The sequence below is a fragment of the Acinetobacter sp. WZC-1 genome, assembly GCF_052544965.1.
In genome coordinates this window covers 1903159-2018501 of record NZ_CP199370.1, presented here as the reverse complement: position 1 = coordinate 2018501, position 115343 = coordinate 1903159, and the positions used below count along the sequence as shown (strand labels likewise).

At 46.4% G+C, this 115343-nt stretch carries 101 protein-coding genes, 2 pseudogenes and 1 riboswitch (2 of these 104 only partly in view); of the genes and pseudogenes, 46 read left to right on the top strand and 57 right to left on the bottom strand.

The features are described 5' to 3' along the window. Positions 1–141, bottom strand: a pseudogene (locus ACT6PV_RS09345) (alkyl hydroperoxide reductase subunit F) (its annotated part extends 81 nt beyond the left edge of the window); the annotation flags it as partial. Positions 142–368: 227 nt separating this feature from the next. Between ACT6PV_RS09345 and ACT6PV_RS09340 the strand changes: the two are divergent. The 4 genes from ACT6PV_RS09340 to ACT6PV_RS09325 all read left to right on the top strand — a co-directional run bounded on the left by ACT6PV_RS09340 (position 369) and on the right by ACT6PV_RS09325 (position 2511). Further along, entirely contained in the window at positions 369–779 is a 411-nt protein-coding gene (locus ACT6PV_RS09340; RefSeq protein ID WP_445116111.1) for a roadblock/LC7 domain-containing protein, read from the top strand. Between the two features lie 355 nt (positions 780–1134). After that, positions 1135–1491 (top strand): roadblock/LC7 domain-containing protein, encoded by a 357-nt coding sequence (locus ACT6PV_RS09335; RefSeq protein WP_445116110.1) that lies wholly within the window; start codon positions 1135–1137, stop codon positions 1489–1491. A gap of 125 nt (positions 1492–1616) precedes the next feature. Then, positions 1617–1835 carry a DUF1653 domain-containing protein gene (locus ACT6PV_RS09330; RefSeq protein WP_445116109.1) on the top strand — a complete coding sequence of 73 codons (219 nt, stop codon included), beginning with the start codon at positions 1617–1619 and terminating at the stop codon, positions 1833–1835. 73 nt (positions 1836–1908) lie between these two features. Further along, complete coding sequence (locus tag ACT6PV_RS09325) at positions 1909–2511, top strand: O-methyltransferase (protein ID WP_445116108.1); 603 nt, start codon at positions 1909–1911, stop codon at positions 2509–2511. 169 nt (positions 2512–2680) lie between these two features. On the opposite strand, the gene ACT6PV_RS09320 is transcribed toward ACT6PV_RS09325, so the two are convergent. After that, positions 2681–3271, bottom strand: coding sequence for a TetR family transcriptional regulator (locus tag ACT6PV_RS09320; protein ID WP_445116107.1), 591 nt, complete (start codon positions 3269–3271; stop codon positions 2681–2683). A gap of 112 nt (positions 3272–3383) precedes the next feature. Between ACT6PV_RS09320 and ACT6PV_RS09315 the strand changes: the two genes are divergently transcribed. After that, a complete protein-coding gene (locus ACT6PV_RS09315; protein ID WP_445116106.1) occupies positions 3384–4871 on the top strand; it encodes an MFS transporter in 1488 nt (495 codons plus the stop codon). Between the two features lie 52 nt (positions 4872–4923). On the opposite strand, the gene ahpC is transcribed toward ACT6PV_RS09315, so the two are convergent. Further along, the gene (gene ahpC, locus ACT6PV_RS09310) at positions 4924–5487 is read right to left on the bottom strand and encodes an alkyl hydroperoxide reductase subunit C (protein ID WP_445116105.1); all 564 of its coding nucleotides are present in this window, start codon (positions 5485–5487) and stop codon (positions 4924–4926) included. Between the two features lie 449 nt (positions 5488–5936). On the opposite strand from ahpC, the gene hrpA reads away from it, so the two are divergent. From hrpA to ACT6PV_RS09285, 5 genes are all read left to right on the top strand, one after another. Then, positions 5937–9791: an ATP-dependent RNA helicase HrpA gene (hrpA, locus tag ACT6PV_RS09305; RefSeq protein WP_445116104.1), complete on the top strand. Its 3855-nt coding sequence runs from the start codon at positions 5937–5939 to the stop codon at positions 9789–9791. Between the two features lie 46 nt (positions 9792–9837). Continuing rightward, positions 9838–10953: a beta-ketoacyl-ACP synthase III gene (locus ACT6PV_RS09300; RefSeq protein ID WP_445116103.1), complete on the top strand. Its 1116-nt coding sequence runs from the start codon at positions 9838–9840 to the stop codon at positions 10951–10953. 183 nt (positions 10954–11136) lie between these two features. Beyond that, positions 11137–12039 (top strand): LysR substrate-binding domain-containing protein, encoded by a 903-nt coding sequence (locus ACT6PV_RS09295; RefSeq protein WP_445116102.1) that lies wholly within the window; start codon positions 11137–11139, stop codon positions 12037–12039. A 269-nt stretch (positions 12040–12308) separates the two neighbouring features. Then, a complete protein-coding gene (locus ACT6PV_RS09290) occupies positions 12309–13484 on the top strand; it encodes a thiolase family protein (protein WP_445116101.1) in 1176 nt (391 codons plus the stop codon). Between the two features lie 780 nt (positions 13485–14264). Then, the gene (locus ACT6PV_RS09285) at positions 14265–14474 is read left to right on the top strand and encodes a hypothetical protein (RefSeq protein ID WP_445116100.1); all 210 of its coding nucleotides are present in this window, start codon (positions 14265–14267) and stop codon (positions 14472–14474) included. A 65-nt stretch (positions 14475–14539) separates the two neighbouring features. On the opposite strand, the gene bioB is transcribed toward ACT6PV_RS09285, so the two are convergent. Together bioB and queG are read right to left on the bottom strand one after the other, a co-directional pair. Beyond that, the gene (gene bioB, locus ACT6PV_RS09280; protein ID WP_445116099.1) at positions 14540–15529 is read right to left on the bottom strand and encodes a biotin synthase BioB; all 990 of its coding nucleotides are present in this window, start codon (positions 15527–15529) and stop codon (positions 14540–14542) included. A 304-nt stretch (positions 15530–15833) separates the two neighbouring features. After that, on the bottom strand, positions 15834–16928 hold the full coding sequence (gene queG / locus ACT6PV_RS09275) for a tRNA epoxyqueuosine(34) reductase QueG (RefSeq protein ID WP_445117080.1): 1095 nt from the start codon (positions 16926–16928) through the stop codon (positions 15834–15836). 22 nt (positions 16929–16950) lie between these two features. Between queG and ACT6PV_RS09270 the strand changes: the two genes are divergently transcribed. The 3 genes from ACT6PV_RS09270 to ACT6PV_RS09260 are packed head-to-tail and all read left to right on the top strand — an operon-like array spanning position 16951 to position 19092. Further along, the gene (locus tag ACT6PV_RS09270; protein WP_445116098.1) at positions 16951–18447 is read left to right on the top strand and encodes an NAD(P)H-hydrate dehydratase; all 1497 of its coding nucleotides are present in this window, start codon (positions 16951–16953) and stop codon (positions 18445–18447) included. Continuing rightward, complete coding sequence (locus ACT6PV_RS09265) at positions 18444–18716, top strand: acylphosphatase (protein WP_445116097.1); 273 nt, start codon at positions 18444–18446, stop codon at positions 18714–18716. The genes ACT6PV_RS09270 and ACT6PV_RS09265 overlap by 4 nt, the downstream gene beginning before the upstream one ends. 31 nt (positions 18717–18747) lie before the next feature. Continuing rightward, a complete protein-coding gene (locus ACT6PV_RS09260; RefSeq protein ID WP_445116096.1) occupies positions 18748–19092 on the top strand; it encodes a hypothetical protein in 345 nt (114 codons plus the stop codon). An 8-nt stretch (positions 19093–19100) separates the two neighbouring features. Here the strand turns inward: ACT6PV_RS09260 and ruvC are convergent, their stop codons facing one another. Then, positions 19101–19646, bottom strand: coding sequence for a crossover junction endodeoxyribonuclease RuvC (ruvC, locus tag ACT6PV_RS09255; RefSeq protein ID WP_445116095.1), 546 nt, complete (start codon positions 19644–19646; stop codon positions 19101–19103). 269 nt (positions 19647–19915) lie between these two features. Between ruvC and ACT6PV_RS09250 the strand changes: the two genes are divergently transcribed. Then, on the top strand, positions 19916–20143 hold the full coding sequence (locus ACT6PV_RS09250; protein ID WP_445116094.1) for a hypothetical protein: 228 nt from the start codon (positions 19916–19918) through the stop codon (positions 20141–20143). Between the two features lie 143 nt (positions 20144–20286). Here ACT6PV_RS09250 and ACT6PV_RS09245 read toward each other — a convergent pair whose 3' ends face one another. From ACT6PV_RS09245 to sbnA, 11 genes and pseudogenes are all read right to left on the bottom strand, one after another. Next, positions 20287–20952 (bottom strand): O-methyltransferase, encoded by a 666-nt coding sequence (locus ACT6PV_RS09245; protein WP_445116093.1) that lies wholly within the window; start codon positions 20950–20952, stop codon positions 20287–20289. A 172-nt stretch (positions 20953–21124) separates the two neighbouring features. After that, positions 21125–21844, bottom strand: a complete 720-nt coding sequence (locus ACT6PV_RS09240) for a peptidase M15 (RefSeq protein WP_445116092.1) — start codon at positions 21842–21844, stop codon at positions 21125–21127. Positions 21845–21978: 134 nt separating this feature from the next. Then, positions 21979–22302 (bottom strand): ferredoxin FdxA, encoded by a 324-nt coding sequence (gene fdxA / locus ACT6PV_RS09235; protein WP_445116091.1) that lies wholly within the window; start codon positions 22300–22302, stop codon positions 21979–21981. A 232-nt stretch (positions 22303–22534) separates the two neighbouring features. Beyond that, entirely contained in the window at positions 22535–25162 is a 2628-nt protein-coding gene (mutS, locus tag ACT6PV_RS09230) for a DNA mismatch repair protein MutS (RefSeq protein WP_445116090.1), read from the bottom strand. 335 nt (positions 25163–25497) lie between these two features. Further along, positions 25498–27579, bottom strand: a pseudogene (locus ACT6PV_RS09225) (TonB-dependent receptor); the annotation flags it as partial. A 370-nt stretch (positions 27580–27949) separates the two neighbouring features. Then, the gene (locus ACT6PV_RS09220) at positions 27950–28714 is read right to left on the bottom strand and encodes an HpcH/HpaI aldolase family protein (RefSeq protein WP_445116089.1); all 765 of its coding nucleotides are present in this window, start codon (positions 28712–28714) and stop codon (positions 27950–27952) included. Next, complete coding sequence (locus ACT6PV_RS09215) at positions 28707–32267, bottom strand: IucA/IucC family protein (protein ID WP_445116088.1); 3561 nt, start codon at positions 32265–32267, stop codon at positions 28707–28709. Before ACT6PV_RS09215 ends, ACT6PV_RS09220 begins: the two co-directional genes overlap by 8 nt. Further along, on the bottom strand, positions 32267–33469 hold the full coding sequence (locus tag ACT6PV_RS09210; protein ID WP_445116087.1) for an MFS transporter: 1203 nt from the start codon (positions 33467–33469) through the stop codon (positions 32267–32269). The genes ACT6PV_RS09215 and ACT6PV_RS09210 overlap by 1 nt, the downstream gene beginning before the upstream one ends. 3 nt (positions 33470–33472) lie before the next feature. Further along, on the bottom strand, positions 33473–35164 hold the full coding sequence (locus ACT6PV_RS09205; protein ID WP_445116086.1) for an IucA/IucC family protein: 1692 nt from the start codon (positions 35162–35164) through the stop codon (positions 33473–33475). A gap of 4 nt (positions 35165–35168) precedes the next feature. Further along, the gene (gene sbnB / locus ACT6PV_RS09200; RefSeq protein WP_445116085.1) at positions 35169–36191 is read right to left on the bottom strand and encodes a 2,3-diaminopropionate biosynthesis protein SbnB; all 1023 of its coding nucleotides are present in this window, start codon (positions 36189–36191) and stop codon (positions 35169–35171) included. A 22-nt stretch (positions 36192–36213) separates the two neighbouring features. Then, positions 36214–37218 (bottom strand): 2,3-diaminopropionate biosynthesis protein SbnA, encoded by a 1005-nt coding sequence (gene sbnA / locus ACT6PV_RS09195; RefSeq protein ID WP_445116084.1) that lies wholly within the window; start codon positions 37216–37218, stop codon positions 36214–36216. 332 nt (positions 37219–37550) lie between these two features. Between sbnA and ACT6PV_RS09190 the strand changes: the two genes are divergently transcribed. Beyond that, complete coding sequence (locus tag ACT6PV_RS09190; RefSeq protein WP_445117136.1) at positions 37551–37691, top strand: hypothetical protein; 141 nt, start codon at positions 37551–37553, stop codon at positions 37689–37691. A gap of 78 nt (positions 37692–37769) precedes the next feature. Here the strand turns inward: ACT6PV_RS09190 and ACT6PV_RS09185 are convergent, their stop codons facing one another. The 3 genes from ACT6PV_RS09185 to ACT6PV_RS09175 form a co-directional block, all read right to left on the bottom strand. Then, positions 37770–39221, bottom strand: coding sequence for an amidohydrolase family protein (locus ACT6PV_RS09185; RefSeq protein WP_445116083.1), 1452 nt, complete (start codon positions 39219–39221; stop codon positions 37770–37772). A 195-nt stretch (positions 39222–39416) separates the two neighbouring features. Then, on the bottom strand, positions 39417–40580 hold the full coding sequence (locus ACT6PV_RS09180; protein WP_445116082.1) for an esterase-like activity of phytase family protein: 1164 nt from the start codon (positions 40578–40580) through the stop codon (positions 39417–39419). A 244-nt stretch (positions 40581–40824) separates the two neighbouring features. After that, the gene (locus ACT6PV_RS09175) at positions 40825–42060 is read right to left on the bottom strand and encodes a pyridoxal phosphate-dependent aminotransferase (protein WP_445116081.1); all 1236 of its coding nucleotides are present in this window, start codon (positions 42058–42060) and stop codon (positions 40825–40827) included. Between the two features lie 225 nt (positions 42061–42285). Here ACT6PV_RS09175 and ACT6PV_RS09170 point away from each other — a divergent pair, with 225 nt between their 5' ends. Both ACT6PV_RS09170 and ACT6PV_RS09165 read left to right on the top strand, forming a co-directional pair. Continuing rightward, entirely contained in the window at positions 42286–42465 is a 180-nt protein-coding gene (locus ACT6PV_RS09170) for a hypothetical protein (RefSeq protein WP_445116080.1), read from the top strand. 356 nt (positions 42466–42821) lie between these two features. After that, positions 42822–43409 carry a YceI family protein gene (locus tag ACT6PV_RS09165; protein ID WP_445116079.1) on the top strand — a complete coding sequence of 196 codons (588 nt, stop codon included), beginning with the start codon at positions 42822–42824 and terminating at the stop codon, positions 43407–43409. 101 nt (positions 43410–43510) lie between these two features. Here the strand turns inward: ACT6PV_RS09165 and ACT6PV_RS09160 are convergent, their stop codons facing one another. Continuing rightward, the gene (locus ACT6PV_RS09160; protein WP_445116078.1) at positions 43511–44221 is read right to left on the bottom strand and encodes a glutamine amidotransferase; all 711 of its coding nucleotides are present in this window, start codon (positions 44219–44221) and stop codon (positions 43511–43513) included. Between the two features lie 298 nt (positions 44222–44519). On the opposite strand from ACT6PV_RS09160, the gene ACT6PV_RS09155 reads away from it, so the two are divergent. Further along, positions 44520–46484: a gamma-glutamyltransferase family protein gene (locus tag ACT6PV_RS09155; RefSeq protein WP_445116077.1), complete on the top strand. Its 1965-nt coding sequence runs from the start codon at positions 44520–44522 to the stop codon at positions 46482–46484. Positions 46485–46655: 171 nt separating this feature from the next. On the opposite strand, the gene exaC is transcribed toward ACT6PV_RS09155, so the two are convergent. From exaC to ACT6PV_RS09140, 3 genes are all read right to left on the bottom strand, one after another. Further along, positions 46656–48167 carry an acetaldehyde dehydrogenase ExaC gene (exaC, locus tag ACT6PV_RS09150; protein WP_445116076.1) on the bottom strand — a complete coding sequence of 504 codons (1512 nt, stop codon included), beginning with the start codon at positions 48165–48167 and terminating at the stop codon, positions 46656–46658. Between the two features lie 397 nt (positions 48168–48564). Then, complete coding sequence (locus ACT6PV_RS09145) at positions 48565–49320, bottom strand: alpha/beta hydrolase (protein WP_445116075.1); 756 nt, start codon at positions 49318–49320, stop codon at positions 48565–48567. 66 nt (positions 49321–49386) lie between these two features. Continuing rightward, positions 49387–50217 (bottom strand): SDR family NAD(P)-dependent oxidoreductase, encoded by an 831-nt coding sequence (locus tag ACT6PV_RS09140; protein WP_445116074.1) that lies wholly within the window; start codon positions 50215–50217, stop codon positions 49387–49389. Between the two features lie 386 nt (positions 50218–50603). On the opposite strand from ACT6PV_RS09140, the gene ACT6PV_RS09135 reads away from it, so the two are divergent. From ACT6PV_RS09135 to ACT6PV_RS09125, 3 genes are read left to right on the top strand one after another with little or no spacing between them, the layout of a single operon-like run. Beyond that, positions 50604–52652, top strand: a complete 2049-nt coding sequence (locus tag ACT6PV_RS09135; protein WP_445116073.1) for a hypothetical protein — start codon at positions 50604–50606, stop codon at positions 52650–52652. Positions 52653–52705: 53 nt separating this feature from the next. Then, a complete protein-coding gene (locus tag ACT6PV_RS09130; RefSeq protein WP_445116072.1) occupies positions 52706–54421 on the top strand; it encodes an AAA family ATPase in 1716 nt (571 codons plus the stop codon). Positions 54422–54460: 39 nt separating this feature from the next. Continuing rightward, on the top strand, positions 54461–54826 hold the full coding sequence (locus ACT6PV_RS09125) for a 5-carboxymethyl-2-hydroxymuconate Delta-isomerase (RefSeq protein ID WP_445116071.1): 366 nt from the start codon (positions 54461–54463) through the stop codon (positions 54824–54826). Positions 54827–54863: 37 nt separating this feature from the next. On the opposite strand, the gene thiM is transcribed toward ACT6PV_RS09125, so the two are convergent. The 5 genes from thiM to putA form a co-directional block, all read right to left on the bottom strand. Beyond that, positions 54864–55727, bottom strand: coding sequence for a hydroxyethylthiazole kinase (gene thiM, locus ACT6PV_RS09120; protein WP_445116070.1), 864 nt, complete (start codon positions 55725–55727; stop codon positions 54864–54866). Positions 55728–55750: 23 nt separating this feature from the next. Continuing rightward, positions 55751–56911: a hypothetical protein gene (locus ACT6PV_RS09115; protein ID WP_445116069.1), complete on the bottom strand. Its 1161-nt coding sequence runs from the start codon at positions 56909–56911 to the stop codon at positions 55751–55753. A 251-nt stretch (positions 56912–57162) separates the two neighbouring features. Continuing rightward, entirely contained in the window at positions 57163–57276 is a 114-nt protein-coding gene (locus tag ACT6PV_RS09110; RefSeq protein WP_445116068.1) for a hypothetical protein, read from the bottom strand. A gap of 130 nt (positions 57277–57406) precedes the next feature. Further along, complete coding sequence (pepN, locus tag ACT6PV_RS09105; protein WP_445116067.1) at positions 57407–60013, bottom strand: aminopeptidase N; 2607 nt, start codon at positions 60011–60013, stop codon at positions 57407–57409. Between the two features lie 254 nt (positions 60014–60267). After that, on the bottom strand, positions 60268–64014 hold the full coding sequence (gene putA, locus ACT6PV_RS09100; RefSeq protein WP_445116066.1) for a trifunctional transcriptional regulator/proline dehydrogenase/L-glutamate gamma-semialdehyde dehydrogenase: 3747 nt from the start codon (positions 64012–64014) through the stop codon (positions 60268–60270). A 128-nt stretch (positions 64015–64142) separates the two neighbouring features. On the opposite strand from putA, the gene ACT6PV_RS09095 reads away from it, so the two are divergent. Then, positions 64143–64637: an Lrp/AsnC ligand binding domain-containing protein gene (locus ACT6PV_RS09095; RefSeq protein WP_445116065.1), complete on the top strand. Its 495-nt coding sequence runs from the start codon at positions 64143–64145 to the stop codon at positions 64635–64637. Between the two features lie 114 nt (positions 64638–64751). Here the strand turns inward: ACT6PV_RS09095 and putP are convergent, their stop codons facing one another. The 6 genes from putP to ACT6PV_RS09065 all read right to left on the bottom strand — a co-directional run bounded on the left by putP (position 64752) and on the right by ACT6PV_RS09065 (position 72198). Further along, positions 64752–66251, bottom strand: coding sequence for a sodium/proline symporter PutP (gene putP / locus ACT6PV_RS09090; protein WP_445116064.1), 1500 nt, complete (start codon positions 66249–66251; stop codon positions 64752–64754). Between the two features lie 239 nt (positions 66252–66490). Beyond that, positions 66491–67198 (bottom strand): SIR2 family NAD-dependent protein deacylase, encoded by a 708-nt coding sequence (locus ACT6PV_RS09085; protein WP_445116063.1) that lies wholly within the window; start codon positions 67196–67198, stop codon positions 66491–66493. Positions 67199–67305: 107 nt separating this feature from the next. Beyond that, positions 67306–68604: an MFS transporter gene (locus ACT6PV_RS09080; protein WP_445116062.1), complete on the bottom strand. Its 1299-nt coding sequence runs from the start codon at positions 68602–68604 to the stop codon at positions 67306–67308. Positions 68605–68952: 348 nt separating this feature from the next. Next, entirely contained in the window at positions 68953–70245 is a 1293-nt protein-coding gene (locus tag ACT6PV_RS09075) for an MFS transporter (protein ID WP_445116061.1), read from the bottom strand. Between the two features lie 449 nt (positions 70246–70694). Next, complete coding sequence (locus tag ACT6PV_RS09070; RefSeq protein WP_445116060.1) at positions 70695–71609, bottom strand: alpha/beta fold hydrolase; 915 nt, start codon at positions 71607–71609, stop codon at positions 70695–70697. 46 nt (positions 71610–71655) lie between these two features. After that, a complete protein-coding gene (locus ACT6PV_RS09065) occupies positions 71656–72198 on the bottom strand; it encodes a PadR family transcriptional regulator (protein ID WP_445116059.1) in 543 nt (180 codons plus the stop codon). 147 nt (positions 72199–72345) lie between these two features. Between ACT6PV_RS09065 and ACT6PV_RS09060 the strand changes: the two genes are divergently transcribed. Next, positions 72346–74370 (top strand): oxidoreductase, encoded by a 2025-nt coding sequence (locus ACT6PV_RS09060; RefSeq protein WP_445116058.1) that lies wholly within the window; start codon positions 72346–72348, stop codon positions 74368–74370. Positions 74371–74476: 106 nt separating this feature from the next. Here the strand turns inward: ACT6PV_RS09060 and ACT6PV_RS09055 are convergent, their stop codons facing one another. Next, positions 74477–75244, bottom strand: a complete 768-nt coding sequence (locus ACT6PV_RS09055; protein WP_445116057.1) for a DUF481 domain-containing protein — start codon at positions 75242–75244, stop codon at positions 74477–74479. 75 nt (positions 75245–75319) lie between these two features. Beyond that, a complete protein-coding gene (locus ACT6PV_RS09050; protein ID WP_445116056.1) occupies positions 75320–75799 on the bottom strand; it encodes an internalin in 480 nt (159 codons plus the stop codon). A gap of 227 nt (positions 75800–76026) precedes the next feature. On the opposite strand from ACT6PV_RS09050, the gene ACT6PV_RS09045 reads away from it, so the two are divergent. The 6 genes from ACT6PV_RS09045 (at position 76027) to ACT6PV_RS09020 (ending at position 82691) form a co-directional block, all read left to right on the top strand. Continuing rightward, the gene (locus ACT6PV_RS09045) at positions 76027–77676 is read left to right on the top strand and encodes a CTP synthase (RefSeq protein ID WP_445116055.1); all 1650 of its coding nucleotides are present in this window, start codon (positions 76027–76029) and stop codon (positions 77674–77676) included. 25 nt (positions 77677–77701) lie between these two features. Continuing rightward, positions 77702–78559, top strand: coding sequence for a 3-deoxy-8-phosphooctulonate synthase (kdsA, locus tag ACT6PV_RS09040; protein WP_445116054.1), 858 nt, complete (start codon positions 77702–77704; stop codon positions 78557–78559). Between the two features lie 45 nt (positions 78560–78604). Beyond that, on the top strand, positions 78605–79894 hold the full coding sequence (gene eno, locus ACT6PV_RS09035; RefSeq protein WP_445116053.1) for a phosphopyruvate hydratase: 1290 nt from the start codon (positions 78605–78607) through the stop codon (positions 79892–79894). 8 nt (positions 79895–79902) lie between these two features. Then, entirely contained in the window at positions 79903–80295 is a 393-nt protein-coding gene (ftsB, locus tag ACT6PV_RS09030; protein ID WP_445116052.1) for a cell division protein FtsB, read from the top strand. Continuing rightward, entirely contained in the window at positions 80264–80983 is a 720-nt protein-coding gene (gene ispD / locus ACT6PV_RS09025; protein ID WP_445116051.1) for a 2-C-methyl-D-erythritol 4-phosphate cytidylyltransferase, read from the top strand. The genes ftsB and ispD overlap by 32 nt, the downstream gene beginning before the upstream one ends. A gap of 220 nt (positions 80984–81203) precedes the next feature. Beyond that, a riboswitch (glycine riboswitch) is annotated at positions 81204–81293 on the top strand. A 153-nt stretch (positions 81294–81446) separates the two neighbouring features. Then, the gene (locus ACT6PV_RS09020) at positions 81447–82691 is read left to right on the top strand and encodes a D-amino acid dehydrogenase (protein ID WP_445116050.1); all 1245 of its coding nucleotides are present in this window, start codon (positions 81447–81449) and stop codon (positions 82689–82691) included. A gap of 39 nt (positions 82692–82730) precedes the next feature. Here the strand turns inward: ACT6PV_RS09020 and ACT6PV_RS09015 are convergent, their stop codons facing one another. The 3 genes from ACT6PV_RS09015 to ACT6PV_RS09005 form a co-directional block, all read right to left on the bottom strand. Continuing rightward, positions 82731–83768: an AlbA family DNA-binding domain-containing protein gene (locus ACT6PV_RS09015; RefSeq protein WP_445116049.1), complete on the bottom strand. Its 1038-nt coding sequence runs from the start codon at positions 83766–83768 to the stop codon at positions 82731–82733. A 179-nt stretch (positions 83769–83947) separates the two neighbouring features. Continuing rightward, positions 83948–84670: a UDP-2,3-diacylglucosamine diphosphatase gene (locus ACT6PV_RS09010; RefSeq protein WP_445116048.1), complete on the bottom strand. Its 723-nt coding sequence runs from the start codon at positions 84668–84670 to the stop codon at positions 83948–83950. A 33-nt stretch (positions 84671–84703) separates the two neighbouring features. Beyond that, the gene (locus tag ACT6PV_RS09005) at positions 84704–85213 is read right to left on the bottom strand and encodes a peptidylprolyl isomerase (RefSeq protein ID WP_445116047.1); all 510 of its coding nucleotides are present in this window, start codon (positions 85211–85213) and stop codon (positions 84704–84706) included. 164 nt (positions 85214–85377) lie between these two features. On the opposite strand from ACT6PV_RS09005, the gene ACT6PV_RS09000 reads away from it, so the two are divergent. Further along, a complete protein-coding gene (locus tag ACT6PV_RS09000; protein ID WP_445116046.1) occupies positions 85378–87099 on the top strand; it encodes a glutamine--tRNA ligase/YqeY domain fusion protein in 1722 nt (573 codons plus the stop codon). On the opposite strand, the gene ACT6PV_RS08995 is transcribed toward ACT6PV_RS09000, so the two are convergent. After that, positions 87080–87829 (bottom strand): hypothetical protein, encoded by a 750-nt coding sequence (locus ACT6PV_RS08995; RefSeq protein WP_445116045.1) that lies wholly within the window; start codon positions 87827–87829, stop codon positions 87080–87082. The genes ACT6PV_RS09000 and ACT6PV_RS08995 overlap by 20 nt on opposite strands. Before the next feature lie 110 nt (positions 87830–87939). Between ACT6PV_RS08995 and ACT6PV_RS08990 the strand changes: the two genes are divergently transcribed. Then, positions 87940–88383 carry an SRPBCC family protein gene (locus ACT6PV_RS08990; protein ID WP_445116044.1) on the top strand — a complete coding sequence of 148 codons (444 nt, stop codon included), beginning with the start codon at positions 87940–87942 and terminating at the stop codon, positions 88381–88383. A 33-nt stretch (positions 88384–88416) separates the two neighbouring features. Here the strand turns inward: ACT6PV_RS08990 and ACT6PV_RS08985 are convergent, their stop codons facing one another. Beyond that, positions 88417–89019 carry a lecithin retinol acyltransferase family protein gene (locus tag ACT6PV_RS08985; protein WP_445116043.1) on the bottom strand — a complete coding sequence of 201 codons (603 nt, stop codon included), beginning with the start codon at positions 89017–89019 and terminating at the stop codon, positions 88417–88419. Between the two features lie 261 nt (positions 89020–89280). Between ACT6PV_RS08985 and ACT6PV_RS08980 the strand changes: the two genes are divergently transcribed. After that, complete coding sequence (locus ACT6PV_RS08980; protein ID WP_445117079.1) at positions 89281–89964, top strand: phosphodiester glycosidase family protein; 684 nt, start codon at positions 89281–89283, stop codon at positions 89962–89964. 161 nt (positions 89965–90125) lie between these two features. On the opposite strand, the gene ACT6PV_RS08975 is transcribed toward ACT6PV_RS08980, so the two are convergent. Together ACT6PV_RS08975 and trmA are read right to left on the bottom strand one after the other, a co-directional pair. Next, positions 90126–90353, bottom strand: coding sequence for a hypothetical protein (locus tag ACT6PV_RS08975; RefSeq protein ID WP_445116042.1), 228 nt, complete (start codon positions 90351–90353; stop codon positions 90126–90128). A 240-nt stretch (positions 90354–90593) separates the two neighbouring features. Then, entirely contained in the window at positions 90594–91679 is a 1086-nt protein-coding gene (gene trmA / locus ACT6PV_RS08970) for a tRNA (uridine(54)-C5)-methyltransferase TrmA (RefSeq protein ID WP_445116041.1), read from the bottom strand. 112 nt (positions 91680–91791) lie between these two features. Here trmA and ACT6PV_RS08965 point away from each other — a divergent pair, with 112 nt between their 5' ends. Then, positions 91792–92445, top strand: coding sequence for an IS1595-like element ISAbe5 family transposase (locus tag ACT6PV_RS08965; RefSeq protein ID WP_445117078.1), 654 nt, complete (start codon positions 91792–91794; stop codon positions 92443–92445). Between the two features lie 129 nt (positions 92446–92574). Here the strand turns inward: ACT6PV_RS08965 and ACT6PV_RS08960 are convergent, their stop codons facing one another. Together ACT6PV_RS08960 and ACT6PV_RS08955 are read right to left on the bottom strand one after the other, a co-directional pair. Further along, positions 92575–93474 (bottom strand): LysR family transcriptional regulator, encoded by a 900-nt coding sequence (locus tag ACT6PV_RS08960; RefSeq protein WP_445116040.1) that lies wholly within the window; start codon positions 93472–93474, stop codon positions 92575–92577. A gap of 86 nt (positions 93475–93560) precedes the next feature. Beyond that, on the bottom strand, positions 93561–93986 hold the full coding sequence (locus ACT6PV_RS08955; protein ID WP_445116039.1) for a guanosine-3',5'-bis(diphosphate) 3'-pyrophosphohydrolase: 426 nt from the start codon (positions 93984–93986) through the stop codon (positions 93561–93563). Between the two features lie 104 nt (positions 93987–94090). Here ACT6PV_RS08955 and ACT6PV_RS08950 point away from each other — a divergent pair, with 104 nt between their 5' ends. Continuing rightward, positions 94091–94426 carry a hypothetical protein gene (locus ACT6PV_RS08950; protein ID WP_445116038.1) on the top strand — a complete coding sequence of 112 codons (336 nt, stop codon included), beginning with the start codon at positions 94091–94093 and terminating at the stop codon, positions 94424–94426. 115 nt (positions 94427–94541) lie between these two features. Here the strand turns inward: ACT6PV_RS08950 and ppk1 are convergent, their stop codons facing one another. From ppk1 to ACT6PV_RS08920, 6 genes are all read right to left on the bottom strand, one after another. After that, on the bottom strand, positions 94542–96620 hold the full coding sequence (gene ppk1 / locus ACT6PV_RS08945) for a polyphosphate kinase 1 (protein WP_445116037.1): 2079 nt from the start codon (positions 96618–96620) through the stop codon (positions 94542–94544). Positions 96621–96860: 240 nt separating this feature from the next. Beyond that, entirely contained in the window at positions 96861–97928 is a 1068-nt protein-coding gene (locus tag ACT6PV_RS08940) for a porin (protein WP_445116036.1), read from the bottom strand. Positions 97929–98197: 269 nt separating this feature from the next. Beyond that, positions 98198–98611: an HIT family protein gene (locus ACT6PV_RS08935; RefSeq protein ID WP_445116035.1), complete on the bottom strand. Its 414-nt coding sequence runs from the start codon at positions 98609–98611 to the stop codon at positions 98198–98200. A gap of 31 nt (positions 98612–98642) precedes the next feature. Next, positions 98643–98915 (bottom strand): YARHG domain-containing protein, encoded by a 273-nt coding sequence (locus ACT6PV_RS08930; protein ID WP_445116034.1) that lies wholly within the window; start codon positions 98913–98915, stop codon positions 98643–98645. Between the two features lie 77 nt (positions 98916–98992). Next, on the bottom strand, positions 98993–99865 hold the full coding sequence (locus tag ACT6PV_RS08925) for an NAD(P)-dependent oxidoreductase (protein WP_445116033.1): 873 nt from the start codon (positions 99863–99865) through the stop codon (positions 98993–98995). 48 nt (positions 99866–99913) lie between these two features. Further along, the gene (locus ACT6PV_RS08920; RefSeq protein ID WP_445116032.1) at positions 99914–101005 is read right to left on the bottom strand and encodes an alpha/beta fold hydrolase; all 1092 of its coding nucleotides are present in this window, start codon (positions 101003–101005) and stop codon (positions 99914–99916) included. A 139-nt stretch (positions 101006–101144) separates the two neighbouring features. Here ACT6PV_RS08920 and ACT6PV_RS08915 point away from each other — a divergent pair, with 139 nt between their 5' ends. The 10 genes from ACT6PV_RS08915 to ACT6PV_RS08870 all read left to right on the top strand — a co-directional run bounded on the left by ACT6PV_RS08915 (position 101145) and on the right by ACT6PV_RS08870 (position 109865). After that, positions 101145–102332: an O-succinylhomoserine sulfhydrylase gene (locus ACT6PV_RS08915; protein WP_445116031.1), complete on the top strand. Its 1188-nt coding sequence runs from the start codon at positions 101145–101147 to the stop codon at positions 102330–102332. A 20-nt stretch (positions 102333–102352) separates the two neighbouring features. After that, positions 102353–102682: a YbaB/EbfC family nucleoid-associated protein gene (locus ACT6PV_RS08910; RefSeq protein ID WP_445116030.1), complete on the top strand. Its 330-nt coding sequence runs from the start codon at positions 102353–102355 to the stop codon at positions 102680–102682. Positions 102683–102695: 13 nt separating this feature from the next. After that, on the top strand, positions 102696–103292 hold the full coding sequence (recR, locus tag ACT6PV_RS08905) for a recombination mediator RecR (RefSeq protein ID WP_445116029.1): 597 nt from the start codon (positions 102696–102698) through the stop codon (positions 103290–103292). A gap of 314 nt (positions 103293–103606) precedes the next feature. Beyond that, on the top strand, positions 103607–104749 hold the full coding sequence (locus ACT6PV_RS08900) for a ribonuclease D (RefSeq protein WP_445116028.1): 1143 nt from the start codon (positions 103607–103609) through the stop codon (positions 104747–104749). 113 nt (positions 104750–104862) lie between these two features. Next, entirely contained in the window at positions 104863–105165 is a 303-nt protein-coding gene (locus ACT6PV_RS08895) for a YcgL domain-containing protein (RefSeq protein ID WP_445116027.1), read from the top strand. Next, positions 105155–105571, top strand: a complete 417-nt coding sequence (locus ACT6PV_RS08890) for a hypothetical protein (protein WP_445116026.1) — start codon at positions 105155–105157, stop codon at positions 105569–105571. The genes ACT6PV_RS08895 and ACT6PV_RS08890 overlap by 11 nt, the downstream gene beginning before the upstream one ends. Positions 105572–105594: 23 nt before the next feature. Continuing rightward, on the top strand, positions 105595–106446 hold the full coding sequence (locus tag ACT6PV_RS08885; RefSeq protein ID WP_445116025.1) for an AAA family ATPase: 852 nt from the start codon (positions 105595–105597) through the stop codon (positions 106444–106446). A 498-nt stretch (positions 106447–106944) separates the two neighbouring features. After that, the gene (locus ACT6PV_RS08880; RefSeq protein ID WP_445116024.1) at positions 106945–107607 is read left to right on the top strand and encodes a hypothetical protein; all 663 of its coding nucleotides are present in this window, start codon (positions 106945–106947) and stop codon (positions 107605–107607) included. Between the two features lie 140 nt (positions 107608–107747). After that, a complete protein-coding gene (locus ACT6PV_RS08875) occupies positions 107748–108461 on the top strand; it encodes an MgtC/SapB family protein (RefSeq protein ID WP_445116023.1) in 714 nt (237 codons plus the stop codon). 216 nt (positions 108462–108677) lie between these two features. Next, on the top strand, positions 108678–109865 hold the full coding sequence (locus ACT6PV_RS08870) for a vWA domain-containing protein (protein ID WP_445116022.1): 1188 nt from the start codon (positions 108678–108680) through the stop codon (positions 109863–109865). 92 nt (positions 109866–109957) lie between these two features. Here ACT6PV_RS08870 and ACT6PV_RS08865 read toward each other — a convergent pair whose 3' ends face one another. From ACT6PV_RS08865 to ACT6PV_RS08855, 3 genes are all read right to left on the bottom strand, one after another. Further along, on the bottom strand, positions 109958–110389 hold the full coding sequence (locus ACT6PV_RS08865; RefSeq protein WP_445116021.1) for a CBS domain-containing protein: 432 nt from the start codon (positions 110387–110389) through the stop codon (positions 109958–109960). 160 nt (positions 110390–110549) lie between these two features. After that, positions 110550–110930: a DUF2750 domain-containing protein gene (locus ACT6PV_RS08860; RefSeq protein ID WP_445116020.1), complete on the bottom strand. Its 381-nt coding sequence runs from the start codon at positions 110928–110930 to the stop codon at positions 110550–110552. 189 nt (positions 110931–111119) lie between these two features. Then, the gene (locus ACT6PV_RS08855; protein ID WP_445116019.1) at positions 111120–111353 is read right to left on the bottom strand and encodes a hypothetical protein; all 234 of its coding nucleotides are present in this window, start codon (positions 111351–111353) and stop codon (positions 111120–111122) included. A 230-nt stretch (positions 111354–111583) separates the two neighbouring features. Between ACT6PV_RS08855 and ACT6PV_RS08850 the strand changes: the two genes are divergently transcribed. Then, a complete protein-coding gene (locus ACT6PV_RS08850; RefSeq protein WP_445116018.1) occupies positions 111584–111943 on the top strand; it encodes a hypothetical protein in 360 nt (119 codons plus the stop codon). 236 nt (positions 111944–112179) lie between these two features. Beyond that, positions 112180–112500, top strand: a complete 321-nt coding sequence (locus ACT6PV_RS08845) for a hypothetical protein (RefSeq protein WP_445116017.1) — start codon at positions 112180–112182, stop codon at positions 112498–112500. Here the strand turns inward: ACT6PV_RS08845 and ACT6PV_RS08840 are convergent. Together ACT6PV_RS08840 and ACT6PV_RS08835 are read right to left on the bottom strand one after the other, a co-directional pair. Then, positions 112424–114049, bottom strand: coding sequence for a M16 family metallopeptidase (locus ACT6PV_RS08840; RefSeq protein ID WP_445116016.1), 1626 nt, complete (start codon positions 114047–114049; stop codon positions 112424–112426). The genes ACT6PV_RS08845 and ACT6PV_RS08840 overlap by 77 nt on opposite strands. Next, positions 114046–115343: the 3' portion of a M16 family metallopeptidase gene (locus ACT6PV_RS08835; protein WP_445117077.1), read on the bottom strand. The gene runs 40 nt beyond the window's last position; 1298 of the gene's 1338 nt are visible here — the last part of the coding sequence; the start codon falls outside the window, past its right edge; it ends in the stop codon at positions 114046–114048. The genes ACT6PV_RS08840 and ACT6PV_RS08835 overlap by 4 nt, the downstream gene beginning before the upstream one ends.

Genomic DNA, 115343 nt, shown 5'->3' with positions numbered 1-115343 from the left:
ACGGCACCGTGATATAGCCGCCCGCAGCAAATACCCCTTCACACTGGTTTCATTGCGGTCATTCACCACAATCTCATTGCACCCGGAAAGCTCAACCGCACCCGACTTTAGAAACCCAGTGTCCGGCAGTAGAGCGATTCGGAATGATGGATTTAAGTGCTGGCATTATTGAGTATGATTAATCAGTCATTTAGGAAATCTATTTAATTGAAATTTAATCAAAAAAAATCAATAAAAGGTGTTAATTTACTTATTTGCCCTGTAAAATGCGACACATATCATATTCTTTGATGATAGGTTTGATAACTGAGTCATATTTTTCATGTTACAGGCCTGAAAAATCAGATGGAGCATAATAGGGGAAAGCAATGTCAGAGATCAATTTATCAAGAAAAATGCCCGATGATTATGTCAGATTTGGTGAACAGCAGATCCGGCAGCTATTAAATACGGTTCCTGGCATTGAATTTATTATGTTGTGTACATCTGATGGTTTTGAAATTGCCCAGGCCAGTAAGAAAACGGTGAACAATGCCGGAAAAATTGCAGCAGTCAGCAGTTCAATCCTGGCGATGGTTTCTGCATTTATTGCCGAAATTAATCTGAACGGTTGTCAGACCATTACCCTGGATGCTGAAAATGGCAAAGCCATTCTGACTGCAATTCCGCGTGCTCAGTATCCATTGGTGATGGTTGCCGTCACGTCAAGGGAAATTCTGCTCGGTCATATGTTATATGAAACGAAAATCACAGCGGACACATTATTGAAATACGCATGATTCATGCAAATAGAATACTAAATAATCGACTAATCTATTGAAATTTTGTGTGAAATATGCCAAATTTTAATAAATCTGTTAACTTTAACACATATTATAGTCAATAAGATTTTGTCCATCGCATTATCTGCATCATGGGTATTGCTAAGGATGAACAGAAACTGAACAATATTATGGCCCGGTCTGCTTCAGAAATTGATCGATCAGCCAGACCATGAATTTTCAGCATTCGGGGCGCGGAAGAAAAGTGATTGATTCTTACTCTTCCCGAATAACAGAGTAATGAATTCTGGCAGGCAAAAGCATTGCCATCCGGAATTAAACAATAATTTTTTAACATTCAATGGGGAATCTCATGGCACGTATTACACTTGATCAATTGGTTGATATTGATGGTTTTATCTGTGCGGCATTGGTGGACAGTGAAAGTGGTTTGTCACTGGCAACGATCGGTAGCGGAATGGACCTTGAACTGGCAGCAGCAGGCAATACGGAAGTTGTCCGTGCGAAACGTAAAGTTGCCAAAGCATTACAACTGAATGATGGAATTGAAGATATTCTGATTACCCTGGGTAAGCAATATCACCTGATCCGTCCACTGGATTCAAATGAAAACCTTTTTCTTTATCTGGTACTGGATCGCTCAAGATCAAATCTTGCGATGTCCCGTCATGAACTGAAAGCATTTGAAAAAGAGCTGGATTTTTCTTAATCCTGCCACTGAATGAGACCCGCCGCAGTGTGATCTGACACCCGGCGGGTTTTTTATGTCTGTTGATTTTCCCGATGGTATTGTTATCTTAAGATCAGACTTTATTATTATTTTTGGTAATACATATGTTGAAACCCGGGATCTATCAACATTATAAGGGGCAGCTATATCAGGTGTTCAGTGTGGCAAGGCACAGTGAAACCAATGATAAACTGGTGGTATATCAATGTTTATATGGTGATTATTCACTCTGGGTCAGGCCGCTGGAAATGTTCCAGGAGTATGTCCGGCTGGAAAATGGTGACATTGTGCCAAGATTTAAATTGATTCAGCAGCTTGTGTAACAATAATTGTCACTGTACTGACTAAATGTATGGGCATAATGAGGGAGCATTCACGATTTAACGGATAATTGAAATGAGTCTGAGTTCTGACTTTTTACACCGTATAAATGATTTGTATCAAAGCTTTATTAAGTATGATGCGACGCAATGTGACCGGATCAATCGTTATCGTAATATTGAGCCGGAATCAGCCTATTACCTGGCCATGCTGATCAGGGTGCAGCGCTCCAGTAGAATTCTTGAAATCGGGACCTCCACTGGGCATGCCACCTTATGGCTGGCTGATGCTGCTCAGGAGACGGGGGGACATATAACCACACTTGAAATTAATCCGAAACGGACTGAGCAGGCGAAACGCTTTGCCAGAGAGCTGAATGTTGATCATGTGATTGATTTCTGGGTTGGAGATGCCGTGGATTTTCTGTCCAGTGCCAATCAGCAATATGACCTGATTCTACTGGATGCTGAACGCAGTGCCTACCTGAAATACTGGGAGTCTTTACAGCATCTGATTAATCCCTGTGGTGGCGTATTAATTGTGGATAATGCCATTTCACATTCGGCGGAAGTGCAGTGTCTGATACAACAAATCAAAAAAGATATACGTTTTATGACCACAACACTGGCACTCGGTTCCGGGTTGTTTATGGTCACTTTTAAGGACCAGCATCCATAACCGGCAATACGGGTAGCGGTTTTCCGGTTTTATCTGTGGAACAGGGCAATGACAGGATGCAGCAAGGCAGATTGGCATGGGAATGCATTTAAAGTGAAATGCAGATTTGCAACAGTGACAAATGAACTGGCTTTGTCATTACATTGTAGTTGTTTGCTGAACATAAGAATTACGGCTGCTGTGAGGTTTCGTTCTGAATCAGAATTCTGAGATGATGATAAAAGAAATCAGTACCCATGCCTGGAATTTCCAGATTATAAATGGTTTCCAGACCACAGGAGATGGCCATCAGCCGCCAGGCAATATCCTGAGTTTTATTGGCATCAAATTGATGAACGCCGGCTTCCAGCCCTGAGTTCAGCACGTCCATGATGGTGGTGTGCCATAGCTGAATGGCTTCCTGGTAGGCTTTTTTAAGTACCGGGTCTGTATCCCTGACATTTTCAGCATCATTCCATAGTTTTAAATAGGGTTGTTCATCGGTACTTTCTTCAAAACCGAGCACATACACCAGTAATTCAAAATATTCCCGGTTTTTCTCCTGCTTGCTCAGATCCAGGTTAAAGCGGACCAGTTCCAGGAAAACTTCTGCTTTCAGGGCGGAAACAGAACCAAAATGATGATGGATCTGACCTGTGGAAATCTCAGCTGTTGCAGCCAGATGCCGGACAGTTAAGGCATTCAGACCTTCATTTAACACAATCTCCTTTGCAAACTGCATGATCTGAGATTTACGTTCTGTTTTGTTTAAATAGCTCATTGACACCACTCAGGACATTATTTTTTCATTAATCGGGCGAAAACCTGGACATGTGTTCAAGTTTTAGTGATATAATTTGAACACACGTCCAAATTTAAAGGCAATCCATCCTATGTTACGTCAGTGGTATATTTTAGCAATCATTGTGCTGATTTATTTACCGGTTTCCATCGATGCCACCGTGTTGCATGTTGCCATTCCAACGCTGAATCAGGAGTTGCAGTTAAGCAACAATCAGATGTTGTGGGTCATGGACATTTATTCCCTGATGATGGTCGGTCTGATTTTACCGATGGGGGCACTGGGTGAACGGATTGGTTATAAACGCCTGATGCTGACAGGCGCCCTGATTTTTGGACTCAGCTCACTGTTTGCTGCTTTTTCGACCTCGGCCAATATGCTGATCCTGGCACGTGCCGTACTGGCGGGTGGAGCCGCCATGATTATTCCGGCCACACTGGCAGGGTTGAGACATGCTTTCCCTGATGAAAAAAAACGCAATTTTGCATTGGGGCTGTGGGTGGTTGCCGGTGGTGGTGGTGCTGCATTCGGCCCGCTGATTGGCGGTATATTGCTGGAACATTATCACTGGGGCAGTATTTTTCTGATCAATATCCCGATTATTGTCTGTGTCATGCTGACGGGGTATTACATACTTCCGTCACAGCAGATCAACAGAAATAAGGTGATCAACATTGCCGATGCCGTGCTGTTGACCTGTGCCATTTTATTGATGGTCTATGCGCTGAAAGCCGGGATGAAACATTTTGATTTCACCGTGTTGCTGATCGGCTTGACCGGTTTGCTGATGGGGGCTTATTTTCTCCGGCAGCAGCGCAGAAAAGCCCAGCCATTGATTGATCTGGAACTGTTCAGTTATAAACCGATAAAAATCGGCTTTCTGATTTCCATTTTTACCATGGTGGCGCTGGTGGGGTTTGAGCTGCTGATTGCTCAGGAATTGCAATATGTGCATGGTTATACGCCATTGCAGGCGGGATTATTCATTTTGCCTTTTATGCTGGCGGTGAGTGTCAGCGGGATATTTTCCAGTGTTTTAATTAACCGTTTTGGGGTGCGCAAAGTCAGTCTGATCGGCCTGATCTGTTGTGCGATTGCCTTTATTGGTCTGGCTGGCACCAATTTCAGTACCCAGCAATACCAGGGCTGGCTGTGGATGATTCTGCTGGGCTTCTGGGTGGAGGCAACATTTCTGGCTTCAACCTCCGCCATTATTTCGGCCAGTCCGGTGGAAAAAGCCACCGCAGCCGGCTCCATTGAAGGAATGTCCTATGAACTGGGGACCGGCTTTGGTGTGGCAATATTTGGCCTGCTCGTGTCATATTTTTATAGTTCAAAACTGAAAATTTCTGCATGGATGAGTACGGAACACTTTGAACTGGCGAAAGGTTCAATCGGGGAAACGATTCAGACGTTATCACTGCTTGATCCTGCATTGAGTCCGGCTATCCGGGAAATGGCCAATGCGGCTTTTCTATCGGCACATCAATATGTTTTATATTTATCTTCGGTGACCCTGATCATATTAACTATTTTTGTTTTTCTGTATTGGTCCGATGAAAAAGCTGAATCTGAATAAAAAAAGCCACGTCAGATGACGTGGCTTTTTAGTTGGCTTGCACTGGCGGGGATCAGATTTTACCCACCAGGTCAATTGAAGGCGCCAGCGTTGCATCACCTTCTTTCCATTTAGCCGGGCAGACTTCACCTGGGTGAGTATGAACATACTGCGCTGCTTTGACTTTACGCAGTAATTCAGATGCATCGCGACCAACACCACCAGCGTTGATTTCAACAATCTGGATTTTACCTTCAGGGTCAATTACAAAAGTACCACGGTCAGCCAGGCCATCCGCTTCGATTAATACTTCAAAGTTTTTAGACAGGGTCCAGGTTGGGTCACCAATCATTGGATATTCGATCTTTTTGATTTCTTCTGAAGAGTCATGCCACGCTTTATGAGTGAAATGAGTGTCAGTGGAAACCGAATAAATTTCAACACCTAATTTTTTGAATTCTGCATAGTTGTCAGCAAGGTCACCCAGTTCAGTTGGGCAAACAAAAGTAAAGTCAGCTGGATAAAAGAAAAAGATAGACCATTTGCCTTTCAGGTCTGCTTCGGTCACGTCAATAAAGTCACCGTTATGGAATGCCTGTGCTTTAAAAGGTTTTACTTCAGTATTAATTAAGCTCATCATTATCTCCATGATTGAGGTTTGTTTCGAATATCAGAGTTAGCATAAAGAAAATATATTTATTGGTGAAATAGTATTTTTTCATGGCTGAAATCGGAAAATTGAATTCAGCCTGCTTCAGGGACTATCTCATCAATACTGACCGTGTCGGTCAATCCGCATATTGAGCAACATTATATTAATGCATGAAAAATATGATGCTTCAATGACAAAGTGATCCATTCATGGATCGGTTCATCTACATACTGTTTAAGATAAATGATTTCAGGTGCAACGCTGTAACAAGATATATTTTTTTGTTCAGCTGATGAACGATGCTGCACTGTTTGATCAGCATTCATGCAGATCCGGGGCTGCTATGGATGTCACTGAAACAGCAATGGACTATCCCTGTGCAGGGTTACAGCGTAAAATAGCCCGTTCAGTTTTTGTTCCAGGATAACTTATCTGTGCTCAGTCATTTAAATATCGATCAATGGGTCATGGTGCGCGACCGTCATCGTTTAAATCGACTACGCAAGGGTAAGGATGCCAGTCCTGTGCAATATCAGCAATTATTTGAAAAATCCAGTCAGATGGTCCGCTCACGTCTGGACAGTTTGCCTGAGATTAAGCTGAATCAGGATTTGCCGGTCGTGCAGTATGCCGATCAGCTGATCGGGGCGATTCAGAAACATCAGGTGATTATTGTTGCCGGTGAAACCGGTTCCGGGAAAACCACCCAATTGCCTCAGATTGCCATGCTGGCAGGGCGTGGTCTGACCGGCATGATTGGCCATACTCAGCCGCGTCGGCTGGCAGCACGCAGTGTGTCACAGCGGATTGCCGAGGAAGTGGGCGAAAAGCTCGGTGAATCCATCAGTTTTAAAGTGCGCTTTAATGAGCAGGGTTCACAGGATTCCATTGTCCGATTAATGACAGATGGTATTTTACTGGCGGAGTTGACACATGATCGATATTTGACAAAATACGACACCATCATTATTGATGAAGCGCATGAACGCTCATTGAATATTGATTTTATTATGGGTTATCTGAAACAGCTCATCAAAAAACGGCCAGACTTAAAAATTATTATTACTTCAGCCACCCTGGACGTGAACCGTTTCAGTCAGTATTTTTACGATGCGCCTGTTTTTGAAGTGGAAGGTCGCAGTTATCCGGTGGAAGTACGTTATCGGCCAATCTCGGAAATGTCGATTGGTGGCAGTGATGATGATGACTTTGACGACTTTGAGGAAAACTTACCCCGGGCTGTGGTTCAGGCTGTGGAAGAGTGTTTTCGGGATGCAGAGGCCAAAGGGCATCCGGAACATGCTGATATCCTGATTTTTTCGAGTACGGAACAGGAAATTCGTGAATTACAGGACACCCTGCAGAAACATGGTCCCCGGCATACTCAGATTTTACCGTTATATGCCCGGCTGGCGCTTTCAGAACAACAGAAAATATTTAATCCGAGTGGTGGTGGCCGACGTATTATTATTGCCACCAACGTGGCCGAAACTGCACTGACGGTACCCAATATCCGTTATGTGATTGACAGTGGTTTTGCACGGATTTCACGTTATAACTATCGCTCACGGGTTCAGCGCCTGCCGATTGAAGCTGTTTCCCAGGCCGCTGCCAACCAGCGGAAGGGGCGTTGTGGCCGTATTGCCCCCGGCGTCTGTATCCGGTTGTACAGTGAAGACGACTTTCTGAGTCGTCCTGAGTTTACCGAGCCGGAAATTAAGCGGACCAATCTGGCTTCGGTTATTTTACAGATGCAAAGCCTGGGGCTGGGGTCGGTTGAATCTTTTGACCTTATTGAACCACCGGATCATCGGTTGGTGAATGATGGCCGTAAATTACTGGTTGAACTGGGGGCCTATAACGAAGCAAAGGATGAACTGACGAAAATTGGTCAGCAAATGGCGAAGATGCCGATTGACCCACGGCTGGCGCGGATGATTCTCGGTGGGGCGCATTTCGGTGTGCTGAATGAAGTGCTGATTGTGGTTGCTGCACTGGCAGTGCAGGACCCCCGTGAACGACCTGCCGATAAACAGACTCAGGCAGATCAGAAACATGCGTTATTTAAACAGGCGGACTCTGACTTTCTGTTTTATCTGAAATTATGGGAGACACTGGCACAGAATCGTGAAACGTTGACCGAAAATAAGCGACGTAACTTTGCCCGGCAGCATTTTCTGAGTTGGCTGCGTTTGCGTGAGTGGAAAAAAACCCACGAACAGCTGCTTGATCTGGCGCAGGGGCTGAAGCTGTCATTCAATGAAAAACCAGCCAGTTATGAAAATCTGCATCGGGCATTATTGACCGGATTGTTATCTTTCATTGCCAGTAAAACCGATGAAAAAAATGTCTACATGGCCGTACGGCAGCAAAAGGCACGTATTTTCCCGGCCTCAGCCCTGCATAAAACCGGTACAGCCTGGGTCATGGCTTTTGAGATGGTGGAAACCTCTCAGGTGTATTTAAGAACCCTGGCGAAAATTGAACCGGAATGGATTCTACTGGCTGCGCCGGCATTGTTGAAGCACCATTATTTTGAACCGCACTGGGCCAAAAAACCGGGAATTGTCAGCGCCTATGACCAGATTTCATTATTCGGTCTGATTATTGAACCGAAACGTTCAATCAATTATGAAAAGGTGGATCAGGCTGCTGCCCATGAAATTTTCCTGCGTGATGCACTGACAACCGGCAACCTGGGCATTACACCGCCATTTTTAAAGCATAATCTGCTCAAGCTTGAAGAAGTTGAACGGGTTGAGGATAAGCTGCGCCGGCGTGATTTGGTGGTGGATGAAGAAACCATTTATCAGTTCTATGCAGGCCGGGTACCTGAAGAGATTGCAAGTCGCCGGAGTTTTGAGGACTGGCGGGCAACAGCAGAAACGAAGGATGCCCGTTATTTATTTGTAGACGATGATGCGCTATGGCTGAATGATCGTCCGACGACGCAGCAGTTCCCCGATTATCTGCACAATGGTGAATTACGTCTGGCGGCCAGTTATCGTTTTGACCCGGCACATGATGAAGATGGCGCCACAGTCAGAATTCCGGTCCAGGCATTGTCACAGGTGGATGGAAACATCTGGTCATGGGGAATCCCCGGCTGGCGTCAGGAATTGATTGAAGCCTTGCTCAAGACGTTGCCCAAGGATAAGCGCCGAAATCTGGTACCGATTCCGGATATGGTACAAAAACTGATGCAGAAGATTGATGCAGTTCATCTGAATGGGCATATTTTCAGTTATCTGGCTGTTCAGTTACGTGGCGAACAGATCACGGCAAAGGATTTTTCCCTTGAACGTGTTGATCGCTATCTGATTCCGTTTATTCAGGTGGTGGATGAAAAAGGCCGTATCCTTGAACAAGGTCGGGAGCTGGATGAGCTGAAAGCCCGTTGTCGTACCGAAACCCATAGTCCGGTCAGGCAGTTGCAGGGGGAGTTTAAACAATTCCCGGAACAATTTGTTTTTGAGGCTGCTCAGAAAGTCACTGGTGTGGTGGTGAAACAGTACCAGGCACTGGTGCCGGTCAGGGCATTTTCAGCACTGGATGCAAAAGATGAATCAGGTTTGGTAATTCAGACTTTCAATGATCAGTCTGAAGCCGTGCGTCAGCATCGGGAAGGTGTGATCCGTCTGATACATATGCAGCTGGGTGATCTGGTGCGTCAGCTGAAAAAACAGATTTCAAAACCGCTGGCACTGGCCTACTCTCCCCTGGGAGACAGAACTCAGCTTGAACAAATGCTGATTTATGCCACACTGCAACTGGCGATTGCAGAGCTGCCGCTGAATGCTGCTGAGTTTGAAAGTCATCTGGTCCGTGTAAAGAAGAATTTTCTCAGTCATGGCCAGGATGCACTTCGGATGATCAGTGACATTTTTATTCAGTGGCAGGAAATCCGTCAGCGTTTACTAATGCTGGATCAGCAGATATTTGCCAGAAATATGGATGATATGGAAGATCAGCTGGATCTGATGAATCTGTCGGATTTTGTTTACAGTACGTCTGCAGATGTCTGGCAGGAATATCCCCGCTATTTAAAAGCCCTGCTGTTACGCCTGGAGCGTTTGCCGAATAATCTGCAGCGGGATCAGGCGGCCATTGCAGACGTTGACCCGTGGATGGATCGATTATTTAAGTTTAAAAATGACCCCCGGTTGAAGGAATTATATTTCATGGTTGAGGAGTTACGTATTTCATTATTTTCTCAACCCATGAAAACCAGGATACCTGTTTCCCCGGTCAGGCTACAAAAAGTATGGGATCATCTTGGAATCAGTTAAGATAGAGTTAATTTGAAATACAGGTCACTCAAAAAAGGAGTTTTACATGGGCATTCGTATTACCGGTACAGGTTTATTTCATCCTGAAGAAACCATTACCAACGAAGAGTTAGTGGAAAGTTTAAATGCTTATGTGGAACTGTTTAACCACGATAATGCGGAAAAAATTGCCGCCGGTGACATGGAAGCGCGTCGTGGTTCAAGTCCGGAATTTATAGAAAAGGCCTCTGGAGTTAAACGCCGTTATGTGGTGGAAAAATCCGGTGTATTGGATCCGAATCGTCTGCGCCCGCATCTGCGGGAGCGCAGTAACGATGAGCTGTCACTGCAGGCAGAGTGGGGCGTGATCGCTGCAAAGCAGGCAATGGAAAATGCCGGTGTGACAGCAGAAGATATTGATGTGGTCATTCTTGCCTGTTCCAATATGCAGCGTGCCTATCCGGCAGTTGCCATTGAGATTCAGACTGCGCTTGGCATTCAGGGCTATGCCTATGATATGAATGTGGCCTGTTCTGCCGCAACCTTTGGTTTGAAACAGGCTTATGATGCGGTGAAAACCGGCGCACGCCGGGTACTGCTGATCAATGTGGAAATTACTTCCGGCCATATCGACTATCGCTCACGTGACTGTCACTTCATTTTTGGTGATGTGGCAACCGCATCGATTATTGAAGAAACCGCAACAAAGAGCGGTTTTGAAATTATGGATACGCATTTATTCACCCAGTTTTCCAATAACATCCGTAATAACTTTGGTTTTTTAAACCGCAGTGAAGATGCCGTGGTGGACGACAAACTGTTCCGTCAGGATGGCCGTAAGGTATTCAAGGAAGTCTGCCCATTGGTGGCAAAAATTATTACCGATCAGCTGGAAAAAAATCATATTCAGCCGGAAAATGTAAAGCGTTTCTGGCTGCATCAGGCCAATGCCAGTATGAATGAACTGATTCTTAAACTGGTGGTGGGTAAACAGGTGGCTGAGGCGGACCCTGATCTGGTGCCAATTATTCTGGATGAGTTTGCCAATACCTCCTCAGCGGGCGTGATCATTGCATTGCACCGTACGGCCCATGAAGTCAGTGACGGGGAGTATGGTGTACTGTGCTCATTTGGTGCCGGTTATTCTGTCGGGGCAATTCTGGTACAGAAACGCACTGTATAATACTGGACTTTGCCCAGATTCAGCACCGAAAAGAGCGTGTTGCAGATTCAGCACAGTCTGAAAGAATCTGGCTGATCTGCAGTCTGCAACATGTGTCATCTGACATACACCGATATTGGCATTGACTGGAATCGGATACACCCTATCTGGCCAATTACTGCAAAAGCGGAGAGATATTGATTCGTGTTTGAACTGGACTGTAAATTACTGAGTGTTTTTTACTATATTTACAAATTTAAAAGCGTCTCTTCGGCAGCGGAACAGCTGGCTTTAAGTCAGCCTGCGGTCAGTAATATTCTGAATAAAATCAGACAGCATTTTAATGATCCGCTGTTTTTGCGAATTGGCAATGAAATGCTGCCAACAGAGCTGTCCAGGCAATTATTTCCACTGGTCAGTGAAGCGCTGAGTCAGGTTGAAATGATTAATAATTTTACCGTAAATTTTGATCAGGCGACTTCACACCAGCAATTCTCAGTGGCGATGACCGATGTTTCCCATTTGGTGTTATTGCCTAAAATTTCCCAGTATTTAAAAAAGCATGCGCCACATGTCAAGCTGAATATCAGGACCATTACATCTGAAACCGGCTATCAGATGGCCAATGGTGAAGTGGATCTGGCGATTGGGTTTTTACCGCATCTGGAAAATGGTTTTTATCAGCAAAAACTGTTTGAGCAGTATTATGTGGTCATTGCATCCAGGAGTCATCCACGCCTGCGTTGTGAAGATCTGACCGTGGAGCGCTATCTGGAAGAGCTGCATATTGATATTGATGTCGGTATGGGACATTACCCAATTGAAAATGAGTTGTTAAATCTGGACCTGAAACGCAATATTCTGATGCGTATTCCCAGTTATCTGGGGGTGGGACTGGTGGTTCAGGAGACGGATGCAATTGCCACGGTGCCGTATTATCTGAGTGAAGTGTTATTATCACGCGGTAATCTGCAAATCTTTAATGCACCGATTTCCTTTCCCACCTATGACATTAAGCAATACTGGCATATGTCCTGTCATCATAAAACCAGCCATCAGTGGCTCAGGCATATGTGTTATGAAATTTTCAGTCAGATGAATCAGTAAGGGATCAGCCGCTCCAGGTCTTTACCCGGGATTCGTCATTTGCTTTGCAGGTCGGCCGGGGTGCTCCGGACGATGCCGGTGGGATGATGAAGCTGATTTCAATTCCATTTTCAGAACGCAGCCGGTCAGGATCCGTCATTGAAATTGTCTGATGCTTGCTGTAAAAAATAGGAGTGATCCGGAAAAGACACTGGTGGTCATAGGGTGCCGGAACGGGTTGGCTACTGAGCAGAAATAATGCAATGCATGGTTTGAAATAAAAGGATGAAATGGCAATGATTGTAATCGTAGATGCTGTCCGTACAGCAATGGGTGGGTTTCAGGGCGTATTTTCATCCTGTACGGCACCTGACTTAGGCGCAGCTGTGATTAAGGAAGCAGTTGCCCGTGCGGGTTTGCAGGGCACGGATATTGATGAAGTCATTTTTGGCTGTGTGCTGCCGGCGGGTTTAAAGCAGGGACCTGCACGGCAGGCGATGCGTCAGGCTGGTTTGCCTGATGCCACAGGTGCAACCACCATTAATAAAATTTGCGGCTCGGGGATGAAAGCAGTGATGCAGGCTGCCGATACCATTAAGGCAGGTTCTGCACAGATTATTGTTGCAGGGGGCATGGAGTCCATGACCAATGCGCCCTATCTGCTGGAAAAGGCGCGTTCAGGTTACCGTATGGGACATGGGAAAATCATTGATCATATGTTTCAGGAAGGCCTTGAAGATGCTGAAACCGGTTTTTCCATGGGAATGCTTGCCCAGGACATGGCGGACAAAAAGGGCTATAGCCGTGAACAGCAGGATGATTTTGCCATCCGCTCCCTGAATAGGGCGATCACAGCAATCAACAATGCTTATTTTAAGCCGGAAATTGTACCTGTGACGGTGACCAGTCGTAAGGGAGAGCTCATTGTTGATCAGGATGAACAGCCACTGAATGCAAAGGTAGATAAAATTCCGACACTGCGCCCTGCATTTAAAAAGGACGGCACCATTACGGCGGCCAATGCCAGTTCAATCAGTGATGGCGCATCTGCGTTGGTGATCAGTACTGAACAACTGGCTGCTGAACGTGGGCTGAAACCTGTCGCGAATATACTGGCTTATGCAAGTCACTCACAACATCCGTCCGAATTTACCATTGCGCCTATTGGGGCAATTGAAAAAGTGTTGAAACAGACTGGTTGGTCCGCAGCAGAGGTTGACCTGTGGGAAATTAATGAAGCCTTTGCCATGGTGACCATGGCGGCAATGGATGCCTTTCAGCTGGATGCTGAAAAAGTCAATATTCATGGCGGTGCATGTGCGCTTGGACATCCACTTGGTTCATCCGGTTCCCGTATTATTGTGACGCTGATTCATGCACTGAAACGTACCGGGGGTAAAAAGGGGATTGCTGCATTGTGTATTGGTGGTGGTGAAGCTACGGCCATTGCCATTGAGTTAATCTGATTTTCGCCATCCATCATCCTGTTGTATCGGGATGATGGATGCTAACCTGTTGTACCAAACTATCTCAATCCGGTCCGGTCAGTACCATGCTGGCACCGACCCTTGCCGCTGCATAGGTTCCCCACGGTTGGACGACCATCCATGATTCAAAAGTACAAGAACTAATTGATGACCAATAGTTTGAATCAAATCAAGTGTATGAATAATTAGGTGGTTTGACTCTATCGATCTGTCTCATTCAATCAAGTGATCCGGAAATATTTTTTGTTATTTCATATCTTATTTTAGATTTTAAAAACAATACCTTGAGTGATATTTATCATTTTATGAAATTGTAAATTTGCTGTCAGCCACAAAATATACTTGAATCATCACGAAAATGTGTTACATATATTCGGGTGTCATATAAATGACATGGATGTTTCAGGATGAAACATTTAATGAAGTGCATGGAGATAACAGGAGAGTTGTCATGCTTCGGAAAATAAGAAGGTTATTGTGTATTCATGTGTTTGAATACGAAATTGGAAGCAATGCTGTGCTGGTAAAGGAATGTCGCAAATGCGGCGCGCATCATTAGGGTTTCAGTTTTAAATGTCATACAGACATTCATTCCATTGTATCTTCATTGAATTATACTGTCATTCATCCGGCCGGGGATCATGCTGTGCTGTATGGGTGCGCGATGCAGTAAAAAACCGGCAAGCCGGATTGACTGCCACTTGAGTTGCCGGTGAACTGTCAACGGCGTTTCATGTGAATGCTCGAAGAAGGTGAAAGATGTCTGAAAATTTTAGTGAGACCTATTGGCGCGTGAATGATCATCTGGCCGATACCCTGATATGGCTCTGTCATCATCAGGATTGTTTTGATTCCTTTCACTACGATACCCTGAGCAGGGAGTTGACCGTGCATCATGCCAATGGTTCAGATCTGATTCGTCCGGGTCAGTATCTGAATGCAGCATATGGTGTACTGGTGACTTCCTGAGTGGAAAGCAGGCAATAAAAAAGCCCGGCGTGAAAACCGGGCTTTTCATTGTGAAATATCGGTATTTAACTTGCCATGGCGTCAATGGTCAGTTCTGCAATTGTTGGCTTTGCTTTTTCTGCAACCAGTCCAAGCTTAGTAAACAGTTGTTTGTCCCTGCCTTCACCGGCATTGGGCGTAGTCAACAGCTTTTCACCACTGAACAGCGAATTTGCACCGGCCATGAAAGCCAATGCCTGATCTGAGTCACTCAATGATTCACGGCCTGCCGAAAGGCGAATATAGCTGTGCGGCATGATGATCCGGGCTACGGCAATGGTCCGGATCCATTCGGTGACATCCAGTTTTTCAACATTGGCCAGGGGCGTACCGTCAATTGGGACCAGCATGTTAATCGGTACTGATTCGGGATGTACCGGAAGAGTGGACAATTCCTGCAACAGACCAATACGGTCCTGACGGTTTTCTCCCAGTCCGACAATCCCACCACTGCATACTTTCATTCCGGCCTGACGGACAAAGTCGAGGGTGTTCAGACGGTCATCAAAGGTCCGGGTACTGATAATGTGGGAATAGTATTCGCGGGATGTATCCAGATTATGGTTATAGTAATCAAGCCCGGCTTCCTTTAAACGGCCTGCCTGTGATTCATTCAGCATACCCAGCGTCATGCAGGTTTCCAGTCCCAGCGCTTTGACTTCACGGACCATCTCCAGCACATAGGGCATATCACGTTCATGCGGATTACGCCATGCAGCACCCATACAGAAACGGGAAGAACCTGAAGCAAGTGCTTCCTTTGCTTCCTGGATGACTTTTTCCACGGCAATGCGTTTTTCTGCTTCAAGACTGGAGTCATAATGTGCGGACTGTGAACAGTATTTGCAATCTTCAGGACATTTGCCTGTTTTAATGGAAAGCAAAGTACTGACCTGAATGGTATTGGCATCAAAGTGTTCACGATGAATCTGCTGTGCCTTAAATACCAGGTCCAGGAAAGGTTGTTCATATAAAGCCTGAATTTCTTCACGAGTCCAGTCATTACGTACAGTCATTGATTAAATCCACGAAATCATTATTTATCATGCCTATCATACACAAATCATGCCAGAACCAAAGCGCAGAAATGTACAAATTTCAGTAGATTTAACAGTGGAATGTATAAGCACAGCAAAAGTGTAAAGGCTGTATTTCAGTGACCAGGCCGGTAAATATTTCGGGTGATTCATCTGTCGTTTTTGTTTATGTAGCATTCAGAACTTCGGTGAACTGACGGCTAAAACAGGAAGAATGACTGGACTTTGCAGCAAAGTGGGCAGGGCTGCATATTCAGTTGCTGACCGGGAAAAGATGGTGCTGTTATACCTGCTTGCCATATTGTTCGGCAATTGCCCAATCAATATGGACTTGCACAATCTCATCATGCTGCGATCTGGATGCCTTTAAAGTTTCCACAACGCTGGCTGAATATGGTGCATTTCCAAGTCCAATGGCAATGTTTCGCATAAAACTCTGATAACCTGTGCGCCGAATTGGGCTGCCTTCGGTGCGTTCCAGAAAAGTTGCTTCATTCCAGTGCCATAACTCCAGCAGGCTGATATGATCCAGACCGTGTCGTGGATTGAAATCGGCAATGGATGCTTTTCTGGCAAAACGGTTCCAGGGACAGATTAACTGACAGTCGTCACAGCCGAATACCCTGTTGCCAATACCACGGCGCAATCCGGCTGGAATAATGCCCTGATATTCTATGGTCAGATAAGCAATGCATTTACGTGCATCCAGGCTGTAGGGTGCAACAATGGCCTGGGTGGGGCAGATATCAATACAGGCAGTACATGAACCGCAATGTGCGGTGGCAGGTAGGTCAAAAGGCAGCTCCAGTGAAGTAAATAATTCACCCAGTACAAAGAATGATCCTGACTGCCTATGAATGAGTAATGTGTGTTTTCCGGTCCACCCCATGCCGGCATTTTCGGCCAGTGATTTTTCAAATACCGGTGCAGAGTCTGCAAAAGGGCGGGATTCAAAGGAGCCGGTTTTTTCACGAATGCGTGTGGCCAGCTGTTTCAGGCGACCGCGCAGGATTTTATGATAATCCCGGCCACGGGCATATCGTGCAATAATTGCGGTGTTGGGCTGGTCTGGAATATGCCGGGCTTTGGGTGTTTCCACCAGATAGTTCATCCGCACACAGATAATACTGCGGGTACCCGGCACCAATAAGGTCGGATCTGCACGTTTTTCCAGATTTTCTTGCAGGAATTTCATATTGCCATGATAGCCGCGTGCCAGATATTCCCGAAGTCGTGGCAATTCAGCTTGAGCATCAGGTCTTGCAATGACACAATCAGCAAAGCCCAATTGCAGTGCCTGTGCTTTAATCCATGCTTTTAAGGCTTCAGGATCCAGCTGCTGCATGGGAATATGCTGTGAAGAGCGAATGGCCGACATAATTGAATACAGGATCAGAAACATGCAGCAGCAAGTTTATCATAGCCGGGATATTCAGGCATGGGAACAAAGATGGTTCTCTGCGCAGAATAGTGCCTATGGTTTAATGCAGCAGGTTGCCTGGTGTATGACACAGCAACTGGAACGCATATTTTCATCATCCCGGCTGAATATCCAAAAAATTGCGCTATGGTGTGGTCCGGGAAATAATGCCGGAGACGGTTATTGTATTGCCGGCTTTTTAAAACAGCGCGGCTATGTGGTTGAAATTTTTGCAGCACAGGTGGGCGAATCACCGGTACTGAATTGCGCAATTGAATCTGCCAGACTGCACGAGCTGTTGATGCATTCGGGTTTTCAGCCGCAACAGCAGTTTGATTGTCATATTGATGCCCTGTTTGGTATTGGGCTGAACCGGGCGCTGGATACACAATGGCAGCAGGTGATTCATCATTTTAACAACCAGTCGGGGCTTAAGATTGCCATTGATCTGCCCAGCGGTCTGCATGCTGATACCGGGCAGGTTTTAACCTGCGCCATCAGGGCAGACTGGACATTGACTGCACTGGGTTTAAAGGCCGGTTTACTGACCGGTCAGGGGCGGGAATATGCCGGACAGCTCAGGGTTATATCCCTGATTCCGGTCGATGCAGAACTGAAGGTGCTGGCCCGTGTGTCACCGGTGCAGATGGATTTACCGGTACGACAGGCGACGGGTCATAAAGGCAACTATGGGCATGTGCTGATTGTAGGCGGTCATGCCAGCATGGGGGGTGCTGCCATATTGGCTGCCGAATCTGCATTCAGTGCCGGTGCCGGCAAAGTGACTGTTGTCTGTCATGAAAAACACCATGCGGCCATATTGGCCCGTGCACCGAATATCATGATCCGTGACATGAATACCATGACAACAGCGGATATGCAGGATTTAATCCGTCAGGCGAATGCTGTCAGTTTTGGCATGGGACTGGGACGGGACAGCTGGTCGGAGCAGCAGTTTTTAAAATGGTTTCCTGCTCTGAATGCAGCACAGCATGTGCAACTGGTCCTGGATGCAGATGCTTTATGGTGGCTGGCATTGCATCCTGTCCGGTTGAAACAGCAGACTTATGTCACGCCGCACCCGGGTGAGGCAGCAAAATTACTGCATATTTCGGTCAGTGAGGTGGAATCAGACCGGATCAGTGCCATTCATCAATTGCAGCAGAGCTATGCAGGGCAATGGGTGCTAAAAGGTGCCGGCAGCCTGACACTGGAAGATGAGTTGTGGATTTGTACCGCAGGGAATGCCGGTATGGCGACAGCAGGCATGGGCGATGTATTGGCGGGCATGCTTGCCGGTTTAAAGGCACAGTTTCAGGATCAGATTCATTTACATGAGATTGTCAGCTTACATGCACTGGCCGGCGATGTACTGGCACGACAGGGAATGCGTGGATTACAGGCACAGCAGATGATTGAAGCCGTTTACCGTGTGGTCAATCAGGGCGGCGACGTTCACCAGGGACATTTATCATGAAAACCATCAAATTGATCATTTCAGGTGTGGTACAGCGGGTAGGCTATCGCCGCTGGTTTGAACAAAAAGCCCGGCAGCTTGATTTAAAGGGTTATGTAAAAAACCTGGAGAATGGTACGGTTGAAGCAGTGATCAGCGGTTCCGAACAGAATTTACTGACCATGATTCAGCAGAGTTATATCGGTCCGTTGCGCTCACGGGTGGAACATGTCGAACAGACCGTGCTGGATGGGGCTGAGGGTTTTACAGAATTTAAGATGATCAGATAACTGCTGATTGAAAAAGTCATGGGAAATGAGTGTGGATAAATATTTGATTGTTGCCATTGTATTTGCCTTGTGTATTTTGATGATTATTTATACACAAATGGGCAGCCGGCTGGGTGCATCCGGTAAAAAAACGCTGAAACAACAGGTTCAGGCAGCGTTCAGTCAGTACACGGTGATTGAAAAACACGACACCATCATAATCTGTGAAATGAATCAGCGCCAGCAGCCTGAGGAGCTTGTGGTCATCAGAGTTGATCCGAATCAGAAAAAGAATGTGCGTCAGTTTGGTAAAAGAGTCACCATTACCTATGCGAAGCAGCCTTCCATCCGGGAGATTAAAAAAGATGTGGCGGCTTATTTGCCCCCTGGGCGATAAAAATCAGCTCAGCGCCGGCGGTTACTATAACGGCTGCGGCCACGTGCCATACCGCCCAGCGCATTTAGAACCATCATTTTGCTCATGCTGCCAGATGCATGGGCATGGCAAATGGCTGCTGCCAGGGCATCGGCAGCATCGGCCTGAGGTTGAATGCTCAGATTCAGTAGCCGCATCACCATCATCTGGACCTGTTCCTTATCGGCAGCGCCATAACCCACCACAGATTGCTTGATCTGTCGTGCCGTATATTCTGCAACCTGTAAATCCAGATTGACCAGGGCGGCGATGGCAGCACCACGTGCCTGTCCCAGTTTCAGGGCGGAATCCGGATTCTGTGCCATAAAGACCTGTTCAACGGCCGCTTCAGTCGGACCATGATATTTCACAATCCGTTCTATTCCGGCAAATATTCTTTTCAGACGTTCGGGAATTTCGGCCGTCTCGGTACGGATGGTCCCGGCGTCAATAAAACGCAGCTGCTGGCCTTCTTTCTGAATAATGCCATAGCCGGTTAAGCGGGAACCCGGGTCAATACCGATAATTAATGCCATATCTGAACCTGATGGAATGCATGCATGAGTAATTATATGATTTCATTGTTGTTTTGTGTGTAAAAATTTATATTTTTCCGCATAAAAATTTATTGGATAAAACTGATGTAAAACATTTGCTTAGCGGCGGGCCAGATCAATGCATTCCATCAGGAACAGGCGAGGCTCAGAAAAAAACATATTGAAGTTCTGTATTTTAGCGCCGTATTTTATTTTTCAGTCATAAATCATTGCTATAAAATAGTGACATCACCACAGGGTTTGCTCAAATGAAATATGTAAGCTACGCCGCATTACAAAAAGCAATTGAAAGCTTCAGTAGCAAAGGAAACCAGCCCAATAGAATTCTGATTGGTTATAAGACATTTGCCAGACTGAAGCGTGAAGACAAATTTGCATTATCGCTGGAAGGGGTCGAGGGCAAGGCGCTGGAACGCACATTCAGGAATATTAAAATTAAAATTGTGCCGGAAAAGCATTATCTGGAAATAGAGTAACAGCTGTAAGCAACACCATTTTGCCATGGCTTGTCTGAGCAGCGCAGTATCCATGGAACCATCCGGTGCTTACTGCGCGTTGTTATAAAGCAGGCCAATGTGTCTTTTCTGACTGGATGGGTATGACGCCCGGGCATAATGGATTATTTGACGATGGCAATGGCAAAACCATCATGGCCTTTGCTGCCGACAGTCTGCAGGGCCGTGCTGGATAAAAGCCGTGGATGATTCTGCATTAAGCGGTACATGGTCCGTATCCCTTCAATGCTTGGTTTATGGTTTTCAGCATTGAGGATATCGCCGGCACGAATTACATTATCCAGCACAATGACGGTACCGGAATGTGAAAAATTCAGACAGAGTTCCAGGTATTCCGGATAGCTTTGTTTATCGGCATCAATAAAAATAAAATCAAAAGGTTCAAAACCCGGCGGCAGGGATTTTAAAATTTCAGTGGCCCGTCCGACTTTCAGCTCAATGGTTTGTGGCAGCCCGGCCTGGTCAATATTTTCCTGTGCCCGGACAGCATGAATATCCCGGGCTTCAATGGTCAGAATATAACCGTCCTGTGGCAGTGCCCGGGCAAGCCATAAGGTGCTGTAGGCAGTGAAGGTGCCCAGTTCGAGTACGCGTTTACAGCGATTCATCTGTATCAGCATCTGCAGCAGCATTCCCTGGTTTGGCGCTACAGCCAGATGGCCAGGAAGTCCGTGTGCTTCGGTATTTTGAAACGCCTGCTGAAGGGTGGGATCTTCCGGCAGTAAATGTGCCTCGATATAAGCATCCATAGCTGACCAGCGCTGCTGCATAATGTGATTGTCCGTATTGCGTTCAGTGCATTTTAAACTTTTCAGGGCAGAGTGCAATTTCCGTCTGAATTTCCGGACATTTTTTAGGCAGCATGTTGCCGGGTGAATATTGGTCTGATGAATCCCTGGCGAATCACCAGGGGTTGATCGGCTGTGGCCATGTGTCTATTGTTTAAAAATGACACATGGAGCTGTTGCGGGATAAATCCGGTCCCCAGGTCCGATAGCCCTGTGAGTCGATATGAATCTGTCCGGATGCATACAGCCCCAGGCCCATATTCAGGCTCTGGCCATACTGAGCCCAGAACTGACACAGTTTGAATTTGGTATTTTCAATAAAGGCATAATCTTCGGGTTGTGGGTCAGCATGCCCGATCCGGAAGTCAATGGCAGAGTTAAATAAATGCCGTGATGAACCTGCACCACCGGCGCATTGATTCAGCGGCATATCCCGGTATACAGAGGTGACTTCAAAGTCAGTCAGTACTTTGGCTGCAATCAGATATTTAAAGATTTTCAGGGTGGGAATCTGATTTTTCCAGATTTCCTGGCTGGGGATCATGTATTCAGAGCGACCACATTTCTGCCAGTCACGTGCTGTTCGATACAGTTCAAAATTGGGAATGATATGCCCTACATTATTTTGTTCCAGGAAACGTTCGTAGGCGCGCGCACGTGATTGGTTATTACTGTCCATTAACCACTGGCGATAGGACGCCGGCATGACTTTGGCCGGAACAGGCCGCTGAACGATGATTTTTTCCTGGGGGATATAAATGCGCTGACCACCTGGGGCAGCGCTTGCCTGGCTTTTTTGCGGGGAAGAGCTGCATCCGGCCATTGTCAGTGCAACAGCAGTCAGACTCAGCAAACCCTTTAAAATATCTTTCATTTTAAATTATTTAAATACAGACTATAGCTAATTATTCTAGTCTAATTCAGTGCAGGCATTTTGCATAAATTGCAAATAAATGTATGCTTCCAGTTTGAAAAATGAAAAAAGATCAGCATGTGCTGATCTTTTTTTCATTTTTCCAGATATTGCAGTTTATCCGGTTTGCCATTCCATTCTTCACGGTCAGCAGGTTGTTCACCGATCTGGGTAATATTCGGCCATTGCTGGGAAAGTTCAGTATTCAGTTCAAGAAATACTTCCTGACCTTCCGGTAATTCATCTTCAGAGAAAATTGCATTTGCCGGGCACTCAGGTTCACACAGTGCGCAGTCAATACATTCATCTGGATTGATGACCAGAAAATTCGGACCTTCATAGAAACAGTCAACCGGGCAGACTTCCACACAGTCCTGGTATTTACATTTAATACAATTTTCAGTGACAACAAAGGTCATGGCGTCAGCTACCTAAAAATATGGTTCTCATTAACAAGGGTGTATTTTAGGCAAAAAGTGTGGCAACTAACAATTGCTTTTATTGATATTTATTATATGCAGGACTACTGTTTGCAGTAAAAACTGAATAAACCGCTTAATTTCTGAGCGTATCAGCAAAAAGCCACCATGTTCAGGTGACTTTTCATACAGTTGATCTGTATTGCAGTGGAATTTGCAGCCTGAAAAAGCGTTACAGTTGCTGTTTCAGCGCATACAGTTTTTCCAGTGCCTCACGCGGGGTCAGATTATCCACATCCAGTTCACTCAGTGCATCCAGTACTGGTGAATGTTTTTCAATTTCCACAACAATCTGTGCGGCTTCAGGTTCAGCATCCATTTCAGCAAATAGATCATTCTGTACCACAGACTGTAATTGCTGTTGTTGCTGTTTTTCCAGGATGTGCAGCCGTTTTTGTGCCTCTTTAATGACACCCGCAGGAATGCCGGCAAGCTTTGCCACCTGTAAACCGTGACTTTGACTGGCAGGGCCCTGCTGGACTTTGTGTAACAGCACCAGATTACCATTCAGCTCTTTTGCAGTGACATGATAATTGTCAATGGCGGACTCCCGGCCCAGCTCAGTCAGTTCAAAGTAGTGGGTGGCAAACAGACACAGACATCTGATCCGGCGAGTAAGATCCAGCACACAGGCCCAGGCCAGTGATAAGCCATCATAGGTACTGGTGCCACGGCCGACTTCATCCATCAGCACCAGCGACTGATTGGTGGCATGATGCAGAATCTGTGAGGTTTCTGTCATTTCAACCATAAAGGTGGATTTTCCGGAAGACAGATCATCGGCGGAACCGATCCGGGTAAAAATACGGTCGACTGGCCCTAAACGGGCGCTTTTTGCAGGGACAAAACTACCACAGTATGCAAGCAGAGTAATTAAGGCCGTCTGACGCATGAAGGTGGATTTACCGCCCATATTCGGGCCGGTAATAATGGCCATGCGGTGATTAAAATTCAGGGTGGTGTCGTTGGGTGTGTAGGGTGTTTTATTCAGGGCTTCCACCACCGGATGACGGCCGGCATGAATCTGAATACCGATTTCCGGACTGTATTCAGGCCGGGCCCAGTTTCTTAAGCGTGCCTGATGGGCAAAGTTGGACAGGACATCAAGCTGAGCAATGGCACTGCTCATCATCTGTAAACCGGCAATATCTGCGCGAAGTTCTTCCAGCAACATTTCAAACAACAGTTTTTCACGGGCAAGTGACCGTGATTCGCTGGAAAGTACTTTGTCTTCAAATGTCTTGAGTTCCGGTGTGATATAGCGTTCCGTATTTTTAAGGGTCTGCCGGCGGATATAATGATCAGGTGCCTGATGCGCCTGGGCCCGTGTCAGTTCGATATAATAGCCACTGACCCGGTTATAGCTGATTTTCAGGGTATTGATTCCGGTGCGCTCACGTTCCTGAATTTCCAGATCAATGAGGAATTGTCCGGCGTGATCACGGATTTTACGCAGTTCATCCAGTTCATCATCAAAACCTTCGGCAATGACATGACCATCCCGCAGCAGCACAGGCGGATTTTCCACAATTGCCGCCATCAGGCGCTGATGTAATCCGTTAAAATCACCGAGTTCTTCATTGAGCTGCTGAATCAGCTGCACCTGCCCGGATTGCAGCATGGGCTGAATGGCATGTCTGAGAAATGGAATCTGGGCACAGGCCTGACGCAGCTGGACCAGGTCTCTGGGGCGGGCACTGTTCAGTGCGATCCGGCTCAGGACACGTTCAATATCGCCAATTTCCTTCAGCACAATACGTACCGGCGATTCATGATAGCCTTTAAGCAGGGCACCCGTGGCATCAAGGCGATGATCCAGCAATACGCTATCGCGGATCGGCTGCATGAGTGTACGGCTCAGCAGTCGTCCACCCATTGCTGTCTGGCAATCATTAATCAATGAAAATAATGAGGTGCCATGTTCAAACAATGGGTCAATAATTTCCAGATTGCGTCGGGTCACCGGATCCAGTGCAATAAAGTCAGTGCTTTGTTCCAGCTGGATGGAACGAATATGGGGTAAGGCAGTTTTCTGGGTTTCCCGGGCATAGTGAATCAGGGCGGCGGCGGCGGCTTTAGCCAGTGGCAGGTGATCAATACCAAAGCCTGAGAGGGTAGAGACATTGAACTGATCAGACAGGGTTTTCTGGGCATTGTTCAAATTAAAATCTACATTGGGCCGCCGGGTTACCGGGCAGTCAATCTGTTTTTTAATCTGTTCAATAATGTTCGGATCGACCAGGTCTTCATCCACCAGCAGTTCACTGGGCATTAAACGGGAAAGTTCAATGGCGAGCTGTTCGGCCTGAAATTGCTGTTGCTGGACCTTAAATAGGCCTGCGCTTAAATCAAGCAGTGCGATACCAATTTGATTCTGCTGCAGGCACAGGGCAACCAGATTGGAGCTTTGTGTTGCAGTCAGCAGGCTGTCATCGGTCAGGGTGCCCGGGGTCAGAATTCTGACAACGGCCCGTTCCACCGGACCTTTGCCGGTGACTTCACCGACCTGTTCACAGATCACTACGGTTTCACCGGCCTTGACCAGTCGTGCTAGATAGCCGGCAGCGGCATGGTAGGGCACACCTGCCATGGGAATGGGGTCACCATTACTCTTGCCTCTGTGGGTCAGTGTAATTCCCAGCAGTCTGGCTGCCTTATGTGCATCATCAAAAAATAATTCATAAAAATCCCCCATACGGTAAAACAGTAATGAATGGGGATGTTGCCGTTTGACATTCAGGAATTGCTGCATCATTGGGGTGTGGGAGGAGAGATCAATTTTTTCTATATCCATGCTCATGTTGTTAAAAACCTTTCAATACAAACAATTCAGTCAATTTTTAAAGTGTGTGGCTGATTCCATTTTGATGCAATGAAATCCCATATGATCAGTGGACGGATACAGGTTCAGTGATTCAGGCTGAATCGGATGGTGACAGCACATTATTTTTATAGTAACAAAATGACCGATATTTCAGAAATAAAATATGCATCAGCTCAGCATGGTTTTTAGGTATGTTGTGGATGTCTGTACTTTGCTGATGAAATGAAGAACCTTCAGTATCAGATCAGGCAGCAGTCTGATATCAGACTGCTGCTCTGTCAGCGATAGCGATGTTTTTCAGCGCTCCGGAATTACCATTGATGGCTATACGACACTTTAAAGGTGGTGCCGGCAGCCGCCAGATGACTGGTATTATTGCTATTCCGTAATAACTGACTGTAGAGAGGATAGTATTTACGGTTAAACATATTCTCCAGCCCCAGCGTAATGGTGTCTTTCTTGTTGAGTGCAAAACTGCTGAGTAAATCGACAGTGGTATAACTCTTGACATCATAACGCCCAAAACCGTTCATACCATTCAGACGATAATCTTTTGAACCGAAATAGGTGGCTTGTAAACGGTTACTCCATGTATCGGTCGGATTGTATGAAATATAGGAGGTCAGTTTTAAAGGCGGAATACGGAAACCGGTCATGTCCTGTTCAGTACTGCTATTCTGTGGTTTTTCCCGGCCTTTCATCCAGGTGACACTGCCGCCGGCACCCCAGATATTATGGTCATCTGAATAGTCTGCAGTGGCTTCAACACCGGTAATTTTTTCTTTGGTCCGGGCAAGAATCAAGCCATTGTTGAATGACTGGACCCCACCCAGATCTGAAGTGGAGTGAAATACAGCCACGCTCGAGGAAAGATTATTAAAGTCACCTTTCCAGCCCAGTTCATAATTATCAACTTTGACGGGTTCAAGGAAAGAGGAGTTGAGATTAAATCCGGTGGTTGCAGTACGGATTACCACACCGACATCCGGTAACTGGAAGCCCTGGTTAAATGATGCATAAATGGACTGTCCGTCGGTCGGAGAGTAGGTGATATTCCCGTTATACAGCCAGGCATCCGCTTTGACTTTGCCACCCGGCACTGTGTATGGGGGGGAGATGCTGAGTTGGGACAGTGGAATAAATGAGTCGATTTCAGCATAACTGTCTTCATAGCGTGTGCCGACCTCGGCTGACCATTGGTCATTAAATTTGTGTTTCAGCTGTGCAAAGGCACCGACACTTTGTGTGGTCAGTTCCGGTAAGTAAAGGAGGTTCCCTATTTTTACAAAACTCAGACCGCCGGACTGATCATAAATGTCAGGATCAAAGATATCCAGCGGCATTTTACTTTTTTCCCGGCTGAAATCACCGCCCCAGACAATGGAGGTTTCTCCCAGGAATTCGAGTGGGGTGTTGACAGTTAAACGGCTGCCAAAAACCTTGTTTTCCTGGTACACTTGATCGACCTGATTGCCGCGGTTACTGACTTGCCGGGCATCAAAGGGGGAGAAACGGGTGAAAAAATCCCGATAGTACAGCTGGGCATCCAGCTTACTGCCCCAGAGGTCTTTATGGGTATAGCTTAAATTATAAATCTGATTTTCATTTTTATTCTGTTTGTCCAGTTGTAATCCCTTGATGGCCCTTGCCGGCACGCTGCCAGGCGGCAGGGAGGCAACGCCTGGATCGGATGCATAGTTAGAATCCTGTTCGGCATTATAGTAGTTGGCTGCAAATTGCAGATACTGGTCGTCATTGATGTGATAACCCAGTTTGGTGCCGATACTATAGGCGTCTGCATCAAACAGATCACCCTGACTGGGTTCCGGTGCGACCCGGTCTCCTCTTGAGTCATAAGGGCTGCCAATACGCTGATAACCAAAGTCCAGTGCATAGTCCAGCTGGTTCAGGCTGCCGGTAAAATATTGATGAATGTCGCCACCGAGTGCATCTGAGCGGGGATTGGTCAGTGAGCTCTGCAGGCCGATCACAGTTTTGGCTGTAGGTTCACCGCCGGCGGGTTTTGTGGAAATGGAGATAATCCCCCCGGCTGCACCACTGCCATAAATGGCGCTACTGCCGCGAATGACCTGAATCTGACTGATGCTTTCCGGATCAATTGCAGACAGTCCTCTTGAGGTGTCCCGGGTCAGGTTCATGGGAACACCGTCCACCAGGATCAGGGCATTACGACCACGAAGGGTCTGGCCAAAGTCGGTAATGGTCCGGCTTGAGTCAGACAGACCTGGAACAGCTTTTGCCAGCACGGTTGCAATATTGCCGGATGACGCATTTTTTAACAGGCCGATTTGTTTTTCGTCCAGTTTGGTGACCTGCTTTGAAGAGGTCTGCACTTCATCAGTCCGCGCTGCGGTAATGGTAATGGTGGACAGAGATTGTACTTGCTCTGAGTCATCCTGGGGTTTCTGTGAGTTGTCGGCATGTGCCGGATGAAAACACAGCAAACCGGTTATGGAGACCAGTGAAGCCAGATAGTTTTGCTGAAAACGCTGTTTATTCATTTTATTGATCCCACTTTTCATTATTTACCCCCAAGGTGCTTTAGTTGCGAATATTATAATGATAATTATTACGATTTGTAGAGTTTATTGAATGTGAACACCAGAAAAATGTACCTGTGCAATCAGATGACGGGTAATAAGTCAAAAAATAGACGCTGATTCATGTTGTCAGCTGGCCGGAATAAGGGCTGAATACGCAGTGCCGCTGAAACGTGTGCTGTGTATGTAGAGAACGGCCTTACTATGTACCTTTATATGCATTCAGATGCTGCTGATGGGCCCGTCTGACAATACTCCGGTCATCCCCCAGCACAAACAGATGAACGGCTGCATTTTGCCAGTGATGAATGTCTTCAGTTTTTCTGGGGATGGCGCAGAAAGTTTTTCCGGCCCGAACAGTTTTTGCATGTATATCATCCAGAATTTTTTTGACTTTCTGATGCTGCGTTTCCCAGGGGATTCCCATCGATTGTGAGAGATCCGCTGCACCTTCCAGAATAATATCAATACCATCAATGCTTAAAATGGATTCCAGTTGCTCTACACCGTTCATGCTTTCAATCATCAGCATGACGATGGTGCTTTGATGAGCATGTTCAACAGATTTTTTTAAGTCATCTGTTCCATAGCCATTCAGTCGGGTTGAATTCAGACCCCGGGAGCCCAGCGGAGTATAGTGGCAGAGTTCAACTGCCTGTCTGGCTTCGGCTGCAGTTTCAATCCGCGGAAATACAATGCCGGCGACACCGGCATCCATGAGCGGGTAGATCATATGTGAGGCCTGTAAGGGCACACGAACCAATACATCCAGACAAAATCCCCTTGCTGCCAGGATCATGCTTTCAATCTGAGCATTGCTGAACAGTGTATGTTCCAGATCAATGATGATGAAATCGTAGCCGGCGAGTGCCATTTGTTCTACTGCAATAGGGGAACCTATAGAGCAAAACAGGCCATACAGATTTTCCTTATTCTGAATACGCTGTTTAAGACTGATTTTATTCATACTCAAACTCCTGAATAAAACTCAGGGGGTTCTGGATGGTCTGTACTCTGAGTCGAATTTCAGGTAAGAACCGCCGGCTTGCCAGTTGTTCAATATCCATGGTGTCATCTGTAAAGTTAAAAAGTGCATAACGATCGGAAAATTCAGGGTGTGCTGCTTTGTGTTCATCAATAGTCGTGCGTAACAGTGTCCAGAATCTGATTTCTTCATAATCATAATGCTGATTCAGGAAGATCGACAGTTCGGCTAAATTGACAAACCATAATGCATCCTGAGTAAAATCGCGTAACTCATCCGGGGAATGAGTTTCCAGAAAGGAGTTGGGATTAATTTTTGCGTGTTCCTGGGGAGCATCCTGCAACTGCGGCAATAACTGAGGCTCTCTGAGCAGATGCCTGCTGAAGCGGATTCCATCATGAAAGTCTTTTAATGCAGCCTTAATGGGCAAACCTTCTTTGTGAACGAGGAGCATATTCTGGGCATGTGATTCCAGGGCCAGGCCATGGCTCCATAAAATATGCATGATGGGGAGGTAGACATGCTGAAAAAGATGTTTTAACCAAAAATCCGGTCCATACTGGCGGATCCAGTCATCAATGACAGGCTTACCATCGGTATCCACCTGCATCAGCCCGGTCACAGGTGTTGCAGATTCGCCATCTTTTAAATAATGATAAATACTTTCGCGCCAGATACATGCAAGTGCGCCGTACTGGACCGGCAGGGCAATCTGCTGCTGAACAGAAATTCCTGCGATTTCCCTGAGAATAACTGGTTTATGTGCAGGGTTTAAAACCTGGTCATCCGCTACAATTTTTGCTAACCAGTCACTCATTTTTGCCGCATTCTGCACGGTATGAGGCGCCAGTACCCGGGACGTTGAAGTATTGACCAGGTTCATGGACAATTTCAGGGAAAATGCTGTGATATCCGTGATATTGGATAATGTTCTGATCGACTGCTGAGGTAAATAATCAGGTCCGCGGGATTCAAGTGGAATAATCAGTTGCTGTTTGATTGCGTCATGGTAATAGATGGCAATAATTTTATCCCACTGCCAGGGATGAATCGGCATGAGAATGTAATCATTTAGACTGAGATGGTTATGATCCAGCTTATGGCGGCTTAATTCATGGTGAATGTTTTTAAGCTGCTGGCTGGAAAACTGCTGTTTGTAGAGTTGATCCAGGTTTAAGGAGGAACTTAAGACTATTTTGCATAGACTGCGGTGTATTGCAGTCCATTTGACCTGAAAACCCTCTGAAAGCTCCGGGGCATACTTTTTGTTTTCATGCAGATCAAAACCTATTCTGGATTTAAAACTTGGATGATACAGATGCGCATTATTCACCCGGGCTTCCTGTTCGAAATATGACAGGGTTCTGAGTGGCTGGTGAGGCGTACTGCCCAGGGTCTGGTCGTGTTTTACATAGGTCTGATAGAGTTCATCACAAAAATTTTGCCATTTCAGCGGGTCGGCTTCCACAATATTTTTTAAGTCAGCCAGTACCTGTTTTAAGCTGACAGGTGTTATTGTATTTTCATTTACATCGGTTCTGGATAATGTTGAAGTGAGTATTTTAATTCGTTTAAAACTGAAGTGGCGCGTGGCGGAAGCGCTATAAAATACATGTGCTGAAATAAAAAACTTAATTTGATTGCCGACCAGTTCATATTTGACAGCATGTTCAAAAATCAGGGCTTCCAGTAACTGGCCGATGACCCGCTGTTCGGCTTTCTGACTGGTTGCAGGACTGTTTTCCTGTTGCAATGGGGTGAGGTCGGTTAAACCACGATATTGATACAGCGGGTTGTCAATCTCAATCCAGACAGGATTTCCACCCGTATGATACAGCGTATTTAGCATATTTGCTTTAATGGGCAAGCTGACTGAGTTCAGCAGTAAATCCCGGTAATAACGGCCTTGATCTGTAAAGGTCTCATGCTTTAAAACATGTCGGGTGGTTTGCCAGAGTGTTATTTCCTCTACGGCTGTGGATCTTGCCAGGGCACTGATCACATGGGCGATATGATTGATTACCAGATAATATTTAAGAAAAATCCATGCATCCTGTTCAGAGAACCAGACTGAACTGTCCTGGCCAATCGGTGCTTCAGATATGCGGGTGAACCGGTCTGTGCCTAACATCGCTGCAACGACACTGATCCCTTCCATATCCCGAATGATTAACCGGTTCGGCATACCATTGCTGAACTCCATCAGGCTGTTCTGCAGGTGGGCTTCAACACTGATGCCTTTACTGGCAAATAACTCAAGTAATGGAATTAAGCTGACTTTGAGATATTGCGCCCACCACTCTGGAATAAACTGTTTTAAATCAGCATTCTGAATGCCCTGATGCTGGGCTGCCTGATGAATGAATTTGACCAGTGGCAACTCGTCCCTGCCATTGTCTTCAAGCAGTCCGCCCAGCATTCTGGTGTTTTCCAGCACATCCGTTGTCAGACCGGCTCTGTAAATAATCCCAAAGGCACTTTCAAGCCCGGCAATATTGACGGTTTTTGCCTCCAGTTCAGGCAGAATCATCAGGCTGCTATATTGTTGATTAATCTGATGATCCAGAATAATTTTACTGGCATCAATGGCTCTTTCCATTTCATCCAGTGGATTATTGCGGATAAAACTGGTAATACGTACATCAATGGATAATTTCAGGAATAAAAGAGACTCCGGTAACCACACGGTTCTCACCGAAGAGGTCGGCCAGACCATTTGTCCCACTGCACCCAGCGGGATTACCTGCTGATCATCCAGGTATTGTTTCAGTTCAGAATGCTGGAGCAGGAAACCGGCCTGCCAGGGATGTACGGGAAGTAAATCATAATTTTCCAGTCGATCTCCTAAAACCTCTTTTGCTTTCTTCAGAACGGCATCTTCATAGGGAATTTGAAAATCGGATTTACTTTTCAGGGTTTTGACTAAACTGTGCTGAACGGCAAAATAATGCAGCTGGAAAACAGCTGCCAGTTCAGGACTGTATTTTTTCATGTCCTGTTGGGTGAAGCCCAGATTGGCTTTTGAGGTGACATGAAAAGGATGTCCAAACATCATGCTTTGTTCTGCTGCCTGGAAGCTGAGATGCGGCGAGCGCAGGGCTGTTTGCTGTGGACGGTTTTTCAGGAAAAATTGAGTGTTTTCTATACTGTTCCTGATTTCTGCATGGAGATTGGTGTTCTGGCTTCTATCCTTAAATAAAGCAGTCAGTTCATCTGTGATGATTTTAATCAGTAATTCCGGGTCATCCATGTTTTGAAATGTGTGGCCATTTTTCCCGCTGAGTCCAAAAAATGGATGATATTGATGATATCCCGTTGTGGAAAGATGTCGAATGATGCCATGCACAGTCTGTGCTGAAGCTTTGAAGGGATAGGAAAAATAATAAGCATCTGAGTGGTCTGGGGATGCCAGGGGTGAGTCGACAGATGGGATCAGATGGTCCTGAAGATTAACTTGCAGCTCCCGGAAGAAAGTATTCAGATACTGTTCAAAAATTTTTGTGGACCACGTATCCGTTGCTATGATTTGATTCATTATTTTGCCTCTTCTAAAATGCTGTTTGCTGAAATCTTATTCAGGATGACGATTAATCCTGCACCCATAAAAAATATGGATGTACAGATGAGTGCGATGGAAATATTGAAAAATGAATAAGCCAGTGTCACGGTAACAGGCCCAAAAAGTTGTCCCAGTACAAATGCGCTGTTGGTGATGCCGATCGCTTTTCCCTGGACAGCGTTTTCAAATTTCAGCGTAATGGTATGTAAAACGGAAGGGATTAATGCAGCAAAACAGAATCCCTGTATGAGTCTTAAAACAAGAACCAGCCAGATGTTTGAGACCCAGGGCAAGACAAAAATGGTCAGGCCGCAGATGAATGCTGCTATCACGAAGTTATGCAGACAATCGCCACGGCTGTCGTTTCGTTTACCCCAATAGGTTGCTGCAACAAATGCAGTTCCCCAGGAAAGGGCATGTATAATGCCTGTCAGACTGGCGGCAGACAGGGATAACGGCGTTATTCGGCTTAATTCACCGATATAAAGTACAAAGCAGGACACCAGCCCAAAGGCACCTGCCTGAACCAGTGTCCCGGCACTGAGCCATGAAAGGATTGACCTGTCACGAAAAAGAGAAGCTGCAACGCTTTGCGGGTGTTTGCTTTCAGTTGAAGGGGGCGGGTTGCTTAATAAAAACAATGCTGAAACCATGAGAACAATCACAATCAGTGCGGTGAATTCCAGCAGTATTTCAACCCCCCACTGGTCCATGAACAGACCGCCTGCTATTGGACCGCACAGGCAGGCAAGGGCAATACTTCCCTGGAGCTGTCCCAGGGCAGTACCCCGTCTGGCCGGTACAGATAAATGCGAAACATAAGCGGTCAGAATCACGGACAGACCACAGAAGCCCAGTAAAATCCGGCCGAAAATAAAAACCAGCAAATGCACGGCTTCAGCCATGATGATGATGGATATACAAAAACCGGTTAATGAAACCAGCAAGGCCTTTTTATGACCAAAAACATCTGTAAAATGCCCAATAATGGGGGCGGTAAATAAACTGCCAATTGCCGGTGCTGATAACGCCAGACCTGCCCAGACGGTGGGCATTCCCATATGTGCCGTCATTTTTTCCATATACAATGGCATGATGGGAATTAAAACCATGAGGCCAAACGTTGAAAAAAACTGACAGAGCAACAAAATGAAATGGTTCGGAGTGACAGGACGCATAGCTTATTGATCCATCATCTCGTAATCTGGGGTATATAAGGCATGATACGGGTTTACTGTACGGCCTATTTTGCTGGGCATACTGGTTGAGTCCTGCTCCTGGGCAAGCAATGGCGTAAATAACTGTTTAAACGGCCAGTCCGTCTTCTCAAAAATCTGCTGTCGGATACACTCTTCTGCCGGTGCAGACAGTGTTTTATTTGCCATGAAACCGGAAATCTGCTGTTGCAGCATGTCCCAGAAATCAGTTTCAGAACGCGTGGTATATTTCAGCGATGCCAGTGCAATGGGATACAGATTAATCTGAATACCTAAAGTAATGAAATAATTCAGTAATTCCTCTCTGGTTTTTAATACCAGACTATTGGGTGTACTGGTATCAATTGAATAAACAGGTGTGGTCAAGCCATTTTCTTCAATGACAGACGGACAGATTCTGAGCGTATCGTGATCACGTAAAATAAAACTTTTAAATTGATTGTTTTGATAACACACCACGGTATTTTGCCCATGACATTCAGGCATGATGCCGTAAGACCATAAGCTCAGGAATGTCTGAATAAAGTTTTTGCTCAGCTGCTCCAGCAATGACCAGACATCTCCGCGGATTCCCATGCTTTCCCACGGGTTTATATAACTACAGCTCAGGGCTGACATGGTGATGGGAACGATGCTGTCATCGCGGGTCCAGGCCGGTAAATATCTGATCTGACAGCCCAGCACACCCTGATTCTGTACAATGGGTTCCTTCTTCCCCAGCACCCACCAGTGGGTTTCATCACTGAGTTCAAGCATCGGTCTTAGTGTCTGATCCTGTTGAATGACTTCATTCAGAAAATCATATGCAGCATGTCCATTGGCCAGATATCGGGCTGGCATGGAGCGGATTGCCCCCAGTGTTTTTGCATTGGTTGACAGTTTTAAATGCAGTTCTGGTTTTTTTTCAGAAATCAGTGTTCTCAATGATGATGTCGGTGGACCAATTGCTGTCCGATGATTTAAATCAATGGCCTCATATTGATTCTTCTCATGTGTGAGATAATTATGCTGTGTTTCCAGCAGCGGGAAAGGGAGGTATTCCGTTGAAAGGTCTGCTAACTTTTCCAGTAAGAGATTGCTTTCGGCATCAGATAACAAATACTCATGCGGAATGGAGTCCATGTTATTGATGATATCTTCAGTTTTAAAAGCCCACCAGCAAACTTCTATGCTCTGCTCGGTCACCAATGGCGTCAATTCGCCCTTTGCATGGGCAAATGGATGAAATGGGCGATCAGTGGCCAGCGATAAATATTCACTGGTGACCAGGCTTGACGGCGATGCTGCTGCAAGAGACAGAAGCTGTGGGATTTTTTCAGCAGTTTTTAAATTGTCATGCCAGTAGCGAACAGCTTTTTGATGGGTGCCGGACGGCCACCAGGTTGCGGCTGTTAAAACGTTGAACACATCATGCATGGCAATGTGCTGGAAGGTTTCATCCATTTTATGATGCGTGAGAATTGTCCTGGTTAACAGCTGGAAAGGATTGACACTGTTTATTTTTTCGCAATGGAAATAAAGATCCAGTCCGCTGTTAATTTCCACGATTAAATACGGATTTTTAAAATGGATATTGCGATGGAAATCTCCATAATTTTCCATGTATAAAACATCAATAACTCTCTGTAACTGATGGGTATAAATCCTCTCCAGCATCTGATCAGCTCTCCTGGATTAATGGCAGAACAGTGCCGGCGTTTTGTTTTTGTGCTGCATTAAAAAACCAGCGTGCGCAGACAATATCGTCTATTGCCATGCCCATGGGATTTAATAAAATAATTTCATCATCATTGTCCCGGCCATTTTTATGTCCGGTAATAATTTCCCCCAGTTCTGCATACAGTTTTTCACGGCTGAACAGTCCCTGTTCGACCAGCACATTAATGACTTTCTTTTCCCGGTTTGACTGATCCCAGTCATCAACAATGACTTTATCCACCTTTAAAAATACATCCGGTTCGATGTCCATAATGGAAATATTGGAAATAAAGCAGCCGCGTTTCAGCCATTCAAAGGGAATATAGGGTTTATCTGAAACAGTGCAGGTAATCAGGACATCCGCATGTTCTATGGCAGACTTTGCACTGGCATGGATTTCAAATCTGACCTCAGGATAGTCTGTGCCGAAGACTGCTGCCAGTTTCTCTGCTGCATCGGGATTCAGGTCGAATAAATGTATGGTGCGGGTCTGTGCATATTGTTCAAGCACGGTTTTAATCTGCATTTGTGCAATAGGACCACAGCCAATGACGGTCACATCTGAAAAATTCTTTTTTGCAAGATACTGAATGGAAACACCTGTAATGGCTGCAGTTCTCATGGCGCTGATCAGACTGCCTTCCATGATGGCAACCGGATAGTTGGTTTCTGCATCATTTAAGACAATCAGGGCACTTGCTCTGGGAAGGTTGAATCGGGTGGGGTTATGCTGACGCGAGCCAATCCATTTAATCCCGGCAATTGCATCATCTCCTCCCAGGTAACAGGGCATTGCAATAATTCTGTCTGCGATATGGTCCGCACCCTGCCAGCGTAAATAAGGTTTTAAGGGCTGTACAAATTGCTGGCTGGCATGCAGTTTCAGGCCTTCTGTGATTGCTTCCATAAAGGCATTACTATGATTTGCACCAAGACTTAACAAATCTGATTGGCTTAAATAACGAAGCGTGGCTGAATGACTCATAAACCTTTCCTGATGAGTGAAATTAAAAAACTTTTTGTAAAACAGGGTTTTGGGGGCGCAGGTGTTGCTGACTGAAATGTTTATGTCTGACCATTTCAAACCATTCATCCTGATAGATTAAATCCAGGTAGCGGTCACCGCGATCCGGCAGCAGTGTCAGCACACAGGAACCTTCAGCGATGCCTGGAATCAGTTTTTTAATTGCAGAAACGGATGAACCACTGGAACCCCCTGCAAAAATACCTTCATGTTCAAGCAGTTCTCTGCAACCTAATGCGGACTCATAGTCATCCACATAAATGACATGATCTATTTCTTCCGGTGAAAGCAATGCCGGGACTGCACTTGCACCGATACCTGGAATGTCCCGGGGGCCGGACGTACCACCAAATAAAACTGAACCGACAATGTCGACTGCAATGATTTTTAAATCCGGAAATTCTTCCTTCAGACGTCTTGATACGCCCATGATGGTGCCGGAAGTACTGGCACCAACAACCAGATAGTCCGGTTTTCCATCCATTTGACGAATGATTTCTTCAGCTTCACCAAAGTAATGGCTTTTCCAGTTGTCGGGATTGGCATATTGATTGATCCAGACGGCATCCGGAAGTTTTTCACACAGCTTTTTCACTGTATTGATGCGGGTTTTTAAATAGCCGCCGTTTTCGTCCTTTTCTGTCACCATTTCAATATTGGCTTTATAGAGTTTCAGCATATGCAGGTTGGCGGACGCAATTTTGGGATCCACAACGGCTGTAAATTTTAACTGATGGATTTTGCAGGCAATGGCCAGCGCTATTGCAAGATTCCCGGATGAACTTTCAACAATATGGCTGCCTTTTTTTATAATGCCGGCTTTCAGACCTTCATTGATCATATAAAGGGCAGGCCGGTCCTTAATGCTTCCACCAGGGTTGAGCATTTCCATTTTTGCCAGCACAGTCATGGATCGTTCCGGGAATAATCTGGATAGTTTAATTAACGGTGTATTTCCAATGCATTCGAGAATGTTTTCATGGATCATGATTAAAGCTCTATCCCTATGTAAAACATATAGTAATGATTATTATTTGCATTTATATTTCTATTTAAGATATTCTTGTTTTATATTGTAATTGTTATTGTAACCATTATTTTTTTAAATTATTTTGCTGTTTTATTTTGTTTTTATGACACCGGTTTTGCCATGCTGGCAGGGATTCTCTCCACGGGGCAGATCAGTGTTTCGGATTGGTGTTTGAGCCTCAATGCCCTGAAAGACATTAATTTCTCACGGAAATATTTTATAATGCGTTGTAAATAATAATTATTTTTCTTCATGTCGATGCCAATACAATTCCAGGGAAGAACAATGCATTGCCGCGTTTGAGTATTTGCCTGCTTGCCACGGGCAATTTCCAGTCATTTGCACAACAGGCAGCAGAGACCAATATCAATCCACTATTGGCCATTCCTGCTGAAGGGCGGACTTTTCTGAGTTATACCACTCCTTATTAAATTCTGCTGCTGTGCTTCATCAGACGTGGTGAAGCGCAGCAGGTACACAGGGCATATAAATCTTGTTTCAACACATCGCTATTCAGTTTTTTCCATTGCATATGCCTGGGCAAAATTGATCCGGGCTGCATGTTCGGCCGTTGCAAACCACTGGGTGACTGCTTCTGCTGAATAGGCAGGCAGTTGCCTGGCCCGCTGCTGAATCCGGTCCAGTGCCTGAGTGGCCTGACTGCGGACTTCGTCCAGATCAATATCCAGCAGTTTGCCATGTCGTTTTTTAAAGACCCCATTGATCATGACGCTATCCACATCGGCAGCGGTGGTCTGTAACACGGCGGAGCCAGTGGGATGGCAGGATCGAACCAGTGCTTTATGGGACAGAATAATCAGGTCTGCTTTTTTACCCGGGGTCAATGAGCCAATCTGTTTTTCCAGCCCGAGGGCTTCGGCACTGCCTTGTGTGGCCCATTCAAGTGCATTCCGCACACTCAGGCCGATGGTGGCTGGAATTAAGCCATTTTCAGCCGTTGCTTCATGGTCCATACAGCGCTGAAATTGTAAGCCCAGCCGCATCTGAGAAAATAGATCACCTGAACCGACACAGACAATGTCGGTACTGATTCCCGGTTGAATCCCGTGATCCAGGCAGGCCCTGAACGGTGGTCGTCCCATGCCCATCTGCATTTCTGTTTCAGGGGCAATGGAGACTTTTGCACCGGTTCTGGCCAGGATTTCCCATTCAGGATGGGTCAGTGCCGTACAGTGAATGTGTAAATGTCCCGGAGTGAGTAAGCCGTGATCATCCAGTTCCTGCAGGCCTTTCAGTAGAATGGTGTTCTGTGCTGCACCGGTATGCGAGGCGATCAGTGCGCCCAGCTCCCTGGCCAGTCGTATTTCCCGGGCAGTCTGGTCTACCGGAATGGTCCCGAAATCGCTCAACAGAAAACCGGGCTGGATAAGGGAGGAAGGTTGCCCGGAAAAATATTTTTCATACAGTGTTCTTGCTGCATCCAGTCGCTGTGAATGCGCATGAAAATGGCAGGGTTTATAGTCATAACTCTGAAATCCGTAGGCATAAATACCGCGTATACCGGATTGAATCAGTGAATCAACTGCCCTGCATGCATGTTCCAGGGTGTTGACGCAATCACAACAGTCCATAATGGTGGTGACACCGGCATCAATGGCTTCCAGGGCGCCGACCAGGGTGGCGGTGGCAATGTCTTCCGGTTCCATAATTGAACCGATGCCATAAAATGTCTGGGATAAAAATTCAGGAAGGGACATATCCGCACTGTGCGCCCGCAGCAATGCCATCCAGGTATGTCGGTGGCTGTCAATGACCCCCGGCATGAGGATGTTGCCGCGGGCATCAATGATTTGTACATCGGTGATGTGTTCAAAATCAGTGGCTTTCCCGACAGCAGCAATCAGTTCATCTTCTATGAGTACTGCGCCATTTTCAATATCGCTGCGGGCCTGATCCATACTGATGAGATAAGCACCGGTAATCAGTGTTCTTGTCGTCATATTCACTGCTCCATTGTGTGAATTTTTTCCTTATCTCTTCATCCTGGTCTGAAAGTTGATCATAGTAATTCACAGGAAAAGCCAATCTATTTATCATTCCGGCCAGATATCCGGTCTTCTTACAGTATTTCCGCCACGGATATCGATCAGATACCGTGGCGTGTCGTTATGGCAGTATCAATACACATCAGTGCATCAGGGCAATACTTCAAATGCCAGTAGCTGGGTAATTTGTGACTGCATATTGAAATTATTATCAGAAACAAGAACAAGGCTTCTATGGCCATTGCTTAACACTGGCCCCCAGCTGATTCCTTCAATATTGTCGATTTTTTGCAGACCGGCACGATCAAGATTATAAATGAGGGTTTTATTCAGTGTCCGATAGCTCTGATTCTGCAGGCTACTGTAGTTTGCAATATCGGTTGCATTGTCCAGCGACACTTTGTAAATACGGATGGAGTTGGTATAGATACCTGCATGATTCTGTATGGAAGCCCGTTCGACAAATAGTAGATGCTGATCATCGATCGCCAGTATTTCAGACACGCCATTGTCCGCCGATTTAATCTCAGACGCTGTGCCTGGTATGCTGTCCAGTGAATAGGCATACTGGTGGATCAGTTTGCCGTCACGGTCAAACTGACTCAAACGGATAACGGCCGGTGTCGTGGTGGTCGGCAGTTCGCCATCTTCATAGATGGGACCTTCCATGGAGGTCCAGATGGACTGCCCGTCGGCACTTAGACTCAGACCTTCATAGGTGGCGTTATTACGTGATCCCCGTGTTTCATCCGGATACATGTTAAACAGGGGCAGGGCGGGCAGTTGCCGGATCAGGGTGCCATCCATATTCATCTGCGCAACAAAGGGGTTCAGTCCGAGTTTTTTGTCTCCTTCACTGGTCCACCATAAACGGTCAGCTTCGACAGGGTCCACCCGTATTGATTCCGGGTCCACCACCAGGTCACCAGTTTCGCTGTCAGGAAAGTTCTGCTGATTCTGATCTTTCAGATAGACGCTTTTATTCAGTGAAACACTGTGAAAGCCATTGAGATCATAGTTCAGATTCGCAGTGAAAAACCGTGCAGGCGCAAGACTGGACCGGTCATCACTGATCAGATACCAGCTGTTGTCTGCAGCACGATAGTCCAGGCCGGATAAGCCACCGACTGGATCATTTCCTATTTTCAGGTCGTTGCTGATGACCAGTTCACCCAGGAAGTTTAAGTCGGAAACACTGGTCTGTGAGGCAGGGGGCTGTGAAGGAGGGACAATGGATTGATCTGTGTCATCGCTATTGCATGCAGACACAGACAGGGTGAGTGCGAATGCGCCGATCAGGAATAATCTGTTCATATTTCCCCGGTATGTTCAAATAATGATTGTCAAGAAAAAATACATGATTTAGCCATAAGGGTAGGCCAGGAACATTTAAGGGCAATGACAGTACCGGAGTCAGTCCGAATTTTTGCAGTGGATGATTTTGATTGATCGCCCGTGGTGGGCGTGGCTGATCAGATGCAGCCCATAAAAAACCTGCTGTCAGCAGGTTTTTTAATACAGTCAAATAGCCACAGTGAAATAACTGCGGCAAAACCACTTATGATGTGGACTTTTCCGCAGCAATTGAAGCAATGGCTGCATCGATCCCTTCAATTGAATCGGCTGCTTTTTTAATGCGTGCCAGCGCATCTACCAGGGTTTCGTCTGCAGTGGCATAGGAAATACGCATAAAACCGCCTAAACCGAAAGCGTCTCCGGGAACGACTGCCACACCGGTTTCTTCCAGCAGCCATTCAGAAAATTCCGTACAGGATTTTAGGCCTTTGGCACGAATTAATGGACGGATATTGGCGTAGGCATAAAATGCACCATCTGCCGGTAAACAGGAAATTCCATGAATTTCATTCAGACCATTGACCACCAGGTCATGACGACGTTTGAATGCTTCAATCATGGGTTTCAGCACATCCTGAGGACCATTCAGTGCTGTTTCGGCAGCCACCTGGGAAATTGAGGTCGGGTTGGATGTTGACTGCGACTGAATTTTTTTCATGGCACCGATCAGTTTTGCAGGGCCTGCTGCATAACCAATACGCCAGCCTGTCATGGCATAGGCTTTGGATACACCGTTCAGTACGATGACACGGTCATACAGATCCGGTGCAACGGTTGCAATATTATGGAATTCTTCAGTCCAGCGGATCGGCTCGTACATGTCATCGGACGCAATATATACCTGCGGATGCCGACGCAATACTTCTGCCAGTGCTTCCAGCTCTGCTCTGGTATAGATCATTCCGGTTGGGTTGGATGGGCTGTTCAGCACCACCAGGCGTGTTTTTTCGGTAATCGCTGCTTCAAGCTGTGCCGGTGTGATTTTAAAGCGCTGTTCTTCACCGCATTTCACAATCACCGGCACGCCTTCGGCAATAATCACCATATCCGGGTAGCTGACCCAGTAAGGGGCAGGAATGATGACTTCATCGCCTTTGTTCAGCAGGGCAAGGGCAAGGTTAAAAAAGGATTGTTTCCCGCCACAGGAGACCAGAATCTGGTTTGCCTGATATTCAAGCTTATTGTCACGTTTGAATTTTTCAATAATTGCCTTTTTCAGACTGGGTGTACCATCAACCGCAGTATATTTGGTAAAACCGTTATTAATTGCTGTAATCGCTGCATCCTTGATGTGTTGCGGGGTGTCAAAATCAGGTTCACCTGCACCCAGGCCAATCACATTTTTACCGGCAGCTTTTAACTCAGCTGCTTTATTGGTAACAGCGAGTGTTGGGGACGGTTTGATGGCATTTACACGATCAGAGAGACGTACGTCCACGGCAATATTCCTTCCTTAATGGGCATTAAAAAAATAAAAAGCATTTTATCTTAGCCTAAAAGGGGGCATCCCGTCGCCAGCTATTGGCAGAATAATCATAAAAAATCATAAAAACTATTGCATCCGGCTGCCCAGGCATTTAAACGCTGGAATCGGTATGCTGATGCTCGCACTGAATTTAAAAATTTCGTACAATAACTGCTGATTGAATTGAGTGAATTCCTCATGAGTAGCCGGAATCCCCGTGAGAAAAAGGTAGTGGTTAATTTACCGTTTCCTGTAAAAAAAGTGAATGAGCCAGACAGCGATGAAGTGCTGGAAGAGCTGCGGCCAAAACCACAGCGTTATGCGGACCGTACCTGGATGCCACCCCGCGGCACCCGCCGTTCCATGGGTAAACGCTGAAGTCCGGAGTCAGGTGCTGAATCTGATGCCGGTTTCATCGCATGGTTCAGACTCTGACCCTGGTAGCACTGACCAGGATCAGCACTGCAAAAGCTATGGCTGCATGTTGAGTTTTTGTATTAAATCATGCCCAGCATGTCCATTATCCGCATAAAATTTTAAAAACAGCAGTTCTTCGTCAAAGCGTATAATATTTTCAAATTGTAGTATATCTATACAATAGTACTTATCGTTCCTGAAAGAGTGTCTGAAAGTGGGGATTGTTCCAATAATGCAACAGATCGTTTTATGGATAACAATGCATAAAAGTGATGGATGTATAAACTAGACAATAATTTTTAAGCGAGATAAACATCATGAATTTCAAAACATTGGCTATTGGATTGGCTGTTGCAACGGCTGCTGCGTTCTCATTTGCCAAGCCTGTAGCTTATCAGATTGATCCAGCCCATACCGCAACTGTATTCAACTGGAATCACTTTGGTTTTTCTACACCATCTGCAAACTTCACTGATATTCAGGGTACCATTAACGTAGACAGCGAAAAACCGGCCAATTCTTCAGTGGATGTTACCATTCCTGTCAGCAGTGTAAACAGTAATGTTGCTGCATTGGATAAGGCATTCCAGGAAGAAGAATGGTTCAATGCTGCTAAGTTCCCGACGATCACGTTCAAAAGTACTAAAGTTGAAACCCGGGATAAGAAACATTTCAAAATCACCGGTAATCTGACCGTTAAGGGTGTGACCAGACCTGTAGTGCTGGATGCAGTGCTGAACAAACAGGGCGAGCATCCAATGACCAAGGCACAGACCATTGGTTTCAACGCAACCACATCATTTAACCGCTCTGCCTTCGATATTGGTGGCTATGTGCCGAATGTCGGTGATAAAATCACTGTAAGCATTACGACTGAGGCTTCTGTAGCGGCAGCAGCAAAATAATCGGATCATTTTCGGATTAATTTCCCGAATAAAAAAGCACCCTCATATGAGGGTGCTTTTTTATGCATGCAGAGTTGGTCAGGTCCGTTGAGCATTCCCGTCTAAAGTGTGGCAATTTGTGCCAGAAAAGCTTTTATAATCAATTCTGCCCTGGTTTGCAGTGCCTGTGCATGCAGCTGGCTGTCCTGACGCAGCGCTGGAATATTAATATTGGCCTTGCGTAATTCACAGCTGTGTCCAATTAACCATTTTTCCATGTGTTCAGCAGTGACCTCCAGGTGAAATTGCATGGCCAGAATATGCTGGCCTACACGAAATGCCTGATTGCTGTAGACACTGGAGCTGGCCAGCAGCTCGGCATCCCGGGGAAGATCAAAGGTATCGCCATGCCAGTGCAACACAGGCGTATTTTCAAGTGGCGCCAGCATATTGTCTGTGGCGTAACGGATTTCCAGTGGACTCCAGCCGATTTCTTTGACATGACCTGCATAAACACGGGCACCCAATGCCTGGGCAATGAGCTGCGCACCCAGACAAATACCAAGGGTAGGACGTTTTTTGTCAAGACGCTGTTTCAGATGGTGAAGTTCATCTTTCAGGAAAGGGTAGTCTTCAGTTTCATAGACGCCAATTGGCCCGCCCAGGATAATGGTCAGCCCCTCATATTGCAGTGCAGGTGTCAGATCATCCACACCGGCTTCAAAGTAACGCACACGATAACCGAGTTGATAAAAGATATCTTCAAGCGAGCCCAGGTCTTCAAAGGCTAAGTGCTGTATTGCATAAATACTTTTGGGGAAGCTGCTGTCCATAGTGTGATCTTTTCTGGTAACGTGGGGGAGTAATGAAAAAATGGCATGGCTGTAACATTATCTGAATTATGCTGACATTTCCATATGTGATCCGGGCCAGAATGCCGGATACACATGCGCTGTTATGTTTTCAGTGACTTAGGTCCAGTCATTTGAAAAATCAAACTGATTGCATGCAGTGCTGAGCAGAACAGGCCTGTAAAAAGTGTGTCCCTGGGGTACAATTTGCAGATTCAGGGAAATAACAACTGAATTGAATGACAGAAAAGACAGAACACAGCAGACAGGAGCCTGGTGCATGCAAAGAAAGATTATGCTGACGCTGACGTGCGTATTGGCATTATTCACGGTTTATGGCTGTAATGATCATGATCGGCCATCCGATCAGATTTCCACATTGAATGTGGACAGTAACCCCTACAGTTGTTCATCAATTGCAGATGACGGATCAAATGTGGTGGTGGGTACAGGCCAGACCGGAGACGCGGCATTTCCAGAACCTGCATCCGGTTATCGGCTGGGACTGAAAACAAAATATTCAGATCGCTACATGGTCGTGGCCAATACACCACTGGCCACCAAAGCAGGTTGTGATGTACTCAAAGCCGGAGGTTCAGCGGTAGATGCAGCCATTGCCGTGCAGGCGGTACTGGGTCTGGTGGAACCGCAGTCAAGCACTATCGCCGGCAGTGCATTCATACTGTATTACGATGCTGCAAGTCAGAAGGTCAGTGCGTATGATGGCCGGGAAACTGCACCGGCAGCTGCAACTGAATATTATCTGCTGCGTCAGGATCAGGCCGATGCCGGTTCGGCAGCACCGGTTCCATCGGCCAGACGCAGTGGGCGCTCCATTGGGGTGCCGGGTGTGATGCGTATGTTTGAAATGGCACATGATGAACATGGCAGACTGGCGTGGAATCAGTTGTTTGACAATGCCATTGATCTGTCAGCCAATGGTTTTAAAATTCCAGGACGGCTTGCTGATGCGATTCAGGCCAATGCCGATGCACTGGCGCTGGATAAAAACGCCATGCAGACCTATTTTGATGTGGACGCTAAACCGCTGAAACTGGGGGATACCTTAAAAAATGCTGCCTATGCAGAAACACTGAGGAAAATTTCCACTCAGGGTGCTGACGCTCTGTATCAGGGACAGATTGCCAGTGACATTATTGCCAGAGTGGCGCAAAGCGTTGGTGATGATGCAGCAGCAACTCCCATTACGCCTGGTTTGATGACTCTGGAGGATCTGAAAAATTACAAGGCTGTGCGGCGTGAAGCCATCTGTGATACCTATAGAAATACCTACTATATCTGTACCATGCCGCCACCGTCTTCAGGCGGGGTTGCCGTTGCTCAGACGCTGGGGATTCTGGAAAATTTTGATCTGACACCCTATGCACCGACTCAGACTGAAAATGAAGGTGGAATTCCATCGGTCATGGGCGTGCATCTGGTGGCAGAGGCTGAAAGACTGGCCTATGCAGATCGTGATCAGTATGTTGCAGATACAGATTTTGTGCCCTTGCCAGGCAGGGGCATTGCAGACCTGCTGAATAAAAACTATCTGAAGCAGCGTGCGGCACTCATTGCGCCGGAAAAAAGCATGGGCACTGCTCAGGCCGGGAACTTTAATTCAGTGGCCGGCAAGGACACCACGGTTGAACATGGTACCACTCAGTTCACCATTGTGGATGCATACGGCAATGTCGCCTCTGTTACCTCCACGGTGGAGTCGAGCATGGGATCATTTCATATGGTGGATGGGTTCCTGCTGTCCAATCAGTTAACCGACTTTTCTGCAAGTCCTGTTGATGCCACAGGGGCAATGATCGCAAATCGGGTCCAGGCAAATAAACGTCCAAGAAGTACCATGGCACCGACGCTTGTATTTAAGGGAACGCAGCCGGGTGACTTTTATGTAGCAACAGGTTCGCCGGGTGGAGGCACCATTATTCAGTTTTTGGTGAAAACCCTGGTGGGTATGCTTGACTGGCAATTGGATGCACAACAGGCCACTTCACTGGTGAACTTCGGTGCAATGAACAATGCAACCACCAATGTCGATGGTTCCAATACCACACTCGATCTGGCAGAGCTGGTTAAAGGCTTGCAGGAAAAGGGCCATGTGGTGAATTTGAATCCGCAATCCAGCGGTGTTTCAACCATTATGAAGACATTGAAGGACAATCAGACCCGTTATGCAGGTGGGGTGGATCCACGACGTGAAGGCCTGGTCCTCGGAAACGGCGCATTGTAGGCCCCATTTCTTCATACGGGCTGTATGATATGAATAGAAACCGGATCACATGTAGATCCGGTTTTTTATTTCGATGTGCTGTCAATGCTCTGTCTGACTTTGAAGATTTGGAGGTCGTTTCTTCGTGACAGCAATCTGTTCAGTTACAGCACGGTTTGTGTCGCAAAAGGCTTAGAAAAATCCCATCGCCTGGTCTGAATAACTGACCAGTAAATTTTTGGTCTGCTGATAATGATCCAGCATCATTTTGTGGGTTTCACGACCAATGCCGGATTTTTTATAACCGCCGAATGCTGCATGTGCAGGGTATAGATGATAACAGTTGACCCACACCCGACCGGCTTCAATGGCACGGCCGGCACGATAGGACAGCTGTGCCGAGCGTGACCATACCCCGGCACCCAGTCCGTACATGGTGTCATTGGCAATGCGGATGGCATCGTCATAGTCCCTGAATGTGGTGACGGAAAGCACCGGTCCGAAAATTTCATCCTGAAAAATTTTCATGCTGTTGTCGCCCTGAAAAATGGTCGGTTCAATATAGAAGCCCTGACCAACCTGCTGACGCTCACCACCTCCAGTCAGGACACGGGCGCCTTCGGCACGTCCGCTTGCGATACAGCCGAGGATTTTATCCTGCTGTTCCTGTGAGGCCTGTGCGCCAATCATGGTTTCTGTATCCAGTGGATGTCCGGTTTTAATCCGTTTTACCCGGGCGACGGCTTTTTCCAGAAATTGCTCGGCAATATTTTCCTGAATGAGTGCACGTGACGGACAGGTACAGACTTCCCCCTGGTTCAGTGCGAACATGGCAAAACCTTCCAGTGCCTTGTCCAGATAATCATCTTCCTGATCCATGACGTCGGCAAAGAAAATATTGGGTGATTTACCGCCCAGTTCCAGCGTGACGGGAATAATATGATTGGTGGCGTATTGCATGATCAACTGGCCCACCTGGGTGGAACCGGTAAAGGCAATTTTTGCGATGCGTGGACTGGTCGCCAGCGGACGTCCCACTTCAATGCCATAGCCATTGACGATATTCAGCACGCCTGCCGGTAACAGGTCCTGAATCAGTTCCGCCAGTACCAGAATACTGGATGGGGTTTGTTCTGCCGGTTTCAGCACAATACAGTTACCGGCTGCCAGTGCGGGGGCAATTTTCCATGCTGCCATCAGAATGGGAAAGTTCCAGGGAATAATCTGACCGACCACCCCCAGCGGTTCATGAAAATGATAGGCAACGGTGTCTTCATCAATCTGAGAAATGCTGCCTTCCTGACCACGCAGACATCCTGCAAAGTACCGGAAATGGTCAATGGCCAGCGGAATATCTGCGGCCAGGGTTTCCCGAATGGGCTTGCCATTTTCCCAGGTTTCAGCAACGGCCAGCAATTCTGAATGTGCTTCCAGCCGCTCTGCAATTTTCAGTAATAAACCGGCACGGAATGCCGGCGAGGTTTTGCTCCATGCCGGCCGTGCCAGGTGTGCGGCATCCAGGGCGAGTTCGATATCTTCGGCAGAAGAGCGGGGTACCCGGGTAAATACGTTGCCATCCACCGGGGAAATGTTGTCCAGATACTCACCTTTGACAGGTGCAACCCATTGACCACCAATAAAATTTTCATATTGGGCTTTGAAATGAACTTTTGAGTCGGGTTGATTGGGGTCTATATAGCGCATAAGAATGTCCCTTTAGTTATTGAAAATGGAGTGATGCAGATATGACAATATTTCAGTCATGAATGAAATGCGGCGATAAAAAAGTGAAATGTTGCAATATAAAAAGGCCGGAAGAAAATTATGCAGCCTGTTTCTGAATATAGATTCTGAAGAGGAATTGTTGAAGCAGGAAAATGTATCGGGATAATTCACAATGGCTGTGGTTGCCGGCTGACTCCACTGATTGAGCCGGCCTGAAACATACCTGATTCAACGGGCTGAACCAGGATTGAAGCAGTAGTTGATGCCCGGACTCTTCATGCCGGTACAGACGCGATGCAGATGGTCAGGAGTCAGCATGATCAGTGGGGCTTGCCTGCTATGGACAGCCCCGGATAGACAATCATATTCATTTGAATCAGCTGATTTTTTGATTCAGCCATTCAAACAGATTGTGGTAAACCTGTTTACGGACCTCAGGAGCGGACAGGACTAAATCATGCAGGCCATTTTTTATTGTCATTACATTGACATCACCCTGTAATTTACCGGCGTATTTAATAATGTCTTTGACTTCCAAAATAACATCGCTGGTCTGAGCATCCTGATTCCATTTGCGGGGAAATTTAAGATCAGGACAGTATTTCCCCAATTGATTCAGGCAGGGCAACCCCAGTTTTTTCTTTGGAATATTCATATTAAAGTCGTAAAAGGGACTATTGACCCATAAGGCTTTAATGAGGGGATGATCGGGGTGATGAGCTGCATACAGGGTTGTGGTCAGACCGCCGGTGGAGTGTCCGCACAACAGCACTGAATGATGATCCTCCTCGGCAATGATCTCCAGCGCCTGGCTGATTTCGGCATCGTATTCGTTCAGCTTACGGACATTAAAAAACTTCTGATGCGGCAGATGTGAACGCTCATATTTACGTAAATCCAGCGCATAAAAGTCATAACCCTGCCGATTGAATTGCTCTGCCATTTCAGTCTGAAAGAAATAATCAATAAAACCATGAATATATAAAACAGCTTTCTGGGTTGGTCCATCGGCTTTTTTACGGACCAGTGTGGCGATAACCTGGCCTTCGTAATCATCGGGAAAGCTCAGGGTCCTTTGTTCATAAGCCGGGCCCAACAGGTCGGTCTGGTAGAGGTGTGCAGTTTCAGTCATTTTTTATACTCTGGATTGTATAGTGTTTATTCTCCGGGAATTATCGCGATGGATTCAGTGCGGTATTTATAGATAATCCTGAATAAATGCGTGCGACTGATCATACAGCTGTTGTGCAAGCTGCATATTCCGGGCTTTACCGGATCTGAAAGCCGGGGTTTGTAAACTGACATACTTGCCATTACGGGTTGCCCATTCGGGAGCCAATGCCATTTGATGAATCAGTTCAGCCGGTTTTTCCGGGGCAATCAGGAAAAGTTTAATCAACTTGTACTGATGGGCCGGTAATCCACGATAAATCTCTGAATCAACGCCACCAGGGTGCAGCGCATTACTGGTCATTGAGCTGCCCTGAAGCTGCCGGGCCAACAGATTGCTGAATAATAAACTGGCCAGTTTGCTGTTGGCATAGCTGAGTATGCCATTATATTTTTTGACCTGGTCTGCCCTGAACGTTTCAGCTTTGATATTTCCGAGCAGATGCATTATTGAGGCAAGATGGATAATCCGGCCCTGTTCTGCCTGTTTGAGCACTGGCAGTAGTTTCAGGGTCCATAGAAAATGCGCCAGATAATTGACACCAAATTGTTTTTCATAACCTTCTGCCGTGCTTTCCAGCCTGGGTGCCATCATTCCGGCATTGTTGACCAATACATCTATTTTGTCATACTGCTGCAGAATTTGATCGGCAGCACTGCTGACCTGTGCCAGACTGTTCAGATCCAGCGGGATGGTGTCAACTTTACCGCTGCCGATAGCCTGGAGCTGCTGCTGTGCCTGTTGTGCTTTTTCCGGATTACGGCAGGCCAGCAGCACATGATGTCCAGCCTGGACAAAGCTGTGGGCTGTGGCATATCCAATGCCGGTATTGGCACCGGTAATTATCACTGTTTTCATTGTGCAATGGATCCATGGGGATGTGCAGTTTATTATATCCATGAATGTTTAATCAGACAATTTATATTGTCAACTTTCCGATGATTTCTTATGTCGAATTTTTCCATCGATTGTTTTATACATTTTGAGTGGATATTTTCAGGTGATGCGTTAAGTCAGTTATTTAAAGTAATGTAATGAACTGGCCCTATGCTATGTTGTATGGCGTTGTAAAGCAGGTCATGTAAAGTGGTGGGTGTCTGGATGGGAAAACAGCTGGCACAGGAAAGATCTGATTCGGCAGGCATTCAGGTGAATGATGTCTATGCTGAATATGGGGCTTTTCTGAAGTACACAGTTGTGAGGCAATTGTAATGAAGCATCAGGGCAGGGTGATGGCAGCATAGATGAACTGTAATGAATGGAGTGGCCGGCAACAGGCTGCCCGGGAATTATTGGGTATTTCCCCGGAACTGTTGCAGATTTTTCAGGATCAATGTACCTGGGTGCAGGGTGTAACGGCTCAGAACCTGGTCGTGGTTGACGCTGAAAGGCATCTATTGTCCATCGCCGGCGGGATATGGAACATTCATCTGGGGCAGCAGGATGATCAGATGCTGCAGTTCAGTACCGATTTTACTGATCTTTGTTTTGATCAGATGGCCGGATTTATTTTATCCGAGATCATTTTTTATACTGAGGATGAATCTGTACCGTATTCAACCACACTCAAGCACAGGGCCGGGTTGCTCAGGCAGGTCTTTATTGAACAGGTTTTTGAGTGGGTGAATGGAGACAATCGGATCAGGGATTACCTGGAACACCTGTCTGTGCAGGATGCTGAACAGATTGATCGGTTGCTCATGGGGAAACATGACAGCCATGTATCGCTGGCGGAATTCCTTCGTCTGGGGAAACCATTTACTCCTGAGATGGAACAGGGAATTAAAAATTTATGTCTGGTGGATGCTCTTCAGGGAGAAAGTTTTATCCCGCTGAATGTGCTGAGTCAGCAATACGGGCAGCTGTGTCTGTCGGCACGGCGGTTATTGCCGGAACCACTATTTCGGGTGGTGGAATGTTATTTTGGTGAACAGTTCAGATTCGTGGATATTTCTGAACATCAGCAACATTTAACCGCGTTGATCCGACATGCCCGGGAACAGCCGCAACTGATGGGTTTTACCCGCCTGATGAAACCGGATTACTGGCCATTGACAGACTTATTTTCCAGGCAGAATTTTCTGGATGAAGATTGTCCCTGCTGGATTGAAAGCCTGTATGGTTTATCCATTTGTCATTTTCAGCGGACCGCCAACTGGTTGTTTAAGCAGGATGCACTGGTGGCCGACTGGATCAGCCGGCATATCGGTCATGCCGGTGTCAGGGTCAGTATGACAGCACTGAGTTTTGTGGACAGTAGCCGGGCTCATCCTCAGGTGATTCTACTGACGCTGAGATATTTTAAGGATATTGCATCACGTCTGTTTCTGCATGAATGCGCTGCCTGCGCACGTCAGTATCAATGGTTCAGTCATCCGGCCAATTTACGCTATTGCCTGGAGGGAAGCCGGAGTGCCGACGTTCTGGCACAACGCACAGAAATCAGTCAGTCCATTTTGTATATGGACGAATGGATGGATTTATTGCGGTTGATGTCCCGCGCAGATCCACAGGTTGTCAGGCAGGTTTATCATAAAATCAGTCGTGTCATTCAGGCGTATATGCAGTTTCTACAGCAGATCATTCAGGGTTTACCGGAGGATTTGATTCGTTTTATCGATCCTGTCAGTCATCAGCAGCCACAATTTTTTCTGATGCTGAAAAAACATCAGATTAAAGTTGATGAGTTCAGAAAACGATTCAGGCATCCGACTGCCGGAGATGATCGGAGCGTGGGAATATTTGAATCCTATGTCAATGATTATTTGCTGGAGTGTTTTTATCAGCGTCGTGAAATTGCCCGGAATGTGACATGGGCTGGACTATTTCAGCAGGCCCGGAAATGGCACCGGCAGATTCAGTATGACGACCTGCTGAATCAGTTACAGGCCAGGGTGACAACAGACAACTGGGCGCGGGTGTCTCCCATGCCCAGTCTGTATCATCAGGGGTGGCGCTATGAAGAGCTGCACTGTCTGACACAGATTATTCAGGAGTCGGTAAAGTTCCGGCATTGTCTGGCGCTGTCCTACAGTGAGCGGATTGCTGAACATGAGTATATTGCATTTCATATGCATTCGGTCCAGCAACCTGATCTGCAGCTGACTCTCGGTTGCCATCTGGCCGATGGACAGCTGAGCTTTGAGCAGATTCGCCTGTCCGATAATGCAATTCCGGGACAGGAAATCATAGCCCAGGCCCGGTCATTTATTGCAGCGTTGAATCATTACCTGATACAGCAAAGGGACGATCCGGCAGCGGTCATTCCGAACCGATTTCAACGGATAACTTAACATTTGTGTCAAAAATCGTTAGGCTATAGCCGTCCCATCAGATCAAGGCTGTTATGAAACAGGAAACTGCACTGAAATTAATGAAAACCGGTGAAAATATCTTTCTGACGGGATCTGCCGGTGCAGGGAAAACCTATACACTGAATCAGTATATTCATTATTTGAAAGCCCGGAAAGTGCCGGTGGCAATTACCGCATCCACCGGGATTGCAGCAACGCATATGAATGGCATGACCATTCACACCTGGGCTGGTATCGGCATTAAGGACGTCCTGTCCGATGATGACCTGAAGCGCATGAAAGAGCGTAAATACTTAAAGGAACATCTGCAGAATGCACAGGTGTTGATCATTGATGAAATTTCAATGCTGCATGCGAAACAGCTGAACCTGGTGAATCAGGTCCTTAAGTATTTTAAGGAATCAGATCAGGCATTTGGCGGGATTCAGTTGATTGTTGCCGGCGATTTTTTCCAGTTGCCCCCGGTGGGTAAAAAGGGTGAGGAAAACCGGGACAAGTTCTGCTTTATGTCAGCGGCCTGGGTGGAAGCAAAATTCCGGGTCTGTTATCTGACCGAACAGCATCGACAGGATGATTCTGCACTCAACGATATTTTAAATGCGATACGCGCACAGAATATTCAGCCGCAGCAGATTGAGCTGCTCCGGCAGACCGGCCAGCAGGATATTGGAGAAACCTTCACCCGTTTATATACGCATAATATGGATGTGGACAGCATTAATTTTCAGCATTTAAATGCCATTGAAGGGGATGAGCGTCAGTTTGTTGCTGTCTGTGATGGCAATGAAAAGTTGCTGGAAACCCTGAAATCTTCGGTACGGGCGCCGGAAGCGCTGACCCTGAAAAAACATGCCAGGGTTATGTTTGTCAAAAATAATTTTGATATGGGCTATATCAACGGCAGTATGGGTGAGGTGATTGACTTTGAAGAAAGTGATGAACAGGGCCTGTTGCCCAAAGTGAAAATGACAGATGGCACGGTGCTGGTGGTGGAACCGGAAACATGGTCGGTTGATAACGAAGCCGGTAAAGCCATTGCCAGTCTGCAACAGATCCCGCTGCGTCTGGCGTGGGCGATTACCATTCATAAATCGCAGGGCATGACGCTGGAAGCTGCTGAAATTAACCTGTCGCATACGTTTGAAAAGGGCCAGGGCTATGTGGCCCTGTCACGGTTAAAATCCATTTATGGCTTGAAACTGCTGGGGCTGAATGAGCAGGCGCTGCAACTGGATAGACTGGCTGTCAAGGCTGATCTGCGTTTCCAGGAATTGTCCAGTGAAGCGGCATCGCACTATGAACATGCTGAACTGGCTGTGCAACATGCTGCATTTATCCGTCATTGCGGCGGTACGCTGAACAGTACTGAAATTGAACGCAATGAAAAGAAAATTGCCAGGAATGCAGACAAGCAGAATTATGCAGTGGCCACACTCGATGAAACACGTGCCCTGTTTGAGTCTGGTTATGAGATTCAGGATATTGCGGTTGAACGTGGTTTGACCCCGGCAACCATTATCAACCATCTGGCACGTTTACAGCGTGAACAGGGGCTGGATATTTCAGTGGCCAGCCCTGGTGAAGAGGTGGTTGAGGAAGTCCGTAAAATTTATAAACGTTTGATGAAACGACAGAATCCGGAACATTTCAGTGAAGATGGTGCCATTAAATTACGGCCGATTGTTGAAGCCACCAGTCCACGAATGGGTTATGATCAGGTCCGGCTGGCGTTATTGTTTGTCAAATAATCCATATACGGCTTATGCAACAGATACAGGATAGGTCTCATGCCGCACGTTGTTGTTGAATATTCAGATAATATTCAGAAGGTTGATACGCAGAAACTCCTCACCCGAATTAATCAGTGTCTGATTGAAACCGGAGAATTTCAGCCGCTGGATATCAAAAGCCGGGTATTGACCAATTCAGCATATCTGGTCGGACTGGAAACCGGCAGCCATGCTTATGTTTATTTAAAACTATCTTTACTGGAGGGGCGCAGTGATGCGTTTAAGGCGGCCATCTCAGAAAAATTAGCCCAGGTGATCGCTGAGCAGGATTATGGCCAGATGGACGGTTTACAGGTGCAACTGTGCTGTGAGGTCTGTGAAATTAATCGGGCCAGTTATCGAAAAGTCAGTATCGACAGCTGATGCAACAGGTTGTATCTGCATGGCGCAGTTACTCACGTTATTTTAAAATCTGAAAATCAGCATACTGAACAATCTGATCTGCATTTAATTGATGAATATGGTCCATGAAGGCCACATTAAAACTGCCGACCTGCTGGCTTTGCTGAAAGGCGAGTTTCCCGGCAATGGCAAAATGCACATGCGCAGCAACAGCGGCCACAGTTGCGGTGCTGACTGCCGCATAGGCCGCAATCAGGGCACCCAGCGCACAGCCGCTTGCGGTGACTTTCGGTTGCAGGCAGCTGCCGCCATTGATCTGAATAACGTTGTTCAGTTGCCTGGATAAAATAAAATCTGCTTCCCCTGAGATGGCGACACATTCGCAGTGTTGCAGTAAGCTGCCTGCCTGACGATGCACATCATTGCTGTTCAGAGTGCTGTCCACACCCCGGGATTGCGCCTGATGGCCTGCCAGTCTGCTGATTTCTGAAGCATTACCACGAATGATGGTGGGATTCAGTAACAGCAGCTGGTCCACCATGTCACTGCGCCATTTCAGAGCGGCGCCATAACCTACTGGATCGAGTACCCAGGGCAATTGCTTTGTGGCAGCAGTCTGTGCAGAAATCTGCATGGCCTGCATCTGTTCTGTGGTGGGCGTGCCGACATTGATGCTCAGGGCTGCACTGATGGAAGTAAAGCTTTCTGCTTCAAATGGGTTGTCAATCATGGCAGGCGAGGCACCTGCTGCCAGTAAAATATTGGCGCTATAGTTGGCAGCAACATGGTTGGTGATACATTGTACCAGCGGTTGCCGGGCCTGTAATAGTGTCCAGGCTTCCACCACCTGTTCAAGTAAGCGGTCAGTCTGGTGCTGTAATGCAGGTTCAGTTTGTGGTAGCAGTGATTCAGGCAGATTCATGTTGGTTTCTCTTAATTTTTCCCTTATCTGGTAAAATAGTGGTCCTGATGTCCGCAATGTCGGCAGCTGAGTGTGACATGATTTTCGGCGTCATATTCGATATTCAGGTCATCTGAACCACAATGCATACAGCGTTTGGCGGCGTAAAAATTCAGACGGGGTTCAATTTTCTTCCATGAACGCCATACCGGCTGGAAAAAGATAGTCTCATCATAGCCCAGCAATCTGAAAAACAGGATTTCACTCATTTTACTTAAGGGAATATTCTGCGGGCGGGGCAGGGTCGCAGTTTCCCATTTTTCATTGACTGAACGCTCACGGTATTGTTGCAGGGTTTTTTTCAGCAGATGGGTATTGATGAAGTTTTCATTGCGGGTCTGTAATGCCTTTTGCTGATACAGGTATTCAAGTGCGGTCTGAACCAGATAATAAATCTGCCCGAGTGCCAGCGAGTCAAGCAAGCGATGGCAAAATGTCTGAAAACTCTGATTGCCGGCAATCTGAATTCCCCAGGTGCGGCAATAATGCTGCATAAACTGAATGATTTCCTGATACAGCACCGTATACAGCGCATCCCTGACTTCTTCAGCCTGTTGAAAAGGCAGGCCCCGACTTAAATTTTCATAAAACCAGTGTCTGAGCTGCTGGGTGATGCTGAACAGACTGGGTTCACTATAACCATCCAGGCGGACATTCAGATAATAGCGCTGTACGTGATCGGAAAAATCACGGGCAAGCAGTATCCCATCTCTGACCAATTGTTTGACCAGCTGATTCTGAAAAAAATAACTGGGTGTAATGGGCTGGTATTTCACGGCATCCCATTCAATGAATTCGTCATGCGTGACACCCTCCTGGATATGGCTGTCCAGCAGGCTCAGCAAAAACAGTTTATTCAGAAAACTCAGCTGTTCCAGTCGGTATTCCGTAGTCTGTTTATTTTTGCTGAGTTTCCGTTGTTCCTGTAACCGGGTTTCTGTCAGTAGTTTTTTTCGGGTTTCGGTACAGTGTTTGCAATGGCAGTTATGCTGATCATTCTGAAACAGCTTATGCTGACAATGACTGCATTCATGATAGTTCAGTTCCTGTTCAAATTCTTCAGCTTCAATGAAATACATGGCTGCCTGACACAGTGGGCAGCTGTGACTTTCATCGAGCTTTTTTTTCAGAATATGAAGGGCCATCAGGCATACATCTCAGGTGAGCTAAATCATCAGCCCGAGTATACACCGCTTGCTGCGGGTTCAGGGCAGTACAGATGAACAATCAACGCATTCTGATGCTGATTTACCAGTCGACGCTGAGCCATTTGAATGATTCGTGTAAAAAAAGCATATTTCAGTTGCAATATGCATAGAGCATATTCACTGAAGCATCCACAGATCAAGTGGAGTATTCACATAAATATTCTAATGGACAGGCGATTGTGGAAAATTCAGACAGGATGGACCACGTAGAAATATAGGATCAGTCCCATCAACAGCATTGAAGTAATGATCAAATAACAGTTGACGGTATTAAAGCTTTTAATAAATTTCAGTATATTCATGCACTTATTTTTAAAATGGCGTTAAACATGAGTATTTTACAATAATATGCATATATTTTGTATAAGATTCAGATGAAATTTTTATAAAAAACCGGTCCATATGACCGGTTTTTTAAATTATACATAAATATTATATGCTTAGCATGCTATTCAGGGTCTCGCTGACATTCCTGGATTTGACCTGAGGTTTTAAGGCCTCCAGTGCCTGCTTCACTTCCGTACGCCGTGGTTCTGACAGGGTATACCAGCGTGACAGTACCTGTAACAGGCGTGAGCCGACGATTGGGTTTTTGTCATCCAGATATTTTGCCAGTTCGGTGAAATATTCAATACCAAAACTCCAGGTATTGACCGGATTGACATTCAGGCCACCACTCACGGAGCGGATGCGGTTTGGTGTACTCAGGTCATAATCGGCATGTGAAGTTAAATAACGGATAGTTTCTGCTGTGGCAGCAGGGTTTGAGGCCTGAATCATAAACCATTGATCCAGTGCCAGGGCTTCATGTTTAAAGCGCTGGTAAAAATCAGCCAGTGCATCGCTGGCCTGTGGTGCATCATTCCAGACCAGCACACGCAGTGCACCCAGACGTTCCGACATATTGGCTGTCTGCTGATACAGCGTATAGGCATAATCAAAAGTCTGTGTATTACCCTGGCGGGCCAGCATGGTCAGTGCAATATTGCGCAGTGCCCGGACACCCATGGCCTGACTGAATTCATGCTGTGTGTCAGGGTCCGAATTGAGATAGAGTTCCTGCCAGAAATCGCCCAGCTCACGGGCCAGTTTATCCAGTACTGCATTACGTTTTTCCTGAATGATTTCAGGTTCATAATTGCTGTCGATACGACTGCCCAAATAACCTTCGCTGGGAACGTCAAATAAGCGGGATGCCAGCAGCGGGTCCTGACTGACCAGTTCCGGAAGGGTATTTTTAATCGCCTGAATATAGGCTTCGGCCGGGTGGTCCTGCAATAAAATACGCTCCAGCAGGGTCTGCGCTGCCTGCCACTGATTAAAACCATTGGTTTCATATTGCAGCAGGAAGGCCAGTTCCTCATCTGAATAGTTAAAAATCAGATTGACCGGTGCAGAAAAATTACGTAGCAGGGAGGCAACCGGTTTACTGCTGATCCCTGAAAATTCAATGTTGGCCTGATTCTGGTCAAATAGATACACGCCATCCCGGACCTGATTTTCAGTCAGGGCATCGGACACCAGGCTGAATTGTTCTCCGGTTTCAGCATTGAATAATGCCAGTGCCACCGGAATGGGAACAGCTTTTAAATCGGGATATCGCGGATGAGCTTTCAGGCTTTGTCTGAAATCCAGTCGATAGGTCTGATTTGCTGCATCATAACTGCCCTGAGCCTCCAGCTGTGGCGTACCCGGCTGATTATACCAGGTCAGAAAACTGGATAAATCCACACCGGAACCGGCGGTCAGAGCCGCAACCCAGTCTTCCACCGTGACGGCCTGACCATCATGGCGGCGGAAATATTCGTCTGTGCCCTGACGGAATTTTTCCCTGCCCAGCAAAGTGAACATCATGCGGTTAATTTCCGCACCCTTTTCATAAACGGTTGCCGTGTAGAAATTGTTGATTTCCACAAAGTGATCAGGGCGTGGCGGATGTGAAAGCGGGCCGGAGTCTTCGGGGAACTGATAGGCTTTTAAGGTTGCGACATCGTCAATACGCTGTACCGCCGCAGATTGTAAGTCTTCGGAAAAAGACTGGTCACGGAACACCGTCAGGCCTTCCTTCAGGCAGAGCTGAAACCAGTCGCGGCAGGTAATGCGGTTACCGGTCCAGTTATGGAAATATTCATGTGCAATCACTGACTGAACCCGCATGATGGCGGCATCCGTGGTGTATTCTTCATCTGCAAGTACACAGGAGGTGTTGAAAATATTCAGTCCCTTATTTTCCATGGCCCCCATATTGAACTGACTGACGGCAACAATCATATAGTTGTCCAGGTCATAGGGACGACCATAATGTTCTTCATCCCAGCGCATGGAATGTTTCAGGGCTTCCATGGCAATGCTGCATTTGGAAAGATCTTTTTCCAGCGCATAAATTTCCATGGAAACATCCCGCCCTTCAAAGGTGGTATACCGATCTTTCAGTACGGCCAGGTCACCAATTACACAGGCAAACAGATAACTGGGCTTTTTAGTGGGATCCTGCCAGATGGCATAGTGGCGATCATTACCCACTTCACCGGTTTCAAGCAGATTACCATTGGCCAGCAGCACCGGATATTTTTTGTCGGCTTCCACCCGGGTGGTAAATACCGAAAGCACATCCGGACGGTCCGGATAGAATGTGATCTTGCGAAAACCTTCCGGTTCATTCTGGGTGACAAACAAATCACCGGCCTGATACAGGCCTTCAAGCATGGTGTTATTTTCAGGGTGAATCACCACTTGCGTTTCAATAATGACATCATCCGGTGCATTGTTAATCAGCAGCTGTTCAGTATCCAGTGTATATTCAGTGTCATTCAGCTGCCGGCCATTCAGCGTAATCGATTTCAGCTCCAGATCACGACCCAGCAGCACCAGTTCACCTGCTGTCTGGCGCTTCATCACCAGTGTGGCATTGACATTGGTATGATCATGATGAAGCTGGATATCCAGATGGATGGAGTCAACAAGAAAAGAGGGTTTCTGATAATCTTTTAAATAAACAGTCTGGTTTGTCTCGACCATTGGATTTGCCGCGATATTCATATATTTATTCCTAATCCTGTATGTCAGCTCAGCGTCATAAATTGCTGTAATGCCTATCGATCATACGCCAACTTTAATTTACTGTCTGCGCTGTTTGTTCAGTTTTATGTCGGGGTGGGCAGCTTTGTTTTCAATATGGCTGAGTGGGATGAACATAAAATGGAGCTGAATCCATTCAGCCCCATTCTGTTCTCAGTTTTCAGTGCGCTGCCCTCAATTTGTTGTTCTGGCTGCTTCAATATCTGGCACTGTATTCAACTCTGCAGGGTCATCAGGCTGGCATTGCCACCGGCTGCTGCGGTATTAGTGCTGAGTGCACGTTCAATCAGCAGTCTTTCCAGTGGGATGGGCTGCGCATTTTCCAGCCGGGTGATCCCGATAATCGGGCCATCACGATGGGCAATCTGAGCCTGCAGCTGCATCAGCTTTTCGGTGGACCCCTGATACAGCACAGCGTCAAAATCACCGTTAATATTGTCAATGATCCGAATATGCTGACGCAAGACCTGAGGCATGCTTTGCAGATGATCCAGTAGCCAGACATTGTCCCGTAGAATCACCGGCTGACTGCCAATGGCCAGAATGGCTGCGATCTGTTGCAGCTGAGCCAGGGCGTGGTCTGCAATGACCAGCGTACTTTTGCGTGCAATTACCCTGTACTGATTGGTTTCACCGGTCGGCCCGGGAAGTGCATACGCTCCGAGTGGCGCGTGCCATTCAGTAGAAGGATATTGCGGGAACTGTTGTTTTACCCATAAATTGAATTGTGCATACAAGGGTTGCAGTTGCTGCTCCACGATCATGTTCTGGAGGGTTCCGAATGGTCGCTGTAAGGCAGCAGGATTATGCTGCATCAACCGATATAGATAAAGCGGACCGCCGGCTTTGGGGCCGGTTCCGGACAGGCCTTCACCACCGAAAGGCTGTACACCGACCACGGCACCCACAATATTACGGTTGATGTACAGGTTTCCGACCTCAGCCTGAGCAATCACGGTCTGAATGGTCTCATCAATCCGGGTATGCAGTCCCATGGTCAGCCCATAGCCTTTGTCATTGATCTGCTGGATCAGTTGTTCAAGTTCACCGTATTGATAGGTGATGATGTGCAGGACCGGACCAAACACTTCCCGTTTTAAATCCTGTAAATCCGGTAATTCAATTAAGGTCGGGGGAATGAAACTTCCCTGGGTTAGTGCACGACCGTTGCGGTTCAGCATCAGCTGATGAACAGGATAGCCTTTTTCCCGCATTTGTCTGATATGACGTTCAATATTGTCCTGCGCCTCAGCGTCAATAACCGGGCCAACATCGGTACTCAGATACATGGGATTTCCGACACTGAGCTGTTGCATGGCTCCCTTGAGCATGGTGATTAATGTCGCTGCGTTATCCTGCTGTACGCACAGAATCCGGAGTGCTGAACAGCGTTGGCCGGCACTGTCAAATGCAGAGTTAACGGCATCCAGTACCACCTGTTCAGTCAGGGCCGATGAGTCCACGATCATGGCATTCTGACCACCGGTTTCTGCAATAAGTGGAATGGGCTGGCCGGATGCGCTTAAGCGGGCGGACAGGGTGTTTTGCAGAATCCGGGCGACTTCTGTTGAACCGGTAAACATAAGCGCCTGGATACGCTCATCCTGACTCAGCTGGCTACCGACCGTTTCACCACGTCCCGGCAGTAGCTGTACGACAGATTGAGGAATACCCGCTTCCCATAAGATTCGGATGGCTTCTGCGGCGATCAGCGGGGTCTGCTCGGCAGGTTTGGCAATCACACAGTTGCCTGCTGCCAGGGCCGCAGCAATCTGACCGGAGAAAATTGCAAGTGGGAAATTCCACGGACTGATGCAGAGGATTGTTCCCAGTGGTTGAATGCCGGAATCATCCATATGCTGAATCTGGGCCGCATAGTAGTGCAGGAAGTCAATGGCCTCGCGGACTTCGGCAATTCCATTGGCATGGGTTTTACCACTTTCCCTGCACAGTAGCACTGTCAGCTGTGCCATGCGCGCTTGCATCAGTTCAGCAGCTTCCAGCAGATAGCCTGCACGTTCTGCCGCGGTGGTGTGTGACCAGCGCGGGAATGCTGTTGCAGCATGATTCAGTGCAGCATCCACATGCTGTGGTTCTGCTTCATGCACCATACCGACGATATCTGAATGACTGGCCGGATTGAGGATTTGCCGCGCTGAGGCCCGGTTCAGCTGTGAGGCATCAAAGCCTTCGATTAGCGGATGGCTGTGCCATGTATGCAATGACAGTTCATGGCTCAGCTGATTGAGTTGCTGCAACTCACGATCATTGGCCAGATCAATGCCCTGTGAATTGCCCCGGACGGGTTTCAGCAGATCAGCCGGCAGGGGAATGGCCGGGTGTTGCTGACCGACTTTACCGGTTTCCCGGGCAAGTTTCTGAATTTCCTGCACAGGATCTTTAAGCAGTATTTCCAGTTTCAGGTTTTTATCGGCGATGCGATTGACAAAGGAGGTATTGGCACCATTTTCCAGTAAGCGACGCACCAGGTAAGCCAGCAATGTTTCGTGGTTACCCACCGGTGCATAAATCCGGCATGGCACCCCGGGGCTATGTTCATTTACAGCGTTGACTACCTGCGCATACAGCGGCTCACCCATACCGTGCAGGCACTGGAACTCATACTGCCCCGGATAGTAACGTGCCGGATCAGCAAGTTGATAAACAGTGGCCAGTGTCTGGGCATTGTGGGTTGCAAACTGTGGGTAAATCTGGTCTGGCGCTGCCAGTAGTTTGCTGGCACAGGCAATATAGGACAGATCAGTATGGGCTTTGCGGGTAAACACCGGATAATCTGCCATGCCGTCAATCTGTGCTTTTTTGATTTCACTGTCCCAGTAAGCCCCTTTGACCAGGCGGATCATCAGACGTTTCTGACTGCGTTTTGCCAGATCAATGAGACAGTCCACCACATGGAAACAGCGTTTCTGATAGGCCTGAATGACAAAACCAATCCCTTGCCATCCAGCAAGAGCAGGCTCAAAGCACAGACGCTGCAGTAACTCAAGTGACAGTTCCAGCCGATCAGTTTCTTCTGCATCAATATTCAGACCAATATTGTAACTTCTGGCCAATATGGCCAGTTCAAGCATCCGGCCATACAGCTCGTCGTGTACCCGGTTAATCTGAGCACGCTGATAACGTGGGTGCAGCGCAGAAAGTTTGATGGAAATTCCCGGTCCGGTATAGATATCCATCTCTGCTGATGCCTGGCCGATTGCATGAATGGCCCGGGTATAATCATCAAAATAGCGGTTTGCATCCTGTTCAGTCAGCGCGGCTTCGCCCAGCATATCGTAAGAGTAGCGGAAGCCCTTATTTTCAAGGTTCCGGGCATGCTCCAGTGCTTCTGCAATGGTTTCACCGGTGACAAACTGTTCACCCATCATACGCATGGCCACATCCACAGCCTTGCGGATAATCCCGCGGCCACTGCGTGCCAGCAGTGAGGTCAACAGTCCAGAAAGGCTCTGCTGTTCAGGAGCTTCCATCAGTTTACCGGTCAGCATCAGTCCCCATGCAGCTGCGTTGACAAACATGAGCTTACTCTGACCAAGATGCGCCTTCCAGTTGCCCTGGTTGATTTTGTCACGGATTAGCAAATCACGGGTGGCGTTGTCCGGAATGCGCAGCAGGGCTTCAGCCAGGCACATCAGGGCAATTCCTTCCTGAGAAGACAGGGAAAATTCCTGCAATAGCCCCTGTACGATACCGGCTTTCCCGGTGGAGCTTTTGCCTTCCCGCAGCGTATGCGCCAGCTGAAATGCCTGTGCGTAAATTTTCTGATTCAGCGCATCATCAAAGACAGCGTGCGCCAGCAGATTTTCCACACATTCCGGTTCTGAACGCCGCCATGCGGTATTGATGGCCAGTTCATATTCATTTTTTTCGCTGAATGTGGTGATGGGAGCAGTGCCGGCTAAGGCTACATTGGTATGAGGACCTGGAGCTGGTTGCGTCATGTCAATGTCCTGTGACTTTAAAAGAGAGCAATATTTTTGTTGAGGCAGAAGACGGATATAATTTATGATTACAAAAATATTGCCGAACAACTCACTATAATTTACATGATTTTTAGGGAAAAATTTCAATGTCGAACCCAACTTCGAATCTGGACCGTATAGACATCAAAATTCTGGATATTTTGCAGCAGGATGGAAAAATTCCGAATATCAAACTGGCCGAAGCGGTGAATTTGTCGGCTACGGCAGTGCTTGCACGGGTACAGAAACTGACTGCTGAGGGTTTTATACTGGGTTATGAAGCCCGGTTAAATCCGGCGATGCTGGATACCGGTTTTGTGGTATTTGTTGAAATTCTGCTGGATAAAACCACCCCGAATGTGCTGGATGAATTTTCTGATGCAGTGGTGCAATATCCTGAAATTGCCGCCTGTCATATGATCAGTGGCGGTTTTGATTTTCTGGTCAAAATCCGCTGTAAGGATATGGCAGAATTCCGGCGGATTTCCGGACAGGTGTTGTGGCAGCTTCCTGGCGTCAGGGAAACACGCAGTTATCCGGTGATGGAAGTGATCAAGGACAGTGCCAGAATTGCCTTGCCAACCAGGGTCAGCAAGGGCTGAGTAAACATCTGAAACAGCCCCTGAAATAAAATACCTGAAACAAAATAAGGGGCACTCAGCCCCTTAGCTTACTTCTGCATGCTGGAATTTCTGTTGCAGGACGATGCTTATCCCTTACAGATTCTTCATTTCGCGTGCATAAACCTGCTCGGACTGTTCAAAACGATCAATGATGTCCTGTTCAGGTGCCTTGCCCATCAGACTGACCACAATGATACTGATGAACGAAAGAACAAAGCCCGGTACAATTTCGTATAAGCCAACATGGGCCAGGGTATTTTTCCACAGGATGACGGTGACCGCACCGACAATCATGCCTGCCAATGCACCGTTCAGGGTCATGCGCTTCCACAGCAGCGACAGAATGATCAGCGGGCCGAATGCAGCGCCAAAACCGGCCCATGCATAGGCCACCAGGCCAAGAACCTTACTTTCAGGGTTAAAGGCCAGCACGATGGCGAGTACGGCAATAGCCAGTACCATCAGGCGCCCAACCCACACCAGTTCATGTTGAGAGGCATTTTTACGAAAGAATGCTTTATATAAATCTTCGGTCAGCGTACTGGAACATACCAGCAACTGACAGCTCAGCGTACTCATGACTGCGGACAGAATCGCTGCCAGCACCACACCGGCAACCCAGGGATTGAACAGAATTTTGGTGAGTTCCATAAATACGGTTTCAGGATTCTGCTGTACAGTGGCAGCCAGTTCCGGGTGCAGCTGAAACCAGGCGATACCAATATAACCGACGGCAACCGCACCGCCCAGGCAGAGAATCATCCAGCTCATGCCAATTTTACGTGCCGCCGGAATGGAACGAACTGAGTCTGCCGCCATGAAACGCACCAGAATATGAGGCTGTCCAAAATAGCCTAAGCCCCATGCCATGGATGAAAGAATGGCCAGACCACTGACCCCCGAAAATATACTGCTTGCATGGGGACGGGCGGTTTCAATCAACTGAGTGAGTTGATGGGTGTCACCAATGGCCAGCCAGGTCATGAACGGTGCAAGCAGCAGTGCAAAAATCATCAGGCCGGCCTGGAAAGTGTCGGTCCAGCTGATCGCCAGAAAACCACCGATACAGACATAACTGATGGTGGCCAGTGCGCTGATCCACAGGGCGGTGCCATAGGTCAGACCAAAAATGCTTTCAAAAAGACGGGCACCGGCCACCATGCCGGAAGCACAATAAATTGCAAAGAAAATTAGAATCACCAGCGCGGACATAATACGCAGAATTTTTCTTCGGTCAGCAAAACGGCTGGTGAAATAATCCGGTAAGGTCAGGGCATTGTTCTGTACTTCAGTATGTACCCGCAAACGTCCGGCCACCAGTAACCAGTTCAGCCATGCGCCAATGATCAGTCCGACAGCAATCCAGGCCTCAGACAGACCGGTCAGGAAAATTGCGCCGGGCAGGCCCATCAGTAACCAGCCGCTCATGTCTGATGCCCCGGCCGATAAGGCTGTTACGAAACTGCCTAAACTGCGGCCGCCCAGAATATAATCTGAAAAATCTGTGGTTGCCCGATATGCATACAGTCCGATGCATATCATGACGATAATATAAAAAACAAATGTAATGACTGTGGGGTTAAAGTGGTCCATAGCGTATCCTTGTATTCCTTTGGATCAATGCATCCAGGCATTATTCTTTATGGCAGGTGAATAAGGGGGCAGATGCAGGCACACATCCGGAAAAATGCGAAATTATAGTGTGACTTTTCCATTTATTGATCACTCGGTGCACGACAAAGCGTGATAAGTGTATAAACATCACTCGATAATTACATAAAGTTACACTTTGCCGGCTGTTGCTGGAAAACTCAATACCGGGCCATAGCCCTTCAGGTCAGATCCCTAATCAGCTGATCAGATAGGCTTTGCATACCGGCAGTTGCGGTGGTCTGAATGCACTGATACTGTGATGGCACACGTGCATCGTTTGCCCGGGGATCAATATAATAGGCCGTGCAGCTCGCAGGGATTTCATGGACCAGTCCGGCGACCGGGTAAACCGTCAGTGTTGAACCAATCACAATGAAGAGATCAGCATCCTGTACCAGGGCCACAGCCTGATCATAGGCAGGTACTGCTTCACCAAACCACACCACATGCGGGCGCAGCGGATAACCTGCCGGGCATTTGTCCCGTTGCAGATCGAGCCGCCAGCCATCAATCGGATAAAAATCTGTTGTATATTCCGACCCCGGCCCTGAGCTCCTGGCCAGTCGGATGTTACCATGCAGATGCAGGACCTGTTGGCTGCCGGCACGTTCATGTAAGTCATCAATATTCTGTGTAATGACCTGTACATGAAAATGACTTTCCAGTGCTGCAATGATCTGATGCGCCTGATTGGGCTGTGCCTCCAGAATGTTTTTACGCCGTTCATTATAAAAACGCTGGACCAGTGCCGGGTCACTGGCCCAGGCCTGGGGCGTCGCAACCTGCTGTATATCGTGATTTTCCCATAAACCCTGATGATCACGAAAGGTGCTGATCCCACTCTCTGCACTCATGCCGGCACCGGAAAATACAACCAGTTTTTTCATGGGGGAACCCTCTGTTTTTTACTGCTTCATCTGAACTTTAGCAAAAAATATCGATCAGGAAAAATGTCTTTCAGACAGGACTGAAACGGGTAGGCTAACGGTCAGGACTAACGATCATGATGCAAATATCGGGGTTGTTTCGGTAATTTCATGCTGCAGAATAAACAGATGATCAACATGACCATGACATAGATAAAAAAGATATTTTCATGCCCCAGCGCTTTGAATTTCAGGGCAACGGCAGGCGCTGAACCACCGAAAATGGCATTGCCGACGGCATAGGCAAAACCGACACCCAATGCCCGGATATGCGGTGGAAACATTTCAGCCTTCACCAACCCGCTGATTGAGGTATAGAAGCTGAGCAGCAGCATCAGAAAAATCAGTAACAGGGTCACAATCACAGCTGAGTCGTGGAAATATGGCATGGCAATGAGTATGACCGGGTAGATAAAAATGGCGCAGATGATACTGAACAGCATCATGCAGTTACGCCGGCCAATCCGGTCAGACAGCATGCCGAATAGGGGTTGTACCAGCATGAAGACCAATAGGGCGACAGTCATCATATAGCCGCTGATCCGGTCACTGAAGCCCAGGCCGGTGATATAGGTTTTTGAATAGACCGTAATCAGATAAAAGCACAATGAACCGGCTGAAGTGTAGCCGACCACCAGTAAAAACGTTTTCCAGTGGTTTTTAAACAATGCGTTTAAACTGCCGGATTCTTCCCTGTTGCTGTCATTTTCAGACAGCGTTTCCTTTAAATGCCGGCGTGCAAAGAAGGATAAAATTGCCACCATCCCCCCAATAACAAATGGAATACGCCATCCGCCGTCCATCAATTGTTCCCGGGACATCAGCGCCAGCATGATGACACCGAGCAGGCTGGCAAGTAACTGACCACCGGACAGCGTAACATACTGAAAAGATGCATAGAAACCCCGCTGACCTTTCAGTGCCACTTCACTCATATAGGTTGCCACGGTCCCATATTCCCCACCGACGGAAAGTCCCTGCAACAGTCGGACCGCCAGTAGCAGAAAAGGGGCAATCATGCCGACCTGGTCATAGCTCGGCAAGGCTGCAAATAAAAAGGAGCTGATGGCCATCAGAGAGATGGAAATGACCATTGATTTTTTGCGACCATATTTATCGCCAATCCAGCCAAAGAGCCAGCTGCCTATGGGACGCATAAAGAAACTTGCAGCAAACACGCCCCATACATAAATGGCCCTGGCAGAATCGTTCATGTCCGGGGCGGTCAGGGCGTGCTGAAAATAAAGGGCAAAAGAAGCGTAGATATAGAAATCGAACCATTCCACCAGGTTGCCGGAAGCTGCACCGACAATGGCCATGACGCGATTACGTTTTTCATGGGGCTGATCAACATGTGTTTCGTTCATGGCATGTCCTTATCACTGAATTTTATCATGATGATTAAAAGAGAAGGGTGGAGGCCTGTTGACCTTATCTGACCCCTGGCTTAAATATCCTGATCAGATATTCCGTGGGGAAAACATCTTTGATGTTCAGTTTAGGATGATTTGTCTGAAGTGGGTTGATTTTGGACAAAATATATACAGATATGGATTGAAAAATTGCTGAAACTCAGCACGAATCCTACTGCATTGTTTTTCATGATGTGAGAATTTTTTTAAATGTTATTTTTGCTGGCGGTCATTCATATTTTTTATTTAAACTAAAAACTGCAACCTTCGTGGGGTTGCAGTCCTTATTTTATTCAGCCACGATCAGTGATCATGTTTCAGGTATTCCGGCTCTTTCGGTAGTTTGAAACTACACAGGAAACAGATTACCAGCATGAAAATGACATAGAGGAAGAAGGTACTTTCAATACCTGCAGCCTTGAACTGCAGTGCCACAGAGGGTGCGGAACCACCAAAGATTGCATTTCCCACGGCATAGGAGAAACCGACGCCCAGCGCACGGACATGGGGCGGGAACATTTCTGCCTTGACCAGGCCACTGATTGAAGTATAGAAGCTGAGTAACATCATCAGGAAAATCAGTAACAGCGCAACCATGAACGGTGAATAGCTGAAATGCGGCATCCAGATGACCATGACCGGATAGATGAAAATTGCCATGGTACCGCTGAAGGCAAGCATGGCAGCACGACGGCCAATCCGGTCGGAAATGGCCCCGAACAAAGGCTGTGCCATCATGAAAATAAACAGGGAGGCCGTCATGATGAATCCGACGGTTTTACTGGCAACACCCATATTGGTGAGATAGGTTTTGGAATATACGGTAATCACATAAAAAGTCAGTGAACCGGCAGAGGTATAACCCACCACCAGCAGGAATGTTTTCCAGTGATTTTTAAACAGTTCCCTTAGACTGCCGGATTCTTCCTTGTCACTGTCTGCAGTGGACAGGGTTTCTTCCAGGCGGCTACGGGCAAGCAAAGAGATAATTGCTGCGATGCCCCCAATCACAAAAGGAATACGCCAGCCACCGTCATGTAGTTGCTGTTCTGACAGGAAGGCCAGCATGATTACCCCGAGTAAACTGGCAAGTAACTGACCACCGGACAGGGTGACATACTGAAAAGATGCAAAAAAGCCCCGTTGCCCTTTCAGTCCCAGCTCACTCATATAGGTTGCCACGGCACCATATTCACCCCCTACAGATAAACCCTGTAACAGGCGAATGAGCAGCAGCAGGAACGGTGCAGCCATTCCGACCTGTTCATAGGTCGGCAATGCTGCAAACATAAATGAGCTGACTGCCATCAGACAGATGGAAATAACCATTGATTTTTTACGGCCGTGCTTATCGGCAATTCGTCCGAAAAGCCAACTGCCAATGGGCCGCATAAAGAAACTGGCTGCGAAGACGCCCCACACATAAATTGCCTGTGTGCCAGCGTCCATATCGGGTGCTGTCAGGGCTTTTGTGAAATAGACAGCAAATACTGCATAAATATAAAAATCAAACCATTCGACCAGATTACCGGAAGCTGCGCCGACAATACCGCGAATACGGCTCCGTTTCTCTTCTTTACTGTAAGTCTGACCCATAAAGAATTCCTTGCTTATGTGAGGTGCTGAAAACTTTCCTTATTACAATCAATAGGGTAATAATGAAGCACATAAATATAATTGCTTTTGCCCCTGGATCATCATTTATTTTATTTATAAGTAAAAAAGATACCCATATAATGTGATAAATCAATGAAATAGTTGATTGGTGGTGAGCAGCGTAGGTTAGAGGGAATATTTATTTCTGGGATTTCTGGGCGTCACTGCCCTATGGTCTGACCGAATTGATGCTAATCTTAAGTCTGTATCATGAATTGGACATGATTAAGACTGATCCTGCAGAGCAGGAGCTGGACATGGTCATGAATGAGCAATCCTGTGACAGTTTACAGCATTCTGCTATGTTGTAATAGCTTTTTGCTATGCTGTAAATGGTCACAGATTCATTGCCACGGACTGAGAAAACAGTTCAGGCTATTGTGCTGAAATCAGCTGGCCTGTTTCAGGAACTGGCTGATTTCACGGCTGAACTTCACCGGTTCAGTCAGTAAGGGCGTATGTCCAGAATGCTTAAAGAAAATACTCTGAGCATTTTTCAGGCTTTCAGCAATGAGAATCTGTCCTTTAAATGGGTAGAGTGTTGACTGTTCTCCAATAAAAAACGTGGTTGGACAATCCAGTGCAGCAATGGCCTTACGATAATCTTCATTATGATGTAAATAATTGTTGATATACCAGGCCAGATAATCCAGGCGGTGAATCGGTAAAATGTGTTTTTGCAGACCGGGTTTTTTCAGTGCCAGATTGAACAGCATCGGGCTGATTTTATTGCTGCCCTGGATCCTGATAAAATGCAGCCACATTTTAATCAGCTGGCTACGTGGTTCATCCGGAAGGTCCTCAACATATTTATAACTGGAATACTGATCCATAAAACTGGAAAGATCTTTCAGCAGACGTTTGAACTTATAGTATTTTTTACCAAACAGGCCATAGGACCAGGATGGGTCAGTCGGTATTTTGGGTGACTGATCGATATGTAAATAGGCTTTCAGCCGCTGACTCAGATCATCATATTGCATACCATGCATGGCTGTGGTTGCGCCCATGGAGTAACTGATCAATATAAACTGATCCAGCTGCATCTGTTCGATCAGGCATGAGACATCCCGCCAGTGACTATGGATGGCATCCATGTCCTGGGGAATCTGCACGTCACGGGAACCGCCGAAGCCACGCCAGTCCGGAATAATAAATTTATAGCGTTTCAGATTGGGGAAAATAAAGGGGAGCCATTGCCAGCTCTGCATCCCAAGGCCGGATAAAATCAGAACAGGCGTGGTACCCTGTCCAATTTCACGGACAAATAGTTGTTCACCATCTGGCATCGTATAACGTGGCATGACTTTTCCTGCTCTGTATCTGGGTTGAGGTTAAGGGAGTAAAAGGTCAGGGGTGTTCAAATGTCTTTAACTGGGGAATGACCCTTTCCAGCCATGTAATCCAGCCTTGTTCCAGGTCTATCCCCAATTGTAAAATCATTTTGTGAATAAACAAGGTCCGATTGTGTTCATCTGTGTCAGAAAAATCCCGGGCAAAAATCTGCTGGTAGATCTGTAAATTCTGACGATGCAATTTTAAATGACGTTCCAGCTCAGGTAAAACAGAATTTCCACCCAGTTGTGCTTCAGCCCGCAGACGTACCATCAATTCTTCACGTAACTGTGCCGGTGCACTCTGTTTAACCATCCACTCTGCAAGCGCTGTACGTCCGGGTTGTTCAACCTGATAGGTTTTTTTTCTGCTGGTCTGCTGCCCGTTGTCAACCGGAGAAATCCAGCCCTTGCGCTGCATGCCATTTAATTCGCGATAGATCTGCTGATGTGTTGCATTCCAGAAAAATCCCATTGAACGGTCAAAGCGACGTGCCAGCTCAAATCCTGTACTGGGTTTTTCAATCAGGCTGGTCAATAATACATGTGCAAGCGACATCTGGATTACAAATCTCAAAGAAAATGGATGGTCAGGCATTATGCAATATGTTGCATAAAAATTAAATCTCGCTTATAAAATGGCAAATAAACTTATGCAACAAGTTGCACTAAACACCAGCAAGCACTTTGCAAGCCAGGAGAACATATGTCTAATTATCCGCATTTACTTGCCCCTTTGGATCTGGGTTTTACAACATTAAAAAATCGTGTGCTGATGGGGTCCATGCATGTCGGGCTGGAAGAGGTGCCGGGCGGCTATGAGCGAATGGCTGCCTTTTATGCAGAGCGTGCAAAAGGTGGGGTTGGCTTGATCGTAACGGGCGGAATTTCTCCGAATGATGCCGGTGTAACCTTTGCCGGTGGTTCTAAGCTGGACCACATGGAAGAAGCAGAAAAGCATAAGGTCATTACTCAGGCCGTACATGATGCCGGAGGTAAAATTGCCATGCAGATTTTGCATACCGGGCGTTATTCCTATCAGCCGGAAAATGTTGCACCTTCTGCCATTCAGGCACCGATTAATCCGGTTAAACCGCATGCACTGACTTCGGCCGAAGTGGAGCAGACCATCAGCGATTTTGTCAATTGTGCAAAACTGGCACAGCATGCCGGCTATGATGGCGTGGAAATTATGGGGTCGGAAGGTTATCTGATTAATGAATTCATTGCAGCCCGGACCAATCATCGGGATGATGAATGGGGAGGCAGTTATGAAAACCGGATCCGTCTGGCGCTTGAAATTGTCAGACGCACCCGTGAAGTAACAGGTGAAAATTTTATTATTATTTATCGCCTGTCCATGCTTGACCTGGTTGAGGGCGGTTCCAGCCTGGATGAAGTGGTACAGCTGGCGCTGGCGATTGAGAAGGTCGGGGCGACCATTATCAACACCGGGATTGGCTGGCATGAAGCACGTATCCCGACCATTGCCACTAAGGTTCCACGTGCGGCATTTACCTGGGTGACCCGTAAGTTAAAGGGCAAGGTCAAAGTCCCGCTGATTACTTCGAACCGGATCAATACGCCGGAAATGGCCGAGCATGTACTGGCCTCAGGGGATGCAGACATGATTTCAATGGCCCGTCCAATGCTGGCTGACCCCGAGTTTGTATTAAAGGCCAGTGAAGGGCGCAGTGATGAAATTAATACCTGTATTGGCTGTAATCAGGCCTGTCTGGATCATATTTTTTCCATGAAAATTGCCACCTGCCTGGTGAATCCGCGTGCCAGTTATGAAACAGAGCTGATTTTCCGGGAAGCATCATCGGCTAAAAATATTGCAGTCATTGGTGCCGGGCCGGCTGGATTGAGTTTTGCCAAATATGCCGCGGACCGTGGTCATCAGGTGACAATTTTTGAAGCTGCGGATCAGATTGGCGGACAGTTTAATATTGCAAAGACCATTCCGGGCAAGGAAGAGTTTTACGAAACTCTGCGATATTTCAAACGTCAGATTGAATTGCGGCCAGATATTAAACTGGTGCTGAATCATACTGCGACCTATGAAGAACTGAGTCAGTCCACATTTGATGACATTGTTGTTGCAACGGGCGTCACACCGCGCCATCTGAATATTGAAGGGATTGATCATCCCAAAGTACTGACCTACCTGCAGGTGCTGCGTGAGCGGAAGCCGGTTGGTAAAAAAGTGGCTGTTATCGGTGCCGGAGGTATTGGATTTGATACCGCTGAATATCTGATGCATGAAGGTGAAAGTGGTAGTCTGAATCCTGAAAAGTTCTATGATGAATGGGGGATTGATACCGGCTATGAAAATGCCGGTGGTCTGAAGGTGCCTGAGATTGAAGCCTCGCCACGTGAGGTTTATCTGTTGCAGCGTAAAACCACTTCCGTTGGTGCGGGGCTGGGTAAAACCACTGGATGGATTCATCGGACTGGCCTGAAACATCGTCATGTGAAGATGATTGCCGGAGCGACTTATGAAAAAATTGATGATCAGGGCCTGCATATCACTGTTGCCGATAAGCCAATGGTACTGGAGGTTGACCATGTCGTGATCTGTGCCGGGCAGGAGTCTTATACGGCCATGTTTGATCAGTTACAGGCTGATGGGAAAAATGTACATCTGATTGGTGGTGCAAAGGAAGCCGGAGAACTGGATGCCAGACGTGCAATCCGTCAGGGTGCAGAACTGGCGGCGGCGATTTAGGCAAATAGAACATTGAACCAGTCAGATAAGATGTCCGGACAGGGCATTTCATCTGACTGGGTCATGGTTTACAGGAAAAGTAAAAAATTGATATTAAAGTAAAAAATCAATAACGATAACGCAGACCTACGGACAGCAATTTGTCCTGACTGTTACCGGCATCCGCACGGATATTCTTGATCTGGTAGCTGATTAAGGCAGAAATGAATCTGGATAATGAGGCAGCAATGGTGGAGCGTGAACGGAAGGTCTGAGAGTTCCCGCCAAATTCGTAGGAAATATCCTGATTGAATTTGACCAGTGGATTGAACTGATACTCATAGAAGCCTGCAATATTGCCAATCAGCTCATGCTGATCTTTCAGGGTGGGATCCTCCTGCTTACTCAGACGATAACCGGTCCCAAACTCTGCTGTCAGTTTCTGTTTTTTATTCTGGACCAGGTCAAAACCCACACCGCCGGTTAGACTCAGCTGATAGTCAAAGACACTGGACAGGTCCTTATCGCCCTGCAATTTGATAAATCGGTAGGTGGTATCTGACTCCCGCTGTAATAATTTTCCGAGCAGCATATAACGTTCAACCCCATTACTGTTGTCGCTGCTATCACTACTGCTGACGGCTTCAGCGCGGACTTCCTGCCCCCAGGCACCATGCTGGCGCTGAAACAGCAGATTGGCTGCCAGATTTTCCTTTCGGGTGCTGCTGTCATCGGTTTTTGAACTGTTGACCAGATAACTCAGATCACTTTCCAGTTTGTAATTCCGATCAATTTTCATAATGCCGACATCAGCACGTTTCGGGCCTAAATCGGCATGCGTAAATGCGCTGAGCCCCATAAGTGTAAAACTGAGAGAGAGATGGATTCTGTTCATTGAAAAACCAACAGGATGCATGACAAATACCCGTAAAAACGGGCATGCCAATACAGTTATAGTTACAGTTCAGTTTTAGTTTTTTAATGCCGGTGTTGCAGCAGCAATTGCAGCGGCGACCGCATCATCTTCAGATTGTACAGTGCCCGATTTCGCAGCACTTGAATCCGAGGGTTCTCTGGACGGTCTGGCAGATTCAGCTTTGGCTGCCGGTTTTGCTTCCCTGTGGGCAGATGAGTCAGCATCACGGTATTCACGGCGGATGGTGGTGGAGGTGTTGTCAGTTTCCTGATGTTCCATTTCCACACGTGAAGACGGTGCCTGCTGCTCGCTGTTTCCAGCCGGTTGCTGCTCAGTATTCTCCGAACTGTCCTGTTGCTGAGCATCGGATGGTTCTGCACTTTGCAGGTTCTCAAACTGGGCAGGTTGTTCAGCCTGTTGTTCAGTGGTTGCAGCCTTGTCCTGTTCGTCTTCTTTTGGTGCTTCTTTTTTTACACAGGAAATCAGCAATATTGCTGCTGCAATTGCACCACAAAATAAAAGTTTCCTATTCATATTCACACAAAATATCGTTTTAAGAAGTATGCATATTATAACAATAAATTCAGAGATGAAAATCATGTATTGTCGTGTTAATTTTTTTATCGGAAATGCTGATAAAATAGCCGATTGTTGATTGTTCCCTGAATTGATGCGGATTGACTTTGCTTTCCAGGGGCAGAGTAAAGTAAAATTGCGCAACATTACAGGCCTGTTCTGGGCCCGATTGTAAGAGAATCCTGATGACCCATTTTATTTTCGTGACTGGTGGTGTTGTATCATCGCTGGGAAAAGGTATTTCAGCTGCTTCAGTGGCTGCACTTCTTGAAGCCCGTGGTTTGAAAGTCACTATGGTGAAAATGGATCCATACATTAATGTCGATCCGGGCACCATGAGTCCGTTCCAGCATGGCGAGGTTTTTGTCACAGAGGATGGGGCAGAAACAGATTTGGATCTTGGGTACTATGAACGCTTTTTGCGTCGTGCCAAAATGACCCGACTCAATAACTTTACGTCTGGTCGCGTTTATCAGGATGTGCTGAACAAGGAACGCCGTGGTGATTATCTGGGCGGCACGGTACAGGTGATTCCCCATATTACCGATAATATTAAGGAACGTGTCCTGCGCGCAGGTGAGGGCTATGACGTTGCCATTGTCGAAATTGGCGGAACCGTTGGAGATATTGAGTCCCTGCCGTTCATGGAAGCGGTACGTCAGCTGATGGTGGAACTGGGGCATAAGCGGACCCTGCTGATGCATCTGACCCTATTGCCTTATATCAGTTCTGCAAAGGAACTGAAAACCAAGCCCACTCAGCATTCGGTCAAGGAATTATTGTCTATCGGTATTCAACCTGACATTTTAATCTGTCGCACAGAATACGATGTAGACGCAGACACCATCCGTAAAATTGCCCTGTTTACCAATGTGGAAGCACGGGCTGTGGTGGTGTGTAAGGATGCGAAAACCATTTATCAGATCCCACGGACATTTTATGAGCAGAACGTGGATGATCTGATTTGTGAACGTTTTGGCTACGATGGCTTACCTGAAGCAGACCTTGCTGACTGGGATTATGTGGTTGAGGCATTGCTGAACCCTGAGTATACCGTGCGGGTTGCCATGGTCGGTAAATACGTGGAACTTCCGGATGCGTATAAATCTGTCAATGAAGCACTTTTACATGCCGGTATTCAGAACCGTGTCAAAGTGCATATTGACTATATCAATGCTGAGGAACTGGAAAGTCAGGACCCGGCAGAGGTGTTAAAAACTGCCAGCGCCATTCTGGTGCCGGGTGGTTTTGGTGAACGTGGTACTGAAGGAAAAATGAAGGCGATTCAGTTTGCCCGTGAAAACAAGGTGCCTTTCCTGGGGATTTGCCTGGGCATGCAACTGGCGGTGATTGAATATGCACGTAATGTTGCCGACATGCCGGAAGCGACATCCACTGAGTTTAATCGTTCCACCAAATTCCCATTGATCGGTTTAATCACCGAATGGCTGGATGAGCGTGGTGAAATTCAGCACCGCAACACGGAATCCAACCTGGGCGGAACCATGCGTCTGGGGACTCAGACCTCAGAACTGGTGGAAGGTACAAAAACACGTGCAATCTATGCCAGTGCGGAAATTACGGAACGCCACCGTCATCGCTATGAAATGAATGACCGCTTTATTCCTGCCATTGAACAGGCCGGAATGAAAGTTTCAGGCTATTCATCTGCCCAGCATCTGGTGGAGACGGTGGAAATTCCTGATCATCCGTGGTTTATTGCGGTACAATTCCATCCGGAATTTACCAGCTCACCCCGTGATGGGCATCCATTATTCGCCGGGTTTATTGATGCTGCCAAAAATCAGCACCAGCAAAGTCAGTCACCCGAATGAAGGCAAATAAGATCAGGACCTTGAAATGGCACAGTTAAAACCGCAGCAAATTGTACATTTAGGCGATATACAAATGGCAAATCATTTGCCATTTGTACTGTTCGGTGGCATGAATGTACTGGAATCGAAAGATCTGGCTTTTGAAATTGCAGAAAGCTATGTTGACATCTGTCAGCGGCTGGAGATTCCCTATGTGTTCAAGGCCAGTTTTGATAAGGCCAATCGTTCCAGTCTGAATTCATTCCGCGGTCCGGGCATGGAAAAGGGGCTGGAGTGGCTGGCAGAAATTAAAAAACAATTCAATGTCCCGATCATTACCGATGTACATGAGCCTTATCAGGCGGCGCCGGTGGCAGAAGTTGCCGACATTATTCAGCTGCCTGCTTTTCTGAGTCGTCAGACTGATCTGGTGGAAGCCATGGCAAAAACCAGTGCCATTATCAACATTAAAAAAGCACAGTTCCTTGCACCGCATGAAATGCAGCATATTTTGAACAAATGTCTGGAAGCCGGCAATGACAAACTGATTCTGTGTGAACGTGGTTCAGCCTTCGGTTATAATAATCTGGTGGTCGATATGCTTGGGTTTGACACCATGAAAGAGATGAATGTACCGGTGTTCTTTGATGTGACACACGCACTTCAGACTCCCGGTGGCCGTGCTGATTCTGCCGGCGGTCGCCGTGCACAGATTACCACACTTGCCCGTGCAGGTATGGCAACAGGCCTGGCAGGATTATTCCTGGAAGGGCATCCGGATCCGGAAAAAGCAAAGTGTGATGGGCCATGTGCGCTGCGCATGTCTCAGCTGGAACCCTTTCTGGCACAATTAAAGCAACTGGATACCTTAGTGAAAGGTTTCAAAAAATTAGATACTCATTGATGCCGTCATAAGCATCCTGTCATTCATTTAACCGAGGAATTGTTCATGAGCCAAATCGTTGACATTCGTGCACGTGAAATTTTGGACTCCCGTGGTAACCCAACCATCGAAGCCGATGTAATCTTAGACTCCGGCGTTGTTGGCCGTGCATGTGCACCATCCGGTGCTTCAACAGGCTCTCGTGAAGCGCTGGAACTGCGTGACGGTGACACATCACGTTACCTGGGTAAGGGCGTCCGCACAGCGGTGCATAATGTGAATGGTCAGATTAAGGACTTATTGTCCGGTCAGAATGTCTTTGAACAAAAAGCGCTGGATGAAAAAATGATTGCGCTTGATGGCACTGAAAATAAAGAAAAACTGGGTGCCAATGCAACACTGGCGGTTTCACTGGCTGCGGCACGTGCTGCTGCTGTCGAGAAGAAAACTGAATTGTTCCAGTACATCGCAGATTTGCGTGGTCAGACTACATTGACCATGCCTGTTCCAATGATGAACATTCTGAACGGTGGCGCACATGCAGACAATACCGTTGATATTCAGGAATTCATGATTGAACCGGTGGGCTTTACGTCTTTTGCAGACAGCCTGCGTGCAGGTGCTGAAATTTTCCATGCGCTTAAATCGGTACTGAAAAAGCAGGGTTTAAACACTGCCGTGGGTGATGAAGGTGGTTTTGCCCCGAATCTGCGTTCCAATGAAGAAGCCATTACCGTGATTCTTTCCGCTATTGAAACCACAGGTTACAAGGCCGGTTCTGACATTATGCTGGCGCTTGACTGTGCCGCTTCAGAATTTTATAAGAATGGTCAGTATGTACTGGCTGGTGAAGGCAACAAGGCATTCACCAGTAATCAGTTTGCAGACTATCTTGCAGGTCTGGTCAAACAGTATCCGATTATTTCCATTGAAGATGGTCTGGATGAATCTGATTGGGCCGGCTGGAGTTACCTGACGTCAATTCTTGGCGATAAAATCCAGCTGGTGGGTGATGACCTGTTTGTAACCAATCCTAAGATTTTACAGCGTGGGATTGATGAGAAAGTAGCCAACTCCATTCTGATCAAATACAACCAGATCGGTACCCTGACAGAAACCCTGGATGCCATCTATCTGGCGAAGGCAAATGGTTACAGTACCGTCATTTCACACCGTTCCGGTGAGACTGAGGACTCGACCATTGCTGATCTTGCCGTAGGTACCGCAGCAGGTCAGATCAAGACCGGTTCCCTGTGCCGTTCCGATCGCGTTGCAAAATATAACCAATTACTGCGTATTGAAGAATTGACTCATGCTGCTTATCGCGGTAAAGCTGAATTCAAGGGTCTCAACTGATTTTTGAAATGTTAGAAGTATTTAAAACAACTTCAGCGAAAGTGATTCTGGCACTCGTAATCGCGATTATTGCGGTGCTCCAGTATCGTTTCTGGTTTGGTGAGGGCGGATATGTCCCTCACCAGGCCCTGGTTAAGCAGATTCAGCAACAGGTTGAAGTTAACAAGCAGCTGAAGGAACGTAATCGGGTACTGGCAGCAGAAGTGTATGATCTGAAAAATGGTGCTGAAGCCATTGAGGAACATGCACGGCTGGATCTGGGGCTGGTCAAGCCGCATGAAACATTTGTACAGATGAGTACCATCAGTACCCATTACAAGCCAATTTATATGGATGCGAAAGCACCTGTTGATACAAGAACCAATGAGAATGACGACGATCCTCCCCCTGAACAGCCGTAAATTGTGGGCAATTATTCCGGCGGCAGGTTCAGGCAATCGTTTTTCTCAGACTGCATTAAAACAATATCAGCTGATCCATGGACAGACGGTGTTGGAACATACGGTCAATCGCCTGAATGATTTACCGCTTGCCGGTTATGTATTGGCTGTTGCAGCCGATGATCAATTGGCGGCAACACTGGATTTTAAAAATAAAGACAGGGCCCATTTCTGCAGGGGCGGTGTTGAACGGGTGGATTCAGTACTTAATGCATTGGTGTATTTAAGCCGGATTGCCGCACCGGATGATCTGGTACTGGTACATGATGCCGCACGGCCATGTGTCAGCTTATCCTGTCTTGAACAGCTGGTTACCACCGCTGTCAGTCAGTCAGTCAGTGCCATTCTGGCTGTTCCGGTGCGGGATACCCTGAAACGGGTGGCAGCAGAAGAGATGATTGAAACGACCATCAGTCGTGAACAACTGTGGCAGGCACAAACCCCGCAAATTTCCACTGTTGCCCGATTGAAACTTGCCATTGACACGGCACTGGCAAATTATGTTGTGCTGACCGATGAAGCCAGTGCACTGGAGTATATCGGTGAGCCGGTCAGGGTGGTTCCGGGGCGGGCAGATAATATTAAAATTACCTATCCGGATGATCTGGTACTTGCCCGTCTGATTCTGGAAATGCAGCAGACTGTCTGAACACGCAAACTGAAAAAATAGTGTGATTTATTTGCTCCGGCCGGGTGCCTGGGTGCTATAGTGGTTCGTTTTCCTTCGGTCCGGCCTTGGTCCAGGGAAACGGGAGTGTCTGAATCATGTGGATCGACAGCAAGGCTGAAACCGGGTTGAACCTATATAAACTTTGGTCGACTGTTGTTTTTTCCGTATGTGGCATATACATTGCTTTAACTGATAAAGAAAGATTATTGCAGGAGAGATGTTCTTCTGTGGACACGCCGAAGGAGCAACGACCCCGGAAACTCTCAGGCAAAAGGACTGTAATAATTTTAAAACATCTGGAGAGAAGCATTTCAGCGTCATGAATGTGCTCACCGAAGGGGATGGTGATATTCAAATGGTTTGAATATCCATCGAAGCTCTCAGGTAACAATGACAGATGGGGCATGATTTGAGATTTTAAATATTTCAAAGGAGTGCGTTTATGTGTCATATCGTGGTCGTTGGTTCGGGTATTACCGGTGTTACTTCTGCCTATGAGCTGTCTCAGCTGGGCTATAAAGTAACGGTTATTGATAAGCATTTATTTCCGGCAATGGAAACCTCGTTTGCCAATGGCGGGCAGCTGTCCGCCTGTAATGCGGAAGTATGGAACCAGAAATCGACTGTACTGAAAGGCATTAAATGGATGGCCCGCAAAGATGCACCATTATTGCTCAATCCTGCTTTCAGTCTGCACAAATATGCCTGGCTGGTTGAATTCCTCGGTAATATTAAACACTATGAAGGCAATACCCGCGATACAGTGAAAATGGCGTTGTTGGCCCGTGAGCGCTTATTTTCCATTGCAGACAGGGAACAGATCAACTTTGATCTGGAAAAGCGCGGCATTCTGCATTTTTACCACACTGAACAGGATTATCAGGTGGCGACCGGTGTCAATAATCTGCTGTGCAGTGGTGGGCTGGAGCGCCATGCGGTGACACCGGAAGAAATTAAAAGCATTGAACCATCCCTGACCGGGGAATATTATGGCGGTTTTTATTGTCCCGGAGATGCCACCGGAGATATTCATAAATTTACCAGTGGTCTTGCGAAGGCAACTGAAAAATATGGGGTCAGATATTTGTTTGGCATGGAAGTTGCCAATATCAACCATTCTGCAAATGGCGTACATATTCAGTATCATCCGGCGGCTGAAAATATGCAGGCTGAAGGCGTAATACTTGAGCAACTGGATGCAGATGCTGTACTCATCTGTGGCGGTGTCGGCAGCTATCAACTGGCGCATCAACTGGGTGATCGGGTGAATGTATATCCGGTCAAGGGCTATTCCATTACCGTCAATCTGAATGATCAGCAGAGTGTGCAGCAGGCACCGTGGGTTAGCCTGCTTGATGAAAGTGCAAAAATTGTGACATCCCGCCTGGGCGAAAACCGTCTGCGTATTGCAGGCACTGCAGAATTTAATGGTTATAACCGGGATATCCGCGCAGACCGGATACAGCCACTGGTGGACTGGGTCAATAAAAACTTTGAAATATCCACGCAGAGTGTTGTACCGTGGGCCGGTTTAAGACCGATGATGCCGGATATGATGCCGGTGGTGCGCAAAGGCAAGCGTGAGCGGGTTTTTTATAATACCGGACATGGTCACCTGGGCTGGACCTTATCTGCGGCAACAGCGGTGATGATCAGCCAGCAAATTGCGGTGGCACATCCGCTATAAACAACATGAATGGACAGGCGTTAATTGATTTGTGCCTGTTCAGCAATAAAACTCTTCCTTAAAGCATTCGATTAACTCTGAAGGGATACGGGTGGTCTGCCCATTGCTGCGCATATACAGCTCATTTTTATAATATAAAGGGCGATCCGCCTTATTGCATTTAAATACCAGAATGGTTTTGCCATCAATTCTGATGTCTTCCAGTGTGGTATAGATATTGGAAATCCTGTTGGTTTCATGCGCAAGCTTATCAGTCAGGCTGCGTTTCATCAGGTCCAGTGAATTATGAAAATGTTCCAGTTCATTTTCCACCCCGGTAATGCTTAAATCATCCGCCACCCCAATAAATACATAGCCCTTACGGGTATTCATAAATGCAATGCAGGCTTTGATCCATTTATCTGATTTCCTGGTGGTGAGCAGGTCAGTGGTTCTTTCCTTGAATTCAACCCGATTATTTTCGCCTTCCGAGATCATCAGTTTATATTTTTCAGCAATACTGATGTGCTGATAATTGTTGAGTACATTCTGGATTTTATACAGGGATTTGTAGGCGGAAGCAGTTTCCAGGTTGTGTACGTTTTGCCACTGATAAATTATTTTTATTTTGGATTCACTGGGGATGTGTGTATCTGTTAAATATTCAAAGGTCAGATTCAGACAGTGCATAATTTCCTGGTAAATATCATGACTGGCGACTGGAATGGAAATTTTCTGATGGATATCCCGAATCAGTTCTATTTTTTTATTGATTTCCTGAGGCGGTTGATAAAAGCTTAAATATTTCAGTTCCTTTAAAATAAACTCATAGGGTCGGTGGAAGGATGAAGGAAACAGTTCTTTCGCGGGGGTTTGCAGGTATTTTTCAATTCTGAGAAAGTAATGATTCAGCGTCTGACATTGATAATTTTCATGGAGTCTTAATTTGAAGAAGCTTTCATGTTTATAGATGCTGAAGGCCTGGAAGAATAGAAGGGTCTGAATTTCCTTGAATTTATAGGGCTGACTCTGCCAGTGCGTTTCAAGATAATCATTGAACTTTTTAAACTTATTGCTGATATATGTATCCAGTTCCATACGAACACCCGAAAGTTGTCTTTTATGAAAGATATACAGCGTTTGATCGTTTAATCCACTTATAGATGAAAAGCAGAATGAATGAAAGTAATTTTATATTACAGATGTATACAGGTTGTTAAAAATCGGCAGAAAATTCAATTCAGACTGAAATTACGCAGGCTGTAGTACGGACAGCTTCAGTCTGGAATCGGCCATCTGATGAATTGCCATTCTCCGGATTCAGTCACTTCCAGAATCATGGCGTCTGAAGTCTGTTCACGCCAGTCACCCAGTACAATGCGATGTTTTGCCTGTTGTTCATGAATTGCCGGACGATGGGTGTGTCCATGAATCAGCATATCGACATTCTCTAAAGCCTGTTCAACCGCCTGCTGATTGATATCCATAATATCCAGGGATGTATATTGCTGGCTTTGACGGCTTTTTTTACGAAAACCGTGGGCCAGTTTCTGTCTGAAACTTAACGGCGTTTTTTTCAGGATGGCGAGTAATAGCGGATGCCGTATGATTTTTTTAAAGCGCTGATAAGCCAGGTCATCGGTGCATAAAGCATCGCCATGTTCCAGTCGGTACCGTCGCTGAGCTGTATCCAGCAGAAATACATCGGGCAGCAGATGGCCCTGAAACTGATTGAGAAAAGCTTCGCCCAGGGCAAAATCGCGGTTACCGGTCAGAAAATAAATCTGATTGCCGGATTGGCTGAACTGGCGCAGTGCTGCAACAATGTCATCCAGCCAGGGGGCGGAATAATCATCACCAATCCAGGCATCAAACCAGTCACCCAGAATATAAAGCCGGGTATTTTTATGCTGATACTGAACCAGTAAATCTAAAAACCCCCGAATGAGTCGAGGGTGTTCAGGGGACAAATGCAGATCTGAAATAAACAGATAAGTCACGAAAGTTCCCGGATGTCCAGTTGAGCTGCTGAATTACTCGGAAATAATTTTTGCAGATTCAATGACAATGTTTTCCAGTGGAACATCTGCATGGTGACCCCGGTTACCGGTGCGCACATTTTTAATTTCATTGACAATGTCCATGCCTTCGACAACTTTACCGAAAACCGCATAGCCCCAGCCCTGAGCAGTTTTACCAGTATGATTCAGAAACGCATTGTTTTTGACATTAATGAAAAATTGTGCCGAAGCAGAGTGTGGCGCCTGCGTACGTGCCATGGCCACAGTGCCTTCTTCATTGCTCAGGCCGTTGTCTGCTTCATTTTCAATGGAGTCACGGGTTGCTTTTTCCTTGAAGCTTTCATCCATGCCACCGCCCTGGATCATGAAACCGTCAATCACACGGTGAAAAATTACGCCATCATAAAAACCATCACGAACATATTCCAGAAAATTTGCAACAGTAACCGGTGCTTTTTCAGCATTAAGTTCAAGAACAATACGTCCTTTGCTGGTGTTTAATTCGACTTGAGGAAAACTCATTCTATAATCTCCTGATCATGACAAAAAGCCATGGGTTTCTGGTTGAGAGAAGCATAAGCAAACTGTAAACTACAAGGCAAGTAAAAACGTCAATTTCTTTGTTAATAAGCTCAGAACAGCGTTTTAATTGTCCTATTTTATCCTATAGAAGTGATTTATCAAACATGAAGCCAAATGATGTTGTTTCAGAACTGCCAGACAAGCCGACAATCAGTAATACACCTGTCGATGTGCAGCAGGAACAACAGGCGGGTCTGGATTTTGTGCGTCAGGTGATTACTGACGACCTGGCCGCCGGGCGGACTCAGCAGCTGGTGACCCGTTTTCCGCCAGAGCCGAATGGCTATCTGCATATTGGTCATGTTAAGGCTATCTGTCTGAATTTTGGTGTTGCAGAAGAGTTTGAAGGCCTATGTAATCTGCGTTTTGATGACACCAATCCAGAGGCGGAAGAACAGGAATATGTCGATGGCATCGCCAAAGACATCAAATGGCTGGGTTTTCAGTGGAATGGCGAAACCCGCTATGCATCCAGTTATTTTGATCAGTTACATGCCTGGGCCATCCAGCTGATTCAACAGGGTGATGCCTATGTGGATTTGCAATCTGCTGAAGAAATTAAATTAAACCGTGGAAATTTTACCGAGCCGGGTAAAAACTCACCGTATCGTGATGCTTCTGTTGTCGAGAATCTCGAAAATTTTGAAAAAATGAACAATGGCAGTTTTGCAGAAGGTGAGGCCGTACTGCGCGCTAAAATTGATATGGCGGCTGCAAATGTGCATATGCGGGATCCAATTCTGTATCGTGTGCTGCATTCCGGGCATCATCAGACCGGTACCAGATGGAAAATATATCCGATGTATGACTATGCGCATCCACTGTCCGATGCCATAGAAGGGATTACCCATTCCCTGTGTACACTTGAGTTTCAGGACCATCGTCCATTTTATGACTGGGTCATACAAAAAGTGAAATCGCCGGCGGTACCGCATCAGTATGAGTCGAGCCGCCTGAATATCGACTATACAATTACCTCCAAACGTAAACTGCGCAAACTGGTTGAAGGCGGTTATGTCAATGGATGGGATGATCCACGGATGCCTACAGTGGTGGGTATGCGGCGTCGTGGTTTTACACCGGAAGGCCTGCGTGATTTCTGCAAACGGGTGGGAGTGTCGAAAACAGATGGTATTGTGGATGTTGCCATGCTGGAGTTTTGCATCCGCCAGTCACTGGAAAATACCGCAGCCCGTGGCATGGCCGTATTGAACCCTTTGAAAGTCACGCTGACCAATTTACCTGAAGACATGGATTTAACTCATGCCCGTCATCCCAATGTAGATATGGGGGATCGGGTGATTCCACTGACCCGGGAAATTTATATTGACCGCAAGGATTTTGAAGAAGTCCCGCCGAAAGGATTTAAACGGCTGATTCCTGACGGTGAAGTCCGTTTGCGCCACGCCTATGTGATTCGGTGTGATGAAGTGATTAAAGATGCAGCCGGTGACGTGATTGAGCTGAAATGTTCAATTGACCCTGAAACATTGGGTAAGAACCCGGAAGGGCGTAAGGTGAAGGGCGTGATTCACTGGGTTTCTGCGAATAAGGGGGTTACTGCGGAAGTACGGATTTATGAACGGTTGTTTAATGAAGCTGCACCGGATGCCGATGATGATTTCCTGGTACATCTGAACCCTGATTCACTGAAGGTGTTACAGGCAGTGATTGAACCGGCGCTGGCAACTGCCCATCCGGAAGATCGTTTCCAGTTTGAACGTGAAGGGTATTTCGTCGCTGATCAGTATGATCACCATCCTGAAAAACCGGTCTTTAACCGCATTCTGGATCTGAGGGACAGCTTTAAACCTGAGCGAGGATAAGCAAAGCACTGCTTTGCCCGAGCGCAAGAGAAAAAACTGTGTTTTTTCTGGCGGGGATACGCAGGCCACTGCTTTGCCCGAGCGCAAGAGAAAAAACTGTGTTTTTTCTGGCGGGGATACGCAGGCTACTGCTTTGCCCGAGCGCAAGAGAAAAAACTGTGTTTTTTCTGGCGGGGATACGCAGGCCACTGCTTTGCCCGAGCGCAAGAGAAAAAACTGTGTTTTTTCTGGCGGGGATACGCAGGCCACTGCTTTGCCCGAGTGCAAGAGAAAAAACTGTGTTTTTTCTGGCGGGGATACGCAGGCCACTGCTTTGCCCGAGCGCAAGAGAAAAAACTGTGTTTTTTCTGGCGGGGATACGCAGGCCACTGCTTTGCCCGAGTGCAAGAGAAAAAACTGTGTTTTTTCTGGCGGGGATACGCAGGCCACTGCTTTGCCCGAGCGCAAGAGAAAAAACTGTGTTTTTTCTGGCGGGGATACGCAGGCCACTGCTTTGCCCGAGTGCAAGAGAAAAAACTGTGTTTTTTCTGGCGGGGATACGCAGGCTACTGCTTTGCCCGAGCGCAAGAGAAAAAACTGTGTTTTTTCTGGCGGGGATACGCAGGCCACTGCTTTGCCCGAGTGCAAGAGAAAAAACTGTGTTTTTTCTGGCGGGGATACGCAGGCTACTGCGTCTTCTGCCATATATGGATCGAGCTGAGTGCAGGACGACACAGTATTTCCGGATCAATCATTATCAGCTCTTTCTGTCAAAACTCAGTTTTGACTGAGTGTTGATCAAAACTGATGGCCCATATGCAAAGGGTTGTGTTATCACTATAAAAAACCAGGAGAATAACAATGAACCCAGTTATTGAAGTACAGATGTTGATTCGTCAGCCGATCAGCAAGGTTTTTCAGGCTTTTATTGATCCAGAGGTGACGACGAAGTTCTGGTTCAGTACATCCACCGGCAGGCTGGAACAGGGTAAAACGGTGCAATGGCACTGGCATAAATATCAGGCCACTGCAGAGGTGAAAGTCTTATCCATTGTTGAAAATCGACAGATTCAGATTCTGTGGGGCGAACCCAGGACAGCAGTTGATTTTATATTTGAACAGATTTCTGAAAGTACGACCTATCTGAAAATCAGGAATTATGACATTCCTTTACAGGGCGGCGAACTGATTGCATTTGTCATGGACAGCACGGGTGGCTTTACAACGGTTGTGGATGCTTTGAAGGTATATCTGGAGCATGGCATATCCCTCGCATTGATTGAAGATAAATTTCCACCCTTTTAAATCCTGCTGCCATGACTTAAAACGCCAGTACCGTCATTCCATATCTGCAATGCGTTGCTGATTTTCAGGGTAGTCCATTTTTAATGGAGATGATTTGAGCATTGTTTTTTGTTGCTGTTGCAGGGAAAGGTAGCGGTAGGTGGGTATTTTTCTTTTCGCCTGTGCTTTCAGATTCATTTTGATATACAGAACCAGGGCGAATGAGGTGGTCGCAAGCGTAAGAAACAGGCCATTCATATAACTCATAATTGAGCTGACATAGCCGATGGTGGTCAGCCGATTCATCATTTTTACCACCTGGGGGCTGCTTTCAATGCCGGTGATTGCCCAGCTGCATAAATGTTCGCAGTTATTAATAATCAGGTGATAATTGTTTTCATGCATACGTGAGCGCATACGGCGCACGATCATGCGTCCTTTAAACCGGGGTTGTTCATAGTAGCGGACGGTGATTTTTTTACCGCGTGAAAAATTTTCCAGCGTGGTCATTTCAATGGGTTGTTTCTTAAATAAATGTGCAAGACCGGAATAATGAATGACACGTCCTTTTCCTGCATATATGCCATGATGGCTATAGCCGAAACGGTGAACGATAAGGTGGCTGCCTAAACTGTATTTTTTCAGCGTATTCTGCATATTACTGTTGTTTCCAGTCAATAGAGGCCTTATTGAAATGTACCTGCAGATTATAGCCCTAATCCTGTCGATGGTGTTCGTAAAATGATGGATGGACTAAGTTAATCATACATAAATGTGATCAAATTGTAATTTTATATGCTCGTGATATTTGATATAAATGTAGTTTTCACTCTGCATTCAGCCTTGAAACGTCTCGTCGAAAAACTATTGGGTGTGCTGTTCAGTACGCAGTTGCTTTCTGTTCCTGCTGTTGCTGGTATGGAGTATCAGCAGATTACCATTGGGCATCGTCATGCCGATGTAGTCAAAATTACTGATTTACAGCATCTGGGGCTGTATTTACAGAATAATCAGAATCAGGTTTATCACAAATTTTCCAGATTAAGAAAGAGCCTGGGGCCATGCAGCAAAATGCAGTTTGCCATGAATGCCGGCATGTATCATGCGGATTATTCTCCTGTCGGACTTTATATTGAGCAGTTTAAACAATATCAGCAATTAAATGAGCAACCGGGCAAGGGCAATTTTTTCATGCAGCCGAATGGTGTGTTGGCATGGAATGATTCAGAAGCCCTGGTGACAACGACTCAGGCGTATCGGCATTCAGATTTCAAAGCTCGTTACGCCACGCAGTCAGGTCCAATGCTGGTGACAGATGGACAGATTAATCCACGTTTTATTGAAAATTCAGATTCACTTAAAATTCGTAACGGGGTCGGCATTAAAGGGGGGGAGTTGTATTTTGTGATCAGCCGCAATAAATTAAATTTTTATAAGTTTGCTGCCTTGTTCAAACAGCAATTGGGCATACAGAATGCACTGTATCTGGATGGTTCCATTTCCAGTGCCTATATTCCGGCTGCGCATCGCAATGACAGACGTTACCGGCTGGGGCCTATGGTGGCGCTGATTGAAGAAGCGGCCACGTCGTGTGAGCAGTGAATTCTGAATTGTCGCCAGCGACCGGGGTCTGTGCAGACTGCCGCTTTGTTGTGATACATTGACTGTGCACATATACATACCAATTGAAAAGGCATTCAGTGGACTGAATGCCTTTGTCGTCTATATCTTCCACTTTCGATTTTGCCAATGTACTGCAATGTTTATTGCAGTGGCGGATGCCTGAGTTCGTTTAACTCTTTGCGGCTGTAGCCTCTCGACATTAACACTTTTTTAATGCCGGCGATGATATCTTCATCCGTTGCTTTCATTAATGACGCCAGAAGCTGATCATTGCTTTTACAGGAGTAATCATTTTCAACACAGGCCACCTGGTTTTTATGATCATTCTGTTGCTGATCTGCCATAAATAGTTTTTGCCAGAAACTCATAGAGCCTTCACATACAATTCAACATAATTCGCAATATAATGACTTTAAAATAAAAATCAAGCTTTGCAGTGTGATGCAGTGAACAGTCCGGTGCATTTTTTTACTGATTTCAGTCCAGTTGGATGATGCAATCATCAGTTTAAATTCCAGATCAATTTAACTACATCATTTACATGATTAAAATACGGATATCAGCAGGTCGTGCATAAAACAGCCCGGACTGAGTCTGAAATAAATTGTTTAAATTTTTTCCAGTAAAATTCCGGTTTCCACATGATGGGTATAGGGGAACTGATCGAATAAGGCAAATTTCTGAATGCTGTGCGTTTGCAGCAGGACTTTCAGATTGTCATACAGTGTGTCCGGGTTGCATGAAATATAAATGATGCGCTGAAAACCCTGCAGTAGTTTTAGGGTGTCATCATCAATTCCGGCACGGGGTGGATCGACAAAGACGGTATCAAATGTATAGTCCCGGATATCGATTTTTGCTTCCTGTAGCCGGCGGAATTCACGTTCTCCCTGATACGCCTGGGTAAACTCTTCTGCTGAAAGCCTTGCCACCTGAATATTGCTGATCTGATTCTGTTCAATATTCCATTGTGCGGCATAGACGGATGATTTTGCCAGTTCAGTGGCCAGCACACGATTGAATTTCAGTGACAGGGGCAGGGTAAAATTACCATTTCCACAGTAAAGCTCAAGCAGATCACCGCTGGAGCCTTCTGCGGCAGCACAGGCCCATTCCAGCATTTTCTGACAAACCTGAGCATTGGGCTGGGTAAAGCTGCTTTCAATTTGTTTATATTGAAATCTGTGGCCGGATACCTGTAATTCCTCAATGACAAATTCATTGCCCAATACGAATTTCTGGCCACGGCTGCGGCCAATCAATTGAATATTCAGCTGTTGTGCCAGCTGCTGTGCAGCAGGTGTCCAGTCCGGTTCCAGTCTGCGGTGATAGATCAGTGAAACCAGCATTTCCCCTTTCAGCGTGGCCAGGAAATGCACTTCAAATAAACGTTTGCCCAGTATCGGGTCTGCTTTTAATGCGGACAATAATACCGGCATTAACCGGTTAATTTGCTGGTCGGCAATGGGAAACTCATCAATACGAATGACGGTTTTTTGCTGACCGTCTGGCTGACGTTCAAACATGGCATAGAACATGTCATCTTCCGTATGCCAGATACGGAACTCTGCCCGCATGCGGAAATGCTGTTCCGGAGAGTCAAAAACCTCCAGCGCAGGTAAATGAAACTCAGAAAACTGCTGATGAATCCGGTCAATTTTGGCTTTAAGCTGTTGCTGGTAGGAAAGTGTCATAGAAAATCAGGAACATTGGGACAGAGCAGCAGCGATGGTATCAAAGATTGCAGGCAATGGACAAAATAAATTTTGGGGCTGTACTAGATTAGCAATGTGCTAATCTATGAAAATGAAGCTAACCAATTGTAAATTAAATAAGAAAACTCAATTAAAGTTGCTGGAGTTTTTCGTGCTCGGTGTAACTGCAAGAGCTGCTGCTGATTTATTAGAAATTCATCATAATTCGGCTGCTCTTTTCTTTACTAAAGTTCGTAAAATTATTGCTTATTATTTAGAGATGGAAGCTCTCGAAATATTTGATGGTGAGATTGAGTTAGATGAAAGCTATTTTGGCGGCACTCGCAAAGGTAAGCGTGGTCGTGGTGCTGCTGATAAAATGATAGTTTTTGGATTATTAAAGCGTAATGGAAAGGTCTATACCGTTGTTGTTCCAGACACTAAATCCAGTACCTTAATGCCTGTAATTGCAAAGAAAATAACACCTGATAGCATCGTCTATACTGATCAATGGCGTAGTTACAATGCTTTGGATGTTGCGGGGTTCTGCCATCATAGAATTAATCATTCTACTCACTTTGCAAATGGGAAAAATCATATTAATGGGATCGAAAATTTTTGGAATCAAGCGAAAAGAATACTGCGAAAATATAATGGTATTCCGAAGGAATCATTTCCCTTGTTTTTGAAAGAATGCGAGTTTAGATTTAACTATGGAAGCCCAAAACAACAATTGAAAGTTTTGCGATTTTGGACTGGAATTTAAACCTTATCTAGTACAGCCCCTAAATTTAATATTCAGTACATGCCGACCAACCAATCTGTTTGTAATGGAGGCTGTCACAGACAGACTGTATGACCGGGATCAGTGCATGATTTTTTCAGGACATGGATTCTAACGTCTGGTGAGATGCTCCACCAGGTAATCAATGAATATTCGTACAGCGGGGAGTAACCCGCGTCGTGATGGATAGACTGCATGGAAAATACCATGTGGCGCTGTCCATTCGGGAAGCACCCGCACCAGTTCACCAGTCTGAATATAATCATTGGCGATTGAGTTAGTCAGCAGGGTAATACCGCAATGCTGGCTTGCCAATGCGGCCAGCATCATCAGATCAGAACCCATGACAATCGGATTGATCCGGATTTTTTTCTGCTGCCGGTTCTGATCGTGCAGAATTAACATCTGATCCAGGTGCTCATCTCCCATACTCAGAATGCGGTGTGCAGATAAATCCTCAGGCTGTTTCAGCATACCGAATTCATTTAAATAGGCTTGACTGGCAAATAGATGCTGTTCAATGCTTTCAAATTTTCTGAGGACCAGGCTGGGATCTTCATCCAGGTTTTCCCGGACCCGCAAGGCGATATCAAAACCTTCATTGATAATATCAACACGGCGATTGCTGACCAGCAACTGAACTTTAATTTCAGGATAGGTTTTTAAAAAATTTGGAAGTATGCGGGCCATTTCGTTCTGTGCGATGGAAACCGGCAGACTGATCTTAATCACCCCACGTGGTTTTTCCCTCAGATGATCCACTAAATCATGTGCCGACTGTGCTGCATTCATCATCACCTGAGCATGCTGATAAATATTCATGCCAATTTCAGTGACGGCAAAATGCCGGGAGCTGCGCTGAATCAGCCGAACCCCCAGGTTTTCTTCAAGATTATAAACACGACGGCTTAATTTTGATTTTGGAATGTCAGTTGCCCGTTCCGCTGCACTGAATCCCCCATGCTCAACTACCAGTGCAAAACAATAAAAATCATCTAAATCAGACAGCATAAAACATTCCATTAATGCAGCAATGCTGTATTTTTAAGGTAAATCGTTGCATATTGTCAATTTACAGATTGTTTTATTTTCAGTGCTTAAGCATCCGTTAAAAGAATCTGCTGGACATGCCGGTATTCCTCAAGTCGAATCAGGTCCCTGGCTGACGGGTGCGGGATCCGTGAGAGATCCATATTGTCTGTTACATCTGCCAGTTTGACTGCACGGGCCACAGGGTTTTTAACCGCCCTATAGGCGGCTTGAATGCGTGATTCACCTTCTTTCCTGGTCAGTATCTGTATGGCGTCAATCACGTCCTGGCTGAACCCCAGGGAGATCAGATCGACCACGGTGGTATCGGTATCTTCAAGAATGTCATGCAAAACAGCAACAATTTGCTGTTCCGGAGTTTTCATCTTGAGCATAACGCGTAATAGGTGGAAGATATAGGGTTGATCGCCTTTGTCAGTCTGTCCACTATGTTTTCTGGCTGCCAGGGCAATCGCTTTTTCGATATTTGGCATAATTTCCTTATTTGACCGGAACGTTCAGTTCTTACGGGCTGCAAACGGATTTTTAAAAGCAGCAAAACTCGTTTACACTGTGGTTTTATTCTGTTCCAGAGAAGATGTCTTTTCAACTGATTCAGCTTGAAAATAATCAAGCAAATGTAACATGCCCTTACTGTCATCAGGATGTTCTTGACTGGAATCAGGAGCAATATATTCAGCCCTGCACACATACCCTGTTTATTGCCATTGATCTGGGTTTTGAATACATATCGCATGTTTATGAAGCCACTATGCAGCGCTCAGTGGATGACATCCATGCGAATGATGACAATATTGATGTTTTTCATGAAATTTCCAGCGCAGATTATGCCGATTATGTGGTTTACAGCTCAGCGTTGGGTGTTGCAGATCTGCAACGCTATGTGGGACTGTCTGCCAGGGAAGTTATGTAGCTTTCACGCCGTTGTCTGACGTCCAGAATATTATTTCCCCAGAACAAAAAGGGCGGCCATTAAGATTTACTGGGCTTAACAGTATCTGATCCCCATTGCTGTATTCCGGTTTGGTTTATGCGGTAGGAACAATGCTTTTCTGCTCCATCAGATATTGCTGTGCCATATACGGCGCCTCTTTACCCCGCGGTGAAATCGGCTGCCACTGGTCACTGGCATTTAATTCCCAGGCGCGCATATTGTCCTTTAAATAACTGAGTAAACCATTGTCAATAATCTGCTGACGCAGTTTTTTATCTTCTATGGGAAAACAGGTTTCCACGCGGGAAAACAGATTGCGGCCCATCCAGTCTGCACTGGCACAATATAAGTTTTCTTCACCATTATTATGGAAATAGTACACACGGGTATGCTCCAGGAAGCGGCCGACAATGGAGCGTACCTGAATATTTTCAGAAAGGCCGGCAACCTGTGGCCGTAAGCAACAGATTGAACGAATAATCAGCTCAATTTTAACGCCAGCCTGAGAAGCTTTGTACAGTGCGGCAATCAGTTTGGGTTCAGTCAGGGCGTTGACCTTAATAATGATTTTTGCTTTTTTACCGGCCTTTGCATGCGTGATTTCCTGTTCAATCATCTGTAGTAACTGGGTGTGCAGAGTAAAGGGTGCATGGAACAGTTTTTTTAGTTTCGCCATGCGTCCCATACCGGTCAGCTCCTGAAAGATTTTATGAACATCTTCACAGACGTCGGGATTGGTCGTCAGCAGGCCATAATCAGTATAAATTTTCGCATTGCCGGCATGATAATTTCCGGTGCCGAGGTGAACATAGCGCTTCAGTTTATCCCCTTCACGCCGGACCACTAGAATCATTTTTGCATGGGTTTTATAACCGACGATGCCATAAACCACCACTGCACCGGCTTCCTGCAACAGATTGGCCACAATAATATTCGACTCTTCATCAAAGCGGGCCCGTAATTCAATAATGGCGGTTACTTCCTTGCCATTACGGGCAGCTTCTGCCAGCACCTGTACAATTTCAGAGTCTGGGCCACTGCGGTAAAGGGTCTGTTTAATGGCCAGCACATTCGGATCGTTTGCCGCTTCCTTTAATAAATTGATCACGGGCTTAAAAGAGTCGAAAGGATGGTGCAATAAAATATCCTGTTTGCTTAACACCTCAAAAATCTGATGTGGATTTCTCAGTGCTTTGGGAATCACAGGCTGCCAGGGTTTAAAACGTAGCTCAGGAATATCAAAATCTGCAAATAAACGTGCCAGATTCACTGGCCCCTCAACCTGATAGAGATGGATGGGATCCAGATCAAACTGCTCCAGTAAATGCCGGCTGATACTGTCCGGACAGTTGGCTGCGACTTCAAGCCGGACTGCACGTCCAAAACGGCGTGATGACAATTCATCCTTCAGCGCCACGGCTAAATCATCCACATCTGTAGCCAGGGTTAAATCGGCATTACGGGTTACCCTGAACTGATAACACCCGGTTGCACTCATCCCGGGGAACAGATCATCAATATGCTGCTGAATAATGGCGGACAGTAAAATGTAATGTTGTTGACCACCACTTAATTCATCGGGGAGCCGTACGACTCTTGGCAGTGAGCGGGGAGCCGGCACAATGGCCAGTTCAATCTGACGGCCAAAAGCATCCTTGCCTTCGAGTGTGACAATAAAATTCAGGCTTTTATTGACCAGTCGCGGGAAGGGATGGGATGGGTCCAGGCTGATGGGGGTGACGACCGGCTGGACCTGTTTAAAAAAGTAGTTTTTAATCCAGTCCTTATGCTGATCCAGAATGTCGTGGTACTGGATAAAGCAGACACCATAATTCTGTAATTGTGGCAGCAGGGTATGGTTGAGTATCTGATACTGTTCCTCAACTGCCTGATGTGCATTTTCTGCGATTTGCTGAATAATGACTTCGTTGGGAATCCCGTCTGGTGCAGTGGTAATGGTATTGAAATCAATCTGCTTCATAAGCCCTGCAACACGGATTTCAAAAAATTCATCTAAATTTCGGGAAAATATAATGAGAAAATTCAGCCGTTCCAGCAGGGGATGGCTGGCATCCTTTGCCTGAGCCAAAACCCGCTTATGAAACTCAAGCAGGGAAATTTCGCGGTTGATGTAAGTATCGGAGCTGTGCTGAAAATCATTGGAAGCAGGCATGGTCTGTATCTTTATTTACCGTCAATGAGGACCCTGGAGGCATGGTAAGTGGTCTGTATGACATGGTGGTTACATTGATCATGAATTATGAATGATTCTATGTTAAAAATCTTAAATTTTAAGAATATTTTATTTTTTAATAGCTTAGTAGCTGACGTGAAGTGAGTGGAGTTGAAATTCAGACATTAAAAAAGTACACGCAGCTGCGTGTACTTTGTAGTGTGAAGCATTGATTTCAGATTAGAAGTTATATTCCATACCTAAACCAACCACAGTTTTCTTGTCATTGTCTGAGTACCAGTCACGCTTCTGCTGAGCAAGAACACCATAGAAACGTGCCTGTTTGTTGAAGTTGTAATCAACACCAACACCGTACTGATCAAGTTTACGATCATTATTAGTCCACTCAGTTTTTGCAGACTGGTATTGAGCTTTTAATGCCCAGGGTGTACTTGGAATGCTATAAGTAGCTGAGATTAACCATGCTTTTTCTTCAAGGTCTGTATAGGCTGCAACATCATCTGTAGGCTCAGCATGTTGATATAATGCACCGAATACCAGACCATCTGCACCAATTTGAGTTAAATCAACAGAACCTGTAAGGCGGAATGCATCAGAATAATACCGGGGTGCAGAATCTAAACCGTTATAGGTACCCTGAATACCAAAGTTACCTGCAATACCGGCGGCAAAACCATAGTCTTTATTTTCATAGGTCAGAGATGTGGAAACAGAGTCTAAACCGTCACGTTTGCTGTCATCACCTGTAGCACCAGTTACTGGATCAGTTGTTGATGCTTCACCCGTTTGTGCCTGGATGTTAAATTGCAGGCCCGGAATGATCAGATTTTTATCTGTTTCAAAACCAATAGTGTTATTCAGACGTTCTTTACCATACATGGTTCTGGTAATATCCAGGTTTGTATCATCGTTATAGATGTCCTGATATTTACCTGCCGCAGTTTTGAAGTAAGAATCGTATTTACCGGCTTTCAGTGTACCAATATTGGCAAATTTCAGACCAAGAAAACGGTTACGTGCACTCCATTCTGAGTCTGAACCTGAACCATCAGCAGCAAAGCCCCATTCTGCCAAATATACAACGCTTACTTTATCTGTTAACTTTTCTTCCCCTTTAACCCCAATACGTGAAGCATTTGAGTTTAATTGTGTCTCCTTGTTACCAGCGTTATTAATATTATCTACCTGGTTCAAAGAAACGTTGAGTTTACCATACAATGTAGGCGCTGCTTGCGCTGCGCTTAAGCCAAGTGATGCAACTGCTGCAGCGAGTAGCACTTTTTTCATTGAGATTTCTCCAAAACATGTTCAAAATGGCATATGCCTGTTTCACTTTTTTATGCAGCAAGCTCCGAACAAAAAATTACAGAACTTACTAACTTGCATGCAGTATCTGTAAACTTTGTTACAGTTGGGTGAAAGTAAAATGACAGTTTTATGAATCGTAAGTGACGGATATCTCAGAAAGTTTTGAATTATGTTTATGCAAACACAAAAAATGAGGCAGTTGCCTCATTCAGGTGTGTATGGGGGGTTAAAGTTTGTACAGAGAAATTTTAAAGTGCTGCTTTAATCTTTTCAGCGATGGCTTTGATTCTTTCCATATCACCCATCTGGGCGGCATGTCTTCCAAGCTCATGCACAGACCCTGGAATCAGGTGGAAGTGGACATGTGGCACAGTCTGTCCTGCGGAAACGCCTGATAGCTGCATCAGTACAAGACCTTTTGCACCCAATCCGGTTTCAATTGCCCGGGCAATTTTCTGAACCACTTGTATGGTATAGGCTGCAGCCTCCGGTGGTAAATCAAGCAGGGTGACTGCCGGGGTTTTAGGAATTACCAGGGTATGACCATCGGCCTGCGGCATGATATCCATAAATGCAAGGACCTGATCATCTTCATAGACTTTGGTCGCCGGGAGTTCACCCCTTAAAATTCTTGCAAATATATTCTGGTCATCGTAAGCCATGATTATGTCCTTCACTGGCGTGCATTAAATATTATGATTTACAGTTCAGCTCTTTCTGGCGGGTCTTGATTTCATCAAGACGCTGCTGTTCTTTCTCTGAAAATTTCGGCTTGCTGGTAAAGCAGTTTTCGTTTCCATATCTGGCTTTACTTTCAGGGTCTTTAAAGCAAAAGCCCCGGGCAGCATAGATCAGATTGCTGTCATCCTGCAACTTTTTGCATTCCTGAGCAGGATCAGCAGCGGAAACATGTACTGCGGTCAGAGCGGATATCATTGAAAATAAAGCGACGGCAAATTTATTCATGAGATGACCTCAAACTGACATTAAATTGTCTTGTAAGGCATTATATAGCGCAATACCCCGAATACAATGGCGAAAAATTATTCTAATGTAATTTTGCTCCATGATTCGTACATTTTTACCGCTGCGGAAAAATCATGGTCCGGGCCGGCAAGGTCACTGGCGGCCTGAATTAAACTTTGTGTCAGGACTGTGACGGGTGCAGAAATATGCGCTTCCCTGATCAGGTCAACAGCGATGCCGGTATCCTTGGCCAGTAGGGCGAGTGCGAAAGTCAGGGGAAAGCTTCGATTTAAAATACGCTGTGGCAACACACTTTCAGTCACACCACTTTTACCGCTGGATGCATTAATGCAATCCAGTGCTTCGGTGATATTGACGCCATGTGCCTTTAAGGTGGTAAAGCCTTCAGCGGCTGCACAGAGATGTATGGCCAGCATCATATTATTGACTGCTTTTACTGCAAAACCACTGCCTGAATCTCCAACATGTTTAATCAGCGTGCCCATGGCCTGCATGGCTGGCAGGGCACGCTGGAATGCTTCATGCTGACCACCGACCATAAAGGTTAGGCTTGCGTTTTCAGCACCAGCGGTTTGTCCACTGACTGGCGCATCCAGGAAATACGCATTTTGCTGTGTCAGCTGCCGGGCCTGTAAGCGTGCAGACTCCGGTACACCGCTGGTACAGTCCACCCAGACTGTGCCGGGTTTGACAGTGACCTGACTCAGAATCTCATCGACCTGCTGACTGGTGGGCAGACAGGAAAAAATGATATCTGCCTGTACGGCCTGTTGCAGACTCACAGCCGTTGTCCCGAATTCATCGGCATGCTGTGTGGCTTTATTAAAGTTGCGATTCCAGACATAAACCGTGCTGAAATGTGCAGGTAAATGAGCTGCCATACGATAGCCCATTGCGCCCAGGCCGAGAAATGCAACTGTCAGGGTCATACAATCACCTTAAATATGTCATGTTTATTGTGTTGTGGTACGTCGTGTTTATTGTGGAGAGGAACGCTCACTGAGCCACCGGGCCAGTACCGGCCAGAATTCGTCAGCGCTTTTCTGGCTGGACATCAGGCCCAGGTGCCCGCCTGGAATCAGCGTAAAGGTCACATCGCTACTGCCGGTCAGTTCGGTCAATGGTCTGACAGCAGCTGCAGTCACCATCTGGTCACTGCGGCCTGCACCAATCAACAGGGGACAGCTGATGTTCTTTAAATCAATTTTTTGATCACTCAGCTGGATGGCGCCATGCTTTAAGGGGTTCTGCAACCATACATTCAATAGCATATCCTGATTGACTGCACCGGGATAATCAACCATGTTGTTGAGAAAATGCCCCAGTGTCGCATGTTCGTGCAGTAATTTCTGGTCATCCAGGTGCTGCAGTAAATGTTTGTGGCCTTCATACCATCCTCTTGGATCCAGAATCTTAAACCCGATGGAATTTACAATACCTGGTGTATGCAGGAGCTTTTCGGAAATCTGTCCGTTATAAATGGCATGCTGTAATTTTGGATGGCGTGCAAGATATTCATTTATTTTCTGACTCAGTTGACCAATATTGCCAGACTGATAACTGTCAATGGGGCTGCCCAATATGATCAGGTTTCTGACGGCAGTGGGTTGGTGGCGCGCAGTATACAACAGGGCCAGTATACCGGCCAGGCTCCATCCGTGCAGGGAAATCTGTTCAGTTCCTGCATGCCGGCGGATGCTGTCAATTGCACGGGGAATGGCTTCATCAATAAAATTGAGAAAATTCAGAAAGCGATGCCGGTAATCCAGTTTGCCCCAGTCAATTAAATAGGCATCAAAACCCTGATCAGTAAAATACCTGATTAAGGAGCGATAGGGATACAAATCATAAATGGCCATATTGATGGCAAGGGGAGCAATAAAAACCAGTGGTTCCCGGTATTTTTTTTCAGATGCAGCATAGTATCTGATCTGGGTCTGCTGTTGCCGATCAATGACTTCATAGGCAGTCATTTCAGATAAGACCAGTGATTTGCCATTGAAAATACGTGCAGACAGATTTTTTAGTCTGACTTTATGGCTTGGCCATTTATTTTTAATTTGTTCCATAAATAGTCTTCGAATCATTCCATAGGGGCTTATGTAAAGTCTAAGCGATAATTTGATATTTTACCTTGACCTGAAATACCCGGGACGATCAAAATGTTGGCAATTGTTTACACAGGCAGTTTTTGGACTGAATCACAACATGAGCCAGCAAGACCAGATTGAATACCAACCGGATACCTTAGCCATAAGGACCGGTCATACCCGAAGCTTTGAAGGGGAGCATGCTGAACCGATTTTTCTGACCTCTTCCTTCGTTTATGCAAATGCAGCAGAAGCGGCTGCAAAATTTTCCGGGCAGGAAGCCGGCAATATTTATGCCCGTTTTACCAATCCGACTGTGACCATGTTTGAAAAACGCCTGGCGGCAATGGAAGGTGCTGAACGTGCAGTGGCAACCAGTTCCGGGATGGCTGCAATCATGGCTGTGGTCATGTCCTTTTTAAAGACAGGCGATCATGTGATTTGTTCGCGTGCTGTATTTGGTTCGACGGTAGCTTTATTTGAAAAATACGTGGCTAAGTTTGGTGTTGCCGTGGATTTTGTGGACCTGACTGACCTGAATGCCTGGAAAAATGCAGTTCGTCCTGAAACAAAATTACTGTTTGTGGAGTCACCTTCCAATCCACAGGCTGAAATTGCAGATATCCGGGCACTTGCAGATATTGCACATGCCGGTGGCGCACTGCTTGCCATTGACAACAGCTTCTGCACGCCGGTATTGCAGAAACCGCTTCAGTTCGGTGCTGATCTGGTTGTATATTCTGCCACCAAATATCTGGATGGTCAGGGCCGTGCGCTGGGAGGGGCCGTTGTGGGGAATCATCAGCTGCTGGAAGATGTATTTGTCTATGTCAGGACATCTGGCCCGACCATGAGTCCATTCAATGCCTGGGTGTTTTTAAAAGGTCTGGAAACCCTGAGTCTGCGGATGAAGGCACATTCTGAAAATGCACAGAAACTGGCAGAATATTTAAGCCGGCATGCGCGTGTTGAAAAAGTCTATTATGCCGGATTGCCTGAACATGTCGGGCATGAACTGGCCGTCAGTCAGCAGCGTGGTTTTGGCGGAATCGTTTCATTTGAAGTCAAGGGCGGGCGTGAAGCTGCCTGGACTGTGATTGACCAGACTCAGTTTATTTCAATTACAGGTAATCTTGGTGATGTAAAATCCACCATTACCCATCCGGCAACGACTACCCACGGTAAACTTTCCCCGGAAGCCAAACAGGCTGTGGGCATCAGTGAAGGTTTAATCCGTGTTTCCGTGGGACTGGAAGATATTGATGATATTATTCGTGATCTGAGTCGTGGTCTGGATTTAATTTAAATTTTGCTTTGGAGAGTTTTATGAACATTAATATGTTAATGCAGCAAGCGCAGCGTATGCAGAAGGACATGGAAAGCAATGTCAAAAAGATAAAGGAAGAGCTGGCGCAGACCGAAGTGCATGCAGAGGCGGGTGGTGGTCTGGTCAAAGTGACCATGACCTGTCGTAATGTGGTAAAGCGTATTGAAATGAATCCTGAACTGCTTCAGGATGACCCGGAGATGATTGAAGACCTGATTGCTGCTGCAGTCAATGACGCCGTACGTCAGGCAGAAGTCATTTCAGACGAAAAAATGAAAGGTGCAAATGCCGGAATGGGCCTGCCACCGGGTTTATCAGGTTTATTCTAAGGGATGATTTTAAGTGTTCAGTGATCGTTTTGATCAGCTTGTACTGGCTTTACGGATTTTACCGGGAGTCGGTCCGAAATCGGCCCAGCGCATGGCATTGCATCTGATCATGAAGAATCGGGAGGGTGCCATTGGCCTGGCACATGCGCTGAATGAGGCGACCTCCTATATTCATGAATGTGAAATTTGTCACTCACTGACCGAAAATGCCATTTGTGATATTTGTGCCTCCACGGAACGTGACGAGCAGGTCATCTGTGTGGTGGAGTCACCTGCCGATGTTATGGCGATTGAACAAAGTGGCAGTTTTCGGGGGAAATATCATGTACTGGGCGGGCATCTGTCCCCGCTGGATGGTATTGGCCCCGAAGAGGTGGGAATTCCCGGTCTGATCCAGCGTTTAAGCAGTGGTCATATTGAGGAAGTCATCCTCGCCATGAATGCAACCGTTGAGGGGCAGGCGACTGCACATTATGTGGTGGAGGCAACCCGGCATCTGGCCCTGAAAATGACCCGGATTGCCCAGGGCGTGCCGCAGGGTGGGGAGCTGGAATATGTGGACAGTCATACCCTGAGTCAGGCGCTGCATAATCGGATGAGTATGAAATAGGTACAGTTGCGCCGTTCCGTTTCAGTTTGCAACCGCGAAAACTGAGTGTGCACCCCCCTTAATATTTCCATACAAAGCCATCTGTCTGATATGTTATGGTGATCGGAACTGTATGGAGTAACCATGTTTTTCCATACAGATTCAGTCGGAATGCTCAGTCGGTGTTCCACTGTGGTTATCAGTCATTGACTATCTCTGATGTTGATGGACATAAATCTATTTATAAGGAGATAGTTAAAATTTCTATATTTAAAGAACTGATGTTCAGATAAAATATTATTTTATTTAAATGTAGCATTTTCACTCAGATACGCATGTTTCAATTTATTCATCAACAGACCGGACTTGACCGTGTTCTTGAGCTTATGAATCAAAGCTCCGTTTATGGCCTGGATACGGAATTCATTAAAGTCGATACGTTCTGGCCCAGGCTGGGTATTTTTCAGATTAATATTGAAGGACAGATATTTCTGCTGGATGGCACGAGCCTGGACCTGTCTGCTTTCTGGCAAAAAATTTTTGCCGCCGAACAGAACATTTTTCATGCCTGCAGTGAAGATATTGATCTGATTTATTATTATGCAGGACAGAAACCGCTGCGCAATGTGTTTGATACCCAGATTGCCATGTCGTTTCTGGGTTATGGTTTGCAGGTCAGCTATCAGAATGCTCTGAAACAGGTACTGGATATTGATATTGAGAAAGATCAGACCCGTTCAGACTGGCTTGCACGGCCACTGACTGCGGAACAGATGAATTATGCGGCAAATGATGTGCTGTATATCATGTCGCTGGCGGAACAGCTCAAAGCGGCTTTGCATGAGAAAAATCTATATGACTGTGTGATTGAAGACTGCAATAATCTGACTTTTGAGATTGCACAGGAAACCCCGAAGGAAAAACTATTTATTGAAATTGGCAATTATCGTCATTCACGCAGGCAGTTGATGCAGTTACAGCAGCTGAGCGTATGGCGTGAAGAAATGGTCAAGGCGCTGAACCAGCCACGCAGTTTTATCCTGAAAAATGCCACGATTCATGATCTGGTGGAAAAAAATCCAGGAAATATCTTCCAGCTTTCACAAGTTAAGGGGATCCGTCCGGGCATTGTACGTGAACATGGTAAAATCATCCTGGATCTGCTGAGGTTTCTGCCGGATGATCAGGCCTGGCCGCTGCGGATAGCCAGGCCGATCCGTCATTCGTCTCAGGATGTGACCCAGCATGTGGATGAGTTAATCGATAGCGCTGTGCAAAGCTGTAATGTTCCCCGGGAAGTGCTGATGCGTAAAAAATGGCTGAATGCCTTATATCAGCATGTGGTTTTTCATGGGGATGAACAGGATTTACCCCGTAGCTTACTGGGCTGGCGCTATGAGCTGCTGACCCGGCCACTGATTCAGTTGTTGCAAAAGGATGTCAGCTATCTGTCCACCCAGATGAAAGTGCAGGATTGAAAATTTTCTGTGCATAGGTTGCAGAGTACGACTCAGAAGTAAACAAACACAGCTGTACGGCCGGTTTTTTTGTTGTATGCTGTTGACTGGTTTGATACGTACTGTTTTTAAAAATGCACTGTGATATTTATAAATCGGGCAAAAAAGATGAAATGTATCTTTATGTTGCCCGCGCGGACAATGCTGAAAATGAGCATGCAGATCCATTGTCAGTATTGTCGGATCCATTGCGGGTGGCCTTTGGTCGGGCCACATTTGTGATGCATCTTGAACTCAGTGAATCGAGGCCACTGGCACGGGTCAATGTGTTACATGTGATCGACTCATTGCAAACGAAGGGTTTCTTTATTCAGATGCCGCCTGACGGTTTAATTAATCCGAATGCGGTTGAACCAGAGGGTTTACGTGGTGCATGATCAAACAGGAATCTGGTCAAAATTTTTAATGCTGCTGGATCCGATTCCAGAAAACAATATTGCCATTGCCGTTTATGGATTGGGTGCGCTGATCATCCTATGGTGCTGGTATGGCATTGCCAGGCGTTTACCTTCCCCGCTGGGTGGGATTCTCTGGATTATTATTTTTGCCTTGGTGGCAACACCGACTGTTTCAGAAGGGCCCAACTCTGAAATTGCGCCGGCTGCATTCGGGTTGCTTTTTGGTGTGCTGACGCATGACTCCATGCTGATCTGGTCAAACCTTGCTTTAATAGCATTTGTCATGGGAATTGGCCTGATGATCGGTTATTTCTGGTCCAGATACAAAGCCACTCAACATGTTTCAGTGAAAACGACTGAAACCGAAACCATTTCACCACTTTAAATAAAGATACATAAAGGTCGTTTATGTCTGCTGATGCTCAACAATTTACCGGTACCGAACAGTATATTGCCACGGATGGTTTAAAACTTGCCGTTAAAGCGGCCCGCATGCTGCAGAAACCACTGCTGATCAAGGGGGAGCCGGGTACAGGTAAAACACTGCTTGCAGAGCAGATTGCACAGCGTCTGAACCTGAAACTGATCACCTGGCATATCAAGTCCACGACCAAAGCCCAGCAGGGGCTGTATGAGTATGATGCAGTATCACGCCTACGTGACAGTCAGCTGGGCGATGACCGGGTTTATGAGATTAAAAACTATATTAAGCCGGGGAAATTGTGGGAAGCCTTTACCGGGGATGAACGCTGTGTACTCCTGATTGATGAAATTGATAAGGCAGATATTGAGTTCCCCAATGATCTGTTGCACGAACTGGATAAGATGTCATTTTATGTATACGAAACCGGTGAGACCATCACCGCAACACAACGGCCCATTGTAATTATTACGTCCAATAATGAAAAAGAACTGCCGGATGCCTTTCTGCGCCGTTGTTTCTTTCATTATATTGAATTCCCGGATGAAGCGACCATGCGGGAAATTATTGCCGTACATTTTCCGGATATCTCGACCTCACTGGTCAGTGAGGCCTTGCAGATATTCTTTAAACTGCGTCAGGTGCCCGGTCTGAAAAAGCTACCTTCCACTTCTGAGTTGATTGACTGGCTCAGTCTGTTGATGGCAGATGATATGCCTGAAGATATCCTGCGCAGTCATGATAAATCCAGGGCGATTCCTCCGTTATATGGTGCACTGATTAAGAATGAACAGGATGTGCAGCTGCTTGAACGGCTGGCGTTTATGTCACGTCGTTAAAATTGGTTTGCCGTGTATTGATCAGAAAATCATCCCTGTGCGGATGATTTTTTTAGCAATCCGGTTCCCTGGTCAGATTCAGCCCGATCATTCAGGTGTTTGCTCTGATCAGATCAGCATCAAATCAGTTGATGATGGAGGGTATGGGGTCCTGCAAAGCCTTATAAGCTGAAGGGTGAGGGATGCCGATCATTCGGAATGCTGAGTTAATTTAAAAAATAGATGTTGTTTAGATGTTTTTTTTATATATAATTAGCGCAAATTTTAGTAGCGGAGACCCCAGGTGGGATATTGTTCGAGGTTTAATTGGTTTAAATATACCGATTTATTCAGTTGAGCAGGATCGACATCACTTAAGGGGGATGCCATCTTGCAATGAGACGGCATAAATTCGGAAATCAGATTAAATACATTGTTCATTCATCATACTGTCATGCCTGATAGTAATGATATCGGCTCACTTTGGTCATATTCCGCCTCAGTTACGAGGAGAAGCGGATGCATTCTTTTGTATTTACAACGTTATTTTATGCCGTTCTGCTGTTTCTGACATTTTCAGGATGTATGGCCTATGCATTGCCATTGATGAATACAGATGATGCCGGCATTGTTGAAGACAAGCATTGTCAGCTTGAATTACATCAGGTTTATCAAAAAAAGGCACAGCAGGTCCTCTTCAGCCCGGCCTGCAATATCGGTACGGTGGAAGTCAGTGTGCCACTTGCCTATGATGATGGCAGCCAGAGTTACGCCTTTCAGCTGAAGCGTCCATTTTATGACAATGGTCATGTGGGCGTTGCCGGAAGTGTGTTTTATCAGCCGGTACAGTCGGATCGGCCTGATGAGTGGCAGTTTAATCTGCCGGTATCTGTCTATGACATCCATGGGGTGCAGGTGGATGCCAATCTGGGGCTTAAGCATCTGCATGATGATGATCAGGTGACCTGGGCACTTGCCGGAACTCTCCCCTTGTCGGCAGCGCACCATTTTAGTCTTGAAGTCTATAAAACGGCGCCAGGTCATACCGCTGTGCAAAGTGTCCTGCATATTCAGGTCATTCCGGAAAAATTAAACCTCTATGCGGCTTATGGCCGGGAGTTACAGGCAGATACCAGCTCCTGGGTCGGCATGGGGCTGAGCTGGACAACAGCGGTCTTTTAAATCGCATAATTGCATTTTTGATGAACTCCCGCACAGATCAGGACATCATACTGCTGTTCAGTCTGATGGAAATTACCATCACTGTGACGGGATCAGACAGGATTGACCATATCAGTCATACTGAATGGGAGTAAACCAGAATGAAATTTTTAAATAACATCCAGCTGGATAATTTTCTTGATACATTGATCAGTTTAGTTGTGGCCTTTATACTGGGCGGGCTGATCGGCTTTGAAAGACAATACAGACAACGGACAGCCGGTCTGCGGACCAATGTACTGGTGGCATTGGGCGCCGCCATATTTGTAGATATTGCCCTGACCCTGCATGGAACCGATGGGGCGGTCCGTGTGATTGCCTATGTGGTCTCAGGTATTGGTTTTCTGGGTGCCGGGGTGATCATGCGGCAGGAAGGCAATATTCAGGGGCTGAATACTGCTGCGACATTATGGTGTTCAGCTGCAATCGGTGCGGCGGCGGGGGCTGATCTGTTACTGGAGGCGGTTCTGGCAACGGTGTTTATCCTGGCAGCAAATACTTTATTACGCCCGATTGTACATGTGATTGAACGCAGACCACTGGATGACGAAGCCGAGCTGTTGAATGTGATTTATATTGTATGTGACCGACTGGAGAGTCAGCGGGTGATGGAGCAGCTGAATCAGGCACTGAGACAACATAATTATCCGCCCAAGGATATTGATGTCGAACCATTCGGTGAACAGGATGTACAAATTGAAGCGACGCTGATCGCAACGTCCATCGAAGCCCGGGTCATGAATCATATTATTGAACTATTGAACCACATTCCATCGGTCAGATATGCCTACTGGGATAAAAATACCATGAACTGATCTGGTCCCAAAAGCAGGACCAGGGAATTCAGGTCATCAATCCGGGTGCACTGCACTGGAAAGGACGCATCAGTCAGGGCTTTTGCTTTACCGGGATTTTTCAATCCCGGATAATGTCAGCCATCAGGCTGAAAATGATGTTTTTTGATATTGGACCTGATGACCTGGGATTGTTGATTTAATATAAGATAATGATGTTACCAAGGATATTAATTCATGTTTGTACGGTTGTTTTATACCCTGAGAAAATATGGCATACCCGTGACAACCCGTGAGTTAATCGATTTAAACCGGGCTGTCGCTGACGGCCTGGTATTTGCAGATCAGGATGAGTTCTATCAGCTTGTCAAAACCGTGATGGTCAAGGATGAAAGGTTCTTTGACAAATTTGACCGGGCCATGAAGGAATACTTTGACGGTATTCAGAGTTTTGATGTGGATGATCTGCTGAAACAGGTTCATCAGCTGCCAAAAGACTGGTTTGATCTGGAACTGCTTGAAAAGCACCTGACACCTGAGCAGCGGGCTGAATTATTAAAGGCGGGCTCCCTCGAGGAACTGATGAAAATGCTGGAAGAGCGCTTACGTGAGCAGCATAAAAAACATCAGGGCGGAAACCGTATGATCGGTACCGGTGGGACTTCTCCATTCGGTGCTTTTGGTGACCATCCCGAAGGTGTCCGGATTGGCGGGCCGGCTCGTAAGCGTTCTGCGGTAAAGGTCTGGGAACAACGCAAATATAAAAATCTGGATGACGAACAAATCCTGGGCACCCGTCAGATGCAGATGGCATTGCGGCGCTTGCGTAAATTTGCCCGTCAGGGTGCTGCTGAGGAACTGGATATTCATGGCACCATTCAGGAAACGGCCAGGCAGGGTATACTGGATGTACAGATGGTGCCTGAGCGGCGTAATCGTATTAAAGTACTGATGTTGTTTGATGTGGGTGGATCGATGGATGCACACATTGCCCAGTGTGAAAAATTATTCAGTGCAGCAAAAACCGAATTTAAAACCCTGGAATATTTTTATTTTCATAACTGTCTTTATGATTATGTGTGGAAGGATAATCATCGTCGTTCAACCAGCCGTATGGACACCTGGGATTTATTCAATACCTATGCCCGGGATTACCGGGTCATTGTGGTGGGGGATGCCAGTATGGCACCTTATGAATTGAAATCGGTTGCCGGTTCTGTGGAATATATGAATGATGAAGCCGGGGAAGTATGGCTGAAACGACTGCGTAATCATTTTGAAAAAACGGCATGGCTGAATCCTGAAGAGCAGGAGCATTGGCATTATATTCAGACCATTGCAGCGATTCAGCAACTATTTGAACAGCATATGTACCCGATGAGTCTGAAAGGAATTGAAGATATGACCCGATACCTGTCCCGCTAAGGCGGGACCGTATGCGTTGAGCTGATTGCTTTTATAAAGTGCGGTAGTGGTATGGAAACCTCGTGTCAGGAGGTTTTTTTGTGCAGTCTGGTTTAACCGGAAATATATTGCTGCAATTGTTCTATCAGTCTTTTTTGTTCTTCCATCGCTGCCTTGACCAGATCACCAATTGACACCAGGCCAATCAGACTGTCATCTTCCAGTACGGGTAAATGTCGTAAATGTCGGTCTGTCATTAGTTCCAGGCATTCATCCACAGTATGGTTGCGAGTGACGGAAATGACCCTGGAAGTCATGATCTCTGCCACAGTGGTATGGTCTGAGGTACGCTGCATCAGCGCAATTTTACGTGTGTAATCACGTTCAGAAAGAATGCCCGTGACCTGATTGCCTTCTGTGACAACAACAGCACCAATTCCTTTACTGGCCATGAGGGTAATGGCTTCAAGCACTGTTGCAGTGGGTGAAATGGTATAGATTTCCTGACCGGATTTATCCTGAATCACTTGTGCGACTGTGGTCATCGTTATTCTTCCTTCCTTACCTTAACTTTTGTCTGGGTGGGTAACTGCACAACTTTTAAATTAGCTATATTTTTAGAGAAAGCAAATACTTTTTAGTTACAAAGTGATTTATTGTTCACTTGAACAGTGTTTTAGCGCAGTAACATGACACTGATTTGAATCAGATGGCGGCAGCCTGTATCTGTGGCGGATTAAAAAAGAAATGACGCATCTGTGGGGTGGAAAGCCTGAACTTTCGGGTTGATGCATTATACAAAACCGGTGAGACGTTGAACCTGGTCAGAGTCGGTAACAGCGACTCTTCAAAATCGGCTGGAGTAATTTTTCGTGGCGTATAGTGTGGCCAGTGGAGTTGCGCGTATTGATAGGCCTGAACTGAATTAAACCAGAACGGAAAGATATGACCACTCTGGTCTGAAGTAATGGCCCATCCCTGATGATAAAGTCCCCACAGCACACCACAGTACATCATTGTTTTCAGAATCGAAATTTGCAGGATAAAATCCCTGGATACGGGCTGAAGACGGGTATAATTTTTCATGGCCGGTCACAAATACAATTTCATTAATCTCACGACTATCTTAGCGCTTTATTTTTAAAATACAGTTTCGGCTTGCGATGAAATCGTAAGAAATTATTTAAATGAAGGCAGGAACAGTAAACAGCGGATCTGACAATGTGATGTGTAAAAAGTCATGCCCATAAAAAACGCCACCTGAGTGACGTTTGCTTATGCTTGCATGGTGGCCATCTTTTGCCAGTACTGGGCTTTGAGTGAATCGCGTTCTACACGGAAACCCTGATAATACAGCTCAGCCAGAAACATTGCAGCTTTGCCATGGCCGGCACGGGCTGCTTCTTCAAGCTGTTTAACCGCTTCTGCGAAATTCATTTCAGATTGAATGGTATTCACAGCACTTGCATATACATGCTCTAAGTCATGATGAGAGAATTGCGTAATCATATAAAACTCCTTATTGTAATTATGATTGCTACATTGACATTATCGTCTGGCCAAAATCGACCTTTTAAACTAAACTAATGCAATAGTGTTTCACTAATATTACAAATCGTTCCACTTGTCAAGCTATATCTAAGGCGAATCATCAGTGTGCATGATTACATGATTAAACATTAAGCGGAAATTATTTTTATTAGAATCAATATAACAAATATTAAAAAAGGAAGATCAGGATGACAGACACAATAGATGGATTCAATTTTGACATCCCACCGGTGGAGGCCCAGATTATCACACTGGCGCAATATCACCGTAAACAACTGGACCAGGCCGTTTTTCATCAGGAAGTCCATTTGGGCGATTTCTGTCTGGCTCAGCGCAAGCGGGTTTTTGATTTTACCCGGACCTTGCCTTTGGAGCAAAAACAGGCATTTTACCGGATTTACGATGGTGAACTGAAACGCATTGCTGATGACGATGACCTGCATCCGATGCATGCTGAAAGCGGTGTCAGCATTTTTGCAGTATTTCTGTCGCTGATGATCATTGCCGCAATTCTGTATTTTGCCGTGATCCGCGCTATTGTCAGTTAAGCTACTCTGCACGGATGAATTGATTTGAGCAGGTCAATTCATTTAAGTCAATTGATTCAGGCTGGCGCAGTGGCTTGAAGCATCCCCTGTTCTGAGCACAGTCTGAAATACAGTCCGCCGTGAACCGATGGACTGTATTATCGAAACTGTTTTATCAGGACGGATGATCAGAACCAGATGATCAGGGCTGTATTTTTGTGTACAGCGATATTACACTACCGTTATTCGAGGTAGTCATGCTCATTTCAAGAGATATATTTTTAAAATCAAAGCTGTTTCACATTGAATTCATGCTTTCCATGTTTGTCTGGATTATTGTGCTGACGGTATTGGTGACCGGCAGTGCTGCCTTGTTCCGACCGGTTAAGTCAGGGCAGTATCAGAATGTGGTTCTGCTCTCCGGCCAGGCAACGTATCCTGCGACCCAGCACATGGCGAAGCAGCTGCTGAATCGGCAGCGTATCCACAGGGCTGAATATTTTAAACTGATGCAGGCGTATCAGGCTGAGTCGTCTCGGGTAAGACAGTATCCTGCGATGGCAAAGGAGGATCAGTAGGCCTGGATTGTGGTGCGGGAGGGTGGTCCGGCACTGCTTGTTGCGGATGGCTGAAAGGGTTCAGGTCTTCCTGCAGCAGCTCCTGCAGAGCGGCCTGATCCAGTGTGTCCGCAACAATGACCAGGGTCAGGCGGTCAGCACGCAGGTGTTTTTGAATGGCGTTCTGAAGCTGCATGGGTGTCAGGCTGCTGAGTTGTTGCTGGTACTGGGTCAGATAGTCCGCAGCCAGACCGTAAAATCCGATGGCTGCAATCTGGGCGTTAATGCCGGCATTGCTGCTGAAGGTCATGGGAAAGGCCCTGAGCATTCCTTCACGGGTTTCCTCCAGTTGTTTCCTGTCAATGGGCTGACTGACAAAATCAATCAATGCCTGATGTGCCACCCGGATGCTGTCCATCAGCTGGTCCTGCTGGGTGGAGTAGCTGAAACTGAATAATCCACGGGATTGTGTGCTGGTCAGTGTGCTATAGGCACCGTAGGTATAGCCGCGTTTCACACGCAGCTCTTTCATCAGCACGGAATTGAAGCCGCTGCCGCCAAACATCTGATTGGCAACTTCAAGGGCAATACGGTCCGGATCTGTCCGGGCAATGCCGATCTGTCCAATCATGACGTGTGCCTGGCTGGAATTGAATGGAATGACCTGAATTTTAAAGTCGTTCTGATCGACCGCTTCGGGCAGTGGGGCTACGGGTGTTCCCTGAGGCAGCGAGGTACTGATTTTTGCAGCAAGCGCAGTTGCCTGTTCTGAGGTCAGATTCCCGGTCATGGCAATATTCATATTTTTTGCCACCAGCAATTTACTCCTGAACTGAATCAGCAATTCCGGGGTGATTTTCCGGATACCGGCCTGAGTTCCTGTACTGGGTTCTGCATAGGGATGTTCGCCATAAATTGCCCTGTAAAAATCGATATTCATGAGTCTGGCCGGGTTTTCCTGAATCTGTTTTTGCCCGACCCGGCTGTTATTCAATGCAAGATTCAGCCCGGAGTGATTAAAGGTGGCGTGGTTGAGCAGATCCATCATGAGATCAATGGCAGGCTCAAGTTTTGCAGGATCAGACAGCACCCTTAAACGGACTACAAACATATCCCGATAGGCATTGACACTGAATTGTGCGCCCAGGCCATCAAAAGTACGGGCAATCTGTTGTGCCGAATATTGTTCCGTGCCCTCAGTCATGAGTCGGGCTGCCATGCTGGATAAGCCATACAGTCCCTTGCCGATGCTTTCATCCCGTGCTGATCCGGCATTGAAGGTCAGCTGAATGTCTACAATGGGCAGGGCCTGGTTGCTGACAAAAAGCGTTCTGACCCGACTGGCATTATGCAGTTCCTGAACAAAAGGCGCCTGGTTTTCTTTCTGTCTGGGCAGGTTTTTCAGACTCTGCAACACGGCAATTGATTTCAGGGGGGTGTCTGTAGTTGTAAGCTCTGTGTGCTGATCATTAATTTCAAATTCAGCAAATGCAGGTATGCTGCAGCCCAGAGTCAGACAGAATAAGGCGAATAATGCATGGACTGGCATGGTTTTTCCTGAATGATTCATTGTTCCGCCTGCGGTGTCAGATACAGGGTACTGAGATTTTCCCTGACAAAAAACATGTTGGCTATGCGCTGTAAATCCTGGGGAGTGACTTTGTCATAATGTTTGGGCAACTCATCAATCAGCCGATAGCTTAAGCCATTGACTTCCAGCTGACCGATCATTTTTGCCTGTCCGGCAATATCGTCCTGGCTGTAGATCAGACTGGATACAAAACTGGATTTAACGCGTTCGAGTTCTTCAGGATTTACCGGTTCAGTCTTGAACAGATTCATTTCCTGCTCAATGGCCTCCTGAGCCTGACTGAAGCTGACGCCGTCCGCCGGCAGTGCTGAGATCATAAACAGGCTGTCTCCCCGGTTATAGGGATTGTAACTGACACTGATGGCAGTCAGAATTTTTTTGTCACGAACCAGTCGATCCTGTAACCTGGATGAAATGCCGCCATCCAGCAGGGACTGGATGATGGTCAGTGCATAGGCGTCCTGCGGGTTTTTTGATGTCGCAATGGAGCGCACATTCCAGGCCATATACAGACTGGGAACCTGTACAGGCAATGAAAATTCCATATGACGGTAACCGATGCGGTCAAACTCGAGAACATCATTACGGTCAGGGGTGGCCCGTCTGGGCAGCGCGGAAAAATATTTCTGCACCTGTTGCAGGGCCTGTTCTGCATTGACATCCCCGACAATAACCAGCGTGGCATTATTGGGGGTATACCAGTCTTGATACCATTTTTTGACATCGCTCAACTGAATATTATTGAGGTTCTTCATAAAACCAATGACGGGCTGCCGGTAATGACTGGTGGGATAGGCAATCCACTTAAAGCGTTCATAGGCCAGATTACGGGGGTTATCATCCGTGCGCTGCCGGCGTTCCTCCATCACCACTTTCATTTCAGGTTCAAAATCCTGCTGACGCAACACCAGGTTGTTCATGCGATCTGCTTCCAGCTCCAGCGCCAGTGGAAAATATTTGCTGGGATATAACTGATAATAACTGGTGTAGTTGGTAAAGGTTGAGGCATTAACACTGCCGCCATAGATCCGGCTCAGCCGGGTGAACTCATTGTCCGGGACTTTTTTTGTGCCCTTAAACATCATATGTTCCAGTGCGTGTGAAATCCCCAGAATATTTCCGGATTCATCACTGCTGCCCACCGCATACCAGATCTGGGTCATGACCACAGGTGAGCGATGATCTTCCCGGATGATGACTTTCAGACCGTTGCTCAGTGTGGTTTCAAAGGTGGAACGGGACAGCTGACTTCTAGTGTCTGCATGGCTGAAAA

Coding starts and splice junctions, on each gene's coding strand:
- ACT6PV_RS09055 (WP_445116057.1), bottom strand. CDS start 75,244: ATGAACAGAATCCATCTCTCTCTCAGTTTTACACTTATGGGGCTCAGC.
- ACT6PV_RS08915 (WP_445116031.1), top strand. CDS start 101,145: ATGAGCCAGCAAGACCAGATTGAATACCAACCGGATACCTTAGCCATA.
- ACT6PV_RS09250 (WP_445116094.1), top strand. CDS start 19,916: ATGAAATATGTAAGCTACGCCGCATTACAAAAAGCAATTGAAAGCTTC.
- ACT6PV_RS09210 (WP_445116087.1), bottom strand. CDS start 33,469: ATGCGTCCTGTCACTCCGAACCATTTCATTTTGTTGCTCTGTCAGTTT.
- ACT6PV_RS09330 (WP_445116109.1), top strand. CDS start 1,617: ATGTTGAAACCCGGGATCTATCAACATTATAAGGGGCAGCTATATCAG.
- ACT6PV_RS09340 (WP_445116111.1), top strand. CDS start 369: ATGTCAGAGATCAATTTATCAAGAAAAATGCCCGATGATTATGTCAGA.
- ACT6PV_RS09160 (WP_445116078.1), bottom strand. CDS start 44,221: ATGGACAGCAGCTTCCCCAAAAGTATTTATGCAATACAGCACTTAGCC.
- trmA (WP_445116041.1), bottom strand. CDS start 91,679: ATGACACTTTCCTACCAGCAACAGCTTAAAGCCAAAATTGACCGGATT.
- ACT6PV_RS09000 (WP_445116046.1), top strand. CDS start 85,378: ATGAAGCCAAATGATGTTGTTTCAGAACTGCCAGACAAGCCGACAATC.
- eno (WP_445116053.1), top strand. CDS start 78,605: ATGAGCCAAATCGTTGACATTCGTGCACGTGAAATTTTGGACTCCCGT.
- ACT6PV_RS09080 (WP_445116062.1), bottom strand. CDS start 68,604: ATGAACGAAACACATGTTGATCAGCCCCATGAAAAACGTAATCGCGTC.
- ppk1 (WP_445116037.1), bottom strand. CDS start 96,620: ATGCCTGCTTCCAATGATTTTCAGCACAGCTCCGATACTTACATCAAC.
- ACT6PV_RS08985 (WP_445116043.1), bottom strand. CDS start 89,019: ATGCAGAATACGCTGAAAAAATACAGTTTAGGCAGCCACCTTATCGTT.
- ACT6PV_RS08965 (WP_445117078.1), top strand. CDS start 91,792: ATGAAGCTAACCAATTGTAAATTAAATAAGAAAACTCAATTAAAGTTG.
- ACT6PV_RS08875 (WP_445116023.1), top strand. CDS start 107,748: ATGAAATTTTTAAATAACATCCAGCTGGATAATTTTCTTGATACATTG.
- mutS (WP_445116090.1), bottom strand. CDS start 25,162: ATGAGCATGGATATAGAAAAAATTGATCTCTCCTCCCACACCCCAATG.
- ACT6PV_RS08870 (WP_445116022.1), top strand. CDS start 108,678: ATGTTTGTACGGTTGTTTTATACCCTGAGAAAATATGGCATACCCGTG.
- ahpC (WP_445116105.1), bottom strand. CDS start 5,487: ATGAGCTTAATTAATACTGAAGTAAAACCTTTTAAAGCACAGGCATTC.
- ACT6PV_RS09005 (WP_445116047.1), bottom strand. CDS start 85,213: ATGAGTTTTCCTCAAGTCGAATTAAACACCAGCAAAGGACGTATTGTT.
- ACT6PV_RS09265 (WP_445116097.1), top strand. CDS start 18,444: ATGAAAACCATCAAATTGATCATTTCAGGTGTGGTACAGCGGGTAGGC.
- ACT6PV_RS08955 (WP_445116039.1), bottom strand. CDS start 93,986: ATGCCAAATATCGAAAAAGCGATTGCCCTGGCAGCCAGAAAACATAGT.
- ACT6PV_RS09165 (WP_445116079.1), top strand. CDS start 42,822: ATGAATTTCAAAACATTGGCTATTGGATTGGCTGTTGCAACGGCTGCT.
- ACT6PV_RS09205 (WP_445116086.1), bottom strand. CDS start 35,164: ATGCTGGAGAGGATTTATACCCATCAGTTACAGAGAGTTATTGATGTT.
- ACT6PV_RS08950 (WP_445116038.1), top strand. CDS start 94,091: ATGTCTTTTCAACTGATTCAGCTTGAAAATAATCAAGCAAATGTAACA.
- ACT6PV_RS09085 (WP_445116063.1), bottom strand. CDS start 67,198: ATGAAAAAACTGGTTGTATTTTCCGGTGCCGGCATGAGTGCAGAGAGT.
- ACT6PV_RS09240 (WP_445116092.1), bottom strand. CDS start 21,844: ATGAAAGATATTTTAAAGGGTTTGCTGAGTCTGACTGCTGTTGCACTG.
- ACT6PV_RS09270 (WP_445116098.1), top strand. CDS start 16,951: ATGCAGCAGCAAGTTTATCATAGCCGGGATATTCAGGCATGGGAACAA.
- ACT6PV_RS08975 (WP_445116042.1), bottom strand. CDS start 90,353: ATGAGTTTCTGGCAAAAACTATTTATGGCAGATCAGCAACAGAATGAT.
- ACT6PV_RS09070 (WP_445116060.1), bottom strand. CDS start 71,609: ATGCCACGTTATACGATGCCAGATGGTGAACAACTATTTGTCCGTGAA.
- ACT6PV_RS09185 (WP_445116083.1), bottom strand. CDS start 39,221: ATGACGACAAGAACACTGATTACCGGTGCTTATCTCATCAGTATGGAT.
- kdsA (WP_445116054.1), top strand. CDS start 77,702: ATGGCACAGTTAAAACCGCAGCAAATTGTACATTTAGGCGATATACAA.
- ACT6PV_RS08885 (WP_445116025.1), top strand. CDS start 105,595: ATGTCTGCTGATGCTCAACAATTTACCGGTACCGAACAGTATATTGCC.
- ACT6PV_RS09015 (WP_445116049.1), bottom strand. CDS start 83,768: ATGGAACTGGATACATATATCAGCAATAAGTTTAAAAAGTTCAATGAT.
- ACT6PV_RS08900 (WP_445116028.1), top strand. CDS start 103,607: ATGTTTCAATTTATTCATCAACAGACCGGACTTGACCGTGTTCTTGAG.
- ACT6PV_RS09045 (WP_445116055.1), top strand. CDS start 76,027: ATGACCCATTTTATTTTCGTGACTGGTGGTGTTGTATCATCGCTGGGA.
- ACT6PV_RS08960 (WP_445116040.1), bottom strand. CDS start 93,474: ATGCTGTCTGATTTAGATGATTTTTATTGTTTTGCACTGGTAGTTGAG.
- ACT6PV_RS08840 (WP_445116016.1), bottom strand. CDS start 114,049: ATGAATCATTCAGGAAAAACCATGCCAGTCCATGCATTATTCGCCTTA.
- ACT6PV_RS09315 (WP_445116106.1), top strand. CDS start 3,384: ATGTTACGTCAGTGGTATATTTTAGCAATCATTGTGCTGATTTATTTA.
- ACT6PV_RS09320 (WP_445116107.1), bottom strand. CDS start 3,271: ATGAGCTATTTAAACAAAACAGAACGTAAATCTCAGATCATGCAGTTT.
- ACT6PV_RS08935 (WP_445116035.1), bottom strand. CDS start 98,611: ATGGCTTACGATGACCAGAATATATTTGCAAGAATTTTAAGGGGTGAA.
- ACT6PV_RS08865 (WP_445116021.1), bottom strand. CDS start 110,389: ATGACCACAGTCGCACAAGTGATTCAGGATAAATCCGGTCAGGAAATC.
- ACT6PV_RS08920 (WP_445116032.1), bottom strand. CDS start 101,005: ATGGAACAAATTAAAAATAAATGGCCAAGCCATAAAGTCAGACTAAAA.
- ACT6PV_RS09095 (WP_445116065.1), top strand. CDS start 64,143: ATGTCGAACCCAACTTCGAATCTGGACCGTATAGACATCAAAATTCTG.
- putA (WP_445116066.1), bottom strand. CDS start 64,014: ATGACGCAACCAGCTCCAGGTCCTCATACCAATGTAGCCTTAGCCGGC.
- pepN (WP_445116067.1), bottom strand. CDS start 60,013: ATGAATATCGCGGCAAATCCAATGGTCGAGACAAACCAGACTGTTTAT.
- ACT6PV_RS09245 (WP_445116093.1), bottom strand. CDS start 20,952: ATGCAGCAGCGCTGGTCAGCTATGGATGCTTATATCGAGGCACATTTA.
- ACT6PV_RS09155 (WP_445116077.1), top strand. CDS start 44,520: ATGCAAAGAAAGATTATGCTGACGCTGACGTGCGTATTGGCATTATTC.
- ruvC (WP_445116095.1), bottom strand. CDS start 19,646: ATGGCATTAATTATCGGTATTGACCCGGGTTCCCGCTTAACCGGCTAT.
- ACT6PV_RS08910 (WP_445116030.1), top strand. CDS start 102,353: ATGAACATTAATATGTTAATGCAGCAAGCGCAGCGTATGCAGAAGGAC.
- ACT6PV_RS09170 (WP_445116080.1), top strand. CDS start 42,286: ATGAGTAGCCGGAATCCCCGTGAGAAAAAGGTAGTGGTTAATTTACCG.
- ACT6PV_RS08930 (WP_445116034.1), bottom strand. CDS start 98,915: ATGAATAAATTTGCCGTCGCTTTATTTTCAATGATATCCGCTCTGACC.
- ACT6PV_RS08850 (WP_445116018.1), top strand. CDS start 111,584: ATGACAGACACAATAGATGGATTCAATTTTGACATCCCACCGGTGGAG.
- ACT6PV_RS09125 (WP_445116071.1), top strand. CDS start 54,461: ATGCCGCACGTTGTTGTTGAATATTCAGATAATATTCAGAAGGTTGAT.
- ACT6PV_RS09110 (WP_445116068.1), bottom strand. CDS start 57,276: ATGAATATACTGAAATTTATTAAAAGCTTTAATACCGTCAACTGTTAT.
- ACT6PV_RS08880 (WP_445116024.1), top strand. CDS start 106,945: ATGCATTCTTTTGTATTTACAACGTTATTTTATGCCGTTCTGCTGTTT.
- ACT6PV_RS09285 (WP_445116100.1), top strand. CDS start 14,265: ATGTCTGAAAATTTTAGTGAGACCTATTGGCGCGTGAATGATCATCTG.
- fdxA (WP_445116091.1), bottom strand. CDS start 22,302: ATGACCTTTGTTGTCACTGAAAATTGTATTAAATGTAAATACCAGGAC.
- queG (WP_445117080.1), bottom strand. CDS start 16,928: ATGTCGGCCATTCGCTCTTCACAGCATATTCCCATGCAGCAGCTGGAT.
- bioB (WP_445116099.1), bottom strand. CDS start 15,529: ATGACTGTACGTAATGACTGGACTCGTGAAGAAATTCAGGCTTTATAT.
- ACT6PV_RS08855 (WP_445116019.1), bottom strand. CDS start 111,353: ATGATTACGCAATTCTCTCATCATGACTTAGAGCATGTATATGCAAGT.
- ACT6PV_RS09325 (WP_445116108.1), top strand. CDS start 1,909: ATGAGTCTGAGTTCTGACTTTTTACACCGTATAAATGATTTGTATCAA.
- ACT6PV_RS09180 (WP_445116082.1), bottom strand. CDS start 40,580: ATGAACAGATTATTCCTGATCGGCGCATTCGCACTCACCCTGTCTGTG.
- ACT6PV_RS09115 (WP_445116069.1), bottom strand. CDS start 56,911: ATGGCCCTTCATATTCTGAAAAAAAAGCTCGATGAAAGTCACAGCTGC.
- ACT6PV_RS09135 (WP_445116073.1), top strand. CDS start 50,604: ATGAACTGTAATGAATGGAGTGGCCGGCAACAGGCTGCCCGGGAATTA.
- ACT6PV_RS09065 (WP_445116059.1), bottom strand. CDS start 72,198: ATGTCGCTTGCACATGTATTATTGACCAGCCTGATTGAAAAACCCAGT.
- ACT6PV_RS08845 (WP_445116017.1), top strand. CDS start 112,180: ATGCTCATTTCAAGAGATATATTTTTAAAATCAAAGCTGTTTCACATT.
- thiM (WP_445116070.1), bottom strand. CDS start 55,727: ATGAATCTGCCTGAATCACTGCTACCACAAACTGAACCTGCATTACAG.
- ACT6PV_RS08925 (WP_445116033.1), bottom strand. CDS start 99,865: ATGACCCTGACAGTTGCATTTCTCGGCCTGGGCGCAATGGGCTATCGT.
- ACT6PV_RS09075 (WP_445116061.1), bottom strand. CDS start 70,245: ATGGGTCAGACTTACAGTAAAGAAGAGAAACGGAGCCGTATTCGCGGT.
- ACT6PV_RS08940 (WP_445116036.1), bottom strand. CDS start 97,928: ATGAAAAAAGTGCTACTCGCTGCAGCAGTTGCATCACTTGGCTTAAGC.
- ispD (WP_445116051.1), top strand. CDS start 80,264: ATGACGACGATCCTCCCCCTGAACAGCCGTAAATTGTGGGCAATTATT.
- ftsB (WP_445116052.1), top strand. CDS start 79,903: ATGTTAGAAGTATTTAAAACAACTTCAGCGAAAGTGATTCTGGCACTC.
- ACT6PV_RS09130 (WP_445116072.1), top strand. CDS start 52,706: ATGAAACAGGAAACTGCACTGAAATTAATGAAAACCGGTGAAAATATC.
- ACT6PV_RS09290 (WP_445116101.1), top strand. CDS start 12,309: ATGGCAATGATTGTAATCGTAGATGCTGTCCGTACAGCAATGGGTGGG.
- ACT6PV_RS08980 (WP_445117079.1), top strand. CDS start 89,281: ATGGAGTATCAGCAGATTACCATTGGGCATCGTCATGCCGATGTAGTC.
- ACT6PV_RS09050 (WP_445116056.1), bottom strand. CDS start 75,799: ATGAATAGGAAACTTTTATTTTGTGGTGCAATTGCAGCAGCAATATTG.
- exaC (WP_445116076.1), bottom strand. CDS start 48,167: ATGCGCTATATAGACCCCAATCAACCCGACTCAAAAGTTCATTTCAAA.
- ACT6PV_RS09335 (WP_445116110.1), top strand. CDS start 1,135: ATGGCACGTATTACACTTGATCAATTGGTTGATATTGATGGTTTTATC.
- ACT6PV_RS08990 (WP_445116044.1), top strand. CDS start 87,940: ATGAACCCAGTTATTGAAGTACAGATGTTGATTCGTCAGCCGATCAGC.
- ACT6PV_RS09300 (WP_445116103.1), top strand. CDS start 9,838: ATGGGCATTCGTATTACCGGTACAGGTTTATTTCATCCTGAAGAAACC.
- ACT6PV_RS08860 (WP_445116020.1), bottom strand. CDS start 110,930: ATGAAAAATTATACCCGTCTTCAGCCCGTATCCAGGGATTTTATCCTG.
- putP (WP_445116064.1), bottom strand. CDS start 66,251: ATGGACCACTTTAACCCCACAGTCATTACATTTGTTTTTTATATTATC.
- ACT6PV_RS09215 (WP_445116088.1), bottom strand. CDS start 32,267: ATGAATCAAATCATAGCAACGGATACGTGGTCCACAAAAATTTTTGAA.
- ACT6PV_RS09140 (WP_445116074.1), bottom strand. CDS start 50,217: ATGAAAACAGTGATAATTACCGGTGCCAATACCGGCATTGGATATGCC.
- ACT6PV_RS09060 (WP_445116058.1), top strand. CDS start 72,346: ATGTCTAATTATCCGCATTTACTTGCCCCTTTGGATCTGGGTTTTACA.
- ACT6PV_RS09145 (WP_445116075.1), bottom strand. CDS start 49,320: ATGACTGAAACTGCACACCTCTACCAGACCGACCTGTTGGGCCCGGCT.
- ACT6PV_RS08895 (WP_445116027.1), top strand. CDS start 104,863: ATGCACTGTGATATTTATAAATCGGGCAAAAAAGATGAAATGTATCTT.
- sbnA (WP_445116084.1), bottom strand. CDS start 37,218: ATGATCCATGAAAACATTCTCGAATGCATTGGAAATACACCGTTAATT.
- ACT6PV_RS09020 (WP_445116050.1), top strand. CDS start 81,447: ATGTGTCATATCGTGGTCGTTGGTTCGGGTATTACCGGTGTTACTTCT.
- sbnB (WP_445116085.1), bottom strand. CDS start 36,191: ATGAGTCATTCAGCCACGCTTCGTTATTTAAGCCAATCAGATTTGTTA.
- ACT6PV_RS09220 (WP_445116089.1), bottom strand. CDS start 28,714: ATGAATAAAATCAGTCTTAAACAGCGTATTCAGAATAAGGAAAATCTG.